The organism is Sphingomonas sp. FW306-05-A (genome assembly GCF_058782275.1).
Window position 1 is genome coordinate 1,140,948 of record NZ_JBYSXN010000002.1, and the last position, 115,343, is coordinate 1,256,290.

Below are 115,343 nucleotides of genomic sequence, written 5' to 3' on the forward strand. Positions count from 1 at the left end.
CGCTCATTTTGCGGGCTGCGTGTCGCGTTAACGGCAATGGACGCGACCCCGGCACCCGGATAGCCCGCTTCGGGACAGGGGTGCGGTGATGAGCGTACGGCGGCGTCCAACTCTCGGCGGCAGTGTGTTTGTGGCAAGCGTCGTGCTCGCCGCCACCGCGGTGTTCGCGCATTCGGCCCCGGCCCCACAGACGATCACGCCTGCAGCCCCCGCGATGGCCGATGGTGCGCCCGCGCTGTTCGCCAACCATTGCGCCAGTTGCCACAACGATATCGACCAGATCGCGCAGCTTTCGCTCGACGACCTGCGCAGCGCCGATCTCGGCAATGGCGATCACGGCGATGCGTGGGAAAAGATCCTCCGCCGAGTCCGCATCGGCGAGATGCCGCCCTCGACCAAACCGCAGCCCGATCCCGTCTCGCGTGCGGCGTTCGTCGCATGGCTCGAAGGGTCGCTCGATGCCTATGCCGCGGCGCATCCCGATCCGGGGCGCGCGACGATCCGGCGGATCAACCGGGTCGAATATGCCAATGCGGTGCGCGACCTGCTCGCGCTCGACGTCGACGTCACGCGCGAACTGCCGCAGGACAATTCAGGCTACGGCTTCGACAATATCGCCGATGTGCTGAGCGTGTCGCCGACGCTGATGGATCGTTATGTCGCGGTCGCGGGCAAGGTCGGGCGGGTGGCGACCGGGCTGACGTCGAAGCGCAGCTTCGTCACCACGGTCGAGCTGCCCAAGGACGGATCGATCGCGAACGGCGGCCGCCCGGCGTATAACGAACGCGCGAGCGACGCGCTGCCGCTCGGGTCGCGCGGCGGCGGAACGGTCGACTATTTCGCGCGCTACGACGCGACCTACGAGATCAGCGGCTGGCTCAACGCCAATACCAACAACGAAACCGACCATCTGAACGAGGACAAGGTCAGCGTCCGCGTGGCGCTCTGCGCGGGCGCGCATGTCATCGGCCTGTCGTTCCGCCGCGCGATTGCGCCCGACGAGACCGTGCAGACGCTGCGCAACGATCTCGACAAGGTGCCGCTGCCGACCGATCCGCCGGTGATGCTGCCGCTCGACGTGTCGGTCGACGGCGTGCGGGTGCAGCAGATCGCGGTCCCGTCCTACCGGCTGTCGCCGCGCTATGCGCAACAGAATTACCCGCGCGACGTACTCCAGATCGACGTAGCGGGTCCGTTCGGCCCGACCGGCATCGCCACCACGCCAAGCCGGAAGCGGATCTTCACCTGCACCCCCACCCGCGCCGCCGCCGAATTGCCGTGCGCGCGGCGGATCATCACCGCGCTCGCGCGCCGCGCGTATCGGCGTTCGGTTGGTGACGCCGATCTCGCCCCGTTGCTCCGGCTCTACGCCGCCGAGCGTGCCGGGTCCGATTTCGACCATGGCGTCGAGGCGATGGTCGAGGCGTTGCTCGTTTCGCCCAACTTCCTGTTCCTGGTCGAACACGACCCCCGGGACAGCACGCCCGGCAGCGTGCATCCGGTCAGCGACGTCGAGCTCGCGTCGCGCCTGTCGTTCTTCCTGTGGAGCAGCATTCCGGACGACACCCTGCTCTCGCTCGCCGAACGCGGTCGGCTGCACCAGCCCAAGGTGATCGAGGCACAGGTTGCGCGGATGCTCGACGATCCCCGCGCGGCGGCGCTGACCCGCAACTTTGCGGGGCAATGGCTGTACCTGCGCAATCTCGATCAGCAACGCCCCGACATCGCGGTCTACCCCAAGTTCGACACGCGGCTGCGCGCGGCGATGGCGCAGGAAACCGGCATGTTCTTCGATCATGTCGTGCGCACCAACCGCAGTGTGCTCGATTTCATCGCGGCGGATTACACCTTCCTCAACCAGCGGCTCGCCGAGCATTACGGGATCGGCGGGGTGCGCGGCACCGCGATGCGGCGGGTGGCGCTGGACCCGGCGGACCACCGCGGCGGGCTGCTCGGCCAGGCCAGCGTGCTGACCGTGACCTCCTATGGCAACCACACGTCGGTGGTGAAACGCGGCAAATGGATCCTCGAGAACCTGCTCGCCGCCGCCCCGCCGCCACCGCCGCCCGACGTCCCCGCGCTGATCGCGGTGCACGGCGGTCGCGCACTCAACGCGCGGCAGCAGCTCGAACTGCACCGTACCAACCCCGCCTGCGCCGCCTGCCACGTCAAGATGGACCCGCTCGGCTTCGCGCTAGAGAATTTCGATGCGGTCGGCGGCTACCGGATAACGGATGCGGGGCAGCCGATCGACGTTTCTGCCAGGATGCCCGACGGCACGACCTTCTCGGGTCTCGCGGGGCTCCAGCGAATCCTTCTCGACCGCAAGGACGAATTCACCAGCGCGTTCACCGAACGGCTGCTGACCTATGCGCTCGCCCGCGGGCTGACGCAGCGCGACATGCCCGCGGTGCGCAAAGTCGCCAAGCGCGCGGCGGCGGACGACTATCGTATCCGGACGATCGTCCAGGGCATCGTCGCGAGCGATCCGTTCCGCCTGCGCAAGACACCGTTATGAGGAACCCGGCATGATCGTCCTGCGCGCCCCGCTCGCCCGTCGCACGATGTTGCGCGGGCTCGGCACGATCGTCGCCTTGCCGTTCCTCGAGGCGATGATGCCGTCCGCCCGCGCCGCCGACATCGCTTCGCGCCCCAAGCGGCTGCAGATATTCTATTCCCCCAACGGGATGATGATGGAGGGGTTCGCCCCCGTGGCACAACCGGGCGCACCGCTCGCGCCGGGCACGCGACCGCTGGTCCTGCCCCCCACCTTGGAGCCGCTCGCACCACACCGCGACTATGTGACCGTCGTCAGCGGGCTCGGCCATCCCAGCGCCGCCGCGATGGGCGACCGCCCAGCGGGACATGGCCGCTCGTGCCCCGCCTTCCTGACCGGAGTGCATGTCAAACAGACCGAAGGGACCGACATCCGCTGCGGAATTTCAGCGGACCAGGTCTTTGCCAACCACCTCGGCAGCGCGACGCAGATCAGTTCGCTCGAACTCGGGATCGACCAGCCGAGCCTGCTCGGCAGTTGTGACATCAATTACAGTTGCGCCTACACCAACGGCATTTCGTGGCGCAACGCGACGGTGCCGATGCCCGTTACCGCAAACCCGCGCGATGCGTTCGAACGGCTGTTCGGCGACGGCGAGGCGCTCGATCCGCAAAGTCGTCTCGCGCAGCTCCGGCGGCAGACCAGCATGCTCGATTTCGTCCGCGACGATACCGCGCGCCTGTCGAACCGCCTTGGTGCGCAGGACCGGCACAAGCTCGCCGAATATCTCGACGCCACGCGCGACATCGAACGCCGGATCCAGCAGGCGGGCCAATCGCCCGCGCGCGCGTCCGCCGACACAATGGACCGTCCGGCCGGTATTCCGGAATCGTTCGACACGCATGTCCGGATGATGATCGACCTGCAGGTGCTCGCGATGCAGGCGGACATCACCCGCGTCGGCAGCTTCATGATCGGGCGCGAACTCAGCAACCGCACCTATCCCGAGATCGGCGTGCCGGATTCGCATCACATGCTCAGCCACCACGGGCACGACCCCGACAAGATCACCAAGCTGTCGCGGATCAACCGCTATCACATGGAGTATTTCGCTTATTACCTCAGCCGGATGCGCGCGGTGCAGGACGGTGAGGGCACCCTGCTCGATCGCACGCTGGTCCTGCGCGGGTCAGCGTTCGGCGATCCCAACGAGCATGACTTCATGGACTTGCCGATCATCGTCGCGGGCGGACTGGTACCGGGCAACCGGCATCTGATCGCGGACAAGAACACCAGCGCCTCCAACCTGTTGCTCGCCGCGCTCCATGTCCTCGATGTGCCGGTCACGGCGTTCGGGGACAGCAGTGGGCCATTGACGGCGCTCGCACATGGCTGAGCGGATGCGCCGTCTCGCGATCGTCGCGCTGAGCCTGCTCGCGTGCGGCAGTGCCGCCGCGCAGTCCGCGCCCAGCGACGCTGACACCGCACTCGCGCGCGCGATCCGCGCCAACGACGTTGCCGCCGCGCGCGCCGCGCTCGCACACCATGCCGATCCCAACCGTCCACTGGCGTTCCAGGCGACCCCGCTCGGCTGGGCGGTCGACACGCAGAACCCGGAGATGGTCGCCGCGTTGATCGCAGGCGGCGCGCGCCCCAACACTGCGGACATTGATGGCGTCTCCCCGCTCGGGCTCGCGTGCGAACTAGGCGAGCCCGCGATCGTCACGGCGTTGCTGCGTGCAGGCGCCGATGCGCGCACGACACGCCCCGATGGCGTCACCCCGCTCGCGATCTGCGCCCGCTATGGCCCGGAGGATGCGGTGGCGTGGCTGCTCGCGCACGGAGCGGCCCCGGATGCAGTCGATTCGCGCGGGCAGACCCCGCTGATGTGGGCGGCGGCAGGCGCGCGCAGCGAGGCGATTGCGCTGTTGCTCAAGGCGAGGGCGGACGTGAACCGTGTCTCGAAGGGCGGTTTCCCGCCATTGTTCTTCGCGATCAAGGGCGGCGGGGCGGCGGCGACCGAGCAATTGCTCGCGGCGGGCGCCCGCGCCGATGACCGCGGCCCCGAACGGAGCAGCGCGCTTCAACTCGCTACCTACCAGAAGAATTATGCCGCCGCCGTGGTGCTGGTGGGCCGTGGCGGCGACGTCGCAGAGCGCGACCGCGAGGGCTATCAGCCGCTCCACCGCGCCGCCGCCGCGGGCGACACCGCGCTGATCGCCGCGCTGTTGGCGAGCCGTGCAGACCCCAATGCCACGACCGGTCCCTCGCGGATCACCTGGGTGACCGAGGCCAATTTCGGCGTGCCCCCGCCCCCCGTGCCGCCGACCCCGCCGCTGCTGATCGCCGCCGCCAATGGCCATGCGGAAGCGATGGCGGTGTTGCGCACGGGCGGTGCCGACCCGTCGTTCGTCGCCGCCGACGGCACCAATGTCGTGCTCGCCGCCGCGCGTAGCCGGAACGCGGCGACGCTTGCCCTCGCGCTTAGCCTCGCGCCCGACGCCAATGTCGCCGACGCGCAGGGCAACACTGCGTTGCACCTGCTGCTCGGCGGCGGGATGCAGCCCGATTTGCCGGCGATGATCGGGCTGCTCGCCGATCATGGCGCACGGATCGACATCGCCAACAAACGCGGTTCGACCGTGGCCGAGATCGCGGATACCGGCCTGTCTGACGTAAAGGCCGTGTTCCGCGCGCGCTTTCCGGATCGGCCCAACCGCGTGGTGGCGCAAGCGAACCCACGCCCGGCTCCGCGGATCGCCGATCCGCGCTGACGCGACCGGGGGACCATTGGTCCCTCTATGATGAGGCAACGCCAGGCCGATGGGAGAAGCGCGTGCCGCCGGTTGCCGCCGTATCGATCCTGCCATCCGCCCTCACCGTCCAGAGCCCCGTGCCGACGGACGATGGCGCATCCGCCACAGCATTCCGGCAGGCCATGACCGCAAGCGCCGATGCAGTGCCCGACATTGGCGTGCCCCCGACAAACGCGGTGCCCAGCGAAAGCGGGCTGACCCTTGCGGCCACGCTGGCAACCGCGGCAGTGCCTGCAAGCGCCGGGATCACCCCCGCCCCGACCGTGAGCGCGCCCGTGGCTATGCCCGTACCGGACGCCAAGGTGCCAGATCCCGCACCCGCACTCGCTGCCGAACCGATGGCGCCCCCGCTCGCGCCGAGGCCATCGGCTTCCCCCAAGCCACCGGTCGCAAACGCCAGGACCGCCAACCGTCCGGTCGACGCGGCCATGCCGGAAACTGCTGTTTCCCCAGACAGCGGAACGGACGCACCCCCCACTGCACCGGACGCGCCCACCACCACACGCAAACCGGCTGCCCGTGACGAAGCGGCGGCGAAAGCGGGCGATCCCGCTGCATGCGACACCGATGACCACGTATCGGCGGCACCCCCGCTCGATATGATCGGAACCACGACGCTTCCGGTCGCAGTTCCAGCGGCGCAGCAAATCGCCGGTCAGGAACCAGCGACAGCAGGCACGCAGATCCACGGCAGCGCACCCGCCCTCGTCGGCAATACGGCATCGGCACCCATGCCGGACCGCGTCGAAACCGCCGCCCCGCCCGAAGCCGCGACGGACACCGGTACGACGGCACCGGCATTCGCACCGCCGCCGCACAGGTCGCAGGACGCCCCAGCACAATCGTCCGCTCCGACCGAGCATCAAACCACCGCGACGGCCGCACCGCCCGGATCCACCACCGTACCTGCCGCGCAACCCCCAGCCGTGCAGCCGAGCGCCCCGGTCCCCCTCCCCGCGTCCCCGCTCTCGCCACGCCGTCCAATCGACGCGGGCATTGCGCGTGCGGTATCGATCGGGCGGGACGTGGGCGTGGCGATCACGCGCCACGCCACCCGCGATGGCGCCAGCACGCTGACGATCCGGCTCGATCCGGTCGAACTTGGCCGGGTCGAGGTGCGGATGCAGATCGATCCGGCGGGCAAGATGCTCGCGACGATCTCGGCGGAACACGCGAGCGCGCTCGACCTGTTGCGACGCGACGCGACGATGCTCGCGCAGACCCTGTCACAGGCAGGCATACAAGCCGACACCGCCAGCTTCCGCTTCGACACGCAAGCCGGCCCGGGGAATGGCGCGAACGCCGCAGGTGCCGGGAACACGGGCGGCGGCAACGCTGGCGGCAACGCTGGCGGGGGCACTGGCGAGCGTGGCTGGGCGTTCGCGGCCCCGTCGCGCCGCCCCGGCGACGACGCGAACGACTCCCGCAACGCCCCCGCACCAACCCGCGCCGCCCTGCTCGCCAGCGGCCGGATCAATCTCGTAGCTTGAGGACGACCGCATGACCACGACCACCGCCGCCGCCAGCGGCCTGTCCGCCACGACGAAAACCGCGGCACCCCCATCCGCTCCATCCTCGGCACTGACCAAGCTGACCAACGATTCGAACACGTTTCTCAAATTGCTGACCACGCAAATGCAGAACCAGGACCCGCTCAAGCCGATGGATACGTCCGAATACACGCAGCAACTCGTGCAATTCTTGCAAGTCGAGCAATCGATCCAGCAGAACCAGTCGCTGAAGAACATCCTGGCCAAGCTGTCATCGAACGACCTGTCGAACGCCGCCGCGCTGATCGGCCATATCGCGAGCTTCGACAGCAGCATTGCCGGCCTGGCGTCGACCGGCGGGACGACGTGGCGCTTCACCGCCGACCGGATGCCGCAATCGCTCGTCGCGACGATCAGCGACGCCGATGGCAACACGATCGCCACGCAGCCGGTCGATCCGGCGAGCGGACAGGTCACGTGGGACGGCCTGGACAGCCACGGTACGCGCGCGCCAAGTGGAACATACACGCTCGCGCTGTCCGCCAGCGATGCCGCAGGATCGAATATCCCGGTCACGATCGCCGCAGAAGGCGTGGTCAGCGAGGTGTCGGTCGAAAAGGGCCAGATCACGCTACTAGCGAACGGGCAGCATTATGCCGCAACCAGCCTCGCGCGTCTTTCAGCTTCGCGTTAATACTACGGGTCTGCCCGTATCTCTACACCGATCGTATTATAGCCAGGCAAGATGGTCTTACTTATATCGCGAATACAGTCATCGGCCACCATGCGCTCCATCATGTACTGGCCGGGCTCGATCGTCATGTGAGTAGTAGCGTATTACGGATGAACGCCCTGCCCATCAGTTCAACGTTGCTCTGCGGCAACTTTGTCCGCCCGTTCGGTCGTCTCGCCGGATGGTCCCGGTCGAGGATGCGCCGTCGTGACCGTTTGCAGCAAGGCGCAGCATCGCCATTCCTGCGGCTTGAGAACCAGGTGTTAACGCCGTTCGTCTAACGGGATACGTGTTGGGGGTATCGTGTAATGCCGTTTTCCAAATCGCACCTGCCGCCCGGCGAGCAACCGTTGGTGGTTGCCACATTGCTGCACTTCCGGCGCCAGGTGCCGTGGATGTACGGGCTGCTGATCATCAACGCGGTCGCGCTCGCCTATACGCACTCCGGTCTCGCCCCGCGGCTGCTGAGCCACGCGATCCCCGCGATGATGGTGCTGCTGATCGGTTGGCGCATGTTCCGCTGGCTGATGCCGCCGACCCCCGACATGCTGACCGAGGCAGGCGCGCAGCGCGCGATCCGCAAGGCGACGTGGCTGGGGTCGTTCTTCGCGGTCGCTTTCGTCGCCTGGGCGCTGAGCCTGGGCAGCTACGGTGGCCCGTACGAACAGGGCCATGTCGTCGTGTTCGTCGGGACGACCGTGCTCGGCTGCCTGTTCTGCCTGACGCACTTGCCCGGCGCTGCAACCGCGGTGGGCATTCTCGTCAGCCTGCCATTGGTGGCCTATTGCCTGACCAGCGGCAATTCGGTGTTCGTGGCGGTCGGCATCAACGTCGCGCTGGTGACGATCGTCTTTCTCGTCATCCTCAAGGATGCGCATAAGGTGTTCCAAGGGCTCGTCACCTCGCGCAATGCGCTGATCGCCGAGCGGCAGCAGGCACAGCGGTTGAGCGATGAGAACCGGCAGCTCGCGCATACCGATCCGCTGACCAGCCTGCCCAACCGCCGCTTCTTCTTCAAGGCACTGGAGACATTGCTGCTTGCCCGCCAGCGCGACACATCCGACGCGGTTGCACCGTTTTGCGTCGGCGTTCTGGACCTCGACCGGTTCAAGGCGATCAACGACACCTATGGCCATGTCTATGGCGACCGGCTGCTCGAAGCGATCGGACACCGATTGTCGTTGCGCGCCGGTGGCGCGGTGACGATCGCGCGGCTCGGCGGCGATGAATTCGGCGTGCTGTTCGACGGGCCACCCGAACAGGCCGAGCCTGCGATCGCCGCCCTGTGCGCCGCGATCCACGCGCCCGTTGCGATCGACGGCATGGAGGTGACGCTCGGTTGCTCCGCCGGGATCGCGGTCTATCCGGACGCGGGGACGACCGCACACGCGCTGTTCGATCGATCCGATTATGCGCTGTACCACGTCAAGGCGCACCACCGCGGCGGATGCGCGGTATTCTCCCCCGAACAGGAGGCGTTGATCCGGGTCGAGCAACGCGTCGAGGCCGCGCTGCAGGTGGCCTGCCTCGAGCGCGAACTCGAGGTGCATTACCAGCCGATCTTCGACACGCGCTCGATGGCGATCAGCAGCGTCGAGGCACTGGCACGGTGGAAGTCACCGACGCTGGGCGAAATCGCGCCCGCCACCTTCATTGCCGCGGCGGAGCGGATGGGGATCATCAACCGAGTCACGTTGATCCTGTTCGAACGCGCGCTGGAAGGTCTGGCGGCGCTGCCCGACCCGATCGCCCTGTCGTTCAACCTGTCCGCGCAGGACATCATGTCGCCTGCGACGATGCGCGAGATCGTCCGGATGATCGTTGCCACCAACATCGCGCCACGGCGGATCGTGTTCGAAGTCACCGAAACGTCGCTCGTCACCGACATGGCCACCGCGCGCGAGGCGTTGCAACGCTTGCGCAGCTTCGGCGTGCGGACCGCGCTCGATGATTTCGGTACGGGCTATTCCAGCCTGTGCTCGCTGCACGAACTCCCGCTCGATATCCTCAAGGTCGATCGCAGCTTCGTCAGCGGCATGGCGACCGGGCCGGGACGCAGCATGGTTTCCGCGATCCGCAACCTGGCGCAGTCGCTGTCGCTTGAATGCACGATGGAGGGGATCGAGACCGAGACCCAGCTGATCGAGATTTCGCTGGCGGGGTATCGCTACGCGCAGGGGTTCCTGCTCGGCCGCCCGATGCCGATCGACGCATTGTTGATGACGATGCGCGAGCATGCGTTGCAACTGCCCGAGGCAACGCTCCTGGGGATGCGGGGCGCCGCCTAGCCATCCCACGAGGCGCGCAATCGCGCGACGTGCCGCGCAATCTGCCGGTTTTCCTGTGCGGCGATCACGCGGACCGGGATCGCCCCCGCCCAGTCGAGATCGGCCCGGATCGACTGGCGCACCGCTGCATCATGCTCGCCAATGCCCCCGGTAAAGACGATCAGGTCCGCGCCTCCCGACGCAACCGCCATCCCCGCGATCTGCTTGGCGACCGAGCGAGAGAAGATCGCGATCGCGAGCCGCGTCGCGGGGGTATCCGCGGCATGCAGCACGCGCAGGTCCGCCGACACGCCGGACAGGCCGAGCAGCCCGGAGCGCCGGTCGAGCAGATCCTCGAGCGAATCCGCGTCCAGCCCGTGTTCGCGCAGCAGGAACAGCAGCAAGCCCGGATCGATATCGCCCGCGCGCGTCCCCATCACCACGCCGCCCGACGGGGTAAGCCCCATGCTGGTGTCGACCGAACGCCCGCCGCGCACCGCGGTCACGCTCGCGCCATTGCCGAGATGCGCGATGATCAGCCGCTCGGGCACCGTATCGCCCAGCTCCGCCAGGATCGATTCGCACGACAGGCCATGGAAGCCGTACCGCCGTACCCCCTGCGCGCGAAGCTCGGCGGGGATCGGCAGCGTCGCCGCGATCGCGGGCATCGTAGCGTGGAACCCCGTATCGAAACACGCGACCTGCGGCACGCCGGGGTAACGCGCCTGCGCCAGCGCGATCATCGCGAGCGCGGCGGGGCCGTGCAACGGCGCAAAGGCGGAGGCGCGTTCCAGCCGCGCGATCACATCGGAATCGATCACCACCGGCGCGAACAGGTCGGTCCCGCCGTGGACGATGCGGTGCCCGATCGCGACCACGTCATAGGCGCCGATCCGGTCGAACAGCGCGGTGTCCGCCCCGGCATGCTCGATATCCCCCGCGGCCAATCTCGTGCGCAGGGTCGTCGGCGGCATGGACCCCGAACTTGACCGAGGACGACCCACCGTTGAGTGTCAGGATCACGGGGCTCACGGCGCCCAGCGCCAGTCGCGGATCTCGGGCAAGTCCTCGCCATGCTCGGCGATGTACAATTTGTGCCGCTCCATCGTCGCCCAATAGCGCTGCGTCTCGGCGGCAACCCGCCCCTGCAGCCGTGGGATGCGCGTGATCGCATCGAGCGCGAGCCGGTAGCGGTCGAGGTCGTTGAGCACGACCATGTCGAACGGCGTGGTCGTCGTCCCCTCCTCCTTGAACCCGCGGACATGAAAGTTCGCGTGGTTGGGCTGCCGGTAAGCGAGCCGGTGGATCAGCGCCGGATAGCCGTGGAACGCGAAGATCACCGGCGCATCGGCGGTGAACAAAGCGGTGAACGCGCGTGCGTCGAGCCCGTGCGGATGTTCGGACTGGGGTTGCAGCACCATCAGGTCGACCACGTTGACGACGCGGATGCGGATGTCGGGGACGTATTCGCGCAGCAATTGCACTGCGGCGAGCGTCTCCAGCGTCGGCACGTCGCCCGCGCACGCCATCACCACGTCGGGCGTCTCGTCGGCGTCGCTCGCCCAGTCCCAGATCCCCGCGCCTGCGGTACAATGCCGCACCGCGTCGTCGATCCCGAGCCATTGCGCCTCGGGCTGCTTCCCCGCGACGATGACGTTCACATAGTGTCGACTGCGCAGGCAGTGATCCGCGACCGACAGCAGGCAATTGGCATCGGGCGGAAGATAGATCCGCGCGACGCTCGCGGTCTTGGTCGCGACATGGTCGAGGAAGCCCGGATCCTGGTGCGACAGGCCATTATGGTCCTGCCGCCAGACATGCGAGGTCAGCAGGTAATTGAGCGACGCGATCGGTCGCCGCCACGCGATCCCCGCCGAGACCTTGAGCCATTTGGCATGCTGGTTGACCATCGAATCGACGATGTGGACGAACGCTTCGTAACAGCTGAACAGCCCGTGCCGCCCGGTCAGCAGATAGCCCTCGAGCCAGCCCTGGCAGAGATGCTCGCTCAGCACCTCCATCACCCGGCCATCGCGGTCGAGATGCTCGTCGACCGGCGCGGTCTCCGCCATCCATGCCTTGCCCGACACCTCGTACATCGCCTGCAACCGGTTCGAGGCGGTCTCATCCGGCCCGAACAGGCGGAAGTTGGTTGTGTCCGTGTTGAGCGCCATCACGTCGCGCAGATAGCCGCCGAGCACCGCGGTCGCCGCCGCCGTCACCGCGCCGGGCGCCGGCACCGTCACCGCCGAGGCGCGGAAATCGGGGAGCGCGAGCGGGACGAGCAGCTCGCCGCCATTGGCGTGCGGGTTCGACCCCATCCGGCGATGCCCGGTGGGGGCAAGCGAGGCATAGTCCTCGCGGAACTTGCCGGTCTCGTCGAACAGTTCGTGCGCGTCATAGCTGTGCAACCACGCCTCGAGCTGAACGAGATGCTCAGGATTTTTGAAGTCCGCGATCGGCACCTGATGCGCGCGCCATGTCCCCTCGACCGGCTTGCCGTCGACGATCTTCGGCCCGGTCCAGCCCTTGGGCGTCTGGAGCACGATCATCGGCCAGCGCGGCCGCGCACCGCCATCCGACCCGTCCCGCGCGGCGTGCTGGATCTCCGCGATCCGCGTGCAGACCGCGTCGAGCGTCGCGGCGAGCAACTGGTGGACCGCCTCGGGATCGTCGCCTTCGACGAACCACGGTTCGTGGCCATAGCCGTGCAACAGGTCGGTCAACTCTTCGCGCCCGATCCGCGCAAGCACGGTCGGGTTGGCGATCTTATAGCCGTTGAGATGGAGGATCGGCAGCACCGCGCCGTCGCGCACGGGGTTGAGGAACTTGTTCGAATGCCAGCTCGCCGCGAGCGCGCCCGTCTCCGCCTCGCCGTCACCGATCAAGCAGGCGACGACCAGATCGGGATTGTCGAACGCCGCACCATACGCATGGGCGAGCGAATAGCCGAGCTCCCCGCCTTCGTGAATCGATCCCGGCGTCTCGGGTGCGACATGGCTTGGGATGCCGCCCGGCCAGGAGAATTGGCGGAACAGCCGGTCCATCCCGCCACGGCTGCGCTCGATCGCGGGATAGCGTTCGGTGTACGACCCTTCGAGATAGGTGTTGGCGACGATCCCCGGCCCGCCATGCCCGGGGCCGACGATCAGGATCATGTCGAGATCGCGCGCGACGATCACGCGGTTGAGATGGACGTAGAGCAGGTTGAGCCCCGGCGTCGTCCCCCAATGGCCGAGCAGCCGGGTCTTGACGTCGGCGAGGCTCAGCGGCGTCTCGAGCAGCGGATTGGCGCGCAGGTAGATTTGCCCGACCGACAGGTAATTGGCAGCGCGCCAATAGCCGTGGATTCGGCGCAACAGGTCGGGCGACAAAGGCGTCTCCGCGGATGCGCCCAAGGGGCGTTCCTCCAGGCGGGTTGACGAGATCGGATCGGTCATGTGGCTTCCCCGAAAACACCGGCTTTGGAAGGCGTTGCCATGCAGCCTCCGCCCACCGCCGTCTCTTCAGGAAACTACGTAGTCCCCCGCAGACACGCGCCTTTTCTGTCGCTCCCCGGCCACAACGCGCAGCAATCCTTCATTTCGCATATGTGATATCGTATAATATATTTGACATACGATGATGAAGGTGTTGGGTTGGTCATAGAACATTCACCAAGGGGAAACGGAAAATGACGAGCAGCATCGCAAGGGCAAGTCGGCGGGGTTGTGCGGGTGCCTTCGTGGCGATGCTGCTGTCCTCCGCCGCTTATGCGCAGACCGCCCCTTCGGATGCGCCCGTCGTCGGCGGGATCGACCCGACCACCCAGCCAAGCCAGGAATCGTCGGATTCGATCGTCGTCACCGGCACGCGCATCAAGCGCCCCGATCTCGAGAGCAACAGCCCGATCACTTCGGTCGGCAGCCAGGAGCTCAAATATCAGGGTGCGGTCAACGTCGAGAGCGTCCTCAACCGCTTGCCGCAATTCACCGCCGATACCAACGACAGCGTCTCGAACGGGTCGGACGGCACGTCGAACATCAACCTGCGCAACCTGGGCTCGAACCGCGTGCTGGTTCTGGTCAACGGCCAGCGGCTGATGCCGCAGCAAGCGGTCGATCTCAACGCGATCCCCTCGACGCTGGTCGACCGGGTCGACGTGCTGACCGGCGGTGCCTCCGCGGTCTACGGGTCGGACGCGGTCTCGGGCGTGGTCAACTTCGTGCTCAAGGACCATTTCGACGGGCTGCGGCTCGACGTGCAGAGCAGCATCGCGCAGCACAGCAACGGCAACAGCTACGTCCGCGGGCTCATCTCCAAACAGGGCTATAGCAACGCCGACCGCAACGTCGCGGACGGCGGCAAGCAGGATCTCAACGCGGCCTTCGGCAAGAACTTCGCCGACGGGCGCGGCAACATCACGGTTTATGGCGGCTATCGCCATGCCGATCCGGTCGTTCAGTCGAGCCGCGACGTTTCGGCCTGCGCGCTCAACCAGGCGGACGATGCGGGGACCGGCCTCACCTGCGGCGGATCGAGCAACACCACCTTCGGGACGTTCGCGCCGCTCGGCGGGCCGAACCAGGGCAAGACGCTGACCAACAACCGCAACGGATCGCGCACCTGGGTGCCCTACGACAACAGCTACGCGTATAATTACACGCCGACCAACTACATCCAGCGCTCGGACGAACGCTATACCGCAGGCGCCTTCGCCAAGTTCAAGATCGCACCCGCCGCCGAAATCTACGGCAGCTTCATGTACATGAACGACCGGACGTTCTCGCAGGCAGCCCCCTCGGCGCTGTTCCTCGGCACGACCTTCACGATCCCGTGCAACAACCCGCTGATGAGCGCGGCGCAGCAGCAATCGCTGTGCGGCGCGGCGGCGGGGACGGCGGCGACGCAGGACACACTGATCGGCTACCGCCTCGGCGACGAGCAATCGCGCCGCGACAATCTGCGGCATGAGGATTTTCGCTACACCGCGGGCGTCCGCGGCGATATCGGCCACGGCTTCAATTATGACGTCAACTATCTGCGCTCGCTCGTGCGGTTCGACGAGACGTACATGAACAACATCGACAATGTGAAGGCGCAGCGCGGGCTCGACGTGGTCAGCGTCAATGGCGTTGCGACGTGCCGCTCGGTCGTCAACGGGACCGATCCCTCGTGCGTGCCGATCAACGTGTTCAGCCCCAACAGCATCAGCGCAACACAAGCCGAGTCGCTTTTCTCCGAAAGCAACACCGCGTCGCGCAACCTGTTGTCGGTCTTCACCGCCAACCTTTCGGGCGACCTCGGCACCTTCGGGATCGCGAGCCCGTGGGCGACGCGCGGCGTCAGCATCGCGCTGGGCGCGGAACACCGGGTCGAGACGCTCAACTTCACCGCCGACGCGATCGCGCAGCAGGGCGGGACGATGAATGCGGACGGCAAGATCTCGGTCAACGAAGGCTTCGGCGAAATCGAGATCCCGATCCTCCAGAACATTCCCTTCGCGCACGCACTGACGATCAACGGCGCGCTGCGCTATTCGGCCTATACCAACGAGCAGGGGTCGACCGGGATCAAGTCCAACTTCAACGTCTGGACCTACAAGGGCGAGGCGAGCTGGGCGCCGGTGCGCGATGCACGGCTGCGGCTGAGCTACAACCGCGCGATCCGCGCGCCCAATGTTGCCGAGCTGTTCGGGGCGCAAAGCGTCGGCAACGTGGCGGCGCAGGATCCGTGTTCGGGCGCGTCGCCCACCGCCTCGCTCACCGCGTGTCAGCTGACCGGCGTCACCGCCGCGCAATATGGCAGCATCATCCAATGCCCGTCGGATACCTGTTCGTCGCAATATGGCGGCAACAGCGCGGTCAAGCCCGAGACCGCGGACACCTATACCGCCGGGATCGTGCTGACCCCGCGGATGATCAACAACTTCACGCTGTCGCTCGATTATTTCAACATCAAGGTGAAGGATTACATCAGCTCGGTCAGCCCGAACCTGGTGATCAGCCAGTGCGTCGCGACCGGCGACCCTTATTATTGCGGGCTGTTCCGCCGCGACCCGCGCTCGGGCGCGCTGTTCGGCAGCAACGGCTATATCGTCGCCACGACCTACAACACCGGTTCGCTCAAGACCTCGGGGCTTGATCTCACCGCGGATTACACGGTGCGCGCGGGCGGCCTCGGCAAGATCAACCTCAACTTCGTCGGCACGCGGCTGCTCGACCAGTCGCTGGAGCCGTTGCCGGGGCTGGGGTCGTACGACTGCAAGGGCCTGTACGGCTACACCTGCGGCCAGCCCAACCCGACCTGGCGGCACGTGATGCGCACGACCTTGCTGACGAAGCAGGGATCGTCGCTGTCGCTGTCGTGGCGCCATCTCGCGGGGACGCGCCTGTCGTCGCTGTCGGACAATGCGTTCCTCACCGGCACGCCGAGCGTCATCAACGCGCGCATCCCGGCGTATGACTATCTCGATCTCGCGGTGACGGTCGTGGTCGACAAGGCATTCCAGCTCCGCGCGGGCGTCAACAACCTGCTCGACAAGGATCCCCCCGCGATCGCGGCGGGCGCGCTGGCCGCGTTCGGCAATGGCAACACCTATCCGGGCGTGTACGATACGCTCGGGCGCTATCTGTTCGTCGGCGCGACGGTGACGTTCTAAAATGTAGCCCCCGCTTACCAAATGCCCTTCCCCGGCGAAGGCCGGGGCCCAGGAGCGAAGGTCGAGATAACGAAGCGCAGTCGCCCGCAATCTTCTGCCTTTCTACTGGGCCCCGGCCTGCGCCGGGGAAGCGCAATTGGTAAAGCGCACACAGTAAAGCGCATACGATACAAGGTTCGCCCATCCGCCGATGGGCAGATAGAAGGATCACCCCATGCTCGGTCGCCGCGATCTGTTGAAGACGAGCGGGGCGACCGCGCTTGCCGCGGTGCTCCCCCACACCGCCGGTGCCGCGACCCCGGACACCTCAAAGATCACCCAGCCCACCGGCCCGCGCGAGATCGTCCCGCTCGACGAAGGGTGGCGCTTCCATCTCGGCCACGCCTCCGACCCCGCGAAGGATTTCGGCTTCGGCCGCTCGCACGACACGTTCGCCAAGTCGGGGGACGCGGGCACGCCGGTGGTCGAGGCCAAGTTCGATGCATCGGGCTGGGAAGCGGTGACGCTGCCGCACGACTGGGCGGTCGACCTGCCGTTCGAACGCTTCGGCCCGGCCGGGAGCGACGCCGACAAGACCGGATCGTTCCAGGGGTTCAAGCCGCTCGGTCGGATGTGGCCCGCAAGCAGCGTCGGCTGGTATCGCATCGTCCTCCCGCTCCCCAAGGGCGATGCCGGGCGGCGCTTGCTGCTCCAGTTCGACGGCGTCTCGCGCGATTGCCGCGTGATCCTCAACGGCTTCTTCGTCGGCGCGAACGACAGCGGCTACGCACCGTTTGAGCTCGACATCACCGATTTCGCAAAGCCCGGCGAGGACAATGTGCTCGTCGTCCGCTGCGACGTCAGCCTCGGCGAGGCCTGGTCGTATGAAGGCGCAGGGCTTTACCGCGCGGTGCGACTGGTCAAAACCGCGCCCGTCCACGTCCGCCAATATGGCGCGACGGTGCGGACAACCGTGGGCGCAGACGGCGCGACCACGCAGATCCTGACCGAGATCGTCAACGACGGACCCGCCACCACCGCACACGTCCGATCGATCGTCTCCGACGCCACCGGGCGCACGGTCGCGACCCTGCTGTCGGACCCCATCACGCTTCCCGAATGGGCGACACTGACGGCGACCCAGCAGACACTGATCGCGCGGCCCACTCTGTGGTCGCTCGAAACGCCGCACCTCTACACGCTCACGACCGAGATCCTCGTCGGCGGCGTGGTGGTCGATAACGACCAGACGCACTTCGGCATCCGCACGCTCCGCTTCGACGCGGACAAGGGCTTTTCCCTCAACGGCCAGCCGGTCAAGATCAAGGGCACGTGCAACCACCAGGACCACGCCGGGGTCGGCTTCGCGGTGCCCGACAGCCTCCACGTCTGGCGGCTCGAGCAACTGAAGGCGATGGGCGCCAACGCCTATCGCTCGACGCATCACCCCGCCGCCCCCGCGATCCTCGCGGCGTGCGACCGGATGGGGATCCTCGTGCTCGAGGAAACCCGCCAGATGTCGAGCAACGCGGAAGCGATGAGCCAGCTCGACCGGATGGTGCGGCGCGGCCGCAACCATCCGAGCATTTTCCTGTGGAGCATCGGCAACGAGGAAATCCACCGCGGCACCGAAACCGGCGCAAGGATCGCCGAGACGATGAAGCGGCGGATCTACCAGCTCGACGGCACGCGGCTGGTGACCGAAGCGTTCAACGGCAAGTTCGGCGAGGGTGCCTCGCGCGTGCTCGACGTGATGGGGTGCAATTACTATCTCGACGCGACCGACGGCTATCATGCCAGCCACCCGACCGTCCCGATGATCGGCACCGAGACCGGCAGCACGGTGATGACGCGCGGCGAATATGCCCGCAACGACGCCGAAGGGTTCGTCCCCGCCTATGACAAGGACTACCCGCGCTGGGCGACCACCGCCGAAAAATGGTGGAGCTTCTATGACGAGCGCGCCTTCCTGAGCGGCGGGTTCGTCTGGACCGGGTTCGACTATCGCGGCGAGCCGACGCCGTTCGAACGCTGGCCCGAAAACGTCTCCAACTTCGGCCAGATGGACCTGTGCGGCTTCGCCAAGGATAATTATCATTATTACCGCGCGTGGTGGGGCAGCGCGCCGGTGCTCCACCTGTTCCCGCACTGGAACTGGCCGGGGCGCGAGGGCAAGCCGGTGTCGGTCTGGGTCCACAGCAATTGCGCCGAGGTCGAGCTGTTGCTCAACGGGCGCAGCCTCGGGCGGAAACCCGTGGTGCGCAACCGCCATCTCGAATGGGACGTGCCCTATGCGCCCGGCAAGATCACCGCGCGCGGTTTCCGCGACGGTCGCCAGATCCTCACCGCTGAGCGCGCGACCACGGGTGCGGCGGCGCGGATCGGCCTGAGCAGCGACCGCCGCCGCCTCGCGCCGGGCGAAGTCGCGGTGGTGCGCGCAGCCGTGCTCGATGCGCAGCGGCGCGAAGTGCCGACCGCGTCCAACATGCTCCACTTCGCGCTATCGGGGGATGCGCGGCTGCTCGGCGTCGGCAATGGCGACCCGCGCAGTCTCGAGCCCGATCATGCGACCCGGCGGTCGGCGTTCAATGGCCTGTGCACGGCGCTGATCCAGGCTGGCCCGCGCGGCGGACCGATCCGACTGGAAGCGCGCGGTGAGGGGCTTGCGCCTGCGATGTTGCCGCTGATCGGGGCGCGCGCGTGATCGCGTCGCGTGCGGTTCTGGCGCTGTTGCTGGTCGCGGTGCCGGGTACGGCGCTCGCCGCCCCCGACGAGGCTGCTTTCCGGCGCTCCATCGGTCTCCGCCGCGCGTGGCAGGATCTGACGCGCGAGGTGGCGGGGCCCGCGCACTGGACGGCGGACAGCCGGGCGTTCTCGTACCGCAAGACGGTCGCGGGCGGGTTCGCGTTCGAGACGGTCGATGCGCGGACCTTGGCGAAGCGGCCGTCGTTCGATGCGGCGCGGCTTGCCGCGGCGCTGGGGGCCGCGCGGAAGGAAACGCTCGATCCGCTGCACTTGCCGTTTGCGGAGTTCGACCCTGGCGCGGAGGCGGGGACGATCCGCTTCGCGCTCGACGACGGGGGATGGCAGTGCGACGTCGTCGCATACCGCTGCGCCGCCGATGCCCCCTCCGGCTTGCGCCCGCGCGGGTTCGGCGTGGTGCGCGATCTGTCGGTTCCGGCGGAGAACAGCCCGAAGACGTCGCCGGACGGGCGTTTCACGGCGTTCGTAGAAGGCGACAATCTGGTGCTGCGCAAGCTACCTAAAAGCCCCTCCCCTTCAGGGGAGGGGTTGGGGTGGGGAAGTCCAGCAGACCGACATCTCGGTGAGACACGCCCCACCCCCAACCCCTCCCCTAAAGGGGAGGGGCTTGCACACTCCCCCGACCTTCGCCTCACCACCGACGGCTCCCCCGGCAACTTCTACGACCCCGAAACCCTCCGCTGGTCCCCTGACAGCCGCCACATCCTGATCTACCGAGTCCGCCCCGGCTACCAGCGCCACGTTCTCCGCGTAGAATCCTCCCCCGCCAACCAGCTCCAACCAGCCCTCCGCACCCAGCTCTACCCGAAACCCGGCGACGCGATCGACCAGGAGCAACCCGTCCTGCTCGACGTAACGACCGGCAAGCAAACCGTAATCGACCCCGCGCTCTTCCCCAACCCCTACCAACTCTCGCCCCCGCGCTGGCGCAGCGACGGCAAGAGCGTCGCGTTCGATTACATCCGCCGCGGCTTCGGCCAGGCGCGGATCATCGCGGTCGATGCGGACACGGGCACGCCGCACGCCGCCGTCACCGAGGACGCCAAGACCTTCGTCTACGCCGACCGCCGCTTCGCTTATGAGGTCGGCGGCAAGGGCGACGAGATCGTCTGGGCGTCCGAACGCGACGGCTGGAACCACCTCTACCTGATCGACGGTCGCACCGGCCGCGTCCGCAACCGCATCACCACCGGCGCATGGGTGGTGCGCGACGTGCTCAAGGTCGACGACGCCAAACGCCAGATCTGGTTCGTCGCCAGCGGGATGACGCCGGGCGAAGACCCGTATTTCCGCCACGCGTACCGGATCGACTTCGACGGCAAGCACCTGACCGCGCTCACCCCCGCCAAAGCCGACCACGACGTCCGCTTCTCCCCCGACATGACGCATTATATCGACACCTGGTCGCGGGTCGATCTCCCCAACATCAGCACGCTCAACCGCGCGAGCGACGGCACGGTCGTCGCGACGATCACCCGCGGCGACGACACCCAACTGCGCGCCGCCGGTTTCCGCCCTCCGCAAGTGTTCGTCGCCAAGGGCCGCGACGGCGTCACCGACATCTGGGGCGTGGTCGTCCGCCCGCGCGACTACGATCCCGCCAAGAAATATCCCGTGATCGAGAACATCTACGCCGGCCCGCACGACAGTTTCGTGCCCAAGGGCTATTGGCCGTTCGGCTTCCATTCTGGCGGCGACAAGGTGATCGGGATGCAGGAGCAGGCCGATCTCGGCTTCATCGTCGTCCAGATCGACGGGATGGGCACCGCCAACCGCTCCAAGGCGTTCCAGGACGTCGCGTGGAAGAACCTCGCCGACAGCGGCTTCCCCGACCGAATCCTGTGGCACGAGGCGCTGGCGAAGGCCGATCCCGCCTATGACATCAGCCGGGTCGGCATCTACGGTGCCTCGGCGGGCGGGCAGAGCACGCTCAACGCTTTGATGTTCCACGGCGATTTCTACAAGGTCGGGGTCGCTTATGCGGGCTGTTACGACAACCGGATGGACAAGATCAGCTGGAACGAACAGTGGCTCGGGTGGCCGGTCGATGCGAGCTATGCCGCCGCGTCGGGGGTGGACCATGCCGCGCAATTGACCGGCAAGCTGCTGATGATCGTCGGCGAGCAGGACAGCAACGTCGACCCCGCGTCCACGATGCAGGTCGCGAACGCGCTGATCAAGGCCGACAAGGATTTCGAGCTGCTGGTGGTGCCCGGCGGCGAGCACAGCGTCGGTCGCTCGACCGGCCCGATCGACTATGTCGCGCGGCGGCAGTTCAATTTCTTCGTGCGCAACCTGGCGGGGGAAGCGACGTCGGCGTGGAATGCCACGCCATCGTCATCGCGGTAACAGCCCCCACCCCCCGTTCGGGCTGAGCGAAGTTGAAGCCCCCCGCGCAACGCTAGCCCTTCGACTTCGCTCAGGGCGAACGGAAGATGCGGCTATGCCGAGACAGGCTCAGCACGGCGCCAGCCTCCCCTCCACCGACGCAGCGCCAAGCGGAGGTGCCCGCGTAAAATGCCACGCTATCGTCATCACGGTGCCAGCCCCCAACCCCCGTTCGGGCTGAGCGAAGTCGAAGCCCCCCGCGCAACGCGAGCCCTTCGACTTCGCTCAGGGCGAACGGAGGGGGCGCTATGCCGAAACAGGCTCAGCGCGGCGTTAGCGTCACCTCCACCGGTGCAGCGCCGAGCGGGATCGTATAGCCACCCCGCTCCGCCACCCCGCCAACCGGCGCATACCCCCGCGCGCCCGCAACCGTCGTCTCGACGAACACTCGCGCCGCCGGCGTCCCCGCCACCGCCGGGTCGAGCGTCAGCGTCACCGCCCCCGTCGCAGGCGCGTATGAAGCGCGCGCGATCTTCCCCGCCTCCAGCGTGATCCACACCCCCGCGGGTGCGACGAACACCCGGCTCCGCGCTCCGTCGCGCGGGACGATCGCCACCGACCCGCGCCGCTCGGTCACATTCCCCCCGAACCCGAGCCACCCGAACGTCGGGTCGCGCACCAGATAGCTCGCCGCTGTAATCGCATGGCCGTACAGCCCCATGCCGTAATCCCCGCTATACGGGTCCCACTTCATCATGTCGGGCGCGGAGTGGAAGGCGGCGGAGGAAAACCCGTCACGATCGATGTTGGTGATCCCGCCCATCATCCCGCCGTAAGCCACGCGCAGCAGCCGCAGATCGCGCGGGTCCGCGCGATACGCATCGAACAACGGCACTGCGTTGAGCGTCGATCCATAATGATGGATTTGCCGTTCGATCCGCGGATATTTGCCGCCGTACAGAAAGTCCCAATAGCGCCGCGCGTTGCCGTTATAGCCCCAGCTGGGGATCGTCGGATCATAGCCGAGGATTACCCGCCGCGTCGCATCCGCCTGCGGCTGATATCCGAAATAGCGCATCCACGCATAGACTTCGGGCTGGCCGGTCGAATCCCACGCCATCTCGCTCCCGAACGGGAAGGTGAGCGTGCGCCAATGGTCGGCGCGCGCCTTCATCAATCGCTCGAATTCGGTCGCCTCCGCGGTCAGCCCCTCGCGCTTCAGATCCTTGAGGATGTCGACGAACACGTCGCCCTCCATCAGCCCGAACTGCGTGTAATACGGCGCATCGCGCATCATCGCGACGGTCGTCAGATAGGCATGGTCGAGATACCAGCGCCACGGATGCCGCAGCACCACCCCGGGATGGTTCCGCGCGACGCGGTACAGCACCCAATGCGCGATCGCGACATGCGGGTAATTATAGGCGCGCCCGAGGTCACCCGCGTCCTTCTTCGACCACGACGTCCAGGTCGTCCAGTTGGTCGCCGGGTCGTAATAGCCCGGATGCAGCTTGGGATCGTAATAGAACAGGCTCTTGCGCACCGCGCCTGCGTGTTCGCCCGAGGGGACCTGCAATTGCCCCTCGATCGTCTCGTCGATCAGCCGTTCGAGCTTGGCGATCTCGCCCGCATCGGGAGAATCGAGCTGTTTGACCATCGCCGCGACCCAGCTCCCCGCGCCACCCTCGTCGCTCATGCCCGAGATCCACACGCGCGGGTCCTGCGTGACGACCTTGTCCGCCTCGCGGTCGAAGGTCAGGATCGCGGGGTTGCGGCCGAACGGGTCGGTCTTGTCTTCGTACCATTGCCGCGTCGTCGCGAAGTGCCCGAGGTCGGCCATCACCTGGTCCAAAGGCTTGGTGATGAAATAGCTGACCGTCTGCACGCTGCCATCGGCATAATGCACCAGCAGGCTCGCCCGCCCCCAGCCGGTCGCGCGCACAGCATAGCGCGCCCAGCCCTTCGCCCCCGCAACCGGGGTCGCGGTCAGCGCCCCCGCGGGGAGGCTTTCCACGCGCACCACGCGCTGCGGGGATTTGAGGAACAGCGTCGCATCCTGGTCGGTCGGGACGACATAACCGGGGATCCCGACCGCGACCGGCCGCCGGTTCGCGACCAGCGTATCCTCGATCGCGCCGATCGCGGGCGCGGTGACGAAACGCACGCCGATCTCGCGCCGCGCGCCCGGCGCGAGCGTGAAGCTGGTCGGCGCATTCCACTGCGCGTCCGCCTTTGCCCATTCCTTCTCCGCGAACCCCTTGCTCGCGACCGTCCAGTCGTAAAAGCCCTCGGAGGTCTGCCCGCGCTTGCTGCGATCGGTGAAGACGTCGCCAGCGGGGGCCTTGCCCGCCTCGAGGATCGGGCGATACGCCTCCAGAGGCGTGGCCGCCTCGGGCAGGACGAGCAGCGCGGGCCCCTCGCCGTTCAGCCGTGTCACCTGCAGATACCCCGCATCGCGCCCGATATAGGGATCGACGAAACTCGCCTGCGCGTGCGCCTGCTCCAGCGAACGGTCGGTGATGATATTGTCGAACACCATCGGCAACCCGAGCCCGCCGACCTCGACCGGCGTCGCGCTGGTGTTGACCAGCGTGAAGCGCAACGCGAGCACGCCGTGATCGTCGACCCAGCGCCGCTCGACACTGAGCGGGCTTCCCGCCCCCAGCGATGCGGTAATGTCGGCGGCGGCAAGCACCCCGCCCCCGCTCCGCAGGAGACGGATCGGCTGGCGGTGCTGCGCGGAAGCGAAGTCCTTCCACGCCCCGCCGGGCGTGCGGACGCGCAAGTGAATGTCGCCGACATGGACATAGCCGTCCCCCGCCCGCTCGGCCTCACGCCCACCCGGAACGAAATCGAACGCGGGCAACGTGGCAGGCGACAGTCGCGCGAGCGTCTGCGTGTCGCTGCGCAACGCGAGGCGGAACGCGCGCGTCGTGATGCCGGTCAGCGCGACGGGCGGATAAGAGGGTTTCGCCGCCGCGGGCTTGGCGTCCTCGGCCCGCCCGACTGCCGACAAGCACAAAGCACCGCCGATCACGGATGCAAGGAGAACGGTCCGCAACGGTAACATGGCAAGGCTCGCAATCGATCAGGGTCGGTGGCAACCTGAAACGACGCGCCCCGATCGTCAACGCATATTATACCGTATATTATTTGTTGGCAAAATGGGCTTGCGCATGGCAGACCCCGGAACGCCGATATTCGGATGGGAGATCGATGTGCGCGCGAACCGGCGGGAATGGATGTGGGGCATGGCCGCGGTCACGCTGGCGAGCGCGCCCGCGCGCGGGCTGGCGGCGGTCGCGACCAGCGCGCTTCCGGCCAAGGCCAAACCGCTGCCGCTGTCGGCGGTCCGGCTGCTCCCCTCCGCTTATGCCACCGCGGTCGAGGTCAACCGCACCTATCTGCTGCGGCTCAGCGCGGACCGGTTGCTCCATAATTTCATGGCTTATGCCGGGCTTCCGCCCAAGGCCCCGATCTACGGCGGCTGGGAAAGCGACACGATCGCGGGCCACACGCTCGGCCATTATCTTACCGCGCTCGTGCTGATGCACCAGCAGACCGGCGATGCCGCGTGCCGCACCCGCGCGGATTATGTCGTCGCCGAACTCGCCCGCGCACAGGCCAAGCGCGGCACCGGCTATGTCGGCGCACTCGGGCGCAAGCGGAAGGACGGGAAGATCGTCGACGGGGAGGAGATTTTCCCCGAAGTGATGAAGGGCGACATCCGCTCGGGCGGGTTCGATCTCAACGGCTCCTGGTCGCCGCTCTATACCGTCCACAAGGTATTCGCGGGACTGCTCGATGTCCACGCCGGCTGGGGCAACATCCAGGCGTTGCAGGTCGCGACCGGGCTCGCGGAGTATTTCGCCAAGGTCTTCGCCGCGCTCGACGATGCGCAGATGCAGACGTTGCTCGGGTGCGAATATGGCGGGCTCAACGAAAGCTATGCCGAGCTGTCCGCGCGCACCGGCGACTCGCGCTGGCTGGCGATCGCCGAGCGGCTGTACGACCGCCGCGTGCTCGACCCGCTCGTCGCGGGCGAGGACAAGCTCGCCAATTTCCACGCCAATACGCAAGTGCCCAAACTCGTCGGGCTCGCGCGGATCCACGAACTGAACGGCAAGCCCGCCCCCGCCAACGCCGCGAAATTCTTCTGGCAGACCGTCACCGGGCATCACAGCTATGTCATCGGCGGCAATGCCGACCGCGAATATTTCACCGCGCCCGACACGATCGCGACGCACATCACCGAACAGACGTGCGAGCATTGCAATAGCTACAACATGCTCAAGCTGACCCGGCACCTCTATGGCTGGCAGCCCGATGGCGCGCTGTTCGATTATTACGAGCGCGCGCATCTCAACCACGTGATGGCTGCGCAGAACCCGCGCAATGCGGGCTTCAGCTACATGACCCCGCTGATGTCGGGCGTCGCGCGCGATTATTCGACGCCCGCCGACGACGTCTTCTGGTGCTGCGTCGGCAGCGGAATGGAAAGCCACGCCAAGCACGGCGAATCGATCTTCTGGGAAGGCGGCAACACGCTGCTCGTCAACCTCTACATCCCGGCGGAAGCGCAGTGGCGCACGCGCGGCGCGACGCTCCGGCTCGACACGCGCTACCCCTATGAACCCGAATCGCGCCTGACGCTGACGACGCTCGTCAAGCCCGGCCGCTTCGCGATCGCGCTGCGCGTTCCCGGCTGGGCCGCGGGCAAGGCGGTCGTGCAGGTCAACGGTGCGGCGGTCGAACCGGTGATCGCCAACGGTTATGCGCTGGTCGAGCGCCGCTGGAAGAAGGGCGACACGGTTTCGATCGCGATCCCGCTCGACTTGCGGATCGAAAGCGCGCCCGGCGATGCCGACACCGTCGTGGTGCTGCGCGGGCCGATGGTGCTCGCCGCCGATCTCGGCCCGGTCGCGGACAAATGGGACAAGGCCGATCCGGCGCTGGTCGGCACCGACCTGCTCGCTGCCTTCACCCCCGTTGCGGGAACCGCGGGCAGCTATGCCACGCGCGGCATCGTCCGCCCCGGCGACCTCAGCTTCGTGCCCTTCTACAGCCAGTATGAACGCCGCAGCGCGGTCTATTTCAAAAGCTTCACCGATGCCGCCTGGAAGCGCGAGGAAGCCGCCTTCCTCACCGAACAGGCGCGCGCACGCGATCTCGCGGCACGCTCGGTCGACACGATGCATCTCGGCGAAATGCAGCCCGAACGCGACCACGGCCTGACCTCGGAGATTTCCTACCCGGTCAGCTATCGCGGTCGCAACGGGCGCGATGCGCGCTCGGGCGGCTATTTCGAATTCGCGATGAAGACGCGCCCCGGCCCGCTGATCCTCCAGGCAAGCTATTGGGGGGACGAGCGCGCGCGCGACTTCGACATCCTCGTCGACAACGTCAAGATCGCGACCCAGCATCTCGAGGCCGACCAGCCCGGCAAGTTCTTCGACGTCGATTATCCGATTCCCCCTGCCCTCACCAAGGGCAAGGCGAGCGTCAAGATCCGCTTCCTGCCGCACGACAAATCCGCCGCCGGGCCGGTGTTCGGCGCACGGCTGATGACCGCCGCCCCCGCCCCCGCCACCAGATCGGCCCCGACTACATGACCGCATCCCGCACCGCTTCCCGCCCAGCCGCCGACCTCGACGCTCCCGAACTCCGCCCCGACGTCCACCTCTCGCTCGACGCGCTCCACGATCTGGCGAACGCCAAGCTGATCGGCGCGGGCCTGTCGCGCGCGCATGCCGCCGCGGTTGCCGAAACCATGGTCGCAGGCGAGCGCGACGGCTGCGCGAGCCACGGGATCTACCGCTTGCTGGTCGCGGCCAACAGCATCGCGCGCGGCGCGGTGGTGGTCGATGCCGAACCGGTGGTGAGCGAACCCGCGGTCGGGCTCGTCCGCGTCGATGGCGCGGGCGGGTTCGCGCAACTCGCGTTCGAACGCGGCCGACCATTGCTCATCGAAAAGGCGCGGCGCTGCGGGATCGCGGCGCTCGCGCTCAACAATGTCGTCCACTTTGCGGCCTTGTGGCCCGAGGTCGAGCTGCTCGCCGGTGCCGGCCTGGTCGCGCTCGCCTTCACCCCGAGCCACGCCTGGGTCGCGCCCGAAGGGGGCACGCGCCCGGTGTTCGGGACCAACCCGATCGCCTTCGCCTGGCCGCGCCCCGGGAAGGAGCCGTTCGTCTTCGATTTCGCGACCAGCGCGGTCGCCCGCGGCGAAATCGAGCTGCACCGCCGCGCGGGCAAACCCGTCCCCGACGATTGGGGCTATGATGCCGCCGGGCAACCGACGACCGATCCCGCGGCGGTGCTCGCGGGTGCGATGCGGACCTTCGGCGGGCACAAGGGGTCGGCACTCGCCGCCATGGTGGAATTGCTCGCGGGTCCGCTGATCGGGGACATGACTAGCCAGGAATCGCTCACCGCCGATGCGCAGCGTGGCGGATCGCCGATCGGGGGCGAGCTGATCATCGCGATCGACCCTGCGGGGTTCGTCGGCACCGCGGTGACGCATCACCTGCTGCGCGCGGAGGCGCTGTTCGCCGGAATCGAGGATCAGGGCGCGCGCCTGCCGTCGCAGCGCCGCTATGCCGCGCGTCGCCGCAGTCTTGCCGACGGGGTGGCGATCCCCGCGGCCTTGTACGACGACATCATGAAGCTGCCTTCGGGAGAATGACGATGCGAACGATCCTCCTGACGCTTGCCCTCGGTGGCACGATGCTCGGCGGTATGGCTGCGCAGGCCGCACCGCGGGCGACTAGGGCCGCAGCCCAATCCGCCGACGCGCGGTTTGAGGCGCTCTACACGTCCGAATATGCCTGGCGGCAACGCCAGATGGAGCAGGACGAGGACACCCCCAAGGGCAAGAGCGCGAAGCTCCCGGATGTCGGCCCGGCCGCGCAGGCCGAACGCCTCGCGCGCTGGAGTGCGACCGAAACCGCGCTCAAAGCGATCGCCCCCGCCAGCCTGTCGCCCGCCAACCGCGTCAATTACGTCGTCTACAAACAGCAGATCGACGCGCTGCTCGCCGAGCAACGCTACCGCGAGTATGAGAAGCCGCTCAACGCCGACACCAGTTTCTGGGGCAACATCGCCGGGTCCGCACGCGGCAGCTTCCGCACCGCGCAGGATTACCGCAACTATATCGCGATGTTGCGCGACATCCCGCGCTATTACGACCAGCAGATCGCCAACATGCGCGCCGGGCTCGCGCGCGGCTTCACCCCGCCGCAGATCACGCTCCAGGGCCGCGATTCCGGCGTGGCACAAGTCGTCGAAGCGAAAAGCGTAACCGCCTCGCCCTTCTACGCCCCGTTCGAGACTTTCCCCAAGACGATCCCCGCTGCCGAACAGGCAACGCTGCGCGCCGAGGGCAGCGCCGCGATCACCCAGGCGGTGGTGCCAGCGCACGCGAAACTGCTCGCCTTCCTGCGCACGGATTACATCCCGCACGCCCGCGTCGCGCTCGCCGCTTACGACCTGCCCGACGGAAAGGCGTATTACCAAAGCAAGATCCGCGAATATACGACGCAGGACCTCACCCCCGATCAAGTTCACGCGGTCGGCCTCGCCGAGATCGCCAAGATCCGTGCGCGGATGGACACGGTGATGCAGCAGGTCGCGTTCAAGGGCGATTTGCAGGCATTCTTCAACCATCTGCGCACCGATCCGCAATTCTACCCCAAGACTCCCAACGAACTGCTGTACCGCGCGGCGTGGATCGCCAAGACGTTCGACGGCAAGGCGTCGCAATACTTCGGGCACCTCCCGCGCAGCCGCTTCGCGATCAAGCCCGTTCCCGCCGACATCGCGCCCTTCTACACCGGCGGGCGCGGCGGGCCGGGGATCTACCTCGTCAACACCTACGACCTGAAGTCGCGCCCCTTTTATTCGCAGATCGCACTTACACTCCACGAAAGCGCGCCCGGCCACGCCTTCCAGATGCCGCTCGCGGGAGAGAATACCGCGCTCCCGGCGTTCCGGCGCGATACCTATCTGTCGGTCTACGGCGAGGGCTGGGCGCTCTATTGCGAGGCGCTCGGCGAGGATATGGAGATGTACGAGACGCCGTACGACACGTTCGGATTCCTGAGCTATCAGGCGTGGCGCGCGGCGCGGCTGGTGGTCGATACCGGCATCCACGCCAAGGGCTGGACCCGCAAGCAGGCGCAGGCGTATCTCCACGACAATACCGCGCTGTCGGATCATGAGATCGAGACCGAGGTCGATCGCTATATCGCCTGGCCCGGGCAGGCGGTGTCCTATTACATGGGCGAACTCGCCTTCGTCGCCGCGCGTGACAAGGCGCAGAAGGCGCTGGGCCCGAAGTTCAACATCCGCGCGTTCCACGACGCGATGCTCGAGATGGGCTCGGTCCCGGTCCCGGTGATCGAGCAACGCACCGACCAGCTGATCGCCGCGGGCGGCAAGGGCCCGTATCCCGACGAGGAGTGAGGCGAGCGGGTGCCCCAAACGCCGTCATCCACCGCGAACGTGAGACCGTTGCGTGAAGGCAATCGGAGGTTTGCCCGCCACCCCGCGCCCCAAAAACTGCCGTCATGCTGAACTCGTTTCAGCATCCACCGCGCAGCAGGCATAGTCCGGACTCGCGGAGGACTGGATCCTGAAACCAGTTCAGGATGACGGACGGTTTAAAAACGCGCGTCTGCTCCGGGATCTCTACTGGCTGGCCCCGCTCGTCCTACCGAACCGTCCTTTGCTGTTTTCCCGCGAAAGCGGGAATCCAGAGCCAGGCAGAACAACGACTTACAATTCTCGCGACTCCTGGACTCCCGCCTTCGCGGGAGAACAGCTATGATTGGGCAGAGGCCATGCCTCCGCGTGAATGACGGTAGAATGTGAACCTCAGCGCCCGCCCTCGACCATTTCCGCCTCGATCAACGCGACCGGGATGATCCCCGGCGCCCACATCGCCTGCAACGCGCGCGCCGCATCGAAGCGCGTGCCGTCGCGCTCCGCCCGGTCGGACAGGTCCGACAGCAGCCGGTCATATTGCAGCTTCCCCGTCACATAACTCGTCCCATAGCCCGGCTGGCGCAGGTAGAGCAGCTGTTCGAACCCGACGAGATCGCTTGCGGCGTCCGAAAACCCGCGCGGGGTCCAGCGTGCGTGGAATTGCCCCGCTTCCGCCAGCGTCATCTCGTTCGCCTGCACCTTGAGCGACGCCAACCCCCGCGCCGCGCGGTTGGCCAGCATGATCCACACTAGCTCGCGCCCGCGCGGCAGGTCGTCGTACAGCCCGGTATGGAGCGCGATTTCCTCCATCGCGGTCGCGAACCCCTCGGAGCGTTCCTCCCAGATGTTGTAGAGCAGCGGCCCCTGCCGGATCGGGTCGGCCTGTGGCTGATGCTTCAACCGCGCGAGGTCGATCCAGTGATAGTCATGGCTGTACAGCGGCAACGGGTCGCGCGCGGTGACGTGCGAGAAGAAGTTGCGCTCGGCGAGCGGCGTGAACGGCACTTGCTGGGCGGCGATCGCTGCGCGGTAATAAGGCTTGTCGGGCACCATTCCCGTGGTAATCAGGAAATCGGCAAACCGCCGCGCCTTCTCGGCAGCCAGTTTATTGTAAGCGGCAGGATCCTCGATCGGATCGAGCGGCGGCAACGCGCGGTTGCGCACTTCCTCCAGCCGCAGCGATGCGCGCGATCGGTCAAGCTCGCGCTGGAGCAACGCGACCTGTTCGTCATAGCCGTACGGCAGCAGATGGACGTTGCGCATCGCCCAGTCATAATCCGCCTTGCCCACGCCCGATGGCCCGGTCTTCTTGGGCGCTTCCGCCGCGATCCACGCCGCGAACGCATCGGTCGCGGCGCGCGCTGCGCGAACCGCAGGCAAGGCCGTCCGCCCCGCACCCGACAGATCGGCGTGCTTCGCGCCTTCCAGCGTCCGCATCGTCAGCGTCCCCGCCTCGAGCTTCGCCAGCACCGCCGACTGTTCGCGGAACGCGCGCGCGCCATACAACCACAGGTCGCGCGCGTTACTCTCGTCAAGCGTGCCGCGCGCCTGCGTCAGCAACGTCGGCACGGTCTGGAGCATCGTGGTCAGCTGCCGCGCGTCCTTCGCCGACAACGGAAAGTCGAACGCGAACAGGTCGATCGCGGGGGCGTTGGGGCCTTCGTGTGCGGGCACGTCGCTCTCTTCACCCCACACCGTCTGGTAGAAACCGGGGTCGCGCGCCCATGGCCGCAACACGCGCAGGTTGAAGTCGAGCCCGTTCATCTCGGCCTCGATCAATTGCGCATCGATCCCGTCCGCCTTGCTCCAGCCCGCCCGGTCGAGCGCCGCCAGCCGCTGGCGGAAGGTCGCGAGCCCGACGGCCTGCCGCGCCATTGCCGCGGGCGAATAGTCGGGCACGCCGTCGACCAGCGGTGCGTCCGCGAACCGCCGCCATTCGGTGAACATTGCGACCAGTGCCGGCCGCCCCTGCGTCGCGGTCGTCCGTGCGGGCTCCTGCGCCTGAATCGGCACCGTCGTCGTCGTGGTCAGCAGCGCCAGCACCAGTGCAAACCGTGTCGAATGTCGCATCATCGTTCCCCCTGTGATTGAAGAGCCGCCCCCGCCCCCCGCTACCCGAACGGTCGGTCGATCGACGGCTGCGGCTCGGTGAACCACGCCGCGCCCGTCTCGGTGACGTGGAAATGATCCTCCAGCCGCACCCCGAAGCGATCGGGCACGACGATCATCGGTTCGTTCGAAAAACACATCCCCGGCGCAAGCGCCGTCCGGTCGCCGCGCACCAGATAAGCGGGCTCATGAATCGACAGCCCGATCCCGTGCCCGGTGCGATGCGGCAGCCCCGGCAACCGATAGTCCGGCCCCAGCCCGGCGCGCTCCAGCACCACGCGCGCCGCGGCATCCACGCTCTCGCACGAAACCCCCGGCCGCACCGCCTCGAACGCCGCGCGCTGTGCCGCCTGCTCGGTCTCGAAGATCGCGTGCACCTCGGCATCGACCGTCCCGAATGCATAGGTCCGCGTGATGTCCGAATGATAGCCTTCGACCTGACAGCCGGTGTCGATCAGCACGAGTTGGTCCTCCTCGAGCAGCTGGTCCCCCGGCAAGCCATGCGGAAACGCGGTCGCGCGCCCGAACTGCACCGCGCAGAAATACGACCCCGCCGACCCCAACCCCCGATGCGCGGAATCGATGAAGCGGATCACCGCACTCGCCGGGATGCCGGGCGCGAGGATCGCCGCCGCGCGCCGCTGCACTTCCAGCGTCATCGCCTTGGCCTGCGACAGCAGCGCGAGTTCCGCCGGGCTCTTGAGCATCCGGCACGCATCGACGACCCCCGACGCATCGCGCAGCACCAGCCCGCACGCCCCCAGCGCGGTCGCCATCCCGAACGGCAGTTGCGGGTCGACCAGCAGAGTCGCGCCACCCCGCAACCCGGCGGCGACCAAGGCCGACGGGCTCTCATCCTCTTCCCACAACCGCACGTCGGCGGGAATCTCGAGCGCCGCGAGCAGCGATCCTTCCTCGAACCGCGGGCAGACGATTACCGGATCACCCTCAACCGGCAGCACCAGCGCGACGAGCCGCTCGCTCGCGCCCCACGGCACGCCCGCGAAATAGCGCAGGCTCGCGCCCGCGCCGATCAGCAGCGCATCCGCCCCCGCCTCCGCCGTCAGCCGGCGTGCACGGTCGAGCCGCGCGGCGCGTTCGGCGGCGGTGATGCGCGGTGCGGGGTCGCCCCACGGCGCGAGCGCTGCGAGTTCGGTTGCTGCGGTCGATCCACCGATGGTCATGTACGCGATCCTTGCCGAGAGAAACGGTCGAGCGAAAAGCGCGCGATCGCGACCGACGGCTGGTCCGCCACCGCGAGCGCACCGACAAGCTGCGCGGTCACGGGCGCGAGCGTCAAGCCGAGATGCTGATGCCCGAAGGCATAGAGCAGATTGGGATGCCGCGCCGACCGCCCGATCGCAGGGAGATAGTCGGGCAGCGTCGGCCGCGCGCCCATCCAGCGCCGATACGGCCCGGTGATCGGCAGCCCGAGCTGCGCGACGTGCCGCTCCAGCCGTTCCCATTTGCGCGGATCGGCAGGCGCATCGGGCTTGCCCAGTTCGACGAAGCTCGCCGCCTGGACGCAATCGGCATAGCGCGTAACGATCATCGCGCGGTCCTCGAACACGATCGGCGGCAAGTCCGCCGGCCAGCCCGCCGCGTCGGCGCGGATGTGATAGCCACGCTCGGCGATCATCGGCACGCGGTATCCCAGCGGTTCGAGCAGCACGCGCGACCGGACGCCCGCGCAGACCAGCACCAGGTCGCTCGAATGTCCTTCGATTGCGACACCGTCGGCGGTCTCGATCAGCCGCGCCGCGTCGCGCACGATCGTCCCGCCGCGCGCGACGACCGCCGCTTCCAGCACCGCCGCGAGCCGCGCGAGGTCGCGCACCTGACCGCTCCCGGCGAACCGCACCCCGTCGACCACGCTCTTGCTCAGCCCGCGCAACCGGCTGAACGTCGGGGAATCGACTTCCCCGATCGATGCGGTGCCGATCGCGGAGCGGTGCCATTTCAACCGCCCCCGCCGCGCGGTCGCATCCGATTCCCACGTCACGATATGCCCGTCCTGCCGCAACAGCTCGGGCGCATCGAGTCCGTCGACCAGCGCGCGCCACGCGGGCATCGCCGCCGCGAGCAACGGCGTCAGCGCCGCCGTCCCCGCCGAAAAGCGCGCCGGTGTCGACGCCGCCGCCAGCTTCAGGCCGAACGGCAGCCAGCTCGCCGCCATCGACAGCGGCAAGGCGAGCGCCCCGCCGCGCGAGAACAACCGCCCCGGCACCGACCGCATCGCCCCCGGCGACGCGAGCGGTTCGACCTGTTCGACTGCGATATGCCCGGCATTCCCCCAGGAGGCCGCACCCTTGGCGACATCCGGGTCGAACAGCGTCACCGCCAGCCCGCGGTCGAGCAACGCAAGCGCTGCGGTCAGCCCGACGACCCCGCCGCCGATGATCCCGATAGAGCGCAAGCGATTCTCCTGTTGCACTGCCACTTCCCATTTCGTATACGGTATATACAACGAGATTGAGGAAGGTCGATACGCAATGTCTGTCGCATGGAAGGGTGTTTTCCCCGCAGTCACCACGCAGATCCGTGAAGACCTTACGGTCGATCTGGCGGACACGCAGCGCGTTGTCGATGATCTGATCAAGGATGGCGTCACCGGTGTCATCGCGCTCGGCACGGTCGGCGAGAACAACTCGTTCGAATATGACGAGAAGGTCGAGGTCCTGAGCGCGATCGTCGAGGCGGTTGCGGGGCGCGTGCCGGTCATCACCGGCGTTTCGGAATATGATACGCGCCGTGCGGTGCGCTATGCCAAGGCCGCCGAGACCGCGGGCGCGGACGGGCTGATGCTGCTCCCGCCGATGGTCTATGTCCCCAAGCCGCACGAACTCGTCGCCCACTTCAAGGGCGTTGCCGAGTCGGTCGGCCTGCCGATCATGCTCTACAACAACCCGCCGGCGTACCGCACGCTGATCGACAATGACGTGCTCGCCGCTTTGGTCGATGTCGCCAACATCGTCGCGGTCAAGGAATCCGCCCCCGACACGCGCCGCTTCACCGATGTAAAGACCGCGTTCGGCGATCGCTACGTGCTGTTCGCCGGGCTCGACGACGTCGCACTCGAAGGGCTGTATCTCGGCGCGCAGGGCTGGGTCTCCGGCCTGACCAACGCCTTCCCGCGCGAATCGGTCGAGCTGGTCAATGCCTTCGCGCGCGGCGATCATGCCAAGGCGATGGAAATCTACCGCTGGTTCATGCCGCTCCTCCACCTCGATGCCGAGCATGACCTCGTCCAGTCGATCAAGCTCGCTGAGCAGGTGATGGGCCGCGGTTCCGAACGCGTCCTCCCACCGCGCTACCCATTGGTCGGCGCCCGCCGCGCCGAAGTGATCGCGATGGTCGAAAAGGCCGCCGCCACCCGTCCCACGCTTGCCCCCCCGGCACCCCTCGCCTCCGCTCAAGCTGCCTGATAGCATCCGCCGATGCGCCATACCTTCTTCTGCATCGACGGCCACACCGCCGGAAACCCCGTCCGCCTCGTTGCGGGCGGGGCCCCGCTCCTGAAGGGCGCCTCCATGTCGGAGCGGCGGCAGGATTTCATGACTCGGTTCGACTGGATCCGCACCGGGCTGTGCTTCGAGCCACGCGGGCATGACATGATGTCGGGCGGGTTCCTCTATCCCCCGACGCGCGCAGATACCGATGTCGGCATCCTGTTCATCGAAACCAGCGGCTGCCTGCCGATGTGCGGCCACGGCACGATCGGGATGGTGACCTTCGGGCTCGAACACGGGCTGATCCAGCCCGCCGAGCCAGGCCGGTTGCGGATCGAAGTGCCAGCCGGCGTGATCGACGTGGCGTATGAGACTGAAGGCGACAAGGTGACGGCGGTGCGGATTACCAACGTCCCCGCTTATGTCGCGGCGAAGGGCATAAAGGTCGACGTCGACGGCATCGGCCCGCTGACGATCGACGTCGCTTACGGCGGAAATTATTACGCGATCATCGAGCCGCAGGGCGCGTACACCGGGCTCGACGATCTCGGCGCAGCGCGGCTGATCGACCTCAGCGGCAAGATCCGTGACGCGGTGCGCGCGGTGTACGAACCCGTCCACCCGCTCGACCCGACGATCCGCGGCGTCAGCCATATCCTGTGGGCGGACGTGCCCCGTGGAGACGGCGCGGACGGGCGCAACGCAGTGTTCTACGGCGACAAGGCGATCGACCGCTCGCCGTGCGGGACCGGGACCTCCGCCCGCCTCGCGCATCTCGCGGACAGCGGGCGGCTCGCCCCCGGCGACCGTTTCGTCCACGAAAGCTACATCGGCAGCCGCTTCATCGGCCGGGTCGAGGCGGCGACCACGCTCGGCGAGCAGGCCGCGATCATCCCGTCGATCGAGGGGTCGGCGATCGCGACCGGGTTCAACACGATCTGGATTGATCGCAGCGACTCGTTCTGGGAAGGTTTCCAGGTTACGTGAGTTGCCGCCCGTCTCGCGGCCACGTCCCTCGCATCGGAGCCGCCCGTCCATGAGCATCGTCGTCCGTACCCTGTCCGAACAGGTGTTCGAGATCGTCCGCGAGCAGATCGTCACCGGAAAGCTCCCCGGCCACACCCCGATCCGCCAGGATGCGCTGGCGAGCGAACTCGGCGTGAGCAAGATCCCGCTGCGCGAGGCGCTCGCGCGGCTCGAGCAGGAAGGGTTGCTGACCAGCCACGCCAACCGCGGTTATGCGGTCCAACCGATGTCGGCGGCGGAAGCCGACGACATCTTCGCGCTCCGCCTCAGCATCGAGCCCGCCGCCGCAGCCTATGCCGCGACCGTCGCGAACGACGCGGACCGCGCGATCGCGCAGACCGCGTTCGAGGAACTCGACAGCGCGGCGGGGGATCGCCTGTCCGAAGTCGCGATCCGCAACCGCGTGTTTCATACAGCCCTCGTCCGTCCGGGGCGTCGCCTGCTCACCACGCAACTGGTCGAGCGCCTCACGATCCTCGCGGAACGCTATGTCGTCGCGCATCTCCAGCCCGCCGGGCGCGAGGATCGCGCGCATATCGAGCATCGCGGCCTGCTCGACGCGTGGCTCGCGCGCGACGAGGCGCTGATGACGACCTTGCTCGCAAGCCACATTCAATCGACGCTGACCGATCTCCGCGGCCAGCTCGGCGCAAATACGAACTGACGGAGTCTTAGGGGATGGGGACTATGTTTGGACCGCGCAAATCATTCGAGTCCCCCGTTTCCGACAAACACAGCCTCGCCAAGACGCTGAGCTGGCCGCATTTGATCGCGCTGGGCGTGGGCGCGATCGTCGGCACCGGCATCTATACGCTGGTCGGCGTCGGCGCGGAACGCGCGGGGCCAGCCGTGATCCTCGCCTTCGTCATCTGCGGGATCGTCTGCGGCTGCGCGGCGCTCGCCTATACCGAACTCGCCACGCTGATCCCGGCGGCGGGGAGCGCCTATACGTTCAGCTATACAGCCCTCGGCGAGACCGTCGCCTGGGTCGTCGGGTGGAGCCTGATCCTCGAATATTCGCTCGCCTGTTCCACGGTGGCGGTCGGCTGGTCGGGCTATCTCGTCGGCTGGATCGAGGCGGCGGGGGTGCATCTGCCGCATGCGCTGCTGGTCGGGCCGCATGGCGGCGGGCTGATCAACCTGCCCGCGGTCGGGGTCGCGCTGGCGGTGATGGGGATGCTGATCCTCGGCACCCGCCAGAGCGCGACGCTCAACATCATTCTCGTCGTGATCAAGCTCGTCGCGCTCACGCTGTTCGTGATCTACGCGCTGCCCGCCTTCAACAGCGCGAACCTGCACCCGTTCATGCCGTACGGCTTCGGCTCGGTCGAAAGCGGCGGGCACAAGCGCGGGGTGATGGCGGCGGCGGCGATCGTGTTCTTCGCTTTCTACGGCTTCGATGCGGTCGCGACTTCGGCCGAGGAGACCAAGAACCCCAAGCGCGACCTTACGATCGGGATCGTCGGGTCGATGCTGGTGTGCACGGTGATCTACATGGCGGTGGCGATCACCGCGATCGGCGCTTTGCCCTTCACCGCGCTCGCCAATTCGCCCGAGCCGCTCGCGCTGGTGTTGCGCCAGCTGGGCGAACCGTTCGCCGCACAGCTGATCGCGCTGGCGGCGGTGATCGCTTTGCCGTCGGTGATCCTGGTGATGATGTACGGGCAGAGCCGGATCTTTTTCGTGATGGCGCGCGACGGCCTGCTCCCGCGCGGGCTCGCGACGGTGAGCAAGCGTACCGGGTCGCCGACGCTGATCACTTTGCTGACCGGCCTGTCGATCGCCGCGGTTGCGGGATTCTTCCGCCTCGACGAGATCGCCGAGCTGGCGAATGCGGGGACGCTGATCGCGTTCATCTCGGTCGGCGTCTGCCTGATCGTGCTCCGCCGCACCGCGCCGCTGATGCCGCGCGTGTTCCGCTGCCCGGCGGCGTATGTGGTAGGCACCTTGACCGTGCTGGGGTGTTTGTACCTGCTCGCGAGCTTGCCGAGCTCGACGCTGGTGCGCTTCGTCGGGTGGAACGTGATCGGGCTGGCGCTGTATTTTGCCTACGGGCGGCGGCAGAGCAACATCGCAAAGCACGGCGCAGCGGCCACGGTCTGACCCGCGCTCCGGCGCAGGCCGGAGCCCAGGGTTATCGGGCACCACCTCACCCCGCCGTCATCCTGAACTCGTTTCAGGATCCAGCCCTCCACGAGTCCGGACCAAGCCCGCCGCACGGTGGATGCTGAAACAAGTTCAGCATGACGGCTGGCGGGGGGCATGAGAACGATTCCGCTCGCCCCCAATACCCGCTAGGCCAGTCCCATGCCCGCGCAATTCCCCTGGCAATTCGGCTCCGTCCTGCCGTGGCTCGACCTGTTCGGGATCGCCGTCTTCGCGATCACCGGCGCGCTCGCCGCAATCCGGCATCGGCAGACGCTCGTCACCGCGACCTTCTTCGCGCTCATCACCGGCACCGGCGGCGGATCGGTGCGCGACCTGCTGATCGGCGCGCCGGTGTTCTGGGTGCACGACCGGCTCGTCGCGGGAACGTGCCTCGCGGTCGCGGTGCTGGTGTGGACGACCCCGCAACGCTGGTGGAAAGGCACCGCGCTCGACTGGCTCGATGCGGTGGGCCTCGCGGCCTATGCCGTGTTCGGCGCGGCCAAGGCGCTCGCCTTCGGCATCCCCCCCGTCCCCGCCGCGCTGATGGGCGTGGTGACGGCATGCATCGGCGGCGTCATCCGCGACGTGCTCGCAGGCGAACCGTCGATCCTGATGCGCCCGGAATTGTACGTGACCGCAGCGGCGCTGGCGGCGGGGCTGTATGTGGTGCTGGTGACGGTGGGGGTATCGCCCAACATCGCCGCACCCGTGGCGGCGGCCTGTGGCTTTGCGCTGCGCGCTGCGGCGATCCGGTTCAAGCTGGCGCTGCCCGCATATGGCGACCGCTAGCGTGTTTCCTGCGGAACCCTCGTAACCGGCCGCGCGCTTTCCTATTTCCCTATCTGGCGCTCCCATCAGAACAGAAGTAGAACTCGCCTTATGCTGACTCATATTTCCGTGCGCGGCGCGCGCGAGCACAATCTCAAGGACGTGTCGGTCGATATCCCACGCGATACGCTGACGGTCATCACCGGCCTGTCGGGGAGCGGCAAGTCGAGCCTCGCGTTCGACACGATCTACGCTGAGGGCCAGCGCCGCTACGTCGAATCGCTCAGCGCCTACGCGCGCCAGTTCCTCGAACTGATGCAGAAGCCCGACGTCGATCATATCGAGGGCCTCTCCCCCGCGATCAGCATCGAGCAGAAGACCACCAGCCGCAACCCTCGCTCGACCGTCGCGACCGTCACCGAGATCTACGATTACATGCGCCTGCTGTGGGCGCGTGTCGGCATCCCGTATTCCCCCGCGACCGGCGAGCCGATCGCCGCGCAGACCGTCAGCCAGATGGTCGACCGCGTCATGGCGCTCCCCGAGGGCACGCGGCTCTACCTGCTCGCGCCGGTCGTGCGCGGGCGCAAGGGCGAGTATAAGAAGGAGCTGCTCGAATGGCAGAAGGCGGGGTTCACCCGCGTCCGCATCGACGGCGAGATCTATGAGATCGACGAAGCCCCCGCGATCGACAAGAAGTTCAAGCATGACCTAGAGGTCGTCGTCGACCGCTTGGTCATCGGCCCCGACATCGCGACGCGCCTTGCGGAAAGCTTCGAGGCGGCGCTGAAACTCGCCGACGGGCTCGCTTATGTCGACCCCGCCGACCCGGTCGAAGTCCACACCCCCAAGCAGGAAGTGCTCGGCGACAACGCGCCCCCCGGGCGGATCGTGTTCAGCGAGAAGTTCGCCTGCCCGATCTCGGGCTTCACGATCGCCGAGATCGAGCCGCGGCTGTTCTCGTTCAACGCCCCCCAGGGTGCGTGCCCGGCATGCGACGGCCTGGGCGAAAAACTGCTGTTCGACGAGGATCTCGTCGTCCCCAACCATGCGCTCAGCATCAAGAAGGGCGCAGTCGTCCCCTGGGCGAAGTCCAACCCCCCGTCGCCCTATTACATGCAGGTCCTCGGCAGCCTCGCGCGCGAATTCGACTTCAGCCTCGAAACCCCATGGGAAGACCTGCCGGACGAGGCGCAGCGCACGATCCTCCACGGCACCAAGGGCAAGCCCGTCACGCTGACCTTCATCGACGGCAAGAAGTCGTATGACGTCAAGAAGCCGTTCGAAGGCGTGATCGGCAACCTCAACCGCCGCATGCTCTCGACCGAGAGCGCGTGGATGCGCGAGGAACTCAACAAGTACCAGAGCGCCGCCCCGTGCGAGGTGTGCCACGGCGGCCGCCTCAAGCCCGAGGCGCTTGCGGTCAAGATCGGGATGCGCGACATTTCGAGCGTCACGCGCCTGTCGGTCGTCGATGCGCTCAAATGGTTCGAGCAAGTCCCCGCCGACCTCAGCGACCAGCAACGCGCGATCGCCGAGCGGATCCTCAAGGAAATCCTCGAACGCCTCGGCTTCCTCAACAACGTCGGGCTCGACTATCTCAACCTCGATCGCACCTCGGGCACGCTGTCGGGCGGGGAATCGCAGCGCATCCGGCTCGCGTCGCAGATCGGCAGCGGGCTGTCGGGCGTGCTCTACGTGCTCGACGAACCCAGCATCGGGCTCCACCAGCGCGACAACGACATGCTGCTCAAGACGCTGCGGCGTCTGCGCGATCTCGGCAACACCGTGCTCGTCGTCGAGCATGACGAGGATGCGATCCGCACCGCCGATTATGTGATCGACATGGGGCCGGGCGCGGGCGTGCGCGGCGGGCATATCGTCGCGCAAGGCACGTTCGAGGAAGTCCTCGCCAACGAAAACAGCATCACCGCGGATTATCTGTCGGGCCGACGCGAGGTCGCGGTGCCCAAGACCCGGCGCAAGGGCAATGGCAAGAAGATCACCGTCCACAACGCCACCGCCAACAATTTGAAGGGCGTCACCGCAAGCCTTCCGCTCGGCACCTTCACCTGCATCACCGGGGTCAGCGGCAGCGGCAAGTCGAGCTTCACGATCGACACTTTGTTCGCCGCCGCATCGCGCACCTTGAACGGCGCGCGGATCGTCCAGGGCAAGCACGACAAGATCACCGGCCTGCAATATCTCGACAAGGTCATCGACATCGACCAGTCGCCGATCGGCCGCACCCCGCGCTCCAACCCCGCGACCTATACCGGCAGCTTCACCCAGATCCGCGACTGGTTCGCCGGGCTCCCGGAATCGCAGGCGCGCGGCTACAAGCCCGGGCGGTTCAGCTTCAACGTCAAAGGCGGGCGCTGCGAGGCGTGCCAGGGCGACGGGCTGCTCAAGATCGAGATGCACTTCCTCCCCGACGTCTATGTGACGTGCGACGTGTGCCACGGCGAACGCTACAATCGCGAGACGCTCGAGGTGAAGTTCAAGGGCAAGAGCATCGCCGACGTGCTCGACATGACGGTCGAGGATGCGGTCGACTTCTTCAAGGCGGTCCCGCCGATCCGCGACAAGATGGCGATGCTGCAGGAAGTGGGCCTCGGCTACGTCAAGGTCGGCCAGCAGGCAACGACGCTCTCGGGCGGCGAGGCGCAGCGCGTCAAGCTCGCCAAGGAGCTTTCCCGCCGCGCGACCGGGCAGACGCTGTACATCCTGGATGAACCGACGACGGGGCTGCATTTCGAGGACGTGCGCAAGCTGCTCGAAGTGCTCCACCAGCTGGTCGAGCAGGGGAATACGGTGGTCGTGATCGAGCACAATCTCGACGTGATCAAGACCGCGGACTGGGTGCTGGACCTTGGACCTGAGGGTGGCGTGAAGGGCGGGGAGATCGTGGCGCAGGGTGTCCCGGAAAAGGTGGCCGAGGTGGAAGGGAGTTTCACCGGCCGCTATCTGAAACCGCTGTTAGGGAAGAAGACCCGGGACAAGCCTGTCCTGAGCGAAGCCGGAGCGTAAGCGCAGGCGTAGTCGAAGGGCCGGAGGTTGTGGCCAAGGCTAAGGGGAGCTTTACTGGGAAGTATTTGGCGCCGTTGCTGAAAGCTTGTGCTTAACATTGTTATGACGGGAGGCGCTGTGCGTAAGTAGCGAGATGACGATTAGCTTTGTTGGCGCGTCATCTTGTACTACGCTGACGTTTTAAGAGGTCGTCATGAAAATTACCGGGGGCATCACCGACGCAGACGTTGATCTGGGATTTACAGCAACAGGCGACCTTTTTCACAAAAAGGATCTAGCAGACCGTCTAACTTCGATATTTATAACACTGGAACATGGTTCTGTATGCCTCTTAGACGGACGTTGGGGCATCGGTAAGTCGGTTTTTGCTCGACAGTGGGTTGCTGAACTCAAGTCACAAAACATACCGTCCATATACTTCGACGCTTTCTCGTCCGACTACATGGAAAGCCCTTTTGAAGCACTGGCTGGAGTGTTCGTTAAGGCGGCGCAAGACGCTGGTCGCCAAGCAGACCCGAAGTACAAAACGTTTCTTTTACAAGCCTCCAAGGTGGGAAAGGCCGTGGCGTCCACAGGGGCCAAAATCGGGGTGAAAGCCTTAACGCTTGGCCTCATCGGGGCGTCCGAAATTAAGCAGTTAGAGGACCTAAAGGACGATATTAGCGACTCGTTCGGCGACATTACCGAAGAGCGCATTGCCCACATATTGGAGTCCCACGGAAAGAACGAGCAAAACTTTGCAGCGCTCAAAACCAGTATCGAGACCCTTCCTGATCTACTCCGTCCTCAAGAAAATGATGATACTTCGAGCAAAACTCCTCTGATCGTTATAATTGATGAGTTAGATCGGTGCAGGCCGGATTTTGCACTGGGCATCATAGAAACACTCAAACACTTTTTCCGAGCAAATCGCGTACATTTCGTTTTGGTAACAAACAGGCGTCATCTTGAGTTATCAGTTGCAAATCGCTACGGGATCTCAGAAGCAGCGCAGGAATATCTCGAAAAGTTTTATGACTTTTCGATATTTTTTGAACAGTCTTACGAGAAGCATCGCGACGGCAACGTAGACAGGTTTGTATCCGGAATTTTGAATCAGCTGATTCCCGAAAGTCCAGATCGGCGTGATATTGTTACTTATGTTCAGGGGATAACTAGGGCCTATAAACTGTCATTGCGGCAGATATCTGCCCTATCTACTAACATTTCTATTTCGTTTCTTGCCGCCAGAGAACGAGAGCTTCGACCCGCCGCATTGATATCGTTCTTAGCTCTACTGAAAAGCCGCCGGCCAGATCTGTATAAATTAGCAAAACAATCCAGTCTTACTCACGAGGCGTTCGCTGCCTTTATCGACTCTGCCGAATGGGGCAGTGACTTCGACATCGATCGAGTAAAGACGCTCTTCGAATATTATCTATCTGTTGAAATCGATTCCAATGATCGTCGATTCGAAGGCTATGGCAGCGTGACTTGGAACTATAATTTGGAGAGAGGGCGAGTTATCCCATATCTCACCGAAAGCATCTTAGACCGCTTTGGTGCTCCATCCACGACGCCATAACGAAGCGGTCACGCAAAACGTTCGAGCGTGCGCCGTCCACCCCGCCGTCACCCTGAACTCGTTTCAGGGTCCACCGCGCCACAAGAACGATCCGGGCGTTTTGCGCTGTGGATGCTGAAACAAGTTCAGCATGACGGATGAAGGGGAAACAGCGCCGTCTCGGTCCGGATCACCGCGCCCATCCGGTCGCTGCTTACCCCAAAGCCGCCACGAAATCCGCTCGCAACCACGGAAAGCTGTCGGTCGCCGTCACATAGATCGTCCGTAAATCCACGCGGTCATAGCCGTGCCCCAGCGCGTTGCCCAACCCGCGTACCGCATCGACCGGAACGTCGGCGACACGATCGCCATCCGCTTTCCAACGTTGGCACTTCCCCGGCGCAGGCCGGGGCCCAGTCGAGGAACGATTGGGGCATGGCGCAGCGCACGACTTCCGAACCCTGCGCGACTGGGCCCCGGCCTTCGCCGGGGAAGGGCGAAGAGGAGCAGGGTGGGGAACGGACCAGCGCCTCGCGCTCAGTAGATAAATTTTGGCGCTTTCCGCTCCAGTTCGGCCGCACAATTTCGCGCCACTTCTGCCGCACAAAAGTGTACAGATACGGAGTCCTACGACCGAAACAGGACACTAAGGAATGTCTTGTCGCAACGTCTTGCCGCCATGCTGCAACGACGTAATTTACAATATGAAAATCGCCCATCCCGACAAAACGGGGAAGCTATCTGGCTTTTCTTGTGTAATGCCTGTAGCCCCTCATTCGTAAGACTATTGTCTCGGGGGGGACATATACATGACATTAGACCACATAGTACCACTCGATGGATTCAGAGCGCTTGCGATTCTGATTGTGTTTGTCGCACATTGTGGTCTTGAAAGACTGATTCCCGGCGGATTTGGTGTAACGATTTTCTTCTTCCTGAGCGGTTACTTGATCACCACACTTCTGCGTTCGGAATATGCACAGACCGGACGCATTGATATCAAGGCCTTTTACATCAGACGCAGCGTACGCATTCTGCCATCGCTCTACATTACGCTCCTGCTCATCCTTGGGATCAGCCAATGGCTTCCCGCCGAGCATCCTGCCGAGTTCTGGGGCGTATTCTCGCAACTGGTCTTTTTGACAAACTACCCCTGGATTACGGGCTACGCACAGGGGGTCACCGGACCGCCGCTGTGGAGCCTCGCGGTCGAAGAGCATTTCTACCTGATATTTCCGGTGGTATTTTCTGCCATATTGGCGGCTCTTTCGCCGCGAAAAGCCGCTGGTCTGTGCCTGGGGGCGTGCATCGCGGTTCTCGGGATCCGCGTTGCAACTGTTGCGACCATATCCGACATCGGCCAGATCTATTATTGGACCCACACGCGGATCGACAGCATTCTCTTCGGATGCTGCCTCGCCTTGTGGCAGAATCCGGTCCTCGACAAAGGCGCGTGGCGGCCACGTCTTGTCCATGTGCTGTTCGCCTTGGCCATTCTCCTGGGATGTTTTGCCATCCGGGACGAGCTTTTTCGCCAGACGGTTCGCTACACCCTGCAAGGCGGCGCGCTCTTTGTAATCTTCAGCTATGCCATCCAGGATCGCGGCTGGGTGTCGATCGCGCTCTCCACCCGACCGCTGCGCGTGATCGCGCTCTACTCCTACACGTTGTACTTGATCCATGTGCCCGTCATCGCCGGGGTACATGCCCTGTTTCCAACGTTGGGGCTGCTGGGCATCATCGTCATCAGCGGTGCGCTGTCGATGCTGTATGCGGCAGGCATGTATGCGCTGGTCGAGCAACCCGCGGCAAACTGGCGCAGACGCCTCCGTTCGTCCAACAGGACGGCAGCCCTTGCGATCTGACGCGATACCACCCCCAAACACTGGCCGACGCACCGCTTCGGCGCTCCTCCATTGGACAGGGCAACCCGGATAGTTCTGCAAGGAAGCGTGCCGCCCCCTGGGACGACACCTTCCGCTGTCGGGTGCACCCGAGGACGCGCTCGACCGCGACAGGCCGTTCCCCGCTGTCCTACATGCCCCCCGAAAGCCTAAGCTCCCGCCCGCTCTTTGACAGTACCGCACCCCAGGGTTTCGCCCGACCTGCCGCGCGATCCGCAAACCGCTTCCGCCCGACGCCTACCCTTCCGAAGCGCCCGCCGCCCCCGTCGCCAGCACCGACCGTCGCCGCGAATAGCCGAAGTACAGCGCCGCCGCCCCGCCCAGCCACACCGCGAACAGCAGGTACGTGTCCTTCGGCAACCCCGCGATCAGGTACAGGCAGAAGGCGGCGCTCGCGATCGGGAGGACGGGATAGAAGGGCACGCGGTAGCCGCGCGGCAGGTCCGGGCGGCTGCGGCGGAGCAGGATCACGCCCACGGACACCGAGGCGAAGGCGATCAGCGTCCCCATGCTCGTCAGATTGACCAGCACGTCGAGCGGCACCAGCGCGGCGAGCAGGGCGACCCCGCCCGCGACCACCCAGGTGTTCTGCCTAGGTACCTGCCGCACCGGGTCGACCCGGCGGAAGAAGGCAGGGAGCAGCCCGTCGCGGCTCATCGCATACAGGATCCGCGTCTGGCCGTAGAGCACCACCAGCGTCACGCTGAAGATCGACGCGATCGCGCCGAGCGACAGCGCGAGCGCGGGCCACGCCGCCCCGGTCAAATTGTGGAGGATCACCGCGAGCCCCGCCTCCTGCCCCTTGAACGCAGTCCACGGCTGCGCGCCGACCGCGGCGACCGCGACGAGGATATAGGCGGCGGTGACGATCAGCAGCGACAGGATGATCGCGAGCGGCAGGTTGCGGCGCGGATTGTCGACCTCCTCGCCCGCGGTCGAGACCGCGTCGATCCCGATGTAGGAGAAAAAGATCGACGACGCCGCCGATCCGATCCCGATCAGCCCGCGTGGCGCGAAGGGGTGGTAATTATCGACTGAAAAGTGTGCAAAAGCGACGCAAACGAACAGCAAAAGCACCGCAATCTTGAGTAAAACGAGCACCGAATTGACTGTTGTCGACTCCTTTGCGCCACGCAGCAGCAGCGTCAGGCACAGCCCGACCAGCACGACCGCGGGCAGATTGACCACCCCACCCGCCCCCGGCGGCCGCGCAATCGCATCGGGAATTCGCCAGCCGGTGGTGAGGCTTAGCGCCTCGTTAAGATACTGCCCCCACCCCACCGCGATCGCCGAGGCCGACACGCCATATTCGAGGAGCAGGCAAGCACCGATCAGGAAGGCGGCCAATTCCCCCATGGTTGCATAGGCATAGGAGTAAGAAGACCCCGCCACCGGCACCGCCGACGCGAGCTCGGCGTAGCACAAAGCGGTCAGCGCGGCGGTGATCCCGGCGATCACGAACGAAACGCTCACCGCCGGCCCCGCCTCGGGCACCGCGGTGTTAAGCGCGACGAAGATCCCCGTCCCGATCGTCGCGCCGACGCCGAGCATGGTCAGCTGGAACAGCCCGAACTTGCGCCCGAGGCCGTGACTATGCCCTTCTCCGGCCACGATAAAGTCGGCGACGGGCTTGCAGCGGAACAGCGTCGTCCACAGCGTCGGTCTGGTCGTCACGGCGGTCGCGTCCCCTGTCCTCGGCGCGGATCGTCCCGCCGCCGTTTCGCCTAGGTCGCCGTCCCCCGCGTGGCAATCGCGCACCCCCAATTCGGACATCCCGGTTGACGCGGCGACGATCATCGCCGATGCCGCTGCCCGTCGCGTACCGGCCACGCCTGCGCCGCCCTCCCCAGACGAAATTTAGAAACCACGTAGAATCACCCGGTAACTGGCTGTGTAACCTTAGAGTTTACGCAACACCGTTCAGCTAGGACCGACCCGAAGGGGCGAAACGCCGCCATCAGTTCTTCAGAGACTGTGGCGTTTCACAAACAGACTTCGGGGGCACCCCGCGAGTCTCCGTCTTGGGAATTTGCTGATGAACACGAATATCTTTCGCTCGTCCTACGCGCTGGCCGCAACCTTTGGCCTGGTCGCGCTCGTCGCACAGCCCGCAACCGCGCAGACCACCGGCACGATGGCTGCAACGGCCGACGTCACGGCAAATTGCCAAGTGAATTCCTCCGGGATCGTTTTCGGCGGTACAGACGTGATCGACGGGGCGGCGCATAGCATGACGGGCGCAGTGAACGTTATGTGCACCACCGACACGGCATGGACCGCCACCGCCAACGCCGGTCTTGGTACCGAAGCGACCATCACGACCCGGAAAATGCAGTCGGGTGGCAACAGCTTGAACTATTCGCTGTTTACCGACACCGCCGGAACGACCCTCTGGGGCGATGGCACGACCGGCAGTACGATTGGCGGAACCGGAACGGGTCAGTTCGTCGCCACTGCGATCACGGGCATAATTCCTGCCAATCAGACCACCGTGCCCGCCGGTACCTACACCGACACCGTCACCGTCACCGTCAACTACTGAGCGAGATGCACGCGATCCCCTGGATCGATGCCGTACGGACCGGTCGCCTTGGGGCGGCCGGTCTTTCGGTGATCGGCACCCTCGCGCTATGGCTACCCGGCGCAGCGCATGCGTCCAATTTCCGCGTCAGCCCGGTCACGCTGACCGTGCCCGCCAACCGCCCGATCGGATCGGTGACGATCACCAACGGTGACGGCGCGCCGGTTTCGATCAAGGTCGCGACCTATCGCTGGACGCAGGTCGACGGGAAGGATGTCTATACCCCGACCGACGATCTCATCGCATCGCCGCCGATCTTCACCACGGCAGCCGGTGCGGTCCAATTGATCAGGGTCGGGCTCCGCCACAAGGTCACCACCGCCGTCGCCTACCGTGTCGTGCTGCAGGAGATCCCTGCCGCCGTCACCACGGGCGTCGCCATCGCGGTCAACCTCAACATGCCGCTATACGTCGTCGCCGGCCCAGCCGCCAAGGCGTCGGTGCAATGGAGCGCGCGACGGACCGCCGACGCCACTGTCTTGCTCGAGGGGCGCAATAGCGGGGATGCCCCCCAACAGGTGCTTGCGATCGGCCGGGCCGATCCCGGCGCTGCCACGCCCACCGTCCTGTCCTCGACAATGGGCGTCGTTCTGCCTGCGAGCATGCGGCAGTGGAACATCGGCAAACACGCCGACTGGACCCCCGGTGTCCCGCTGCGCCTGACCATCCGCACCGCCACTGGCGTCGACGAAATCACTGCCAATCTATCGGCGGGTTAATCTCGTCGCCGCCGTTCTGGCGGTAGGCATTGCCAGTCCAGCAGCCGCCATGTCCGATCCGGTGCCCGCCGGTGCGCGACTGGTGCTGCTGGCCGTCCAGCTCAACGGCCGCGCGCAGCCCGACCCGGTCTGGGTGTTGCGCGATGGCGACGCCTTGGCGGTCACGGTCGCCACCGCCCACGCGTGGCGGATCGAAACCAGCGACATGCCGACCCGCGTGTTCGACGGTGACTCCTACGTAACGCTCTCGGCGCTTCCCGAAGTCGTGACGGTGCTGCAGGACGCGACGCAAACGCTGGATCTCACGGTGCCGGCCGCACGCTTCATGGCGTCTGCGCTCATCCTGTCGCGCCAGCCCTATGGCCCGATGACGCGCAGCAGCCTCGGCGGCTTTTTCGGGTATGACGTTTCGGCGCAGATCGCCGACGGGGCGACTGCGGTGAACGGCCTGTTCAATCTGGGGCTCTTTCGGGGCACGGGAACGGCCGGCACCAGTTTCATCGCGGGCACCGGCGGCAACGGGCGGGACCGGCGCAGCCTGGTGCGGCTCGACAGCAACTACACAATCGACGATCCGGCCCGGATGCGGTCGCTGCGGATCGGCGACGGCGTGACCCGGGGCAGTACCGGCACGTCTGCACTCCGCTTCGCGGGGGTTCAGCTCGCCACCAATTTCGCGACCCAACCCGGCTATGTGACGATGGCGCTGCCAACCCTCAACGGCAGCGCGGCGGTCCCGTCCGTGGTCGACATCCTGGTCAACAACGTGTTGCAACGGCAGCAGCAGGTCGGCTCCGGGCCGTTCACGCTGACCGACGTCCCGGTCATTACTGGTGGCGGCGACGTACAGCTCGTCGTTCGCGACGCCTTGGGACGCGAAACGCTGGTCACACAATCCTATTATTCCGCCCCCCGGATCATCCGGCGCGGGTTGCATGACGTCTCATACGAAGCGGGATTCCTGCGCCGCGATTACACGCAGCGCAGCAATGCCTATGGGGCGGCGATCCTGTCGGGAACGCATCGCTACGGGTTGACCGACCGCATGACGGTGGAAGGGCATGGCGAGCTATCGCGCACCACCCAGACCACCAGCATGGTCGTCAGCATGTTATGGCCAACGGTAGGTATCTTCTCTCTCTCGGCAGCAGGCAGCCAGTCCGGGCGCGGTCAAGGCGGACTGATCGGGTTTGGCTTCGAACGCCAGACGCGCAGTGTCTCGATCGGCGGCAGCACCGAATTCACGACGACGGGCTATGCCACGATCGGCGACACCAGAACGTATCGACGCCCCAAAAGCCTGGTCAGTGGCTTCATCGGCGTGCCGACCACGTTCGGTTCGATCAGTGGCTCGCTCCTTTGGCGTCGCGGGCGGTTCGAACCGGACGTTTTATATGCCAGCGCGAACAGTTCGGTGCGGATCCGCGGGATCGGGGCGTTCGGCCTCAGCGCGCGCCGCAGTTTCACGGCGAACCGCGAGAGCGCGGTCCGCGCCTTCCTCAGCGTCCCGATCGGCCACCGGAGCAGCGCTGCGGTCGGCACCGAGCTCCGCAACGGGCAGGTCGGGGCCAACGCAATGCTCCAGCGCAACCTGCCGTACGGGAATGGCCTTGGCTATCGCCTGCAGGCCGAAACCGGCGCGTTTGAACGGCTCGACGCCGAAGTCAACGTTCAGGCCGATATCGGGCGACTAGATGCGCAGGTGACGCGCCTGGACGGTAACACCGGTGCGCGGGTGGGAGTAAGCGGATCGATCGCGACCATTGACGGGCGGGTGTTCGCGGCACGGCGGCTCGACCAGAGTTTCGCCTCGGTTCAGGTGGGCGACTACGACAATGTCCGGGTGTATGTCGACAACCAGCTGGTTGGACGGACCAACCGCGGAGGCACGCTGATCGTCCCCCGGCTGCTGCCGTACCAGGACAATCATCTGCGGATCGAAGCCGAGGATCTGCCGCTCGACGCCTCGATCGACGAGACCACCCGGACCATACGCCCATTCGATCGCAGCGGTGTCGCCGTCCGCTTCGGCGCACGCGATGCGCGTGCGGGCCTCGTGACCGTCCATCTGGCGGACGGTACGCCCCTTCCCGCGGGAACGGTTCTGTACGTCAACGGCGGTGCCGAACCGTTCGTGGTCGCACCCGGCGGCACCGCCTATCTCGCCGGTCTCGCCGTGCGCAATCGCATATCCACGGCACGAGACGGCACCGGATGCCATTTCGCCTTGCCCTTCGCTTCCGGCCAGGGACCTCAACCAAACCTCGGGACATTCATATGCAATTGACCCCCGCCGCCGTCCTGCTGCTGGCTGCCGTGCTTGTGCCGGCGCAGGGCGCGCATGCCCAGGCCGATGGCTGCACCATGACCGCGCAGGATCTCACGCTCGGCCGCTATGATCCGCTCAGCAACCTGCCACAGGATGCCGTGAGCAGTATCTCCGTGCGTTGCGCCGTGGCGACCCCTTTTGTCATCACGCTCGGACCGGGTAATGGCACCTATGCCGGACGCACGATGATCGGGGGGAACCAAGCGCTCCTCTATAATCTGTTCCTGGATCCGACCCGCACGACGGTCTGGGGGGACGGCAGCAATGGCAGCAGCAGTTTCTCGCAGGATACTACCGGGGGGGTCTTTCCGGTCTATGCGCGTGCCCCCGGCGGGCAGATTCGGCTGAAACCAGGCACATATGTCGATATCGTCACGGTCACTATAACCTACTGATTATACTCCCGTTACGCTCTTATATTTCGCTTCGCCCAAAATCAGTGCCAAGCCTCCGATCAGGCGAATACTGCTCCGCATCGGGCACGACTGATATAAGTTTAAATAGTAGTTGCGCATTATTTCAAAGACTTCGACACAATGTCTTTGTATTGGCCCGTGATCGAATACGCATTATTGGCTGGAGCGGGCATGATCGTTTACATCATTGCGCAAGATCCGGCAGCACGTCGCGCGCTCCACGGCCAGCTCAGTCGCGCAGGAATTACGGCTTGGCCGTTTGCGCATTCCCAGGACTTTCTGGACCAGCTTGCGGACCTCCAGCCGGCACCGCTCATGACCGATCTGGACATGCCGAAAATCGGTGGACTTGCCGTGCTGGCGGCGCTTTTGGAGCAGGAGATCTATTGGCCTGTCATCATGATGGCGGTCACCGCAGACACGCCGGTCACTGTGGAGGCGATGCAGTGCGGTGCTATTGAAGTCCTGGAGCATCCCCTTCGTGCCGATCTGCTGACGGCCGCACTCGACCGTGCGTTTTCGAGCCTTCGAACTGCCACCCACAAGTCCGAGCAACGGCAGTCCGCCCGCGCGCACATGGCGTCGCTCACCGGGCGTGAACGCAGCGTCGTGCGCGCGCTGATCGAAGGCAAGACCAATAAGGCAATCGCCACCGCTCTCGCGATCAGCCCCCGTACGGTCGAAGGGCACCGCGCGCATGCCCTTCAGAAGCTCAACGTCCGAAGCATTGCCGAGATCGTCTATCTCGCCGTCGACGGCGACCTCGACTTACGCGCGCACCCGGTCGACCCCGCATAAAAGACGGCACCACGCGCCTCTACCCGGCGCTTTTGCAGCTACCCCCGCTTCGCCGCGATATAGCGGTTCACCTGCTCGTCGAGCACGTCGAGCGGCAATGCCCCCTGGCTCAGCACCGCTTCATGGAAGTCCCGGATATCGAAACGCGATCCCAGCGCCTTCTCCGCGCGCTGGCGCAATTCGGTGATCTTGAGCTGCCCGACCATGTAGCTCGTCGCCTGCCCCGGCCAGTTGAAATAGCGATCGACCTCGCGCGCGATGTCCTTGTCCGACACCGAACTGTTCGCCTTGAAGTAGGCGATCGCCTGCTCGCGGGTCCAGCGCTTGGAATGGATCCCCGTGTCGAGCACCAGCCGGATTGCGCGCCACACCTGGAGCGACAGCATCCCGAAGCGCGCATACGGATCCTTATAGACCCCCATCTCGTCCGCAAGCCGTTCCGAATACAGCCCCCATCCTTCGCCATAGGCACCATAGAAACCGAACTTGCGGAACTTGGGCAAGTCCGTCAGCTCCTGCTGCCGCGCAAGCTGGAAATGGTGGCCGGGCGCGCCCTCATGCGCGGCGATACCGGCGACCTGCACCTTCTGCGTCTGAGTCATGTCGACCAGATTGACGTAATAGATCCCGGGCCGCGACCCATCCGCGGAGGGCGGATTGTAGAAGGCGGTGGACGCAGTCCCCTCGCGCCACTTTTCAACCGCACGCACTTCCAGCTTTGTCTTCGGCAGGACGCGGAAGTAGCGCGGCGCGACTTCCATCACCGATGCGATCACGGCGCGCGCGTCGGCGAGATAGGTTTCGCGGCCCTCCGCAGTGTTGGGATATTTGAACTGCGGGTCGGTGCGGATGTGCGCGAAGAACTGTTCGAGTGTCCCCTTGAAGCCGACATCGCGCTGGACCGCCTCCATCTCCTGCCGGATCGCCGCGACCTGGCGCAGGCCGAGCGCATGGATCTGGTCGGCGGTCAGGTTTGTCGTGGTCGAGCTCTTCAACCGGTCGGCATAATAGGCCGCGCCATCCGGCAGGCTCCACGCCCCGAAATTGCCCTTGGACAAGGGCTCGATCGCATCGAGCGTCGCGAACAGCGTGTCATAGCCCTTGCGGAACGGCCCGATCAGCGCGGCCTGGGCGTCGGCGATCAGCTTAATTTTGGTCTCGGCCGGCGCATCGAGCGCAGCGACCTTCTTGCGAAAGTCCGCCAGCAGCGTCGAATCCGGCCCGCTGTCGAACGGCGCCCCGGTGATGACCGCGCGCGCATCGGCACGGGCCGGCGCGAAATTGACCTTGTTGGGGATGATCCCGGCGGCCGCCTGCGCGCGCATCGTCGCGGAGACTTCGCGCATCACGCGCTCGGTCTCGCGCAATCGGGCGATATAGGCCTGCGCGTCGGCGACCGTGTCGACCTTGTGGTTGTTGATCAGCAGAACCGGAATGTCGCCCGCCGGGCTGCCATTGGTCGAGACGGGAAAGCTAAGCTTGCGAAACTGGAACGACTCCCGCTCGCGCGCGGCCTGATATTCGAACAAGCGATAGCTGACCCGCGCACTCTCACCGAGTTGTTCGGGGCGGAAGCGGGCGTGAAGGCCCTTCAACTGTTGCTCGGACAGCGCCTGCGCGCGCACCGCTGCCGCGTCGGTGTAATCGTTGAGACGGTCGTAATGCGTCTTCAGCCCCAATTCCGTCAGCGATTCCGGGCTGAGGTCGAGTTGCGCATCATAGGCTTGGTCGAGGAACCGGAGCAGCGCGGCATCCTGCGCCTGCGTAGCGGATACCGCGCCCTTGGCGGGCGTCTGGACCGCGACCGGGGCGGGGGCGTTCGCCTGGATCAGCGAAACGGTCGGCAACAGCATGACGGCAAGGGCAAGGCGCATCGGGGCATTCTCCTGAGGAATGCCCCTTGTCGCGCGCCACCCCGCCCGGCGCAATTGCCGAATGCCCCGTTCCCCGGAGCGGCTTACAGCATCGTGCGCTCGACCGCCTTGCGCCAGCCGGCGATCAGATCGGTCCGCAGACCGTCGTCCATCGTCGGCACGAAGCGGCGCTCGCACGACCAGGTCGCCGCGATCGCATCGAGATTTTCCCACACGCCGGTGGCAAGCCCGGCAAGGAACGCGGCCCCCAGCGCGGTGGTTTCGACGCCGACCGGTCGCTCGACCGGGGCGACGAGCACGTCCGAGAGAAACTGGCACAGCCAGTCGTTGACCGCCATGCCGCCATCGACGCGGAGCGCGGGGGAATCAGGGTGCGCCTCCGCGCGCATCGCCTCGATCAGGTCGCGCGTCTGGTACGCGACCGATTCGAGCGCGGCGCGCGCCAGATGCGCCTCGGTCGCGTCGAGCGTCAGCCCGCAGATGAGACCGCGCGCGTCCGGGTCCCAATGCGGTGCCCCCATGCCGACGAACGCGGGCACCATGTAGACGCCGTGATTGTTCTGCACGCGCAGTGCCATGTCGTGCGTGTCCGACGCGCGGGTGATGATCCTCAGCCCGTCGCGTAGCCATTTGACCGCGGCCCCGGCAACGAAGATCGCCCCCTCCAGCGCATAGGTCGGCACGCCGTCGAGGCGGTACGCGGTGGTCGTCAGCATCCGGCTTTTCGACCGGATCGGCTCGGTGCCGATATTCATCAGCGCGAAGCAGCCGGTGCCATAGGTCGATTTGGTCATCCCCGGCTCGAAACACGCCTGACCGAACAGCGCCGCCTGCTGATCGCCCGCCATCCCGCCGATCGGGATCGCACGCCCGAGGATCGACGGGTCGATCTCGCCGAAGATGTGCGCATTGTCGAACACGTCGGGCAACAGCGGCGCGGGGATGCGGAACAGCCGAAGCAATTCCTCGTCCCAGCGTTGCGCGGCGATGTCGAACAGCAAGGTGCGCGACGCATTTGTCGGGTCGGTCGCATGAACCTTACCGCGCGTGAGGCGCGAGAGCAGGAAGGTGTCGATCGTCCCGAACGCCAGATCCCCACGCTCCGCCGCATCCCGAGCCCCCGAGACATTGTCGAGGATCCACGCGAGCTTCGTCGCGGAAAAATACGGATCGATCAGCAACCCGGTCTTCTCGGTCACCATTGCCTCGGCCCCGTCGGCCTTCAGCTTCGCGCACACGTCCGACGTGCGGCGATCCTGCCACACGATCGCGCGGTGGACCGGCTTGCCCGTCTTGCGGTCCCACAGTGCGACCGTCTCGCGCTGGTTGGTGATGCCGAGCGCCGCGATGTCGGCGACATCGATCCCCGCCTTGGCGACCGCATCGCGCAGCATCGCGACGGCATCGCGCCAGATATCCTCGAGATCATGCTCGACCCAGCCAAGCGCCGGATAATGCTGCGCGAACTCGCATTGCGAGACGGCAATGGGGGTCGCGGTCGAATCGAACACGATGCAGCGGGTCGATGTCGTGCCCTGGTCGAGCGCGACGATATAGGGGGCGGTCATTCGATACTCTCCTGGGACGCAGTCGGTTTAGCGCGAGCGGTCCGCCGTATCCCAGCCCCGGTCGGGCAGCGGGGTAGCGGCGATCTGGCGCGACGGGAGGAACGGGCGGATCAGCGCCTGATAGACGGTGGCGCCCGCCACGCCGCCGCAGAACGGCCCGGCGATCGGCACCCACCAGTAATCGAGCGGTGCGGGAAAGGCCGCCGACCCCCACCCTGCAAAATAGCAGAACAACCTCGGGCCGAAATCGCGCGCTGGGTTGATCGGCCACGCTTCGAGATACCCTCCCGCCCCGCCGATCATCGCGACGAGCAACCCGATGATGAGCGCGCTCGAATCCGCGCGGGGGGCCTGGGTGTTATATTCGTCGGTCACCGCGAAGATGCCGAGCACGAGGATCCCGGTCAGCACGATCTCGTTGAAGAAGGCACGGACCGGGGTGATGCCGTCGCCGGGATGCGTGAAGAACACCCCCGCGGCGCCCCCCGCCTCCCGCGCCAGGGCATGGCTTTGGTTGAAGCTGTCGATCACCGGCCCGTACATCATGTACACCAGTGCCGCGCCGATGATCGCGCCGATCACTTGCGCCGCCCAATACGGCACGATCTTGCGCTTGGGAAAATCGCGGTAGATCGCGAGCGCCAGCGTGACGGCTGGGTTGGCATGCGTGCCGGACACCGCGCCGGTCACATAGATCGCGATCGTAACCGCCAGACCCCAGGTAATGCACACGCCCCAATAGGCGGTCTTGTAGGGACTGGGGTCGTACAGCGTGTACATCGCGGCGGCCGAATTGCCGATCGTGATGATGATCGCAACCGCGATGCATTCGGATATGAGTTCGCCGATGAAGGCCTTATTAGCAGCCATTGTCCCCTCCAGGACCTGCTGTTTCGGCGTATAATTCCGCGCCGTCAATCGCATCCGATCGATCGAGCGGGCACCCCGGGACGCTTTTCGCCGCATGCCGGAAACGCGATGTGCGAGGATGCGCCGGGTAACGCGGCGTTACTTACCGATGGCTGCCGGGTCCTTCCACCACGACAGAGTGTGTCGGTCATGCGCGGTCGTCCACACCCCCGTCGGGGTGTAGCGCAAGGCACCGCTGCCCGATGCTGCGCCGACCCGCGCGCGGATCGCAAGCGTCGCCGGGTCGATCACGACGAACGTCTGCCCCGCCGTGGTGCGCAGCCAGATCTTGCCGCCGCCCGCGTCGATATCGCCATATTTGAGTGTTCCATCAACCTTGACGCGGCCCACGACGTCGCCGGTCGTCGGATCGACCTTGGCGACGGTCCCATCGCCTTGCTCCTGCACCCACACCGCCCCTTCGCCCGCGACGAGGAAGCCGGGCGTGCGCCCGAGCGCCGTGCGTTTGACGACCGCATTGGTCGTCGGGTCGATCTTCTGGAGCGTCTGGCTGGTTCCGCTTGCGGCCCATAACGCCCCCATGCCGAACGACAGATAATGGCTGTCCCGATCGACCTGGACCGTCGCGATCATGCGGTTGCTGGCGGGGTCGACCCGCGTGATTATGCCCTTGGCGTCGCTGCTGACCCAGATCGATCCGGCCCCCGCGACGACGTTCAATTCCCCTTCGGGGTTGCCGATGCCGGTTGCGATCGTCGCGGTGATCTTCGCGGTTCGGATATCGATCCGGTTGAGCGTCTTGTCCTTGCAGTCCGCGACCCACAGCGATCCGTCGAGGATCGTCATCGCGCCGCACGGATGCGCCAGCGCGACCGTCGCCAGCTTCTTGCGGCTGGACCAGCGTTCGACCCGCCCGGCGTTGGTGACCCAGATCGTCTTGCCGTCGATCGCGATGAAATCGGCAAATCCCGGAACGGGCACGACCTGCTCCTGCGGCGCCTTCGCCAAAGCCTGCGTGGACGCGATGCAGCCCCCCAGCAACGCAACGACTGCCCAACAGTTTTTCAGATACACCTCCTGGAGATACGGAACTACTGGGTCGCCCGGTGCTGTACCGCCGGGCTGGATCAGTTCACGACGGTCGTTGACTCAGGCCGTTTGGCAGTGAGCTTCGCGATCACGGGGCGCGCAGGAAACATCCACTGCTCCCAGATCGTCAGCCGCTTGCGGTCATCCTGCCCCACCACAGCGGATTCCCCGTCACGGTAAGTCCCGAACAGCCGGTCGAGCAGGATCAGCGAATTGCCGTAGTTGCAGCGCGTGTCCTCATAGCTGAGCGCGGTGTGGTGCAGGCTGTGGTTGCGGATTGTCGTGAAGAAGAAGGCGTACCAGCGCGGCGGATCGGCGCGGACGTTGGCGTGCGCGAAGGTTGATACCGCGGTCAGCACGTTGAACCCGCAGAACACGGCGGCCTGCGGCAAGTCGAAGATCGCCACCACGCTGAGGCTGATCAGGAACAACTCGATCGGATTGCCCACCGCGCCCTTCATCGCGTTCAACTGCGTGATGTGGTGATGCGGTGCATGGGTCGACCAGAGGAACGCATTGTTGTGCATCAGCCGATGCATCCAATATTGGCCGATCTCGACCAGCACCACCACCAGTGCGACCTGCACCACGAACGGCAGGTGCATCGCCCAGTCAGTCTGGATTCCTAGCGCCTGTTTGGCGGCTTTTAGCGGGGCCTCGGCGAACGTGTTGGTCGCCCAGGCGATCGCGGTCGAGCCGAGCACCATGTAGAACAGATCGGTGCAGAATTCGCGCAGGTCCATGCGCCACGCTTTATGCCGTTCGTGTACCTGTTCGAGCAGGAGGACGAACGCGGTCGTCACGGCGACCGCAGCGACGATCGACCAGGGGCGACTGATGAAGTCCGCCGGTCCATAAGCCCAGAACAGCACCACAGCGGCGACCGTCGCGGGCGGAAGCAGGTTGAACACGGTTTGCCTCATCACAATCGAGCCCCGTCCTATGCCGAAAAGCGGCCCCCCGCTCCGCGGGATGCGTCGTCGAGAAGCACGTTCATCCTAAGCGCTGGCTACCCGCGGGTCAGGTGGGCAAATGACGTATCGAGACGACGTCAGCGCGCGACATAAGCGCGCCAGCCGCCGAGCGCGGTAATGTCCTCCGCCCCTACCGTCGCGCGCGGCTCGGCGACGAACCCCTTGACCGTGCTGCCATCGGCAAGCGTGACCGATCCGATCGCCAGCGGCGGCGGCACGTCGACGACGAAGCTGCCGAAGGCTGCGACGTCCAGTTCATACACTTCGACCGCAATCGCTGCCCCGTCCTCAGCCCCGACATGCACCAGTGCGGGTTTGGGGGGCACGCTGTCCGCCATCGCGTACAGGGTATAGGTCGGCGCGGTATGGGTCGCCTCGACGAACACCGCATCGCGCGAGGTGAGCTGCCAGTGCAGCGGCATGTCCTTCAGATGCGCGCCGACGACGGCGAGTTTCACGGTCTGCATTCGACCCTCCAGGTCCAAGGGTGGTGGTGCGGCGAGCTTCGCCGCGTCGAGATAGGCGTCGCCTGCGGCGAGGAGCGCCCGGTCGGTTCCGGCGGGACCGATCAGCGTAATGCCGAACCCGGTGCCATTGTCGCGCGCGCCTGCGGGCACCGCGATCGCCGCCATGTCGAGCAGATTGACGAAGTTGGTATACGCCCCGAGGTTGCTGTTGAGCGCGATCGGTGCCGCGCGCATCTCGGCTACGCGGTAGGTCGTGCCCGTCGTCGGGAGGACGAGCAGGTCGATCGTGTCCCACAGCAGGTCGGCAGCGCGGCGCAGTTCCGTCAGTCGGTAGATGCCGTTGAACAGATCGACCGCGCGGAGATCGAGCCCGCCTGCCACGACTTCGCGCACCACGGGATCGAGGTCGGCCGGGTCCGCCGCCAGCACCGCCTCGAGCGCGGCGGTGCGTTCGGCCACCCACGGGCCGCCGTAGAGCAGTTGCGCGGCCTCATCGAGCGGGGTCAGGTCGATCTCGACGATCGTCGCCCCGTTCGCCACGAGCGTGTCGAGTGCGGCCCCGTACAGGCGTTCGGACTCGAGATCGCCGAACCATTTGCGCTGGTTGGCCCGTGGCACGCCGATCCGCCGCGCATCGCGCGATCGGTCGGGCACGGGTGCAGAGAACGGGTCGGTGGCGTCATATCCGGCGACCACCGTATCGACCAGACGCGTTTCCGTGACGGTGGACGCCAGCACCGTGATGCAATCGAGCGTGCGGCACGCCGGGACCAGCCCGGTCGAGCTCCAGCGCCCGCGCGACGGCTTGAACCCGATCAGATGCTGGAAAGCGGCGGGCACGCGGCCCGATCCCGCGGTATCCGTCCCGAGCGCGAAAGCGACGAGCCCCGCCGCGACGACCACCGCCGACCCCGAGCTCGACCCGCCGCTGACATAGGCGCGGTTATAGGCGTTGACCGACGCGCCATACGGGCTGCGCGTGCCGTTCAATCCGGTCGCGAACTGGTCGAGATTGGTCTTGCCGATACAGATCGCCCCCGCCGCGACGAGGCGGTCGACGACGGTGGCGGAGGCGGCCGGACGGTAGCCGTAGCTCGGGCACCCCGCGGTGGTGTCGATCCCCGCAACGTCGATATTGTCCTTGACCGCGAACGGCACCCCGGCGAGCGGAAGATCCTCGCCCGCCTCGACCCGCGCGTCGATCGCCTCCGCCTGCGCGAGCAGCGTGTGTGCATCGAACCGCGCGATCCACGCCTGCGGCTGGATCAGATCATACACCGCGATCCGCGCGATCACGTCCTGCACGACCGCCACCGCCGAGACGCGTCCCGCCGAAACATCCGCCGCGATTCCGCAGGCGTTGAGCCGCGACAAGCTCACGACGCGGGCCGGAAGGCGAACATCGGTGCGCCGGGCTGGATCGCCTGCCGCTCGGTGACGTACACCGCCTCGATCGTGCCCGCGCCCGGGGCGTCCACCGGAAACTCCATCTTCATGGCCTCCATCACCGCCAGCTGCGTCGTCGGGCCGACCACGTCGCCCGGCGCGACGAGCATTTTCCAGACGACGCCGCCGAACGGTGCCTCAATACACTCCGTCCCTTCGGGCAGCGCGATGGCGGCATCTACGCCGCGATCCGCATCGCCGTCGGTGAGCGCAGCGACCCGGTCGAATTCGCCGCGGCGGGCCCAATCGGCGCGCTCTTCGTCGAACGCCGCCTGACGATGCTGCTGGAAGCTGTCGATCTCCGCGGCATTGTCCGCAAGGAACGCGCGATAATCGGCCAGGCGGAATTCGGTTTCCTCGACCTCGATCGCACGCCGCCCGAGCGGGAAGTCGCGCCGCCAGTCGACCAGCTCGTCATGGCTGACCGGGAAGAAGCGGATCTGGTCGAAGAAGCGCAGCAGCCATGGCTTGCCATCGATGAACGCGTCGGTCTGGCGGTGCGTGTTCCACACCTGGATCGTGCGCCCGAACAGCTGATAGCCGCCCGGCCCCTCCATCCCGTAGATGCACATGTACGCGCCCCCGATCCCGACGACATTGGGCGGGGTCCAGGTGCGCGCCGGGTTGTACTTGGTCGTCACCAGCCGGTGGCGCGGGTCTATCGGCGTAGCGACGGGCGCGCCGAGATAGACGTCGCCCAGACCCATCACCAGATAGGTCGCGTCGAACACGATCCGCTCGACCGCGTCGACGTCGGTGAGGCCGTTGATGCGGCGGATGAACTCGATATTGTCGGGGCACCACGGCGCATCGTCGCGCACCGCTTCCTCATATTTGGCGATCGTCTCGTAGATCGCGGGGTCCTTCCAGCTGAGCGGAAGGTGGATGATCCGCGACGGGATGGTGAAATCGTCGAGGTCGCCGAGCCGCTCCTCCGCCGCCACCAGCGCATCCAGCGCCGCCGCCTGGTCGAGCGCGATCCCGTCGAAATGGAGCTGGAGCGAGCGGATGCCGGGAACGATGTCGATCACGCCCGGCAGCGCGATCCGTTCGAGTTCGATCATCAGCGCGTGGATTCGGATCCGGAGTTCCAGGTCGAGCACGATCGGGCCATATTCGACCAGGATGTTGCGGTCGCCCTGCTGCCGATAGACCACGCGCGGACGCCCGTTGGCCGCGGGCAGGTCGGCGAGGATCGGGGACAGCGCGCCGACGTCTCCGTCTGCGGCGACCGCCGGTTCCTCGGCAAGCGGTCCCGTGCCCGACAGCCACGCGGTCTGCGTCACCGCCGCCGTGCTCGCGACGTCGGGCGTCACCACCGCGAAGCGCACGCTGTCACCCGCGGCGAGCTGGCCGATCTTCCACAGGTCCGCGGCGATCACCACGAACGGGCAAACGAACCCGCCGAGCGACGGACCGTCGGGGCCGAGGATGATCGGCATGTCCCCGGTGAAATCGATCGCGCCGATCGCATAAGGGTTGTCGTGAATGTTCGACGGATGCAGCCCCGCCTCGCCGCCATCCTGCCGCGCCCAATGCGGCTTGGGGCCGATCAGGCGGACGCCGGTGCGATTCGAATTGTAATGGACCTTCCACAGCGACGCGGTGAACGTCGCAATGTCGTCGGGCGTGAAGAAATCGGGCGCGCCGTGCGGGCCATATAGCACACGGATCGTCCAGTCGGTGCCGATTGCCGGAACCTGCGCGACCGTCGGTGCCACGTCCGTGGGCGCATCGCCAAGGTGCAGCGTATCGCCTGCCACCACGCGCCGCGCGGCATTGCCGCCGAATTCGCCGAGGTCAAACGTGCTGCGGCTGCCGAGATACGCCGGAATATCGAGCCCGCCTGCCACCAGCAGATACCCGCGGACGCCGCCGTCGCGCACCCGGCCGAGCGCAAGCGTCTGCCCGGGGGCGATCTCGACCGCCGCGTTCCGCGCGAGCGCTACGCCATCCAGCGTCGCGCCGAAATCCGCGCCGGTCAGGCACACCGTCGCGGCGGTATTGAACAGGATCGTCGGCCCGGTCGCGGTGATCTCCAACCCCGCCAGCCCCTCGGCATTGCCGAGCAGCCGGTTGCCGAGCCGGAACGACAGCGCATCCATCGGCCCCGACGGCGGCACGCCGATCGCCCAATAGCCCTCGCGCCCCGGATAATCCTGCACGCTGGTGGCGGTCCCGCCGGACAGCACGCGGAGGCTGCGCGGCTGGTAGACCACGGTATCGAGTGCGCGCGTCGACACGTCGCCCGAGACGAACGCCGCGGTCCGCACGACATCGCGCAGCCAGCGGACATTGGTCTCGATTCCCGCGATCCGCGTATCGTCGAGCGCCGCCTGCATCGCCAGCACCGCTTGCGCGCGGTCGGGGGCGGTTACGATCAGCTTTGCGAGCATCGGGTCGTAGAAGCTGCTGACCTCGGTCCCGCTGGCGACCCACGTCTCGACGCGCACGTCGGGGAACGCCACGTCGGTCAGCTTGCCCGAGGTCGGGCGATAATCGAGCGCGGGATCCTCGGCATACAGCCGGACCTGGATCGAAGCCCCTTCGGGCGCGCGCAGCGGCGCGTCGAGAAACGCGGTGTCGCCTGCTGCCGCGCGGATCATCCACTCGACCAGATCGATCCTGAGCACTTGCTCGGTCACGCCATGCTCGACCTGAAGCCGCGTGTTGACCTCGAGAAAGAAGAAGTCGCCGCGCACCGCATCGTACAGGAACTCGACCGTCCCGGCCGAGCGATAGGCTGCCGCTTCGCCGAGGCGCACCGCCGCCGCGATCAGCCCCGCGCGAACCTCGGGGGGCAGGTTGGGAGCGGGGGCTTCCTCGACGACCTTCTGGTTGCGCCGTTGCAGCGAGCAATCGCGCTCGCCGAGCGCCACGACCTTGCCCTTGCCGTCACCGAAGATCTGCACCTCGATATGCCGCGCGCGCTCGACATAGCGTTCCAGAAACACACCGGAATCGCCGAAATTGGCGGACCCCAGCCGTGCGACCGCGGCGAACCCGTCGCGAATCTCGGCATCGTCGCGGCAAATCCGCATCCCGATCCCGCCGCCGCCCGCGGTCGCCTTGAGCATGACGGGAAAGCCGATCTCCGCCGCCGCGACTGAGGCCGCCTCGACATCGACCAGCAAATCGGACCCCGGCGCCAGCGGTACCCCATGCGCCACCGCCAGCGCACGCGCGCTGTGCTTGAGACCGAACGCGCGGATATTGTCGGTCGTCGGCCCGATGAAGACGATCCCCGCCGCCGCACAGGCTTCGGCAAATCCCGCATTTTCCGCCAGGAAACCATAGCCCGGATGGATCGCCCCTGCGCCGGCTTCGCGCGCCGCCGCAAGGATCTTGTCCACGTCGAGATAGCTTTCGCCCGGCGGTCCCGCGCCGATCCGGATCGCGAGATCCGCCTCGGCGACGTGGAGCGACCCCGCATCCGCATCCGAATAGACCGCGACCGAGCGCAACCCCATCTGCCGGAGCGTCCGGATGATGCGGCACGCGATCGCGCCGCGGTTGGCGATCAGAACCGTGTCGAAGCTCATGCCGTCACGATCATGCGGACGGGGGTCGGGTTGAAGCCGTTGCAAGGATTGTTGATCTGCGGGCAGTTGGACACGACCACCACCACGTCCATCTCCGCGCGCAGGTCGACCGTCAGGCCGGGCGCCGAAATCCCGTCGACAATCCCGAGCGCGCCATCCGCTTCGACGGGCACGTTCATGAAGAAATTGATGTTCGACACCATGTCGCGCTTGCCGCGCCCGGCGCGGACGTTGGCGTCGAGGAAATTGTCGACACAGGCATGTTGCGCCTTGGTGTGGTGGCCGTAGCGCAGCGTATTGGACTCGCACGAACACGCCCCGCCGATCGTGTCGTGATAATCGACCGACGTGGCGGTGATCGTCATCATTACGCGACCCTCGTTCGACAGCAGCGCGGCGCCGGTGCGCAGGAAGATGTTGCGCTGCGCGGCGATCGTGTCCTGCGCGCTGTAGCGTTCGGCATCGTCGGCGGCGGCATAGAGCAGGAAATCGACCGCCTGATTGCCTTGCAGATCGACGATCCGAAGCGACTGGCCCGCGCGGACGGTATGGAGCCAGGGTGCGCGCGCGGCGACGACTTCGTCGTGCACCACCGCGCCGTCCAGGCCTTCGAGCGAAAGATCGGCCACTCTATCGTCTCCTTAGCGGCGGTAATAATCGTCGACGTTGAGGAAGGCGCGGCGGCCCTCCGGCGTCGCATTGCGGATCGGATCGTCATCCCCCGCGATGGCCCCGCGCCACGCGGTCGCGCGCAGCGGCGTGATGCTCCACGGGCGCGTGTCGAGCACGTGCGGGCAATTGGCGACGACGAGGATCAGGTCCATTTCGGCGCGCAGCGTCACCGCCCGCCCCGGCGCGAACGGTCCCAGTTCGGGAACGGTCGCCCCGTCGGCGGCGACCGTCACGCCTTTGAAAAGATTGAGGCAGGGATGGACGTCGCGGCGGCCGAGACCGTGTTTCGCGACACCCAGCATCAGCCGGTCGCGTGCGTTGGGGAACGGCCCGGCGTTGCTGCCGTCGCCATAAGCGCGCGTATTGGACACGGCATTGGACGCGCCACACAAGGCGTCATGCGTCTGCGCATCGTCCGCGACGATGCTCATCAGCACGCGGCCCATGTCGGACAGGAGGAATTTGCCCGCACCCAGATACGCATTCCACTGGATCTTGAGCGTATCCGCGACATTCAGCCGCTCGGTCGGCATTTCGGCGTTGAACAGTTGCAGCGACGCGCAGGCATCGCCTTCCACGTCGATCAGCCGGACGTGCGACCCGCGAGCGAGCCGCCGCGAGGCATAACCACCCGCCGCGATCCGCTCCTCCCACAGCAGATCGTCCGCCGCGACGCCGTCCGGCAGATCGTCCGCAACTGGGGGCAGGATCGGCATCGAGTCGGCGACGCTGCCTTCCATCGCGCGGGCATGTGCGCGGGCTGCAAGCGGATCGTTGAGCGCGACCATCAGGCGGTTTTCCTCGACTTGCCAGCCTTGAAGCTGACCTGCTCGTGGAGCGGCGGCAGCAAGGCGGTGGTGGTGAACAGGCTGATCTGCTGGACGCCGCGCACCTTGCGCAAAGCGTCGCACAGGTCGCGCAGTCGCGTCGCGGGGCCCTGTACCAGCAGCACTTCGAGCGACTGGTCGTCCTCAAGGAAGACGTGCTGCGCGGAAATGACTTCCTTCAGAAACGCATGCTGCGTCTGCGCGAGCAATTCGCGCACGCGCCCCATGTTGGAGCGATAGACCAGCGTGATCGTCCCCGCGAGCAACGCATCGGGATGCGTCGCCTCGCCATGTTCTGCGAGCGCGTGACGGATCAGTTCGGCGATCATCTGCGACCGGGAGGGCAGGCCACGCTCCTGCACCATCACGTCGAGCTGATGGTACAGTTCCGTCGGCAAGCTCATGCTCAGTCTGGAAAGCCCGGTTCCGGGGGTCTCGTCGGTCATGAACGATCCGTCTCAGTTATTATCATTATCGTCAATCGTAATACTGTCGGCCGCCAGTTTTTCCGCGGCGACCCGACGATCGAGCGCGAGATCGTAGACCGCGGTCGCGCCGTAGCGGTGCGGCGCGTGCGGATCGTGGCGGCGCTTGTCGAGCGTCAGCACGCGGGTCGCGAGCGCGAACGCCTCGCTGATGTCATGGGTCACCATCGCGATCGTGAGCCCCTGTTCGCGCCACAGCCGCGTGATCAGCCGGTGCATGTCCGCGCGAATCCCCGGATCGAGCGCACCGAACGGTTCGTCGAGCAACAGGAGACGCGGGCGCTTCACCAGCGCCTGCGCGATCGCGAGCCGTTGCTGCATCCCGCCCGACATTTGCGCGGGGAAGACATGCCCGCTGTCGCCGAGCCCGACCGCGCCAAGCATCGCATCGGCCTCGTCCATCGCCACGCGCCGCGCGCGCCCGAACAGCCGCCCGGTCAGCGGCGCCCTCGCGCATTCCAGCCCGAACAATACGTTGCGGCGCGCGTCGAGGTGCGGGAAGACCGAATAGCGCTGGAACACCACCCCGCGATCGGGGCCGCATTCGGGGCGCAGCGGCACGCCGTCGAGCAGGATCTGCCCGCGCGTCGGCGTTTCCTGCCCGAGCAACAATCGCAGGAACGTGCTCTTCCCGGCCCCCGAAGGACCAACGATCGAGACGAACGAGTGCTCGGCGATGTCCAGATTGACGCGTTCGAGGACGACCTTGTCGCCGTATTCGACCCATATGTTGCGCAGAGACAGCATGCTCATCGCGCCCCATGCGCCCAGGGGAACCCGCGCGTGCTGATTTGCCGCAGCACCCAGTCCATTAGGATCGCGAGCAGCGCGATCCACGCGACATAAGGAAGGATGATCTCCATCGACAGATAGCGCCGGACGAGGAAGATCCGATAGCCGAGCCCGACATCCGACGCGATCGCCTCCGCCGAGATGAGGAACACCCACGCCGGTCCGAGCGACAACCGGATCGCATGAATCAGCCGCGGCATTGCCTGCGGCAAGGCGACGCGCAGCGCGAGTTGCCAGCTGCTCGCCCCCAAAGTCTGCGCCTTGATCATCTGTTCGACCGGCAGGGCCTCGACGTGCGAGGCGATATCGCGCAACATCAGCGGCAGGATGCCGATCACGATCAACGCCACCTTGGCGGTCTCGCCGAGGCCAAGCGCGATGAACAGGATCGGCAGCAGCGCGATCGGCGGGATCACCGCGATCGTCGTGACGAGCGGGCTGAGCGTCGCCCGCACCGCCGGGAGCAACCCCAGCATCAACCCCGCCAGCAACGCCGACAGCGTCGAAATCGCGAGGCCGATCCCAAGCCGCTGGAGGCTGGCGAACGTGTCCGACCAGAACAGCAGTTGCCCCGTCATCGCATCGGGCAGCAACACCAGCGACCGCATCGCCGCGATCATCGCGTCGGGGGTGGGCAGGATCTTGTCAGCGGGATTGAGCGCGTGGCGGCTGGCCGAGGCGAGCAGATAGGCCAGCACGAGCAACACCAGCGGGGCGGCACCGAGCATCGCCGCGACTCGTCGGCTCGGGCGGATGTTGACCAGTCGCACCATCAGCGCGCCCTTACAGCTTGCCGTCGGCGGCGAGCTTCATGAACGTCGGGTCGAACCGCAGCGTCACACGCGCCGGATCACCGAGCGTTTTCCCTGCAGGAAACGCGATCCCGACCGCATCCTTCGACGTCGCGCCCGGGCCGAACAACCCCTTGGAGAAGCTGAAGTCGCGCACTCGCGTCATCGTCGTGACGAGATCCGGCGCGGTTGCCGCGGCAACGCCTTCGCCCGGCGTTGCGTACAGATGCGTGGTGGAGAGCTGCGCATCGAAGGAGGCGGGCGTCGATCCGGCAAGCTTGGCCATCGCCGCGCGCGCCGCCTTACCCTGCGCGTCCTGCCGCTGCATCAACGTGATCGTCTCGTACCAGATCCCGACGAGCGCCTTGCCGAGGTTGGGGTTGGCCGCGAGCGTCGCCTTGTCGACGACGAGCAGATCGAGGATCTCGCCCGGGATCTTCGACGAATCGAACGCCAGCGTCGCGCCGGGTGCGGCCTTCATCTCGTTGAGCTGCGGGTTCCACGCGACCGCGGCGGTGACGCCCGGCGACGCGAATGCGCCGACGATGTCGGCATCGGTGGTGTTGACGGTCTTGACGTCGGTTAGCGCGAGGTTGGCGGTGCTGAGTGCGCGCGCGAGCAGATAATGCGACACCGACAGCTCGACCAGATTGACACTGCGGCCCTTGATGTCCGCGATCGACCGGGCGTTCTTGAGCACGATGCCGTCATTGCCGTTCGAATAATCGCCGATGATGACTGCGCTGGTGTCCTTGCCCCCCGCCGCGGGAATGGTGAGCGCGTCCATGTTGGTCACGGTCACGCCGTCGAGCTTGCCCGCGGTATATTGGTTCACCGATTCGACGTAATCGTTGACCTGCACGATGTTGATCTTGATGCCGTATTTATCAGCCCATTTCTTCACGATCCCGGCGCGCTGTGCATAGGGCCAGGGCATCCATCCGGCATAGATCGACCAGCCGATGGTGAACTCGGTGCGCGCCTTGGGCGCGGCGGCCTGCTGCCCGCACGACGTCACCAGCACCGACAACCCGACCAGGGCAGCGATTCGTGCTTTGTGGAACCAGTGAGGCATTATCAAGTCTCCACAGTAGGTTAGCGCAAAACACCCGGCCTATCTTTGCTGCCGGCAATATTACGTTTGATCCGATCCGTAATAAACCATAGTTATGTCGCACACGGAGCGCCATCCCTTTCGTGCATCTCGTCGACACAGAGGGTCGACACGGGGGGCGCGACACAGGGGCAGGAGATCGAAGCATGCCGGTTGGTTATCGCATCACTGCCCTGCTCGCCGCGCCGATGCTCGCTGCCACGATCGCGCTCGCCTCTGCTCCCGCGGTGTCGAACACGCACCGGTTCGCGCACTGGATCGACGGCACGACGCAGTCCGAACCCAAGATGCAGGTCCAGCGGTACGATGCGGATACGTTCGTCATCCGGCAGTCGGTCCACACCAATTTCGAGGCACCGTTCCTGTATCTGCTGTTCGGTCGCGACCGCGCACTGCTGCTCGACACGGGCGCGGGTGGTCTGGCGATTCGGCCGACGGTGGATGCGGTGATCGCGCGCTGGCTTGCCGATCACAAGCGAACGTCGATCCCGTTGGTCGTCGCGCATTCGCACGGCCACGGCGACCATCATCAGGAGGACGGCGAGTTCGTTGGCCGGCCCGACACCGTCGTCGTCGGTCTAAAACCCGAAGCCGTAGCCAGCTTCTTCGGCGTGGCGCATTGGCCGGACGATATCGCGACCTTCGACCTCGGCGGGCGCGCGCTGTCGATCCTTCCCACGCCGGGACACGAGCCCGCCCATATAATGGTGTACGACCCGCGCACCCGTCTGCTTTTCTCGGGCGACATGCTATACGCGGGCAGGCTGTATGTACCCGTCGACCAATTCCCCACTTTCGTGGCAAGCGCCGACCGCGTCGCCGCCTTCGCCCGCACCCATCCGGTCGCGATGCTGCTGGGGACGCACATCGAAATGACCAATGTCGCGGGCAAGGACTATCCGATGGAAGCCGCCACGCATCCCGACGAACATCCGCTGGAACTCCCGGCATCCGCCATCACGCGGTTGCAAGCGGCGGTCCACGGCATGGCGAAATCCCCGGCGATCGCCAGCCAGGGCGATTTCATCGTCTATCCGCGCCCCGCGAAACCCGCGCCATGATCCCATCGCCCGGATCTGCCATGTTCAGCGAGCGATGCGCTTGACCGTCTCGGGCATCTCCTGGTGGACGATCGCGCTTGTCGCGATCGTCGTGCTGACGGGGCTGACCGCCATGCTGTTCGTCCGCGTGCGGACGCAGCGGCGCGACGTGGACCATCGCGACGCGCAAATCCGGCACCTGACCGACGAAGTTGCCCGTCTCCACGACACGGAGGCCGCGTTGCAAAAGGCAAGGGATGCCGCCGAAGCCGCGAACCTCGCCAAGACCCGCTATCTGGTCGGGGTCAGTCACGAAATCCGCGCACCGCTCAACGCGATCTACGGCTACGGCCAGTTGCTGGAACGGGCAGGCGCGATCGATCCTGCCGAGGCGGCCCGCGTCATCCGGCGCTCGGCCGAACATCTGACCAACATCGTCGACGGGCTGCTCGATATCTCGCGGATCGAAAGCGGGGTGATGACGCTTGCCCGCGATGTCGTGCCGCTTCCCGAATTCCTCGACGCGATCGTCGCGATGTTCCGCGTGCAGGCCGAGGCCAAGGGATTGCAGCTCGATTATGCGGCACCCCGCAATCTCCCCGCTTACGTCCGCGCCGACGAGAAGCGGCTGCGCCAGATCCTCGTCAACCTGCTGTCCAACGCGATCAAATATACGCCTGTGGGGACGATCACCTTGTCGGTCCGCTATAGCGGCATGATCGCGACGTTCGAGATCGCGGATACCGGAATCGGCATTCCCCCCGCTGACCTCGAGCGCATCTTCGAACCGTTCGACCGTGGCAGTTCGGACGTTGCGCACGGCCAGCCCGGAACCGGGCTCGGCCTGGCCATCACGCGCGTGCTCGCGCAGTTGATGGGGGGCGACGTATCGGTAACGAGCACCGCCGACGCCGGAAGCCGGTTCCGGTTGCGCGTGATGCTCAGCGAGGCGCGCGACGTCTCGGTGGCGACCGCGCGGCGGCGGTCGATCACGGGCTATAGCGGTGCCCCCCGCACGATCCTCGCGATCGACGACGACCCCGCCCAGTTGGCGGTGCTGCAAGGCTTGCTGCGGCCGCTCGGTTTCGGCGTCTATGCCGCGTCGGGCGGTGCCGAGGGGATCGATCTCGCGCTGCGCTGTCAGCCCGATCTGGTCTTGCTCGATATCCAGATGCGCGACCTGAGCGGGTGGGACGTCGCACGCCGGCTCCGCGCGATCGAGGATGGCGGGATACCGCTTGCGGCCGTGGGCCGGCTCAAGATCCTGCTGGTGTCGGCCAACGCGCACGAATTCGCCGCAGGTGGCGACGGGGCGGCGGCGCATGACGGGTTTATCCTCAAGCCGGTCGAGCTGGAAGCGCTGCTCGACGCAATCGCCGCACAACTCGGGATCGACTGGCAATCGGGTGAGCCATCCGGCGTCGCGCCGCCCCCTGCCCCCATCGCAGTGCCAGACCTCAGCGCCGCCAGTGTGACCATCGCGCGGTTGCGCTATCTCGGGCAGATCGGGCATGTCCGCGACAGCGAGGTTGCGCTCGACTCGCTTGCATCCGACCATCCCGAAAGCGCCGTGGTGGTCGATCAACTGCGCGACCATCTCCGCCGGTTCGATCTCAAATCCTATCTCGGGCTGTTGAACTCCCTTGGCTGAGCCGGTCCCCTGCCAGACGGGTGCAACCGTCCTCGTGGTCGACGATACGCTCGAATCGTTGAGCTTCGTCACGGCGACGCTTGAGGCGGCGGGAATGACCGTGCTCGTCGCGGGCGACGGGGCCGACGCGCTGCAGACGGTTGCACTGGTCGTGCCGGATCTGATCCTGATGGATGCGATGATGCCCGGAATGGACGGGTTCGCCACGACGCAGCGGATCAAGGCCGACCCCCGGCTCGCAGGCGTCCCCGTGATCTTCATGACCGGGCTGACCGAAACCAAGGACGTGCTGCGTGGGCTGGCCGCGGGCGGGGTCGATTATGTGCAGAAACCGGTGGTGGTCGAGGAACTGCTCGCCCGCATCCAGGTCCATCTCGGCAATGCCCGGATCACCCAGCGCAGCCAGGCCGCGCTAGACCAGAGCGGGCGCTCGCTGCTCGCGCTCGACGGGGCGGGCCGGATTTTGTGGTCGACGCCGCGCACGATCACGATCCTGATGGCGCATCTCGAGGACGAGGCGCTGCCGCCGGTCGTGGTCGCGGCGCTGTTGCGGCTGATGGAGAGCGAAGACCTCCGCCCGTTCCGGCACGCGATCCCGGGGGGCGAACTCGAATTTACCTTGCTCACGCGCAGCGGACCGGACGAATGGCTGTTCCGTCTCGCCGAAACGCTCGATGGTGCCGAAGAACGCCTGCTCGCTACGCGCCACGGGCTGACCGACCGCGAGGCCGAGGTGCTGTTGTGGATCAGCCGCGGCAAGGCGAACCGCGAGATCAGCGAAATTCTCGGGATCAGCCCGCGGACGGTCAACAAGCATCTCGAACAGGTGTTCGAGAAGATGGGGATCGAGAACCGCGCCTCCGCCGCCGCCGCCGCGGTCAAGACGCTGGCGAGCTGACCGGTGGATCGGACGACGGTATGAAAGACCCCAGAAGCGCCGCGGCGCGGCAGGCGATCGGCACGGGAAATGCCGACCGCGCGCGGCAGATCGCCGCCGGGATTACGGACCCGGCCGAAGTGGCGTTCCTGCTCGGGCTTGCGGATGCGGTTCAAGGGCGCGTGAGCGCGGGGATCGCGCGGCTGGAGGCGGCGATCGCCGCCGCGCCGCGTGCCGAATATCTGGCGCAGCAGGCACGGCTGCTGATCCTCGTGCGGCGCGATGGCGATGCGCGCGCGGCGGCGGAGGCGGCGCTCGCCGCGGGGCCCGAAGATGCGCTGACCTATGACACGATCGGCTGCATCCATGCACGGTTGGGGGATCATCACGCCGCGCTGCGCTGCTTCGAACCCGCGGTCGCGCTGGACGGCGGCAGTTTCGACTATCGCTACAATCTGGCGCTGGCGCTGGGGTTTCTCGGGCGCGCAGTCGACGCGGCGGCGCAATATGAGCTCCTGTTGCGCCAAGCCCCGCGCGACGGACGCGCGCATTATGCGCTGTCGGGGCTCGCCAAGGCGACCCCGGCGGCGAACCATATCGATCGCCTGGAAGCGGTGCTCGCGAGCGGCCCACCCGCCGACGACACGCTGCGCATCCGCTATGCGCTGGCCAAGGAATATGACGATATCGGCGCGGCGGAACCCGCCTTCCGGCATCTGTCCGCCGCCAATGCCGCACACAAGGCGCGGATCGCCTATGATTTTGCAAACGATGCGGCGATCTTCGACGCGATCGAGACGAGTTTCCGCAAACCCGGTTTCTTCGACGGGCCGAGCGGGGTCGAGGACTCGCCCATTTTCATCACGGGCATGCCGCGGACCGGCACTACGCTGGTCGACCGGATCCTGTCGTCGCACCCCGACATCCACAGCGCGGGCGAACTTCAGGCGATGCCGCTTGCGGTCAAGCAACTTGGCGGCACGCGGTCACGGCTGATCACCGATCCCGAGACGATCGCCGCTTCGGGCACGCTCTCCCCCGATGCGGTCGGCCGCGCTTATATGGCGCATGCGGCGCAGCATCGTCGGCGCAGCGACGGACGCTTCATCGACAAGCTGCCCGCGAACTTCCTGTACATCGGCCACATCGCACGCGCGCTGCCGAGCGCGCGGATCGTGTGCCTGCGCCGCAATCCGATGGACACAGTGTGGAGCAACTACAAGAACCTGTTCGCAACGACCTCGAGCTATTACGCCTACAGCCACGACCTGCTCGACACCGCACGCTATTTCGCGCGGTTCGACCGGTTGATGGCGTTTTGGGAAACACTGGTGCCCGGGCGGATCCTGCAGCTCGGCTATGAGGATCTTGTCGCGGACCAGGAAGGCGAGAGCCGCCGCCTGTTCGCGCATTGCGGGATCGACTGGACCGATTCCGCGCTCGCCTTCCACACCAACACCGCCGCGGTCGCCACCCCCAGCGCCGCGCAGGTGCGCCGCCCGATCTACCGCGATTCGGTCGAACGCTGGCGCGCGCACGAAACCGCGCTGGCACCGGTGCGGCGCTTCTTCGACGACGCGGGGATTGCCGTCTGAGGCGTGCCGACAGCACGCCTCAGACGGCCCGTTACAGGTGCAGCCTTGCCTCGACCCCGACCGTCCGCGGCGTGACGACCGAATAGCTGTAGAACCGCCGTGAAATCCCGTAATCCTGGTTGAGCGCGCCGATCTTGCTGAAATCGTTGCCGACCGAGCTTACCGCATACACATCGAACATGTTGAGCGCGTAGAGACTGAAATCATACCGCTTGGTGCGATAGGTGAGCGACGCCCGGTTGAGCACGTAATCGGGGATGACCTCGCCGTACCCGCGGTTGCCGGTCTTGGTGAACACGTCGCCATGATAGGTCAGCGCCCAGTTCAGCGCGATGTCCGCATCGTTCGCCAGCGGGATCGTATAGGTCGCCGCGACACTCCCCGCATGTTTCTGCGATCCGGGCAGGCGATCTCCCTTGAGCGCGTCGAACGTATCGTTGTTGACGACGATCAGCCCCGGCGCGTTCTCCGTCAGATGCGCATCGGTATAGGCATAGGTCGCACTCAGCTTGAGCCGATCGCTCAGGCTCGCGGTACCATTGAACTCGACGCCTTTCGAGACTGCCGCCCCTGCGTTGGTGGTGATTCCGACCGCGCCGTTGATCGTCTGGCTACCGACCTGCAGCCCGCGCCATGCAATATGATAGGCGTCGAGGTTGAGCACCAGCCGCCCGTCGAAGAAGGTCCCGCGGACGCCGATTTCCTTATTGTACGTCTTGTCCGGTCCGTAGAATTGCTCGTTGGCGAGCGCGCAGACATTCTGGCCGGGTTGCAGCGGCAAGATGCACGGCGCGACCGTGTTCGGCCCCCCGATGCGGTAGCCGGTCGAATAGGTGCCATAGACCATCAACCCCGGGCGGAACTTGTACGAGGCGTTGGCCTTGTACACCACGCCGTCCGAACTCGATTTGCCCGAACCGATCCGCGACGGCGCGAACTGGATCAGCGGATAGGGCGTCCGCGTCAGCCCGCCGCCGAACAATGGCAGGTCGGTCCCGCCCCGCGCGGTCGCGTCATATTTGTAATAGCGCACGCCGCCGGTGACCTGAAACGCCGGAGTCAGCTTGAGCGTCGCTTCGCCGAAGACCGCCTTCTCCTTGTTCGAATTGTCGAAGAAGGAAATATATTCGAGATCGTCGACGCGCGGCGAGTCAATGAAATTGGCGAAGCCCGGGGTATATTCCTGGCGATCCCCGGCGTTCTTCAAATGATTGTAGAACCCCCCCAGCGTCCAGCTGAACGGTCCGCCATGCGTCGACACCAGCCGCAGTTCCTGGGTGAACTGCTCATTGCGGGTCGAGTTGTTGGCGTAGGACGAGAACGCCGGGAACGACTCGTAGCTGTAGTTCAGATCGAGCAGCAGATCGGTGTTGTCCGACACACCGTTGGTCCGCTGCAACGTGTACGCGGTCGAGGAGACGAGCTGCGCGATATGGCCGAGATTGGCCTGAAGCTCGAACGCATACAGATAGGCGCGCCGATCCGACGGCTCGAGATAGCGCCACGGCCCCTCATATTTGCCCGTGTTGAAGGTGAAGGCACCGTTCGACTGGCGGCCATTGGTCTTGGTCTGCTGGAAACCGAAGGTCAGATAGCCTTTGAGATTCTCGTTCGCCTCGAGCAGCAGCGTGTTGCGCGTCGTCCAGGTCCGCTCGAAATTGACGTCCTTCGCGCGTTTGAAATTGTCCTGATATTGTTGCTGCGTCACCGTCTCGTCGAACGCGCCGCTTGGCTGCGGCAGCGAGGTGCCGGGATTCTGCAACAGGAACGGGTAATCGATGAATCCGGGCTCGTAATAATAGCCCGCGGTACTGCGCAGCGCGACATGATCGCGAATGATCGGCAAGTTGACGGTGAAGTCGCCCTGGAACCCGAACTGGCTGCCCTGCGCGACGGTCGATCCGCGAACGTGCGCATCGACGCTGAAATTATTGGTATCGGGGCGTCGCGGAATATAGCGGATCGCCCCGGCGAGCGTCCCCGCGCCGTACAGCGTCCCCTGCGGCCCGAGCAGCACTTCGACGCGCTCGAGATCGAGCAGCTTGAAATCCTGATACAGCGGCACTTCGCCGAGATAGATGGCGACCGCATTGTCGCGGTTGTTGCCGAAATCGCTGGTGTCGTTGGCGGAAAGCCCGCGCAGCACGACCGTGCCCGTGGCACGCGGCCCGGTCTGGTTGATCGTCACGCCGGGGGTGAAATCGGCAAGCCCGCGGATGTCATAGATTCGCTGGGTATCAAGCTGTGCACTGCCGACCGCAATGATGTTGATCGGCACGTCCGACAGCGACGTCGCGCGCCGCGTTCCGGTGACGATGATCGAATCGGTGTCGTCGCCGACGGGTTCGGGGGCAGGCGCGGGTGTTTCGGTCTGGGCGAATGCAGGAACAACACCGAACACGCCACCAAGCGTGCTCGCGGTAAGCAATAGTGCCTTGATCTTGAACGTAGCGGACATCATTCCCCCTTTTGGCCTCAGAAATGCGAGAAATTCTGATCCCCTCCCAAGCGCATGCCGGCTTCGGTTTTTATCACCCCAATCAGGACGACCTATGGGGGCGGGGCAAAACTGGCCAATGGGGTGTTTGACGTAGGTCTTTCGGGGGGAGGATCTCGGTCTGCGCGGCGCGCATCTGGTCACGCGTTCGGGACGAATGGCGCTGATCGCGCGGCTCCCTGGTACCGACGACGGGAGCGATCACAATCCGATCGGTTCCGCACGCCCGCAGTGGGAATGCCGAGGCGTCAGGGTGTCGGTTTCGGAGGATGCAGCGGACTGGCGGAGACGGAGAGATTCGAACTCTCGGTACGGTTTCCCGTACGACGCTTTAGCAAAGCGTTGGTTTCAGCCACTCACCCACGTCTCCAGGTCACGGCGAGGTGGCTCTATAGCCGCGCTGTTCGCAGGGATCAACAGGCGGTTTGCACGACATCCGACGTGAAATCGACTCAGCCCGTCGTGGCGTTCATTGTCGCGTCATGTCATGGCGCGCTACGGTCGGTGATGCTGTTGGGGAGAATGACGATGCGCGTGGGTTGGTTTGCGGTCCCGAAGGTCGGGACGATGCTGGCACTTGTGCTCGCGACAGTCCCGCTGGGTGCACAGGTGCGGACGATCGATCCCAACCAGCCGATCGATTCGGACCTTTCCCGGTCCAGCACCGCCACCGGCACCACCGCGCGTACGCGGGCACCGGCCACGACGACGGCGATCGATACGCCGCAAAATGCCTATCCGTCGGACAGCGGCGCACCCCCGCCCTACCCCCAGGCGGCCTATCCGCAGCAGCAGCCCGGCACACCGTCCTCCCCGCGCTACCCCGATCCGCCTGCAAACGGCTCGGGCGCACCGCAGCCGAACCCGGCCGATGTCGCGGCACAGGATGGCGCTCGCGCGGGTGCCGATGCGTCCGCCGCGCAAAGCCAGACCTTCCAGCAAGGCGAACTGCTCGCCGCGGCCGAGGGCACGTTCGGCAAGGGCGCGTCAGGGCTTGCCGGGATCCTGGAGCGCACGCTCAAGGAACAGGGACAGCCCAACGCCTATATCTCCGGGCGCGAGGCCTCGGGCGCGTTTGTCGTAGGCCTGCGCTATGGCAAGGGCACGATGTTCCACAAGGTCGAGGGCGAGCAGCCGGTGTATTGGACGGGACCGTCGGTCGGTTTCGATCTGGGTGGCGATGCCAACAAGGTGTTCGTGCTGGTCTACAATCTGTATGATTCGGCCGAGCTGTTCCACCGCTTCCCGGCGGCGGAAGGGCGCGTCTATTTCGTCGGCGGGTTTGCCGCCACCTATCTGCGCCGGGGCAATACCGTGCTGATCCCGATCCGGCTCGGGGTCGGCTGGCGGCAGGGCGTCAACATCGGCTATATGAAGTTCAGCAAGACGTCGAAGTGGTTCCCGTTCTGATCACGCAGCGCGCCGCAGCGACGACGCGGACCGCATGATCCGGAACATCCTGCGCGCGCTGCTCGCACTTGCCTATCTGGCAGCGGGAATCCTCCACGTGTTCGTTCCGGCACCCTTCCTCGGCATTACCCCCGCCTGGGTACCCTTTGCGCCGTTCGTCATCATGGCGACGGGGCTGTGCGAGATCGCCGGCGCGATCGGCCTGTATGTGCCGCGGCTGCGCTGGTGGGCGGGCGCGATGCTCGCCGCCTATGCGGTGTGCGTCTATCCCGCCAACGTCAAACATGCGGTGGATTACATCACCCACGGCACCGGCGGGCTCAGCCTGTGGTACCATATCCCGCGTCTGGCGTTTCAGCCGGTGATCGTCTGGTGGGCGCTGTTCGCCGGACGCGTCATCGACTGGCCCTTTGCCAACCGGGAGACCCGCGCATGACCGAACCGACCGACGAGATCCTGATCGACACCCCCGATGGCCCGATGACCTTCGCCGAGTGGAAAAAGAAGCATCCGGTGCAGGTTCCCTCGCGCCGTACCAAGGGAAAGGATCTCCCCGTCAAAGTGAAGCGATTTACCGATAAGTAGCAAAGCGGTCGTTTTTCGATGGCACCAGCACGCGTTTCAACCGTTGCGCTCCCGAACCATGCCTCGTCGGCATGGCCGTGTATGAAAGGAACCAACGATGAACGAGAACACCTTCAAGGGCGAAGCCCAGAACGTCACCGGCTCGCTCAAGGAAGCAGCAGGCAATCTGACCGGCAGCTCGAAGCTGCAGGGTGAAGGCGTTGCGGATCAGGTTACTGGCGGCGTCAACAAGGCGATCGGCGCAGCGCAGGACGCGATTGCGACGGGCCCGGGCCCGCTGATCAATCAGGCACGCGAGTTCGCGCGCGCAAAGCCGTGGGCGACTGCAGCACTGGTCGGCACGATCGGTCTCGCGCTCATCAACACGCTGCGCGGCAAGAAGTAAGACGGATACGGGGGACCGGTTTTCCGGTCCCCCTATTCTTTGGTGGTCAGCTCTCTGGCGGTCAGCCGAAATCGATCGCCTCGAACCGGATCGGCTCGCCGATCGCAGCGTTCGCAAGCGCGCCATCCCACATCACGCGGTTGCCGCGCACGATCGTGCCCACCGGGCGGCCCGTCACCGACATTCCCGTGAACGGCGACCATCCGCACCGAGACGCGAGCCAGTCCTGCTCGATCGTCCAACGCGCCTTCAGGTCGACGACCGAGAAATCCGCGTCGTAACCGACCGCGATCCGTCCCTTGCCGACGATCCCGAACACCCGCTGCGGCCCCGCGCTCGTCAGGTCGATCACACGTTGCAGTGTCGTCCGCCCTTCTGCCACATGGTTGAGCATCAGCGGCAACAACGTCTGCACCCCGGGCATCCCGCTCGGGCTGTCGGGATAAGGCTTGGATTTCTCCTCGAGCGTATGCGGCGCGTGGTCCGACCCGAGGATATCGACGACTCCCTGCTGCAGCCACTTCCACAACCCGTCGCGATGCTCGCCCGAGCGGATCGGCGGGTTCATCTGCGCCAGCGTCCCCAACCGCGGATAGGCTTCCTCGCCCGCGAGCGTCAGATGCTGCGGCGTCACTTCGCAGCTCGCGATGTCCTTGTTCTGCCCGAGCAGTGCCAGCTCGGCCGGCGTGGTGACGTGCAGCACATGGATCCGCCGCCGGGCCGCCCGCGCCAGCCCCAGGATCCGCTTCGTCGCGAGCAGCGCGCTCTCGTCGTCGCGCCATACCGGATGCGACGCGGCATCGCCTGCGATCCGCTCACCCGCGCGCGCGTTCATCCGCGCTTCGTCCTCGGCATGGATCGCGACGCGGCGATGCCCCGATGCCAGCACTTCGGCCAGCCGCGCATCTTCGGACACGAGCAGATCACCGGTCGACGCGCCCATGAAGATCTTGACGCCGGCGGTCCCCGGCAGACGTTCGAGTTCGGCCAGATCGGCAGCGTTATGGTTGGTCGCGCCGACATAGAACGCATGGTCGCACCACATCCGGTGATGCGCGCGCGCGAGCTTGTCGCCGATCGCGTCCGCCGAGTCGGTATTGGGCTTGGTGTTGGGCATCTCGAACACCGCGGTCACCCCGCCCAGCACCGCCGCGCGTGCGCCGCTTTCCAGGTCTTCTTTGTGGACCAGCCCGGGCTCGCGGAAATGCACCTGCGTGTCGATCACGCCCGGCAGAACGTCGAGCCCGGTGCAATCGATCGTCTCGCCCGCATCGCCGCGCAGCGATCCGAGCGCGACGATCCGCCCGGCCACCACGCCCACGTCGATTTCCGCCGGGCCGCTCGGCAAATGCACCGTGCCATTCTTCAGGATCAGATCGTACGCTGCCATAACTGCCTCTTATGCAAAGCCTCACGGCGTCCTATCTCGTCAGCATGACCGAAACCACCCTTCCCGCACGATCCGACAGCATCTCGTCCGGCACCATGCTGGCCGATCGTGCGCTGCTGCGCGTCGCGGGCGATGATCCCCGCGGCTTCCTGCAGGGCCTGATCACGCAGGACGTCGCCACGCTCGACGCGGCGGCACCGCGCTGGGGCGGGTTGCTGACCCCGCAGGGCAAGGCGCTGTTCGATTTTCTGCTGTGGGCGGACGGCGACGCGATCCTGATCGATTGCGAAGCGACCGCCGCCGAGGCGCTCGCCAGACGCCTGTCAATGTACCGTCTGCGCCGGGCGATCACGATCGAACCCACGCCGGGGGCGGTTCATTGGTCCCCGGACGGGGATACGGGCGTCAGCGACCCGCGGCGCGCCGAGCTTGGACGACGCTGGCTCGGTGCGCCAGCCGAGCCTGCCACGGGATGGCTCGAACATCGCCTGTCGTTCGGCGTGACCGAAGGCCAGGCCGAACTCGGCAGCGACCAGACGCTGTGGCTGGAAACCAATGCGCGCGAACTCGGCGGAGTCAGTTTTACCAAGGGGTGTTACACTGGCCAGGAAAACACCGCCCGGATGCACCACCGTGCAAAGGTCAACCGCCGCCTCGTGGTCGCGCCGCTGACCGAACCCGGCGACCGGACTCGCGCGACTTATCCCGAGCTCGGGCTGATGGTCGAATTGCGCCGGGTCGAAGCCCTCGGTGATGCGCTGGTTCCGGCGTGGCTAGGCGGTGCCCTCGCCACGCCGGATCCAGCCTGAGCCTTAGCGCCCGACCGCGCTGTACGCGAAGCCCGCGCGCTCGACGTCGGCCGAGGGATAGACGTTGCGCAGGTCGACCATGACCTTGGACGTCATGATCGTCGAAAGCCGCTTGAGATCGAGCGCGCGATAGATGTCCCACTCGGTGACGATGACGATCGCGTCGGCACCGGTCGCCGCTTCATAGGCATCGCCGCAATAGGTGATGCCGGGAAGGACGGTCTTGGCGATGTCCATGCCTTCGGGGTCATGCGCCCGCACGGTGGCTCCGGCATCGAGCAGGCTCTGAATGATCGCAAGGCTGGGCGCGTCGCGCATGTCGTCGGTGTTGGGCTTGAAGGTAAGCCCGAGGATCGCGACTGTCTTGCCCTTGGCCTCGTTGCCGAGCGCCTTGATGACCTTGCGGCCCATCGCGCGCTTGCGGTTGTCGTTCACCTGGACGACCGCCTCGACGATCCGGACCGGGGTCTCATAATCCTCCGCGGTCTTGAGCAGTGCGAGCGTATCCTTGGGGAAGCACGACCCGCCATAGCCCGGGCCTGCGTGGAGGAACTTGGACCCGATCCGCTTGTCGAGCCCGATCCCGCGCGAAACGTCCTGGACGTTCGCCCCCACCGCTTCGCACAGGTCGGCGATCTCGTTGATGAAGGTGATCTTTGTCGCGAGGAACGCATTCGCCGCATATTTGATCAGCTCGGACGTGCGACGCCCGACGAACAGGATCGGGCTCTCGTTGAGATACAGCGGGCGATAGACCTCGCGCATCACGTCCTTGGCCCGCTCGTCCTCGGTGCCAATCACGATCCGGTCGGGTCGCTTGAAGTCGCCGATCGCGGCGCCTTCGCGCAGGAACTCCGGGTTGGAAACGACCGCGATCGGGAAATCACCGGCCAGCTCGAGCAGGATTTCCTCGACCTTGTCGCCCGTGCCGACCGGAACCGTCGACTTGGTCACGACCACGACAGGCCCGTCGATCGCCTCGGCGATCTCGCGGGTCGCTGCAAACACATAGGTAAGATCGGCATGGCCATCGCCGCGCCGCGAGGGTGTTCCGACAGCGATGAACACGGCATCCGCGCCGCGGACCGCCGCGTGCAGATCGGTGGTGAATTTGAGACGACCCGCGGCAACATTGGTCGCGACCAGTGTATCGAGGCCCGGCTCGAAGATCGGCATCCGCCCGGCTTCGAGCGCCTCGATCTTGGATGCATCCTTGTCGACGCAGATCACGTCATGGCCGAAGTCCGAGAAACAGGCTCCGGATACCAGGCCGACATAGCCCGAACCAATCATCGTAATCCGCATAGCGTGTCCCCTGAATGCCGCGAGCAATGGCGACGGGTGAGCGCATGGTACGCGTGCAATGGCATTCAATCGCCACATCGCAACCATTTGACGCATGCCCGCCCGACATGTGCCCCGTTAGCCGTACGCACGGCAAATTGCCAGCGGCGGCGATATCGCGCTGCACCGAAATAGTCCCGTCCGCGCAACGTCCCGTCTTTCGAGGACAAAGAAAAAGGGGACCGGCCGTAGCCGATCCCCTCGATCTTTTCGCCGTAAGGCTTCGAGCTTAGTTGCCCGAACCCGGACCGTACGTGACTTCCACGCGACGGTTCTGCACTTCGCGAACACCGTCTGCGGTCTCGACGCGCGGGCGGCTCTCGCCGAACGCTTCCGAGGTGATCACGCCAGCAGGGATCGAATGCGCGGACAGGTAAGCCTGAACCGAGTCATTGCGACGCTGCGACAGGCCGACGTTGTACGATGCCGCGCCCGAACGGTCGGTGTGACCTGCGAGCATGACACGTGCGCTACCGCAGTTCTGGTACTGGGCGATCGCGTTGTCGAGAATGCCAGCTGCCTCAGGCGTAACGTCCGACTTGTCCCATTCGAAGAACACGATGAACGGACCAGGCGAGCAAACCGGTGCCGGCGGGGGCGGCGGAGCTGCGGGTTCCGGCGGCGGCGGCGGAGCTGCTGGCTCCGGCGGCGGCGGGGGAGCTGCAGGCTCGCCGAAGTTGTACGTCAGACCTGCGAGCAGGCTGTGCGTACGGAACTTGCTGTCGAACTGGCGACCCGAAACGTCGATCAGGCGGACCTTGTCGGCGGTGAAGAAGCGATACTTCAGCGACGCGTCGACATGGTTGCTGATCGGCGCGCGAACACCGGCGATGCCCTGGTAGGCGAAGGTCGTGTCGCTGTCGTTCAGGAACTGGGTGTTGCCCGAGATGTCGTAACGACCCTTGACGCGAGCTGCACCGACACCGCCGCCGACGAAGCCCTGGATGCCGTCATCGTCACCGAAGTCGAGCAGGCCATTGACCATGAAGCTGAGTGCCGAGGTACGGCCGTTTGCACCGTTGTAGGTGCCCGGAACGAACGTCGTGCCGCCAACCGTGGTTGCGGTCGTCGAACGGTAGCCATCGACTGCTGCCGACTTGTAGCCGACTTCGGCTTCAACGCGGAACATGCCGAGATCGTAACCGATCACACCATCGACGTCGTAGCCGTAGTGATGATCGACGTTGCCTGCGTTGTTAGCGCCTGCGATGTTGAACTTGATATCCTCGACGATCATGCCACCACCGTCGACACCGACGTACCACGACTTGTCGCGGGCGAGGGCTGGTGTGGCAAGAACGGTGGTCGCAAGCGCCATGGTAACGGCTAGCTTCCGCATAAAAAAACCCCTTCTTCTGGTTGTCACTCGGACAGCGCAAACTCCCTACCCAATGGAAGGTTTCCGCGCAAGCGAACAAATGCCAGGATCTGTTGCTGAAATGCCACAGCAATTGGCAGTTATGCGGGGCTTAATATCAGTCCATGATGCTGCAATACGGCGATAATCTCGCCGATTGTCTGGCGTGCAGAAAGGTCACTAACGGTGCCGCCGGACGGTGCCGCGATCGCCGCTTGAGGTACGTCCAGCGCCTGTACGCCGTCCATCAGAAGCCGTCGCGCCCGCACGGTTCCCACCTCCCATTGCCCCGCGACATGACGGGCGACGCATAAATCTTTGATACTCCACGCGGACATGCCGTCGGCGGGGGCAAGAAACCGCCATCCGCCTGCGGTCCACCCCGCCAGTGCCCCGCCCCGGCCCGTCCACGCGCCACTCGGCGCGACTCCGACGATCCAGCATTGTCCGGGGAGCGGGGCGGACGGTGGAACGTTCAATCCAACCGCCTCGACGATCGGTTGCACTGCAATATCGAGCAGCGCGAGCGATTCATTGTGGGTGAGTTCCTTCTGACCCTGCCCGGCCTGCAGAAACGGCAAGGCCAGCCGTGGCGTCGTGTCGTCGCTCATGATCGCGTTCCTTCATCCTGCCCATCCGGGAACCCACAATCGCGCCGGTGGAGATTCGCCGTTGGTGCCTGCCTGCCGGACCGCGATCATCCGGCCGCTCCCCCGGTCTGCAGCGGCCAACGTCCATCGCGGGGAGACCGTGACCGCGCTCGGAGCGCCGGCTTCATCGCCGAACGTGACCCGATATTCCTCGCGTTCCTCCGCCAGTGGCGCATCGATCCCATCGCGCCACTGCCACCCGTTTCTGCTGCGGCGCACCCAAGCCAGAACGGCATTACCGTTACCGACTTCGCTGCACTGCAACAGAACCGGCGAAAGCGGCACGACCGAAACTCCGTTCACCGCCAGCACGGCACTGGCTGGCCCCGTCAGATCGCCGACGCCGGTGGCAAGAATGCGCACCGTTCCGCCGATCGCGGTCATGGGAAGATCGAGCGTCATCGTGCTTTGCGGTGTCAGCAGCGCGAAGCGATCCCCCACGGCCTGCGTACCGATCACGCGTTCGCTCCCGCGACGTCCGCGCAACAGCGTCGAAAGCTGCCAACGCGTCGCGCCAATCTGTTCCGCCGTGCCGAATTGCACGATCTCATCCCCCGCCAGCGCGAGGTTCGCCCCCGCTGCCAGGGCAGCGTCGGTTGCGCTTTCCAACGTCATGTCACCATGCGCGAGATCGACCACGAACCGTCCGGCGCGATCGACCAACGCAGCACCGCCGGCCCCCGGCACCGTCACGAGCCGCCCGATCACGCCCGCGGCGGCAGTCGCTCCTGCGCTGATCCAGTGCAGCCCGTCATTTAGGCTGTAGAGCAACGCCGCACGCCTCCAGCCGGGTTGGGTCCCCGCCGCGACGATCGTGACGCGCGGCGACGTCAACACGCTGTCGTCGAACGGCAGCATCTCGGCCACCGCGAGCAGCGTCGTCCCCGCCGCCAGGTCCGGCGCGGACAGCACCCGCCCCGGGCTCGCACGTGCCGCGGCGGTCCTGGCGGCCAGCCGGACGCACTCGAGCGTCACGACGTGCCGCTCGAACCCCCAGCGCGCGACGCGCCACACACCCGCCACCCCGCGGATCGTGACGCACGCGCCGGGGGATAATGCGAGCGCGTCCCACCCCAGCGTCACGCTGCGCCGCTCGCGCCCGGCTTCGCCGCGCGCGATCGTCCGTTCCGCGATCGTCTTGGCGGCCCCGGCATCGACCGCGGCGACCAGTTCGAGCCGATCCTCGCGCGTGCCCGGCCCGGGCCGCCACGCGCGCTGCAACCCGATCTGAAAATCTCGTGCCGGATCGTAATGCGACACGGTCACGGCGCGCGCGACCGTCTCCAGCGCGGCGATGCTGCGCCCCCGTGCGGATTGCGATCCTGCGGCGGTCACGTCGCCATCGTCGATCGCGCGCTCGGGAACGATCCCGCCCCTCAGCACCAGCCGCGCATCGTTTAGGCCGGACGCTGGCGCAAACCAAGCGCCACTCGCCTGCGTAAGTGGTTCGATCGCACTGCGCACGCTGTCGCCGTAAGCCGCGAACCCGGTGAGATCAGGCGCATCGACGGAACCGGTCACCGCGCCCCCCGCCAGTTCCCGGATGATCGTCCCGATCGGCACCGCCGCATCATCCGCGACGACCTCGAACGTCAGGGACGGGATACGATTTCCATAGTCCGCGAGCTGGAGATGCTCGAACACCGCATAGGCCAGCCCGCGGTGCGCAGGCGTCAGCGTGCCCCCCTCTGCCGCCGCCAGCAACGGGTCGACCGCCTGGTCTTCATCGCCCAGGTGCAGTCGGAACCCGGTCGCGCTCTTGAACACCCCGTCGGCCCCGCGCAACAGCTTGCCGTCCGCCCAGATCCGCCCCACCCGCTGGATCGGCCGCGCCGACAAGGCGACCGCGAACGAGACCGAATAGCTGTACGCGGTCAGGCTCGCTTGCCCCTTTCCGCTGCTGCTGGTCGCCGCGCTCTCGATCAATTCGGTCGACCAGATCACGCATCCGCCGACCCGCATCGTCCCGAAGATCCGCTGGAGCGGCGTGCCGTAACTCGACGTCTGGACCTGCAAGGCGGACAAGCGCGGCCCGCTGCGCCCCTGGGGCGGGAACAGCACAGTGTGATCGATCACGCTCCCCACGGCAGCGCCGATCGCACCGCCGATCGGGCCCCCGATCACCGTCCCCACGACCGTCAAAACGAGCGTCGCCATCGGTCACTCTCCCCGATCGTCTTGAAGATGCCAGCAGCCGATCACCGTCCACGGCGGCGGCCCCGGTCGCTCGACCACGCGGCGGAGCATCGCATCGGCGTGGACGATCCCGCCCGGAACGATCACCGCCAAATGCCATTGCGCACATCCGGTGTCGAAAAGCGCGATTCCGCCGGGCATCGGGGTCGTGCCCTGTTCGAGCCCCGCCGCGTCGAACCGCGCGACGATCTCGGTGACGCATCCCCCGCGCAGCGCATAATCGCCGGGGATCGCCCCCGCATATCCCGCACCCCGCAACGCGACCGCGACGACGCCCACGCAGTCCAGCCCGAATGCCGGGTCGCGCCCCTGCAGCCGGAACCGCGCGCCGATCACACCCCGCGCCGCCGCAACTACGGCGCGATCCCTGGGCGTCATGCGCCGGGATAACGCGTCAGAAGATCGATCCCGGGCAGATACGGCTCGCCGCGAAAGTTCGCCGCATTGCCGAACCGCGCGGCGCAGGTCGCCAGGCTCTTGTCACACCCCTCGATCAGCTCGACCAGATCACCCGCCTCGACCGGCAACGCCGGATCGCTCCGCAACGTGACGTGCGCACCATCGGACGCGGCGATCGCGGCTTGCAAGCCGCTGTTCGCCCCGCCGATCCAGCGCAGCAGGCCGCCGCCATACGCATCCCCGCTCGGTTCGACCGCGTCGAGCGTCACGGTCTGCCCGTCGACCCCGATCACGCGCTGCATCCGCCGTCGTCCGGCAAGCGGCACGCGGCAGCGCACATCGCCAAGCTCGGCACGACATTCGGGCGACGTCAGCTCCACGACCGGTCGCTCCAGCGCGGCACTCGCCCCACGCAGTTCGGCGGTGAAACCCTGTTGCTGCGTTTCCACCGCACCGATCGTCCCGATCCCGAGCGGCACGCGGCCCGCATCCGCCCCGCTCCAGTCGACCGCGAACAGCGTCACCCGCGCCCCGTCCCACCGCCCCGCGAGCAGATCCGCCTCGGTGATCGCCGCGCTCGTCAGCGCGCCCGTAATGTCCATCGTGTCCGCATCCAGCCCGTCGCTGCGCCGGATCGCCGAGGGCGTCATCCCCGGCGCAGCGCGGTGGACCAGACCGTCGATCAGCAAGTCGCGATCGTGATCGGTCAGCCCCAGCGCGATCCCGTCGCAGCGTTCGATCCGCCAGCACAAGGCGACCGTCGTGAGCGTCCCCTCGAGGAAACTCACGCCGCATCCTCGCGCACTTCGATCAGCGGGACGCTTGTCGCCGTGCCCGCCAGAAAGGTCGCGCGCGTCACGCTCAGCCGGTCTTCGGCGAAGCGTACGGCCACGTCGAACTGGAACCCCGCGCTGACCGCGACCCCCGCTGCGGGCGCGGCGTCGAGGTCGATCCAGCCCCCCGCGACGACGCTGAAAGCGGTCGTCTCGCCCGTCCCCACCGCGACGCGCACGCTCCCCGCGACCGGGCGCGTGATCCGCCGCAGCGTGGCCCCATACGCCTTGGTCAGCGCGAACCGCACCGTGATCCCGTCGCCCGTCCCAATCCGCTGGTCGAACGGCGTCGGCACGCCCCCATTCGAACTGGAGTCGAACGGATCGCGCAACCGGAACCCGCGCGCCGGCCCCATCCGCGCGCGGAAGAAGCCGAGCAACGCCGCGATATCCGCTTCGGATCGCACCCCCGGCCCGACATCGTAACGCGTCCGCGCCTCCGCCCAGCTCGCGTTGCGCGCCTCGTGCCCGCCGCCGCTCGTCACGATCGCGGTCGAGAATTCGGGGCTGACCTCCGCCTCCTTGCCCAGCGCGATCGGAAACAGCACGTCGTCGAACGCGTCCATATCGTCCTCCCCCTGATCGAAATGCACGAACCCGTCGCGCACCACCTGCGGCAGCGCCCAGACGAACGTCGCCGCCACACCGCGCCCACGCGCAGCCTCGGCGGCGGCTTCGATGTCGCGCCAATCCGCGGTCTGGTCGGGCCGCAGCACAAAGCCCGAGAGATAGTGCGTCTGCGCGACGGCATAGCCCAGCCGCGCCTGCATCGCCGCCACCCCCCGCGCGGTCGCCGCGACATCACCCGCGACGACGAAATCATAATCCTCGAGTTGCAGCACATCGAACGCAGGGCTTGCCCAGCCGAGCGGCACGTTGGCGCGCTTCGCCTCGGGCGTCGTGCCGGCGAGCACGGTCGGCAGATACACCAGCAAATGCGTCTGCGTCCCCGGTGCAACCCCGCGCACCGCCCCCACCAGCGCCGCGGTCGACGCCGCCAGCACCACCCCCGCCGCATCGAGCAACGCGCGCTCCGCCGCACTCGTCACGCTCGCCAGATCCGCGATCTGCACTGGATTGCCGCCGAACGCCGCGCGCGCCGCCGCGTCGTACAGGCACGGGCGGCCATCGGGCAGCACCCACCACCACGGCTCGCCGACCTGGAACTTGGGCGCCAGTCCCGCCGCCAGCGCAATCCCGATAAACGCCCCCGCCACGCTCCGCAGATACGCCATCGCCCCGCCATGCGCAGGCGACAGCAGCGTCGAGGGCGGCGACCAGCCGGTCAGCGCGGGCGATCCGTCCCACGCGCGTTGCTTCCAGTCGCCCCAGCAATAGGCATCGAACAGTTCGTAACTGAGCGACCAGATCACGTCATAGCCAAGCGCCTTCGCCTTCACCGCGAAATCCCGGTGCCACGCCGCCGCGGCTATGTTGAGCACGCTCCCCGCCAGACTGACGTAATAGCCCCCCGAATTGGCCTCGAGCCGCATGTAATGGCTCATCCCGACATAATGCGTAATTTGCCCGCGATAGCCGAGCAGCAAAGCATTGCGGAGCAACCGCGCGGGCGTCAGATGATAGCTGTCATCATAACCGCTCGCGATCGACAGGCCGTGTTCGGGAACGACGACATCGCCGATCGCAAGCACCGCACCCGATCCCTCGCAGGCGATCGCGCTCAGTTCGACCCAAGCCTCGACCGGCACCGCCAGCGGTACGGCGGACCCCGCGCCATAGCCAGGCGGCACCAGCGATACGAACATCCGGTCGACATCCCCCGCCCACACCGGATCCGCCTCCCCCGGCAACACGAACCCGCCGTCGAGATCGCCGAAATCGAGCGTGATCGTCGCATCGGCGGGCGTGCCCACCGCATAATTCCACAACCGCACATACCAGGCGCGCGCCGCCCCACTCGCGTCGCGCCCCTCGATCGTCAGCACCGGGCCGTTGACCGCATCCAGCGCCACCACCCCCGCCGCCCGCCACCGGAAGCCGAGCCGGCAGCTTCGAAAATCGCGCGCCGTTTCGTACCGCAGCAACGGGTGATCGTGCGTATCCTCCGCTTCCCAGATCAAACCCGCGAGATCGCCGCGCGTGTAGAACACCGCATCGACGCGCAGGCCATCGGGCGCGGTCGTCGTCACCGCCGCCATCATCGGGCGCGGGAAATTGACCGTCCAGAACCGCGGATCGAACCGCGAGATCACGCCTGCCTCCTGCACCGTCCGTTCGGTCGCGAGCCAATAGGCCATCGTGCTTTCTCCCCTTACGGCGTGTTGCGCAACCCGGGCGGCCCAGGCAGGAGCGGCCGGCGACGTCCCCCCTACCGGCGTCACCCTGAACTCGTTTCAGGGTCCACCCCACCACGAGTCCCGCCCGTGCCCGTTGGGCGGTGGATGCTGAAACAAGTTCAGCATGACGGCAGGAGGCAGGCGGCGGCGGCAGGCGACGCCCCCCCCTCACTCCCCGCCCAGCGCCGCCTTCACCGCACGCGCCACTTGCCGACTCGACGCCGCCAGCGCTTGCGGGGCGTCGCTCCCGCCCTGCACCGTGATCGACACCCGCACGTCGCGCGCGCCGCCGCCGCCGCCACCGGCAGCGACTATGCTCCCGCTCGCGGTCGGCACGAACAGTTCCGGCCCGCGCTCGCCGACCCAATAGGGCCGCATCGGCGAGACCGGCCCGCCCGTCGCACGCCCCGGTGCGCCACCGAGCGCGCTCGTCAGCGCCCCGACCAACCCGCTCGTACCACTCGCCGTCGTCTTCCCGCCGAACAGCGCGTTCAACCCGCCCCGCAACGCCGCCGACGCGATGTCGTCGAGCGCCGCCAGCGCGCTCTTGCGCAGCTCCTCGAACCCGAATGATCCCGTCCGCACCGCCTTGGTCAGCGCGCCCTCGATCGTCCGCGCCGCGCGGTCGATGCCCGTCGCGAGCGGCCCTTCCAGCGACGCCCGCATCGCATCGACATCGCGCGTAAACCCCGCGGTATCCGCGCGCACGCCGACCAGCAGCGTATCGATTTGCTCACTCATCCGGAAAAACCTCCTGCATCCGAGCGATCGTCGCGGCATCGGGGGGCGCGACCGAATCGCCCCCGCCCGCCAGCACCGCGACCACCGCGCCCAGTTCGGCGGGAGTCGCGCGCCAGAACACCTCCGGCCCCCACCCCAGCACCGCCCCCGCCAGCCCGGCGAGCCGCACGCTGGCGTCCGCAAACCGCTCCATCACCGCCCCGCCAGGATCTGCCCGAGCAGCACGCGGAGCACCGGCGTCGCCGCTGCCAACCCCGCCCGCACCACGCTGTCCCCCAGCGCCTCACGCGTCATCGCCTCGGGCGGATCGACGCGGCAATGCCAGAACAAGGCGACCATCTCGCCCAGCGCGAGCGACCCCGCCGCCGCGCGCTCGACCAGGGCAAACAACGGCCCAAGCTCGCGCTCCGCCGCGCACAGCGCCGTAAAGCTCGGCCGCAGCACCAGCCGCTCCCCCGCGACGCGGAGTTCCGCCTCGCCGCGCTCCGGGTTGGCGCTCATGCCGCCACCACCACGCCCGAACTTTCCAGGCTCAGCGTGTAACTCCGCTCGGCATTGTAATCCCCGGCATAGTCGAGCCGCGCGACGAGGAACCTGCCGGTCAGCGTATCCCCGCCCTCAAAGCTCAGCCGGTAATCGTCGAGCACCCCCGACAGCGCGCTCGCCTTGATCCGCAGTTCCGCCGCCGACCCGACGAACACCCCCGCCGCCGACACGGAGACGCTGCGCACGCCCGCGCCCGACAGCAAGTCGCGCCACCCGCCCGAATCCTTCGTTGTCACCGCGACCATCGCGCCGTTGACGCTCAACTGCGTCGTCCGCAGCCCCGCGACCGTCTGATAGACGACCGGCGTCGCCCCGTTCCCGACCTTCAGCAAGAAGGCACTGCCCCGTTCCACGCTCATAAAGCCTCCATCATGCGAATCCGGTAATCCACGCTCGCGCTCCACTGGCCGGGGCTCGTCGCCCAGCTCCGACCGCGCACCAGCAGCACGCTCGCGATTCGCCAACCGGTCAGGTCACGCGGCAAAGCCTCGATCGCCGCGCCGACGCTCGCGGTCAGCGCACCCAGCCGCACCGCCGTCTCGCCCGCGTCGCGCAGCGTCACCAGCACGCGCAGTTCGCGCCCGGCGCGATCCTTTGCACCCCAGTCGACCGCGATCGTCTCGCCCAGCTCGGCAAAGGGCGGCGTCGCGCGCACCGGAGGACCGGCATAGACGCCGTTTAGCCCCGCAACCGCGCGCAGCCGCGCCAGTACCGCCGCCTGCAGCACGTTCTCCGCGCTCATCGCAGCAGACTCACGATCCAGCGCAGCCGCGGGTCATCGGGCGCGATCCGCCCGGTCAGCACAACGTCGTCGCCGACCACATCGACCGCCACCCCGGGCAGCGTTTCGCGCAAGGTGGCGGCGACCTGCCCCCGCACCCGCTCCGCTGCCGCCTCGCCGATCAGGCGCGCGCGTTCCTCCAGCGCGTCCATCATGGATGCTCTCCCGCCAGCAACGCGATCCGCCGGAACGGTCGCCACAATGCGGTCACCGCGAGTGGCGGCGGGGTCGCGTGCTCGCGCGCGTCGAACAGATGCGCGGCAAGCAACACCACCCCCTGCCGGATCGGCCCCGGCACCCCGGTCCAGTCGCTCGCCATCCCGGCGTCGAACACGACGATGCGCGTGCCGCTCGCGCCATCGGTCCCGCGGACCCAGCCCTCGCCGTGCGGATCGATGTCGATCGCATAGGCCGTCGCCGCGAGCGCGACCGTCTCCACCCGCGTGATCGCGCGAACCGGTGCCGCGCCGATCCGCTGCCACCTGCCCGTCACCACAAGGCTCTCGCGCATCGTCCGCGCGATCGTCACTTGGCCGAGGAAGCGTTCGGCCAGCCCCAATGCCGTCTCGACGAACGCGGCGATCAGATCGTCCTCGTCCGCACTCGCCACGCGGATCACCGCCTTGACCGCCGCCACCGCGAGCGCACGATCCCCCGTACCGAGCGTCACCACGCCCGGTCCATTACCCTCGATCATGTCGATCCCTCCGCCAGACAATCGCGGCGGCCGGCGCGCGATTCATTCCCTACTCTGCTCCGGCCGCCGCTTGCGCTCAGGACACCGCGAACTTCATCAGCTTGATCGCCTCGCTGTTCGACACACACCCGCCGATCCGCTTGGTCGCGTAGAAATTGACGAACGGCTTGTTGGTGTAGGGATCGCGCAGGATCACGGTCTCGCGCCGTTCCGCGATCAGATACCCCGCCTTGAAGTTGCCGAACGCGATCGACAGGCTGTTCGCGGCGATGTCGGGCATGTCCTCGCTCTCGATCACCGGATAGCCGAGCAGCGTCCCCGGCGTCGCGCCGCTCAGGCTCGGGCTCCACAGGAACTGCCCGTCGCTCGTCTTGAACTTGCGGATCCGCGCGAGCGTGGTCGCGTTCATCAGGAACACCGCGCCTTGCCGATACGGCGCGCGGAGTGCCTGGACGAGATCGATCAGCCGGTCCTGCGGCGTCGTCGGAAAGTCGCCCGCCGCCCCGCTCGCCAGATATTGCAGCGTCCCGAACGCGCGCGTCGCATCCGTGGTCGCCGCGATGGTCGCCTGCAGGAACCCCTTGGGGCGGCTCACCCCGCTCCCGGTGATGAACGCGCTCCCCTCCGCCTTGGCGAATTCGAGCGCGATCTCGTTGGCAAGCCACGCCTCGACATCGAACGCGGCATCGTCGAGCATCGCCTGGCTCGCGCTCGGGTTGGCGTAAAGCTCGCCCATCGGCGGTGCGATCTCGGTGAACACCGGGGTCGCGGTGCCCGGCCGCGCATCGGTCTCCGCCGCCCAGCCCGACGGCGTGCCCCCGGTCGTCACCAGCTTGCGATAGCCCGCGCTCCCGACCCGCACGACGTTGCAGATCGCACGCATCGGCGAGATCGCCTTGAGCGTCGCGTCGATCACGCTGTCGATCTCCTGGGGGATCGCATGGCCGCCCGCGTCGCCGGTCACCCCGGTGAACGCCTTCATCTCGACGCTCGCCCCGCTGCGCAGGAACCCCTCGAACCCGCCGCCCGCCGAAGCGCCGCCACCGCCGCCACCGCCGCCCGCCAGCATCGGCCGGACCACCGGCCCGCCCAAAGCCTGCGTCTCGAAACTCGCTTCCAGTGCATCCATCGTGTGATCGGTCATGTCATTCTCCCACGCCAAGACACCCGGACGACACCGCCGCCGGGCAAAGAAACCTGTGATTTTCGGAAAATTCCCGTGTTCCTGCGAAGGCAGGAACCCAGAGCCAAGCACGCTAACCGCTGAAGGTGTGTGCGACTCCCGGCCGCCCGCCATCGCGAGAGGTCTGCAAAACCGCCCGTCATCCTGAACTCGTTTCAGGATCCAGCCCTCAGCGAGTCCGGACCGTCCTTGTCGCCCGGTGGATGCTGAAACGAGTTCAGCATGACGGCAGCTTGCAGTTCTCGCGCTTCCGGGCCCCTCGCCTTCGCGAGAGTTCTCCAAAACCGTCCGTCATCCTGAACTTGTTTCAGGATCCAGCCCCCGGCGAGTCCGGACTGTGCCTGTTGCACAGTGGATGCTGAAACGAGTTCAGCATGACGGCAGCTCTTGGGGCGAGCGGTGACGGCACGAGGGTGAAACCTCAGCCCTCGATCGCGTGCACCCGTGCGAGCGGCTGCATCGGCTGCGCCACCAGGCTCACCTCGACCAGATCGAGCGCGGTCAACTCGCGCACCGCCGAGGCAGTGCGAACGCCAGCCCGCACCCGATACCCGATCGAAAGCCCCGAAACGCCCCCGCCGCGCACCATCCCGGCCAGCGCCGGATCGTCGATCCGCCCGATCACGCGCAGCCCGCGCGCATCGGGCTCGACCCGCTCGACCACCCCGACCGGCGCGCCCCGGTGATGCCACAGCAACGGGACAGAACCGGAAACATCGAACGCCCCCGCCCGGATCACGTCGCCGCCCCGATCGACCCGGTCGAACACCGCGGCATAGCCCGCAAAGCGAAGGCTCATTTGACCCAGTCCCAGAACCCCGTCTTCACCGCGATCCCGGTCAGCAGCAGCGCCCCCGCGATCCGCACGACCCACCCCAAAGCGGCCTTCCACACCCGCTTCTTCGCGTCCCGCCACGCCCCCAGCAATTCGCGCAGCTCGGCCATGTCCTTGGGCGCCGCGCCATCGTCGAGCCCCAGCCGTGCGAGCGCGCGCGTCGCCGCGACCTCGCCTGCTTCCTCCGCGATCGCGCGCAGCGTCGTCAGGTCCGCGCCCTCGCTCGATCCTTGCGCGATCAACTGCGCCAGCAATGCACCACTCATTACGCATCTCCCACACCAACCGACGCGATGCCGAGCATCGCGCGTTTTTCTTGCCCACTCAGGAAATCCGCCGCGCCGACCTGCGCCCACAGCCGCTCGCGATCCTCCGCCAGCGCGGTGATCCGATCGAGATCGACCGACAGCGTCGCCCCCTCGAACCACCCGGAAAGCGCCTGCGCCAGTGCGGTCAGGATCGACCCCGCCAGCGGCAGGATCGCGAGCCGCCACAAGGCGCGGTTCGCCTCGCGGTAATTGGCGTAGGTCGCGTCCCCGGGCAGCCCGAGCAGCATCGGCGGCACGCCGAAGGCGGTCGCAATCTCGCGCGCGGCGGTCGCCTTCATCTCCGCGAAGTCCATGTCGGCAGGCGTCAGGCTGAGCGGCTGCCACTTGAGCCCGCCCTCGAGCAGCATCGGCCGCCCCGCGTTGCGCGCGCCCGCAAAGCCAGCGTCCATCTCGGCGCGCAACCGCTCGAACTGTTCGCGCGACAGGCTCGACCCGTCGCCCGGATCGTATACCAGCGCGCCCGAGGGCCGCGCGGCATTGTCGAGCAAGGCGGTGTTCCACGCGGACGCCGCATTGTGCAGCGCCATCGCGCCTGCCGCCGACGCAAGGCTCCCTAGCCCGTAATGATCGTCGAGCGGATGGAACGCCTTGATATGCACGACTTGCGGCCGCCCCGCCGGATCCTCCGCGATCAGCCGCACGGTCCGCTCGCCCACACCATAACGATAGGCGACCGGCCACCCCGCCGCATCGGGCTCGACCGTCACGCGCTCGGGCCGCAGTGCGAACAGCTCGGCCACGTCGCCGCGCGCGTCGGTCAGCAATTGCACATAGGCATTGCCATGCAACAGCAGTTGCGCCGCGACGCTCGCACACAATGCCTGCCCGCCCGATCGCGCCTGGACCAGCGCGACGATCGCGGGCGGCCCCAGCAACGGCGCATCCCCGATCCCGTCCGCGATCAGCCGCACCGCGCGCTGCGCGATCGCATTGCCGAGATACAGCGACCGCACCTGCGCCTCATAGGACAGCGGTGCGGTCCCTGCGAAACCGCTCGCGAACCGCGATCGCACGCCCCCGAGCGCCGGACGCGATTCCTCGCGCCCGGCAGCTTTCCAGCCGAACCATTTCATGATGTTCTCCTGTGGAGCTGCGGGCGTTGACGCCGCACGCCATGATTGACGCACGGTATTTGACGCCGCCGATGCCTGTTCAATCCGTCATTCGGTACGCGCCCTGGCGAGACCAGGCTCCACATCCCCACCCGTTCGGGCTGAGCGAAGTCGAAGCCCCACGCGCAGCGCTAGCCCTTCGACTACGCTCAGGGCGAACGGAGGATGAAATGTGAACGCAGCCGGCGCGGGGGCATCCCCCATCCGTTCGGGCTGAGCGAAGTCGAAGCCCCACGCGCAGCGCTAGCCCTTCGACTGCGCTCAGGGCGACCGGAGGATGAAATGCGAACGCAGCCGGCGCGGGCGCAATCCCGCCCCCTCACCCCCGCGTCGCGAACCAGATGACGTGCCGCGGCCCCTTGCCGTTCTGCCGCGCCTTGACCGCGACCTCGTCGACCAGGAACCCCGCCGCCTTCAACCGCGTGACGAAGCGCGCATCGGGCGCCGCCGACCAGATCGCGAGCACACCCCCCGGCCGCAACGCCATCCGCGCCGCCGACAGCCCGCGCGGCGCATACAGCCGGTTGTTCTCCGCACGGACCAGCCCGTCGGGGCCGTTATCCACATCGAGCAGGATCGCATCATAGCCACCCTCGGGGGCCAGAATCGCCTCCGCGACATCCCCCTCGAACACCCGCACCCGAGGATCGTCGAGACAGCCGTCCGCCACCGCCGCCATCGGCCCGCGCGCCCAGGCGAGGATCTGCGGCACCAGTTCCGCCACCACCACTTCCGCGCGTGCGCCCACGACACCCAGCACCGCGCGAAGCGTGAACCCCATGCCATAGCCGCCGATCAGCACCCGCGGCGCGGCAACCTTCGCGACCCGCGCGCACGCCATCGTGCCCAGCGCCTCTTCGGAGCCGTTCATCCGCGTGCTCATCAATTCGTTGCGATCGACCACGATCATGAAATCGGCACCGCGCCGGTACAGCGTCATCTCGTCCCCGCCGGGGATCTGCGCCGTGTCGATCAATTCGCGCGGTACCATGGGGACGCCCTATCCTGCCGTCATCCGCACACCGGGACGGCTGCGCGAGGCCTGCGTCCCTACCGAGCGGCGCAGCGAAAAGCCACGCCGCTTGGCAGCCGCGATCAGCGCGAAGCGAGCATCGGTGCGCGCGCCAGCATGTGCCGCGCGACCTGATGCGACCAGATCGCATCCCCGGTCCGCGTCTCGAGCATCACATTGTCGAGCGTCAGCGCGCGGCGATAGACCGCCGCCGCATCCCCGCTGCGCCCGGCGCGGACATAGGCGTTGGCCAGTTCGATCTGCGCGCCGCCATCGCGCGGGGCGACCTGCGCGCTCGCCTCGACCGAACGCACCGCGTCGGTCGGTCGGGGTGCCGCGACCGCAAGGCTCGAGAAACCCGCCACCGCAACCAAACCCATCGCCAAGGTCCTGATCATCGCTCCGTCTCCCGTTTTCGGTCTGTTGCAGTTTGATGACACATATACGTCACTTTTGTGAAACGGTTTTTGCATCCAAACGCTCCACAAACGAACGTGCTCGAAACGATGGATGATTTGACGAAACCACACGATGTGGCAGTATCGGTCCAGTCGAGATCAAGACTCGGACGACAAAGGAGAAAATCATGCTCCCGATCCTGCTTGCCGCTGCTGCCGCCGCGACCACGCCAACCGTCGTTCCGAGCCGCGGAATCGACGCGCCCTACCCCAATGTCGCCCAAGGGATCCTCTACATCCCGACTCCGACCAGCGTCTCGGCGGACATCACGCATCGCAATCGCCTGATCGCGCTGCGCACCGAAGCGCTCGCCCAGCGGGCGCGCGACGGTGGTACGCTGACCGCCGACCACAAGGCGCAGCTGCAGCAGAAGCTCGATCGGATCCAGCTGCGCTTCGCCGAGATGCGCCGTCGCGCGGATATCTTCTCGGTCGATGGCTGGGGCCGCGCGATGTACACCGCGTATACTCGCCCGAAGGTCGTCTTCCCGCCCAACACCGGGCGAACCGGCGTCGCGAACTGACCCTAGGCCTCAGGTCGGCCGGACGCGGGCGGTACGGCGTTTCGCGATCATCAGCTCGCCGAGCGCCCACACCAGAGCATCCGCCCGGTCGGGCGACCGCCCCGGCCCCTGATACCCGCCGCCGATGACCAGCCCGCACAGCTCGGTCTCGAGTTCGGGAAACGCCCCGACATGCGAGACCCGGCCGCGCTCGTACAGGATCGACACCGGCTCGGCGCGCGCGACCTTGCCCGTGCCGGCATGGACCAGCCGCAACGGCAGCCCCGCATCCGCCGCGAGCAGCACGCTCTCGACCATCTTGCCGCCCTGGTTCTTCTCGGCGATCACGCGGTCGGCACCATGCCGCGCCGCGCACGCTGCGACCGCCTGCGCCCATCCTTCCGGCGACAAGCCCGAAACGCTCGCATCCTCCAGCACATAGCCGCGCCCGTCGCGCCCCAGTGCGACCGCCACGATCCCGCACGCATCCCCCTGCCCCGAATCGGTCCCGGCGGGCGGATCGACCGCGACGATCGTCCGCGTAAGCGCAGGCGCCGCCGCCACGCGGCACGCATCGAATTGCGTCCGCCGCCACAACGCCCCTTCCGCTTCCTCGATCAGCTCGCCCGCAATCTCCTGCCGCGCGAGCCGCGTGCCGCCATAGGCTTCCTCCAGCGCCGCGAGGAACGTGTCGGGCAAATGCGGATTGTCCTGCGTCCGCCCGACCGTCTGGACCAGCCCGCCGAGCGCCATCACGCGGAACATCAGCGGAATCGGCCGGGGCGTCGTCGTCACCAGCACGCGCGGATTGTCCCCCAGCCGCATCCCCAGCATCAGATTGTCCCACGCCGCGTCGCCGTAGCGCCACTTCGCCAGCTCGTCGCACCACGCAGCGTGATGCTCCGGCCCGCGCAGCACCTCCGGGTTCGCCGCCGAGAAGATCGCCGCGCGCGCACCCGAAGCGAAGACGATCTCGCCCGCGGTCTGGCGGTAATCGACCGGCTCGTCCCCCCGCGCGACCGAGACCAGCCCGCTTTCGCCCTCGACCATCACGCGCCGCACGTCGTCGATCGTCGCGCCGACCAGAGCGATCCGCGCGCCGGGCATCGACCGTGCGATCTCGCTCACCCATTCCGCCCCCGCACGCGTCTTGCCGAACCCGCGCCCCGCCCGGATCAGCCACACGCGCCAGTCACCGGGCGGCGCGAGTTGCCCCGGATGCGCCCACAGGAACCACGCATCGTTGAGCGCCCGGCGCTGCGGCGCGCTCAGCCCGCGCAATAGTTCCGCGCGCTCCTCCGCCGACAAGGCAAGGATCCGTTCGACATAAGCGGCGGTCGAGGCTTCCGCGGTGCCCCCCGCCGGGCGTTTCGCCGGGCGTTTTGCCCGGCGGGGAGGAGCACCGCTCATGCCGCACCCCGGCGCTTCTCGATCGCGCTGAGCTTCTTGAGGATCGCCGCATCGGTGTCGGCCATGTCGGAGCGGCGACGCGGCGGACCTGCCGTGTCGGAAGGTTTCCCCGCGGCGTTGCGATGCGCGCTCAGCAGGCGCAGCGCCGTATCCATGTCGAGCGTCCCGGCATTGTGCGGCGTCTCGATCCCGGCGTCGCGCGACGCCCCGGACAGGACATGCCCGAGCACCAGCGTCTCGAGCAACTGATAGCCGCTGGCGAGCGCGATCTGCCAGTTGAGCGCGAATTCGGCGTCGCGTCGGCGCAACGCATAGACCGAAATCACATTGACCCCGATCGCCTCGGCCGATGCCTTGACGTTGCAGCTGCCCGCCAGGTTATCGAGAAACTCGGCCTTCATGCGTTGAGTCCAGCGGACCCATTTGCGGCCCGTGAAGGCGGTCGGGCGAGTCGCCGTCAGCGTCGCCGTCGCGGCTGCATTTCTTGGTCGAAGCCCCATCACCCTCTCCTCCCGGTTCGCGCCCATGCAAACGGGCCGGAAAGCGTCTCCGCCCCGGCCCGTTTCCGCCACCCCCGGTTTGACCCGCGGCGGCAGTGCGCAATTCTTCATCGTTCCTGTTATGTACCAAAGCAGCGTCGCGATGTCAAGCCGTTTGTACCAGATAGGTAATGCACCATTTGCCCTTGCGGGAATGCGGTTGATTCAGCGCAAGGTCGGCGGAGCGTTCCGACGCTCCGGGCGTTCGGCGGCTGGTATCTACAGGAGAGCGACGATGGCGAAGACATTGGCAGGGTTCACGGTCAGCCGTTCCGGCGAAGACTATGTGATCACGATCGAGGAAGAGGGTGGCGAGACGCAGGAATATAGCGCGACGTACGACCAGCTCGACCTGATCGCCGACACCGTCGGCGAGACGCTCGACGCGGACGAAGAAGACGCGCTCGCGGTCGACGGGGACGTCGAAGACAAGGACTGAGTCTGGGTGGCCGTCCGGGTTGGGCGGCACGCTGAACGAACGCCGCGCGACCTTGTCGCGCGGCGTTTTTTTGGGTGAGGGCTGGCGTGGTGAGGGGAGTTTCCGAGCGTTAGACTAGTCAAGGGATGAAGCGCCTACCGACGCTCTAGCAAGACGGTCGTGCCCCCTAACCAGCCAAGGATATTTCTTGCAGAACTCCAAAGCGATTTTGGTGCTGTGCGTTAAAGCTTCGCCTCGGGGTAACGACCTTTGATTTCTGCGTTGAAAAAGCGGCCGAGTGAGTCCGCTGTCATAAGACGCTCGTTCATGAACGCGGGGAAATTGAAATACTGATAAACCCCACCGTGCCGGAATTGAACCTCAAGCGTCTCGAGCTCGGGGTCATATCCGACCTCAGCCAAATTGCCGGACGTTACAGGCTCTCGCTCCATCAATTCCCTCCCTCGTTCTCGTTTGCCTCTGGCGGCTTCCACTTCGGATCCTGTGCACGCCACGCTGCAACAAGATCATCATAGTTTTCAGCGCTCCTAGCCTGCTTCCAGCTGTCCGCGACGAGTGGGTCCTCGCTGTCCGGGCGGCGGTTTTGAGGTGGCAGCGTGATGCGGCAGCGCACAGGTAGCCGCGCAGCTTCGCCGGTTATGATGGCTTCTCCTGTCCGCAGAACCGACAGGCTGTCGGCGATCCCGCTTAGGTTATCGGGCAAAGCGGCTTGTACCTTGCCGCGGTCAGTGGAGTTAGTGAGGCGCAACGCGATGAAGGTGCCACACTGTGATAGAATGGTGTCATCAATTTCCGATGGACGTTGGCTGACGATCATCGCACCAATGCCAAACTTGCGCCCCTCTTTCACAATCCGCTGGACCATCTCGCGCGCAGGGTTGTCGGATTCCCGGCCAAGATATCGGTGTGCTTCTTCCATAACGACAAGTTGAGGCCGCTTTCGTCCACCCTCGTCACGCTCGCGACCCCAAAAAAGCGCCTCATAAATAATTGACAGAATAGCGCCTATCAGATCTAAGAGAACGGTACTGGGGATACCCGACAGATCGAGAACGGTTATCGCCTTCTCGTGACCGATCCAGCTGTCAAGAAGGGTGGGAAGGTCATTCGCCACATGGCCCGTTAAATCGGGGTCCCAATCGCCGGGTTTGAGCAAGAACTCGAACTGACGATCGAGCATACGTGACCTCATGCGATCGAGCTGCTTACGGATGCCAAGCACACCGATATTATTCTGATAGGGTGCCGTATTCGTTGTCGTGTGCGGCTGGTAGGTCGGCGGGCGAAGCGTTGCTGCGTCCCCGGGGATTACGATCGCCGGCTGCGTCTTTGCCTGATCAAGCCAGGTTCTGACCTCTGGATCGATCAACCCGAGCCATAGGCTTCGTAAGCTGTACGGAATCGGGCTGTCGACGGTCATTGAATTCAGGTCGACGCCTGGCAAATTATCTGCCTGGGCAACCGCGCTTTTAGCCGCGAATATCTTGTCGAGAATTGCAGTCGTAGCACGATCGTCCATCTTCCCGCACAGGAAGTTTAGGATTTCGGTCGGGCGCAGAGCCCAGTAGGGAATTACGAGCTGCTTCTCACCGTCTGCAGGCGTGATCCGGAAAATCTCAGCATTGTCGCCAAGCGCGCGGGCATACTCACCGTGGATATCGAGCAAGAGGATCCGCGCGCTTGGAAAACCCGCTCCGTCCAGCGCTGAGATCGATCGCAACAAGCTGGCAACGGTCGTGGATTTTCCCGACCCGGTCGAGCCTAGCACTGCGCTATGACGTGTGACCAGCTTGTCGAGATCCAAGCGGACCGGGATACTCTCGGCGTTCGCAAGTCGCCCCACCACCACTTGTCCGGCAAATTCGGCGCCATAGATCTTGGCCAAATCGTCTTCGGTGACAAGATGCACCTCGTCGTTCACATTCGGATATTGACTGATACCTCGCTCGAACGACGCTTCGACGATCTCGCCGACGAGTTGAATAGTCAGCCATCTTTCGCCCCGGTCGAGCGTATCAATTAGCGTCGCAGGTGTCGCACTGGCCCCGACCTCGGAAATGATGGCGTAGAGGTCATGATAACCTTGAGGTATCCGCACGAAGCTGCCGACTTGACCGACCCTGTAGGTACGTCCTCCAATGATCGCGATGCCCGAGGCTACGCCCTCGAACTGCCGGACGCTGACGGTCGCACCCGCCACCGAGCCGACATGGCCAAGAAGGGTTGAAGCGTTCATCAGGCCACCGGCGCGGTGCTGGATATCGGCGATGGCATCCCAGCCGTTGTTGCGGCCGGTGGCAATGGTATGGAAAATGCTTGAACAGAGCGAGATGCCGCGAAGAACCGGGCAAAGGGTTCGATTGCTCCGAGTGTGAAGTTTCCGTCCGTGTCGAGATAGGTCGACCTTATCGGTCCCCAGTCCCTGTTCGGAAGTTCTGAAGGCGCCTTCCACGCGCCGCGAATGCCGTTAACCTTGGCTTGGTCACGCGCATAGACGCTGAAGTTTGGCAGGCGGCGCGCAAGATCACACGCGGCTCCCTCTTCCTCGAGCACCTTGTATTGGAACGCGAAGACGCTGGAGGACGGATTCGCTGCAAGTGCTTCATCCAAGCGGGCGGCAATATGTGCGTCAGCAAAGGAAAAGCCGATGGAGATCAACAACGTGTCGGGGGTGAGCAAGAACGTACGAAGGCGATCGAGTAACGCGGCATAAGGGGCCTTCTGCGTCTGATCGTATTTAAGATGTTCAGGGAAGACGAGGTGACTGACCGAACTTTGGCCCGTCCGAATAACTTCTCCTTTTGCGCTCGAACGCCAGCCGAGGGAACCATGAAGTTTCCAGAGCCGCGTCCATCGCGCGGGAAGATCGCTGCGCGACACCGATACGGGGTCAAAAAACGGTTCACGACCGCCCGTAAAACCGTCAAAATATGGAGCTCGAACCGACTCGAATGCTTCTTCGAACAGCAGATCGTAGTTCGTGGTGAAAATCTCTACCGGATAGTCACGCATCGTGCCCGTGATCCAGCTCACGAGATTGGCATAAGCTGATCCGGTCTCGGGCAGTCGGACGTCCACGATCTTGCCGATTTCAGAGCAGATCGCTTCGCCGAAGGTAGCAAAACCTGAGCCATCGAGGTCATGGACTTTTGCCGATCCGATTACTTTGCTCAGAGAGCGAATTCGAGAAAGGATTGTCTCGATGTCGTGCTGCGCAAGTTCAGTTTTCAGGCCGTCGATCTGTTGTTGATAGGTCGGTGCAAGCGTTGTGAGAACCTGATCAGTGAGGCCTGCGACTGCTGGGATAAGAGGATAAGTACCATCGGGCTTGGCCATGCCTGCAGAAGCTCCGGCACCAACCAACAGCCCGATCCGCTTGCGGCCCTGGGCAATGATGGTCCGTAGCGCCGCCATATATTGATCAGGATTGTGAACACTAACAGTCAACTTACGCTCCCCCAACGTTAGCTCCGCATCCTTGCTTGAGCCGACAGTGCATCATTCCACGCGCGACCTCCGCCGTCTATGTTGATCATCCGCAATAATCGGCTGGGCCGGCAGCTCTTCGTAAGACTGGATGTTCGTCGCCATGGTTACTAGCGACCGGCTCTAGTCGAGGGCCGCCACCCCGCCCCCGCACGCAAACAAAAGGCCGCGCATCCCCCGCGCGGCCTCCCATCCTCCACCACCACCGCTCAGCGGCAGCGCACCTGAGCATTATTCTGATCGACCGACTTGCCGACGACGCCGCCCGCGATCGCGCCGAGGATCGTGCCGACGCCGCGCGAATGGCCGCCGTCGATCACGTTGCCGAGCACGCCCCCGCCGACCGCGCCCGCGATCAGCCCGGTCGTCCCGTCGTTGCGCTTGCAATAATAGCGCCCGTCATTGCCCGCATAGACCCGGTCGTCCGGCGCGAGCACGCGCTCCTGATAGCGCGAGTCGTTACGGTAATATCGCGCCGGGTCGTAATTGCCCTCGTCGCGCTGGTCATACTCGGGGTCGGCATACCGCTGGTCGTCATAGTCGCCCGGGCGCTGCCCGCGGACGCCGCGTGTGCGCGCTTGCTGATACCGGTCATATTCGGCGCGAAAGTTGCGCCATTCGGTGTCGAAACGCTGTTGCGCCTGCTGGAAACGCGCTTCGTCCGCCTGGCTTTGCGCCATTGCGGGCGCCGCAACGGCAAGGCTCGAGCCGGCCAGCAGCATCGCGACACGAACGAAAGGATTCATCGGGGTCTTCTCCATTCCACCAGGGGAACCCGCATTAGGCGCGCGGATCGATGAACCGGACATTTCCGGAAGGGACTGCTCAGCGCAGGCTTGCGCGCAAGGCCTCCCACGCCGCGATTTCGTCGTCATGCCGGTGCGTTACCGTGACGGGGCCGGCGGTCGCGCTGGCCAGGTCGACGTCGACCGTCCCGCGCCACTCGAACGTCGCATTGCCCGACAGCCGCACCATCCCCGCCGCGCTCGCTTCCGCGCGGACCATTCCGCCGCGGTTTAGGACCGTGATTTCCGTATCATAGCTGCACCGTGCGGTCAGGCACGCGGCGAAGGTCGATGCTGCCATCGCGCTCCCGCAACTGTCGGTCAGCCCGATCCCGCGCTCGAACGTGCGGACGAACAGCGTCGTCGTGTCGCGCACCTCGACGAACGAGACGTTGGCGCGGTTGGGCAGCCAGTCGGGCGCGGCTTCACAAAGCGTCCCCAAAGCAACGAGTTCGGCCTCGTCGATCGTGCCGACGAACGTCACCAGATGCGGGTTGGGCATCGCCACCGCGGTAAAGCGCCGTTCGCTGCCGAGCAGGGGGACCTGCGCATCGACGATCCGGTCGGCTCCGGAATGCAGCGGCCAGCGCGTCACGTCGAGCTCCGCCGGCCCCGCGACTTCGCGCACGGTCTGCACCCCCGGGGCCAGCGCCGGATCGCGCGACACCTCCGCCGCCGATTGCTTGAGCCCAACCCGCGCCGCATCAATCCCGAGCGCCTCGAACCCCGCCCGGGCGACACAGCGCAACCCGTTCAGACACGTCTCGGATTCGCTACCATCCGAATTAAACATCCGCATCTCAAAGGGATAGCCATCCTGCCGGTTCGCCAGCAGCAAGATCCCGTCGCCGCCGACCGTCCCCGCCCGGTCCGCCAAAGCAATAGCGACCTGCGCCCAATCGGCGTCGTCCAGGTCGATCGCGCGCGCGTCGATCAGCGGAAAATCATTGCCCGAACCGTGGCATTTGAGAATGTCGAACTGCATGGCCGCGCCATAGTCGCTTCCGCTGTGCACGTCACCCCAGCCCATAATGGTCCGCCAGCCGATCGAGCGCGATCGTCAGCACCACGCGCCCGCTGCGCTGCGGCCAACCAAGGCCGCGTTCGGCATCCGGCAACCCTTCCCCAGCACAGATCACCCGCCACAGCACGTCGTTCAACCCCCGCCCCGCCCCGTCGAGCGCCGCGTCGAACCGACGTTTCGCCGCGATCTGCGCGCTCGCCGGGTCGAGCGCATCGCCCCCGCCGCCGTCGACTCGCGCCTCCCAGCGCATCGTCACCGACGGCGAGAGCGCGGCACGCTCGTAATCCGCACGCAGCCTTTCTCCCGCCTCAAGCTGCCGCGCATCGACCAACCCGCGCGACCGCAACCAGCCGAGCGGGGATTCGGCTAGGTTGACCGTCACGGTCCGTCCACGCCCCCTCCCACGCTCCTGCCCACTCGCCACGATCCCGCGCGCATCGAACCCACGCTCCACCAATTCCCGCATCGTGCACCTCCCGTCCGAGTCGTCGCGGGATTGCCACGAAGGCGCGTTTGTAGGACAGTGACAAACCCATCTGGTTTATCGAGCTGACAGGGAACGCGCATGATCACCGCCATCCGCGAAGTTCGCCGTGCCAAGGGCATGACATTGGACGATGTCGCGCGCGCGTGCGTCCCGCCGACCACCGCGCAGACGATCGGGCGGCTTGAAACGGGGACGCGCACGGTATCGGTCGGCTGGCTCAACCGCATCGCCGATGCGCTCGGGGTGCGCGCTGCCGATCTGGTACGCCTGCCCGACCAGCCCAACATTCCCGTCGCCGCGTTACTCGACCCCGACGGTGCCTATGCCCCGCGCCGGTCCGCGACGATCGCGCCCCCCGTCGCGACCCCCGACCATATCGCGGTCAGCGTCGTCGCGAGCATCGGCGATTACCGTGCCGGCGACGAGATCTGGTGCGAACGCCTGTCGCCCGATCATTTCGCGCGCGCGCTCAACCGCGACGTGCTCGTCCCGCGCCCGGCGGGGCGGTTCGCGTTCGGGCGACTGATCGACCGCGACGGCACCCGGCTGCATCTGCTACCGCTCGGCTCCGGCAGCCGCCAGCAAATCGTCACCGATCCGCCGTGGATCGCAACCGCCGTCCGATTGGTTCGTCCCTTATGATAGCCTCCCTGTTCCTCGCCGCCGCCTGGTCGTGGCAAACCGTCCCCGCGCCCGCGCAACCCGCACCGCTGCCCGTCGCCCAGGCGGAGATCGTCGCGACCTACCCGCACGATCCGCGCGCCTTCACCGAAGGACTGCTGATCGACCGCGGCACGCTCTACGAAAGCACGGGTCGTGAGGGGCAGTCCGACATTCGTCGCGTCGATCTCAAGACCGGACGCCTGCTCGCGAGCGTCAAGCTCGCGCCGCAACTGTTCGGCGAGGGGATCGTCGCGTGGCGCAACCAGTTGCTCAGCGTGACATGGCATGGCGGCCAGGGGTTCAAATGGAGCCTCCCCGGCCTCAAGCGCACCGGCAAGTTCACCTACACCGGCGAAGGCTGGGCGATGACCGACGACGGGCGCAACATCATCCTGTCGGACGGGACGCCGGTGCTGCGCTTCCTCGACCCGACCACGCAGAAGGTCGTGCGTCGCCTCACCGTCACCGCAAACGGCCGCCCGGTCGAGCAACTTAACGAACTCGAATATGTCGAGGGACAGATCTACGCCAACATCTGGATGACGCCGTACATCGCGCGGATCGACCCCGCGAACGGCCGCGTCGTCGGGGTGATCGACGTATCCCCGCTGATCGCCAAAGTCGCGCTGGCGGATCGCGATTCGGTCCCCAACGGCATCGCTTATGATCGCGCCGCGCACCGGCTGTACGTGACGGGCAAGAACTGGCCGAGCCTGTTCGAGATCAAGCGCCCACGCTGATCCGCGCGAGGTCAGTGCGCCCACTTATCCCTCTACTGCGCTTCCCCGGCGAAGGCCGGGGCCCAGGAGCGATGCCCGAGGTAACGGCGCGCAGTCGCCAGCAATCTGCTGTTCCACAACTGGGCCCCGGCCTTCGCCGGGGAAGCGCTAACCTTGAGAAGCGCTATCCTTGAGAAGCGTTAAGCTAGAGATCCGCGGAGCTTGGGGATCCCCCACACGCAAAAAACCCCGGCAGTCGCGCACGACCACCGGGGTAATCTGAGACCGCCCCCCGCGCGGTGCTGCCCAATAAAGGAAAGGCGGGGGATGGCCCGGTCGGCCCCGCCACCCAGGATAGGGGGACGGGCGACGGGACCGGTCGGTTTAGCCGAGCAGCTTCAGCACGCCCTGCTGCGACTGGTTCGCCTGCGCGAGCATCGCGGTCGACGCCTGGCTGAGGATCTGCGACTTGGCGAGGTTGGTCGTCTCGGTCGAGAAGTCGACGTCTTCGATACGGCTGCGCGCGTCGGTCAGGTTGGCGACGCTCGAGGTCAGCGTGTTGACGACCGAGTTGAGGCGGCTTTGACCGGCACCGAGCGATGCACGAGCGGTGTTGACGGACTTCAGTGCAGTGTCGAGCGCATCCAGCGCCCCGAGCGCGCCAGTACCGGGCGTATCTGCATCTGCCCCTTTCGCGCCCACGGTCGAGATATCTACGCCGTCGGTATCGCCGGAAATCTTCGAGAGATCGAGCTTAGAGATAGAGAGGGTAACCCGGTCGCCCGAACCAGAACCGGTTTGGATATCGATATCGTTTGCCTCGCCGCTCTTGAAAAGCGCAACATCGTTGAACGTGCTGGCAGAAATGTTGACCAACTGCTTTTTGAGTTCGGTAACTTCCGCCTGAAGATTGCTACGATCGCCTGGGTTCGCTGTCGTACCATCGCCGCTGTACGTACCCGATGCCGACTGCACCGCCAACTCACGGATACGCTGCAAGATATTGCTCGCCTCACCGAGCGCGCTATCAGCGCTCTGCGCAAGCGCGATGCCGTCGTTGGCGTTGCGGATCGCTTGGTTCTGGCCCTTGATCTGCGAGGTGAACGACGAAGCGATCGCGAGACCGGCGGCATCGTCCTTCGCCGAGTTGATGCGCTTGCCGGTCGACAGACGCTCGATGCTGCTTTGCAGGGCGCTGTTGGCTGCGTTCGATGCGTTGCTCGACTTGAGCGCGGCGACGTTGGTTCCGATAACGGTCATGAGAAATCTCCGAAAAGGTCCGGCAATCCCGCCGCCCCCTATCGGAGAGCCGAGCCGCCAACCAAGGTAACGACCGGTTGGGCGCGGGCTTAAGGGCTTCCGACGCTTTTTCCAAAGCCTCATCCTTTGGTCGCATGCCGCCTCGGCACGACCGGCAAAGCGGAAAATAATTGCCGGTTCGGCGACCGGCTTAACAAGGAATTTACTAGGCACCCCGTAGTTCCCGAATCAACCAGAGGGGGCTCCATGCGATCCATCGTTCCATCCGCCGCAATTCTTCGCCAGCATTACGCGCTCGTGTCGTGCCTGCGTGCGCAGGGCTTCACGATCGGTTCGTATGAAGACGGCAAGCGCACCCCCGGCGAGTTCTACCTCATCGCCCCGGGCGAGACCCCGCCGGTTTCGGCGCGCACTGTCGTCCTCGGCCACGAAGGCCGTCACATCGTTCCATCACGCGACGGCAACCCGGCCTATGTGTCGTATGACGAAACTGACGCCGCGGTCGGCGCAGGCTTCGTCCGCGCATTGCTCGCCGATTCGGACATGCCGACCGCCGCCGATCCCGAAAGCCTTGCGCTCCACACGCTCGCCGAGCGCGTCGCCGCCGCCGACATTACGGTGCTGATCAACGGCCCGACCGGCACCGGCAAGGAAGTGCTCGCGCGCTCGATCCACCTGAAATCCAACCGCGCCGCCAAGCCGTTCATTGCGATCAACTGCGCCGCGCTTCCCGAGACGATGCTCGAGGCGTTGCTGTTCGGCCATCAGAAGGGCGCGTTCACCGGCGCCTCGTCGGGCGGCGACGGCTTTTTCCGCGCGGCCGACGGCGGCACGCTGCTGCTCGACGAAATCGCGGAAATGCCGCTGCTGCTCCAGTCGAAGCTGCTCCGCGCGTTGCAGGAGCGCGAGATCGTCCCGATCGGCGCGACCACGCCGCAGCCGATCGACGTCCGCATCATCGCCAGCGCCAACCGCGACTTGCAGGACGAAGTCGCCGCGGGCCGCTTCCGCGCCGATCTCTATTACCGTCTGTCGGTCTTCCCGCTGACGACCAAGCCGCTCGCCGATCGCGTGCAGGATATCCCCGCACTCGTCGCGACGCTGATCCTGCGGCACGCGGGTAACCGCACGATGATCCCCTGGCCGTGCGCCGAGGCGATCGAGCTGCTGTCGCAGCACGACTGGCCCGGCAACGTCCGCGAGCTCGAAAACGTGCTCCAGCGCGCGCTGCTGTTCGCGGGCGGCGACACGATCCTGCCCGAGCATATCGTGTTCGACCGCCCGAGCGCGCGCGCGACGATCGCGGTCACCGAAGTGCCGGCCCCCGCGACGCTCGGCAACATCGTCCAGATGCACGAATTCCAGGCGATCCGCGAAACCCTCGCCGCGTGCAACGGCAGCCGGATCGAGACCGCCAAGCGGCTCGGCATTTCGGAACGCACCTTGCGCTACCGATTGGCCAAGGCCCGAGAACAAGGCGACGACATCATCCGCGCGCATGACCGCACCGCGGTGTCGGCATGAGCTCCGTGGGTGGCATCGGTGGCGCGGGCGGGATCGACCGCGTCATGGCGCTCCGCGCGCAGATTCTCGAACGCAACCAGGCGCTCGCGCGCGCCAGCGCGACGCCTGCGGCAACCCCGGTCGCCGACACGAAGCCCGCCAGCTTCGCGCAGTCGATGCAAACCGCGCTCGAGAACGTCAACCAGGGCCAGTCGCAGGCCGCCAAGCTCAGCGAAAGCTATGAGCGCGGCGAAACCGTCGACATCGCCAAGGTGATGCTCGCGCGCCAGCAGGCATCGGTCGGGTTCGAGGCGACGCTGCAAGTCCGCAACAAATTACTGTCCGCCTACAAGGACATCATGAGCATGCCGGTCTGACATGAGCAACGCCCTCACCCCCTCGCCCCAGCCGCAGCTGCCCGCCGGCGTCGCGTCGCTCGTCCCCGAGCGGTTCGCCAACCCGCTCGCGCAGATGCAGGGCCTGCTCGCGCAGCCTGCGGTCCGCCGCAGCTTGCCGATGGTGCTGCTCGTCGGTCTGCTCGCCACCGCGGCCGCCGCGTGGATGATGCTGGCGACCCCGACGCAAAAGACGCTGTTCTCCGGGCTGTCGGATGCCGACAAGGGCTCGGTCACCACCGCGCTGACCACCGCCAACATCAAGTCGCACATCGATGATTCGACCGGCGCGGTGACCGTCAACGAGGAAGACTTCTCGCGCGCCCGCATCCTGCTGGCGGGCCAGGGCCTGCCCAAGGCAGCGCCCGGCGGCTACCAGATCCTCGACAATCTCCCGATGGGCGTCTCGCGCGCGGTCGAGGGCGAACGCCTGCGCCAGGCACGCGAAACCGAACTTGCCCGGTCGATCCAGGAGATCGACGCGATCGCCGAGGCGCGCGTCCATCTCGCCACTCCCGAAGCCTCGGTGTTCGTCCGCGACAACGCCGCACCGTCCGCCTCGGTGATCGTCAAGCTCCAGCCCGGCCGCAGTCTCGGCGACGCGCAGGTCTCCTCGATCATCAACCTCGTCGCCTCGTCGGTGCCGGGGATGAAGCCCGAGAACGTCACGATCGTCGACCAGATGGGCGGTCTGCTCACCAAGGGCGCGAACGAAAGCGCGATCAGCGCCGCGACCGACGAGCGCATCGCGTTCCAGCGCCGCGTCGAGGAAAAGTACCGCGCGCAGATCAACCAGTTGCTGACCCCGTTGGTTGGTGCAGGCAATTTCACCGCCGAAGTCCAGGCCGACGTCGACCTCAACGAAACGCAGGCGACCAAGGAAAGCTACGACAAGACCGGCGCGCTACGCGTCGAACAGGGCCAGTGGACGAGCAACGGCAAGGACGGCGGGCAAGCCCCCGGCGGCATTCCCGGCGCGCTCTCGAACACCCCGCCGCCAGCCTCGACCCTCACCGCACCCCAGCCCGCGGCACCCGCCGGTGCCCCCGGTGCGCCGGGTGCCACCACCCCCGGCGTCGCGACCGGCCCCGCCGCCGCGGCAGCAGGCGCGGTCAGCGATGCGCTGAAAGCGACCGACCAATATTCGCGCGCCTATGATCTGGGCAAGGAAGTGTCGGTCAGCCGCACCGCCCCCGGCGCGATTACGCATCTGTCGGTCGCGGTCCTGCTGCGCGATCCCGAGACCGGCAAGCCGCGCGGTACGATGGAAATCCAGCAGATCACCCAGCTAGTGCAAAGCGCGGTCGGCTACAACCAGCCGCGCGGCGACGTCGTCACCGTCATCAGCCGCAAGTTCGCAGGCGCGTCGGCGCTCGATGACAAACAGCCGTGGTACGAAGCCGGCTGGCTGCCGGTCGTCGCGCGCAACCTCACCGCGATCATCGTCGCGCTGCTGGTGCTGCTGCTCGGTGTCCGTCCGCTCGTGAAGGCGATCGGCAAGAAGAAGGAGACCTCCGCCGAGGGCACTGTCCTGCCGCGCGAAATGCTCGGCGAGGAAGTTGGCGGCGGGCCCGCCGCGCCGCAGACCGGCGAGCCCGTCACGATCGACGCGCTGGAAGGCGCGCGCAGCTATGACGAGCGGATCGGCATGGTCCGCGGCTTCACCCGCGACAATCCCGCGCGCGCCGCGCTCGCGGTCCGCGACATGATCAAGTCATGACGCCTGCGGTCCGCAGCTACACCGGCGTCGAGCGCGCCGCGGTGTTGATGATGCTCGTCGGCGAGGAAGAAGCCGCGTCGATCCTGCAGAAGCTCGATCCCGAGGAAGTCCGCCAGCTCGGCAAGGCGATGTTCGCGGTGGCGGACGTGAGCGAAGCCGAAGTGGCCGATGTGCTCGACGATTTCGTCGGCCATGCGCGCGAGCGGACCGCGATCGGCTTCGACCCGCGCCCGCGGATCGAGGCGGTGATGACGCGCGCGTTGGGCCAGGAAAAGGCCGACAGCGTCCTCGCGCGGATCGTCCCGGCGGAAGACGCGTGTCAGCTCGACCTGCTCGACTGGCTCGACGCGGGCGAGATCGCGTCGATGATCGAGAAGGAACACCCGCAGATCGCCGCCGTCCTGATCGCCAACCTTGACCCGACGATCGGTGCGCAGGTGCTCGAACTGATGCCCGATGCGGTCCAGCCCGACATCCTCCACCGGCTCGCGCGATTGGGGCCGATCACGCCCGAGGCGGTCGAGACGCTCAAGACCATGCTCGCCAACCGCACCAGCACCGGCAAGGCGCAGGCGGGCGTCACGCTCGGCGGCACCAAGGACGCCGCCAAGATCCTGTCGAGCGGGCGCAAGGCGACCGAACTCCGCGTCATGCCCAAATTGTTCAAGATCGACCGCGACGTCGCCAAGGCGATCGAGGAAGCGATGTTCGTGTTCGACAATCTGCTCGAGCTCGACGACAAGAATCTGGGCACGCTGATCCGCAACATCGACAGCGACGTGCTGACGCGCGCGCTGAAGGGCGTCGACGAAAGCATCCGCGCACGCTTCCTCGGCTGCATGTCGAGCCGCGCCGCCGACGGCATTCGCGACGAGATGGAATCGCGCGGGCCGATGAAGCTTAGCGAAGTGCTCGATGCGCAGAAGATCATCATCCAGATCGCGCGCAATCTCGCCAAGGACGGCACGATCCAGATGGGTGCAGGCGAGGATGATTATGTCTGAGTTCGTCGCCGGTTTCTCGCCGCGCAGCCAGGGCATCGCCGATGCGCTCAAGGCCGCGTTCGCGCCACGCGTGGCGGGCGGGTTCGCCGCCGCCGACCTGCGCGAACGCGCGGGCGGCAGCAGCGCCCCGGTCGTCTTTGCGCCCAAGCCCGAGGGCCCGCGGCACTTTTCCCCGGCCGATCGCGATACCAACCCGACCGAAGGCTGGGATATCTTCGATGCGGAGGCCACGCCGACGACGCCGTTCGTCGATCCGGTGCTCGCCGCGCACGCGGCGGGCTATGCCGAAGGGATGGATGCCGCACTCGCCGAAGTCGCCGCGAACGTCGAACGCGACCACCGCCTGCTGACCGAACTCGCCGCCGCGCTCCAGGCGGGCGAACGCTTCGACCGCGAGGCCACCGCGCGGCGGTTGCGCCAGACCGTGATGTTCCTCGTCACGCAGATCGTCGGCGAAGTCGGGATTTCGCCAGACCTGCTCGCGCGGCGGATCGATTCTGCGGCGGATTTGCTCAGCGACGGCACCGAATCCGCGATGCTCCGGGTCAACCCGGCGGACGTCGCGTTGCTCGAGGGCAAGTTGCCCAAGCAGGTCTTCGCGATCGGCGATGCCGCGATCACGCGCGGATCGTTCCTCCTCGAAAGCGCGTCGACGATCGTCGAAGACGGCCCCGAATTGTGGATCGAGCAACTCGGCGCGGCGATCGACCGCGTCGCGGTACCGACGCACTGATGGCACCCCTTCGTCCGACATCCGGGGTGCCGTCCCGCATAGGCATCGAGGGGGTTCCTCCCAATCCGTTCGGGCTGAGCGCAGTCGAAGCTCCGCCCGCACCGCACACCTCGTTCTCTGCTGCAACGTGCCCTTCGACTGCGCTCAGGGCGAACGGGAATGCGAAAGGGCATAGCAATAGGCAGGGCCTTATCCCGGCACTTCGTCCTGCTCCGTGTGAGAGCACCCTCTCCAACCCGTTCGGGCTGAGCGCAGTCGAAGCCCCGCCTGCCCAAGGTGCCGCCGCATGTTGAACCGTTTCACCGGCGACTATCTCGATGCGCTCGTCGTCCCCGATTT

General features: G+C 66.3%; 95 protein-coding genes and 1 tRNA gene (1 of these 96 only partly in view). 44 read left to right on the forward strand and 52 right to left on the reverse strand.

Going from position 1 to position 115,343, the window contains the following annotated elements:
• Positions 1-88 precede the first annotated feature (88 nt).
• The 6 genes from AC3WJR_RS14090 (at position 89) to AC3WJR_RS14115 (ending at position 9,824) form a co-directional block, all read left to right on the forward strand.
• Positions 89-2,518 carry a DUF1592 domain-containing protein gene (locus tag AC3WJR_RS14090; RefSeq protein WP_492725595.1) on the forward strand — a complete coding sequence of 810 codons (2,430 nt, stop codon included), beginning with the start codon at positions 89-91 and terminating at the stop codon, positions 2,516-2,518.
• Between the two features lie 10 nt (positions 2,519-2,528).
• Positions 2,529-3,893, forward strand: coding sequence for a DUF1552 domain-containing protein (locus AC3WJR_RS14095; RefSeq protein WP_492725596.1), 1,365 nt, complete (start codon positions 2,529-2,531; stop codon positions 3,891-3,893).
• Positions 3,886-5,271: an ankyrin repeat domain-containing protein gene (locus AC3WJR_RS14100; protein WP_492725597.1), complete on the forward strand. Its 1,386-nt coding sequence runs from the start codon at positions 3,886-3,888 to the stop codon at positions 5,269-5,271. Before AC3WJR_RS14095 ends, AC3WJR_RS14100 begins: the two co-directional genes overlap by 8 nt.
• A gap of 62 nt (positions 5,272-5,333) precedes the next feature.
• Complete coding sequence (locus AC3WJR_RS14105) at positions 5,334-6,803, forward strand: flagellar hook-length control protein FliK (RefSeq protein ID WP_492725598.1); 1,470 nt, start codon at positions 5,334-5,336, stop codon at positions 6,801-6,803.
• Positions 6,804-6,813: 10 nt separating this feature from the next.
• Positions 6,814-7,497 (forward strand): flagellar hook assembly protein FlgD, encoded by a 684-nt coding sequence (locus AC3WJR_RS14110; protein WP_492725599.1) that lies wholly within the window; start codon positions 6,814-6,816, stop codon positions 7,495-7,497.
• Positions 7,498-7,844: 347 nt separating this feature from the next.
• Positions 7,845-9,824 carry a putative bifunctional diguanylate cyclase/phosphodiesterase gene (locus AC3WJR_RS14115; protein WP_492725600.1) on the forward strand — a complete coding sequence of 660 codons (1,980 nt, stop codon included), beginning with the start codon at positions 7,845-7,847 and terminating at the stop codon, positions 9,822-9,824.
• On the opposite strand, the gene AC3WJR_RS14120 is transcribed toward AC3WJR_RS14115, so the two are convergent.
• Positions 9,821-10,777, reverse strand: coding sequence for an acetate/propionate family kinase (locus AC3WJR_RS14120; RefSeq protein WP_492725601.1), 957 nt, complete (start codon positions 10,775-10,777; stop codon positions 9,821-9,823). The two genes, AC3WJR_RS14115 and AC3WJR_RS14120, sit on opposite strands and share 4 nt — an antisense overlap.
• Before the next feature lie 54 nt (positions 10,778-10,831).
• Complete coding sequence (locus tag AC3WJR_RS14125; RefSeq protein ID WP_492725602.1) at positions 10,832-13,243, reverse strand: phosphoketolase family protein; 2,412 nt, start codon at positions 13,241-13,243, stop codon at positions 10,832-10,834.
• A 233-nt stretch (positions 13,244-13,476) separates the two neighbouring features.
• Here AC3WJR_RS14125 and AC3WJR_RS14130 point away from each other — a divergent pair, with 233 nt between their 5' ends.
• The 3 genes from AC3WJR_RS14130 to AC3WJR_RS14140 all read left to right on the forward strand — a co-directional run bounded on the left by AC3WJR_RS14130 (position 13,477) and on the right by AC3WJR_RS14140 (position 21,534).
• Complete coding sequence (locus AC3WJR_RS14130; RefSeq protein WP_492725603.1) at positions 13,477-16,443, forward strand: TonB-dependent receptor domain-containing protein; 2,967 nt, start codon at positions 13,477-13,479, stop codon at positions 16,441-16,443.
• Between the two features lie 214 nt (positions 16,444-16,657).
• A complete protein-coding gene (gene galA, locus AC3WJR_RS14135; RefSeq protein WP_492725604.1) occupies positions 16,658-19,126 on the forward strand; it encodes a beta-galactosidase GalA in 2,469 nt (822 codons plus the stop codon).
• Entirely contained in the window at positions 19,123-21,534 is a 2,412-nt protein-coding gene (locus tag AC3WJR_RS14140; RefSeq protein ID WP_492725605.1) for a DPP IV N-terminal domain-containing protein, read from the forward strand. Before galA ends, AC3WJR_RS14140 begins: the two co-directional genes overlap by 4 nt.
• Positions 21,535-21,835: 301 nt before the next feature.
• On the opposite strand, the gene AC3WJR_RS14145 is transcribed toward AC3WJR_RS14140, so the two are convergent.
• Positions 21,836-24,583 (reverse strand): DUF5695 domain-containing protein, encoded by a 2,748-nt coding sequence (locus AC3WJR_RS14145; RefSeq protein ID WP_492725606.1) that lies wholly within the window; start codon positions 24,581-24,583, stop codon positions 21,836-21,838.
• Between the two features lie 106 nt (positions 24,584-24,689).
• Here AC3WJR_RS14145 and AC3WJR_RS14150 point away from each other — a divergent pair, with 106 nt between their 5' ends.
• From AC3WJR_RS14150 to AC3WJR_RS14160, 3 genes are read left to right on the forward strand one after another with little or no spacing between them, the layout of a single operon-like run.
• A complete protein-coding gene (locus AC3WJR_RS14150; protein WP_492725607.1) occupies positions 24,690-27,125 on the forward strand; it encodes a beta-L-arabinofuranosidase domain-containing protein in 2,436 nt (811 codons plus the stop codon).
• Positions 27,122-28,195 (forward strand): Ldh family oxidoreductase, encoded by a 1,074-nt coding sequence (locus tag AC3WJR_RS14155; RefSeq protein ID WP_492725608.1) that lies wholly within the window; start codon positions 27,122-27,124, stop codon positions 28,193-28,195. Before AC3WJR_RS14150 ends, AC3WJR_RS14155 begins: the two co-directional genes overlap by 4 nt.
• On the forward strand, positions 28,192-29,973 hold the full coding sequence (locus tag AC3WJR_RS14160; RefSeq protein WP_492725609.1) for a DUF885 domain-containing protein: 1,782 nt from the start codon (positions 28,192-28,194) through the stop codon (positions 29,971-29,973). Before AC3WJR_RS14155 ends, AC3WJR_RS14160 begins: the two co-directional genes overlap by 4 nt.
• Before the next feature lie 411 nt (positions 29,974-30,384).
• On the opposite strand, the gene AC3WJR_RS14165 is transcribed toward AC3WJR_RS14160, so the two are convergent.
• Genes AC3WJR_RS14165 through AC3WJR_RS14175 form a run of 3 tightly spaced genes read right to left on the reverse strand, consistent with a single transcriptional unit; the run spans position 30,385 to position 34,519 of the window.
• A complete protein-coding gene (locus AC3WJR_RS14165; RefSeq protein WP_492725610.1) occupies positions 30,385-32,067 on the reverse strand; it encodes a DUF885 family protein in 1,683 nt (560 codons plus the stop codon).
• A 38-nt stretch (positions 32,068-32,105) separates the two neighbouring features.
• The gene (locus AC3WJR_RS14170; RefSeq protein WP_492725611.1) at positions 32,106-33,287 is read right to left on the reverse strand and encodes a M24 family metallopeptidase; all 1,182 of its coding nucleotides are present in this window, start codon (positions 33,285-33,287) and stop codon (positions 32,106-32,108) included.
• A complete protein-coding gene (locus tag AC3WJR_RS14175) occupies positions 33,284-34,519 on the reverse strand; it encodes an NAD(P)/FAD-dependent oxidoreductase (RefSeq protein WP_492725612.1) in 1,236 nt (411 codons plus the stop codon). The genes AC3WJR_RS14170 and AC3WJR_RS14175 overlap by 4 nt, the downstream gene beginning before the upstream one ends.
• A 76-nt stretch (positions 34,520-34,595) precedes the next feature.
• Here AC3WJR_RS14175 and AC3WJR_RS14180 point away from each other — a divergent pair, with 76 nt between their 5' ends.
• From AC3WJR_RS14180 to AC3WJR_RS14215, 8 genes are all read left to right on the forward strand, one after another.
• The gene (locus tag AC3WJR_RS14180) at positions 34,596-35,528 is read left to right on the forward strand and encodes a dihydrodipicolinate synthase family protein (protein WP_354279006.1); all 933 of its coding nucleotides are present in this window, start codon (positions 34,596-34,598) and stop codon (positions 35,526-35,528) included.
• Positions 35,529-35,540: 12 nt separating this feature from the next.
• Positions 35,541-36,539, forward strand: coding sequence for a 4-hydroxyproline epimerase (locus AC3WJR_RS14185; RefSeq protein WP_492725613.1), 999 nt, complete (start codon positions 35,541-35,543; stop codon positions 36,537-36,539).
• A gap of 49 nt (positions 36,540-36,588) precedes the next feature.
• Positions 36,589-37,242: a GntR family transcriptional regulator gene (locus AC3WJR_RS14190; RefSeq protein WP_492725614.1), complete on the forward strand. Its 654-nt coding sequence runs from the start codon at positions 36,589-36,591 to the stop codon at positions 37,240-37,242.
• 14 nt (positions 37,243-37,256) lie between these two features.
• Complete coding sequence (locus AC3WJR_RS14195) at positions 37,257-38,681, forward strand: amino acid permease (protein WP_492725615.1); 1,425 nt, start codon at positions 37,257-37,259, stop codon at positions 38,679-38,681.
• A 204-nt stretch (positions 38,682-38,885) separates the two neighbouring features.
• Positions 38,886-39,515, forward strand: coding sequence for a trimeric intracellular cation channel family protein (locus AC3WJR_RS14200; protein ID WP_354279003.1), 630 nt, complete (start codon positions 38,886-38,888; stop codon positions 39,513-39,515).
• 90 nt (positions 39,516-39,605) lie between these two features.
• Positions 39,606-42,524, forward strand: coding sequence for an excinuclease ABC subunit UvrA (gene uvrA / locus AC3WJR_RS14205; protein WP_492725616.1), 2,919 nt, complete (start codon positions 39,606-39,608; stop codon positions 42,522-42,524).
• Positions 42,525-42,717: 193 nt separating this feature from the next.
• A complete protein-coding gene (locus AC3WJR_RS14210) occupies positions 42,718-44,088 on the forward strand; it encodes a KAP family P-loop NTPase fold protein (RefSeq protein ID WP_492725617.1) in 1,371 nt (456 codons plus the stop codon).
• A 788-nt stretch (positions 44,089-44,876) separates the two neighbouring features.
• Positions 44,877-45,932, forward strand: coding sequence for an acyltransferase family protein (locus AC3WJR_RS14215; protein ID WP_492725618.1), 1,056 nt, complete (start codon positions 44,877-44,879; stop codon positions 45,930-45,932).
• A 276-nt stretch (positions 45,933-46,208) separates the two neighbouring features.
• Here the strand turns inward: AC3WJR_RS14215 and AC3WJR_RS14220 are convergent, their stop codons facing one another.
• Positions 46,209-47,801, reverse strand: coding sequence for an APC family permease (locus AC3WJR_RS14220; protein WP_492725619.1), 1,593 nt, complete (start codon positions 47,799-47,801; stop codon positions 46,209-46,211).
• Between the two features lie 205 nt (positions 47,802-48,006).
• Here AC3WJR_RS14220 and AC3WJR_RS14225 point away from each other — a divergent pair, with 205 nt between their 5' ends.
• The 5 genes from AC3WJR_RS14225 (at position 48,007) to AC3WJR_RS14245 (ending at position 52,814) form a co-directional block, all read left to right on the forward strand.
• Complete coding sequence (locus AC3WJR_RS14225) at positions 48,007-48,513, forward strand: spore coat protein U domain-containing protein (protein WP_492725620.1); 507 nt, start codon at positions 48,007-48,009, stop codon at positions 48,511-48,513.
• Positions 48,514-48,518: 5 nt separating this feature from the next.
• Complete coding sequence (locus AC3WJR_RS14230) at positions 48,519-49,271, forward strand: fimbrial biogenesis chaperone (protein ID WP_492725621.1); 753 nt, start codon at positions 48,519-48,521, stop codon at positions 49,269-49,271.
• A 49-nt stretch (positions 49,272-49,320) separates the two neighbouring features.
• Positions 49,321-51,558: a fimbria/pilus outer membrane usher protein gene (locus tag AC3WJR_RS14235; protein WP_492725622.1), complete on the forward strand. Its 2,238-nt coding sequence runs from the start codon at positions 49,321-49,323 to the stop codon at positions 51,556-51,558.
• Positions 51,549-51,995, forward strand: a complete 447-nt coding sequence (locus tag AC3WJR_RS14240) for a Csu type fimbrial protein (RefSeq protein WP_354278994.1) — start codon at positions 51,549-51,551, stop codon at positions 51,993-51,995. The genes AC3WJR_RS14235 and AC3WJR_RS14240 overlap by 10 nt, the downstream gene beginning before the upstream one ends.
• Before the next feature lie 192 nt (positions 51,996-52,187).
• Entirely contained in the window at positions 52,188-52,814 is a 627-nt protein-coding gene (locus tag AC3WJR_RS14245; protein WP_492725623.1) for a response regulator transcription factor, read from the forward strand.
• Positions 52,815-52,852: 38 nt separating this feature from the next.
• Here AC3WJR_RS14245 and AC3WJR_RS14250 read toward each other — a convergent pair whose 3' ends face one another.
• From AC3WJR_RS14250 to AC3WJR_RS14310, 13 genes are all read right to left on the reverse strand, one after another.
• Positions 52,853-54,688 (reverse strand): DUF885 domain-containing protein, encoded by a 1,836-nt coding sequence (locus tag AC3WJR_RS14250; protein ID WP_492725624.1) that lies wholly within the window; start codon positions 54,686-54,688, stop codon positions 52,853-52,855.
• Positions 54,689-54,771: 83 nt separating this feature from the next.
• Positions 54,772-56,256, reverse strand: a complete 1,485-nt coding sequence (gene glpK, locus AC3WJR_RS14255; protein ID WP_492725625.1) for a glycerol kinase GlpK — start codon at positions 56,254-56,256, stop codon at positions 54,772-54,774.
• 27 nt (positions 56,257-56,283) lie between these two features.
• Entirely contained in the window at positions 56,284-57,126 is an 843-nt protein-coding gene (locus AC3WJR_RS14260) for an MIP/aquaporin family protein (RefSeq protein ID WP_492725626.1), read from the reverse strand.
• Positions 57,127-57,264: 138 nt separating this feature from the next.
• Positions 57,265-58,134, reverse strand: a complete 870-nt coding sequence (locus tag AC3WJR_RS14265) for a Vgb family protein (protein WP_492725627.1) — start codon at positions 58,132-58,134, stop codon at positions 57,265-57,267.
• 119 nt (positions 58,135-58,253) lie between these two features.
• The gene (locus AC3WJR_RS14270) at positions 58,254-59,138 is read right to left on the reverse strand and encodes a sterol desaturase family protein (RefSeq protein ID WP_492726157.1); all 885 of its coding nucleotides are present in this window, start codon (positions 59,136-59,138) and stop codon (positions 58,254-58,256) included.
• A gap of 128 nt (positions 59,139-59,266) precedes the next feature.
• The gene (atzF, locus tag AC3WJR_RS14275; protein WP_492726159.1) at positions 59,267-61,030 is read right to left on the reverse strand and encodes an allophanate hydrolase; all 1,764 of its coding nucleotides are present in this window, start codon (positions 61,028-61,030) and stop codon (positions 59,267-59,269) included.
• A 2-nt stretch (positions 61,031-61,032) separates the two neighbouring features.
• A complete protein-coding gene (gene uca / locus AC3WJR_RS14280) occupies positions 61,033-64,644 on the reverse strand; it encodes an urea carboxylase (RefSeq protein WP_492725628.1) in 3,612 nt (1,203 codons plus the stop codon).
• The gene (locus AC3WJR_RS14285) at positions 64,641-65,273 is read right to left on the reverse strand and encodes an urea amidolyase associated protein UAAP2 (protein ID WP_492725629.1); all 633 of its coding nucleotides are present in this window, start codon (positions 65,271-65,273) and stop codon (positions 64,641-64,643) included. Before AC3WJR_RS14285 ends, uca begins: the two co-directional genes overlap by 4 nt.
• A gap of 12 nt (positions 65,274-65,285) precedes the next feature.
• Entirely contained in the window at positions 65,286-66,104 is an 819-nt protein-coding gene (locus tag AC3WJR_RS14290; RefSeq protein ID WP_492725630.1) for an urea amidolyase associated protein UAAP1, read from the reverse strand.
• A complete protein-coding gene (locus tag AC3WJR_RS14295; protein WP_131530091.1) occupies positions 66,104-66,589 on the reverse strand; it encodes a ribbon-helix-helix protein, CopG family in 486 nt (161 codons plus the stop codon). The genes AC3WJR_RS14290 and AC3WJR_RS14295 overlap by 1 nt, the downstream gene beginning before the upstream one ends.
• 12 nt (positions 66,590-66,601) lie before the next feature.
• Positions 66,602-67,381, reverse strand: coding sequence for an ABC transporter ATP-binding protein (locus tag AC3WJR_RS14300; RefSeq protein ID WP_492725631.1), 780 nt, complete (start codon positions 67,379-67,381; stop codon positions 66,602-66,604).
• On the reverse strand, positions 67,378-68,193 hold the full coding sequence (locus AC3WJR_RS14305; protein ID WP_492725632.1) for an ABC transporter permease: 816 nt from the start codon (positions 68,191-68,193) through the stop codon (positions 67,378-67,380). Before AC3WJR_RS14305 ends, AC3WJR_RS14300 begins: the two co-directional genes overlap by 4 nt.
• 10 nt (positions 68,194-68,203) lie before the next feature.
• On the reverse strand, positions 68,204-69,286 hold the full coding sequence (locus AC3WJR_RS14310; RefSeq protein WP_492725633.1) for a putative urea ABC transporter substrate-binding protein: 1,083 nt from the start codon (positions 69,284-69,286) through the stop codon (positions 68,204-68,206).
• A 185-nt stretch (positions 69,287-69,471) separates the two neighbouring features.
• On the opposite strand from AC3WJR_RS14310, the gene AC3WJR_RS14315 reads away from it, so the two are divergent.
• Genes AC3WJR_RS14315 through AC3WJR_RS14330 form a run of 4 tightly spaced genes read left to right on the forward strand, consistent with a single transcriptional unit; the run spans position 69,472 to position 74,488 of the window.
• The gene (locus tag AC3WJR_RS14315) at positions 69,472-70,386 is read left to right on the forward strand and encodes an MBL fold metallo-hydrolase (RefSeq protein WP_492725634.1); all 915 of its coding nucleotides are present in this window, start codon (positions 69,472-69,474) and stop codon (positions 70,384-70,386) included.
• Positions 70,387-70,420: 34 nt separating this feature from the next.
• The gene (locus AC3WJR_RS14320) at positions 70,421-72,016 is read left to right on the forward strand and encodes a hybrid sensor histidine kinase/response regulator (RefSeq protein WP_492725635.1); all 1,596 of its coding nucleotides are present in this window, start codon (positions 70,421-70,423) and stop codon (positions 72,014-72,016) included.
• Positions 72,009-72,914: a response regulator transcription factor gene (locus AC3WJR_RS14325; RefSeq protein ID WP_492725636.1), complete on the forward strand. Its 906-nt coding sequence runs from the start codon at positions 72,009-72,011 to the stop codon at positions 72,912-72,914. The genes AC3WJR_RS14320 and AC3WJR_RS14325 overlap by 8 nt, the downstream gene beginning before the upstream one ends.
• A 20-nt stretch (positions 72,915-72,934) precedes the next feature.
• Complete coding sequence (locus AC3WJR_RS14330) at positions 72,935-74,488, forward strand: sulfotransferase family protein (RefSeq protein WP_492725637.1); 1,554 nt, start codon at positions 72,935-72,937, stop codon at positions 74,486-74,488.
• Between the two features lie 31 nt (positions 74,489-74,519).
• Here AC3WJR_RS14330 and AC3WJR_RS14335 read toward each other — a convergent pair whose 3' ends face one another.
• Together AC3WJR_RS14335 and AC3WJR_RS14340 are read right to left on the reverse strand one after the other, a co-directional pair.
• A complete protein-coding gene (locus tag AC3WJR_RS14335) occupies positions 74,520-76,946 on the reverse strand; it encodes a TonB-dependent receptor (RefSeq protein ID WP_492725638.1) in 2,427 nt (808 codons plus the stop codon).
• 319 nt (positions 76,947-77,265) lie between these two features.
• A tRNA-Ser gene (locus tag AC3WJR_RS14340) sits at positions 77,266-77,355 on the reverse strand.
• Between the two features lie 152 nt (positions 77,356-77,507).
• Here AC3WJR_RS14340 and AC3WJR_RS14345 point away from each other — a divergent pair.
• From AC3WJR_RS14345 to AC3WJR_RS14360, 4 genes are all read left to right on the forward strand, one after another.
• A complete protein-coding gene (locus tag AC3WJR_RS14345) occupies positions 77,508-78,395 on the forward strand; it encodes a DUF1134 domain-containing protein (protein WP_492726161.1) in 888 nt (295 codons plus the stop codon).
• A 34-nt stretch (positions 78,396-78,429) separates the two neighbouring features.
• A complete protein-coding gene (locus AC3WJR_RS14350; RefSeq protein WP_492725639.1) occupies positions 78,430-78,831 on the forward strand; it encodes a DoxX family protein in 402 nt (133 codons plus the stop codon).
• A complete protein-coding gene (locus AC3WJR_RS14355) occupies positions 78,828-78,980 on the forward strand; it encodes a hypothetical protein (RefSeq protein ID WP_170318329.1) in 153 nt (50 codons plus the stop codon). The genes AC3WJR_RS14350 and AC3WJR_RS14355 overlap by 4 nt, the downstream gene beginning before the upstream one ends.
• Before the next feature lie 97 nt (positions 78,981-79,077).
• Complete coding sequence (locus AC3WJR_RS14360; protein ID WP_354278974.1) at positions 79,078-79,365, forward strand: CsbD family protein; 288 nt, start codon at positions 79,078-79,080, stop codon at positions 79,363-79,365.
• A 61-nt stretch (positions 79,366-79,426) separates the two neighbouring features.
• Here AC3WJR_RS14360 and AC3WJR_RS14365 read toward each other — a convergent pair whose 3' ends face one another.
• Entirely contained in the window at positions 79,427-80,755 is a 1,329-nt protein-coding gene (locus tag AC3WJR_RS14365) for a dihydroorotase (RefSeq protein WP_354278973.1), read from the reverse strand.
• A 44-nt stretch (positions 80,756-80,799) separates the two neighbouring features.
• On the opposite strand from AC3WJR_RS14365, the gene ygfZ reads away from it, so the two are divergent.
• The gene (ygfZ, locus tag AC3WJR_RS14370) at positions 80,800-81,564 is read left to right on the forward strand and encodes a CAF17-like 4Fe-4S cluster assembly/insertion protein YgfZ (RefSeq protein WP_492725640.1); all 765 of its coding nucleotides are present in this window, start codon (positions 80,800-80,802) and stop codon (positions 81,562-81,564) included.
• 3 nt (positions 81,565-81,567) lie between these two features.
• Here the strand turns inward: ygfZ and AC3WJR_RS14375 are convergent, their stop codons facing one another.
• The 20 genes from AC3WJR_RS14375 to AC3WJR_RS14470 form a co-directional block, all read right to left on the reverse strand.
• Positions 81,568-82,869, reverse strand: a complete 1,302-nt coding sequence (locus tag AC3WJR_RS14375; RefSeq protein WP_354278972.1) for a UDP-glucose dehydrogenase family protein — start codon at positions 82,867-82,869, stop codon at positions 81,568-81,570.
• A gap of 268 nt (positions 82,870-83,137) precedes the next feature.
• The gene (locus AC3WJR_RS14380) at positions 83,138-84,247 is read right to left on the reverse strand and encodes an OmpA family protein (RefSeq protein WP_354278971.1); all 1,110 of its coding nucleotides are present in this window, start codon (positions 84,245-84,247) and stop codon (positions 83,138-83,140) included.
• A gap of 119 nt (positions 84,248-84,366) precedes the next feature.
• Positions 84,367-84,876 carry a DUF2793 domain-containing protein gene (locus AC3WJR_RS14385; protein WP_492725641.1) on the reverse strand — a complete coding sequence of 170 codons (510 nt, stop codon included), beginning with the start codon at positions 84,874-84,876 and terminating at the stop codon, positions 84,367-84,369.
• A gap of 12 nt (positions 84,877-84,888) precedes the next feature.
• Positions 84,889-87,072, reverse strand: a complete 2,184-nt coding sequence (locus tag AC3WJR_RS14390; RefSeq protein WP_492725642.1) for a phage tail protein — start codon at positions 87,070-87,072, stop codon at positions 84,889-84,891.
• 3 nt (positions 87,073-87,075) lie between these two features.
• The gene (locus tag AC3WJR_RS14395) at positions 87,076-87,489 is read right to left on the reverse strand and encodes a peptidoglycan endopeptidase (RefSeq protein ID WP_492725643.1); all 414 of its coding nucleotides are present in this window, start codon (positions 87,487-87,489) and stop codon (positions 87,076-87,078) included.
• Positions 87,486-88,298, reverse strand: a complete 813-nt coding sequence (locus AC3WJR_RS14400) for a phage/gene transfer agent baseplate hub protein (RefSeq protein ID WP_492725644.1) — start codon at positions 88,296-88,298, stop codon at positions 87,486-87,488. The genes AC3WJR_RS14395 and AC3WJR_RS14400 overlap by 4 nt, the downstream gene beginning before the upstream one ends.
• Entirely contained in the window at positions 88,295-90,601 is a 2,307-nt protein-coding gene (locus AC3WJR_RS14405; protein ID WP_492725645.1) for a DUF2460 domain-containing protein, read from the reverse strand. The genes AC3WJR_RS14400 and AC3WJR_RS14405 overlap by 4 nt, the downstream gene beginning before the upstream one ends.
• Before the next feature lie 207 nt (positions 90,602-90,808).
• Positions 90,809-91,381 carry a tail tape measure protein gene (locus AC3WJR_RS14410; RefSeq protein ID WP_492725646.1) on the reverse strand — a complete coding sequence of 191 codons (573 nt, stop codon included), beginning with the start codon at positions 91,379-91,381 and terminating at the stop codon, positions 90,809-90,811.
• Complete coding sequence (locus AC3WJR_RS14415; RefSeq protein ID WP_492725647.1) at positions 91,374-91,574, reverse strand: phage tail assembly chaperone; 201 nt, start codon at positions 91,572-91,574, stop codon at positions 91,374-91,376. The genes AC3WJR_RS14410 and AC3WJR_RS14415 overlap by 8 nt, the downstream gene beginning before the upstream one ends.
• Entirely contained in the window at positions 91,574-91,882 is a 309-nt protein-coding gene (locus AC3WJR_RS14420; RefSeq protein WP_354278962.1) for a gene transfer agent family protein, read from the reverse strand. The genes AC3WJR_RS14415 and AC3WJR_RS14420 overlap by 1 nt, the downstream gene beginning before the upstream one ends.
• Entirely contained in the window at positions 91,879-92,286 is a 408-nt protein-coding gene (locus tag AC3WJR_RS14425; RefSeq protein ID WP_492725648.1) for a phage tail tube protein, read from the reverse strand. The genes AC3WJR_RS14420 and AC3WJR_RS14425 overlap by 4 nt, the downstream gene beginning before the upstream one ends.
• A complete protein-coding gene (gene gp17 / locus AC3WJR_RS14430; RefSeq protein ID WP_492725649.1) occupies positions 92,283-92,669 on the reverse strand; it encodes a tail completion protein gp17 in 387 nt (128 codons plus the stop codon). The genes AC3WJR_RS14425 and gp17 overlap by 4 nt, the downstream gene beginning before the upstream one ends.
• Entirely contained in the window at positions 92,666-92,863 is a 198-nt protein-coding gene (locus tag AC3WJR_RS14435) for a hypothetical protein (protein WP_492725650.1), read from the reverse strand. Before AC3WJR_RS14435 ends, gp17 begins: the two co-directional genes overlap by 4 nt.
• On the reverse strand, positions 92,860-93,405 hold the full coding sequence (locus tag AC3WJR_RS14440; RefSeq protein ID WP_492725651.1) for a head-tail connector protein: 546 nt from the start codon (positions 93,403-93,405) through the stop codon (positions 92,860-92,862). Before AC3WJR_RS14440 ends, AC3WJR_RS14435 begins: the two co-directional genes overlap by 4 nt.
• Positions 93,406-93,481: 76 nt before the next feature.
• Positions 93,482-94,549, reverse strand: coding sequence for a phage major capsid protein (locus AC3WJR_RS14445; protein WP_492725652.1), 1,068 nt, complete (start codon positions 94,547-94,549; stop codon positions 93,482-93,484).
• A gap of 460 nt (positions 94,550-95,009) precedes the next feature.
• The gene (locus AC3WJR_RS14450) at positions 95,010-95,387 is read right to left on the reverse strand and encodes an HK97 family phage prohead protease (RefSeq protein WP_492725653.1); all 378 of its coding nucleotides are present in this window, start codon (positions 95,385-95,387) and stop codon (positions 95,010-95,012) included.
• On the reverse strand, positions 95,384-95,689 hold the full coding sequence (locus tag AC3WJR_RS14455; RefSeq protein WP_354278955.1) for a DUF6127 family protein: 306 nt from the start codon (positions 95,687-95,689) through the stop codon (positions 95,384-95,386). The genes AC3WJR_RS14450 and AC3WJR_RS14455 overlap by 4 nt, the downstream gene beginning before the upstream one ends.
• Positions 95,689-96,825 (reverse strand): phage portal protein, encoded by a 1,137-nt coding sequence (locus AC3WJR_RS14460; RefSeq protein ID WP_492725654.1) that lies wholly within the window; start codon positions 96,823-96,825, stop codon positions 95,689-95,691. Before AC3WJR_RS14460 ends, AC3WJR_RS14455 begins: the two co-directional genes overlap by 1 nt.
• Positions 96,826-97,183: 358 nt before the next feature.
• Entirely contained in the window at positions 97,184-97,855 is a 672-nt protein-coding gene (locus AC3WJR_RS14465; RefSeq protein ID WP_492725655.1) for a spermidine synthase, read from the reverse strand.
• 104 nt (positions 97,856-97,959) lie between these two features.
• Positions 97,960-98,274, reverse strand: coding sequence for a hypothetical protein (locus AC3WJR_RS14470; RefSeq protein ID WP_492725656.1), 315 nt, complete (start codon positions 98,272-98,274; stop codon positions 97,960-97,962).
• Between the two features lie 188 nt (positions 98,275-98,462).
• On the opposite strand from AC3WJR_RS14470, the gene AC3WJR_RS14475 reads away from it, so the two are divergent.
• Positions 98,463-98,858, forward strand: coding sequence for a hypothetical protein (locus AC3WJR_RS14475; RefSeq protein WP_492725657.1), 396 nt, complete (start codon positions 98,463-98,465; stop codon positions 98,856-98,858).
• Between the two features lie 9 nt (positions 98,859-98,867).
• Here the strand turns inward: AC3WJR_RS14475 and AC3WJR_RS14480 are convergent, their stop codons facing one another.
• Together AC3WJR_RS14480 and AC3WJR_RS14485 are read right to left on the reverse strand one after the other, a co-directional pair.
• Complete coding sequence (locus tag AC3WJR_RS14480) at positions 98,868-100,247, reverse strand: DNA-packaging protein (RefSeq protein ID WP_492725658.1); 1,380 nt, start codon at positions 100,245-100,247, stop codon at positions 98,868-98,870.
• Positions 100,244-100,747, reverse strand: a complete 504-nt coding sequence (locus tag AC3WJR_RS14485; RefSeq protein WP_492725659.1) for a hypothetical protein — start codon at positions 100,745-100,747, stop codon at positions 100,244-100,246. Before AC3WJR_RS14485 ends, AC3WJR_RS14480 begins: the two co-directional genes overlap by 4 nt.
• A 274-nt stretch (positions 100,748-101,021) precedes the next feature.
• On the opposite strand from AC3WJR_RS14485, the gene AC3WJR_RS14490 reads away from it, so the two are divergent.
• A complete protein-coding gene (locus AC3WJR_RS14490) occupies positions 101,022-101,225 on the forward strand; it encodes a hypothetical protein (RefSeq protein ID WP_354278948.1) in 204 nt (67 codons plus the stop codon).
• Between the two features lie 221 nt (positions 101,226-101,446).
• On the opposite strand, the gene AC3WJR_RS14495 is transcribed toward AC3WJR_RS14490, so the two are convergent.
• The 6 genes from AC3WJR_RS14495 to AC3WJR_RS14520 form a co-directional block, all read right to left on the reverse strand.
• Positions 101,447-101,656 carry a KTSC domain-containing protein gene (locus AC3WJR_RS14495; protein ID WP_492725660.1) on the reverse strand — a complete coding sequence of 70 codons (210 nt, stop codon included), beginning with the start codon at positions 101,654-101,656 and terminating at the stop codon, positions 101,447-101,449.
• Entirely contained in the window at positions 101,656-103,461 is a 1,806-nt protein-coding gene (locus tag AC3WJR_RS14500) for an ATP-binding protein (protein WP_492725661.1), read from the reverse strand. Before AC3WJR_RS14500 ends, AC3WJR_RS14495 begins: the two co-directional genes overlap by 1 nt.
• Positions 103,461-104,672 (reverse strand): SIR2 family NAD-dependent protein deacylase, encoded by a 1,212-nt coding sequence (locus AC3WJR_RS14505; protein ID WP_492725662.1) that lies wholly within the window; start codon positions 104,670-104,672, stop codon positions 103,461-103,463. Before AC3WJR_RS14505 ends, AC3WJR_RS14500 begins: the two co-directional genes overlap by 1 nt.
• Before the next feature lie 248 nt (positions 104,673-104,920).
• Positions 104,921-105,433 (reverse strand): glycine zipper 2TM domain-containing protein, encoded by a 513-nt coding sequence (locus AC3WJR_RS14510; protein ID WP_492726163.1) that lies wholly within the window; start codon positions 105,431-105,433, stop codon positions 104,921-104,923.
• A gap of 103 nt (positions 105,434-105,536) precedes the next feature.
• Positions 105,537-106,481: a diaminopimelate epimerase gene (gene dapF, locus AC3WJR_RS14515; RefSeq protein ID WP_492725663.1), complete on the reverse strand. Its 945-nt coding sequence runs from the start codon at positions 106,479-106,481 to the stop codon at positions 105,537-105,539.
• A 31-nt stretch (positions 106,482-106,512) separates the two neighbouring features.
• Positions 106,513-106,986 carry a DUF6456 domain-containing protein gene (locus AC3WJR_RS14520; protein WP_492725664.1) on the reverse strand — a complete coding sequence of 158 codons (474 nt, stop codon included), beginning with the start codon at positions 106,984-106,986 and terminating at the stop codon, positions 106,513-106,515.
• A 99-nt stretch (positions 106,987-107,085) separates the two neighbouring features.
• Here AC3WJR_RS14520 and AC3WJR_RS14525 point away from each other — a divergent pair, with 99 nt between their 5' ends.
• Together AC3WJR_RS14525 and AC3WJR_RS14530 are read left to right on the forward strand one after the other, a co-directional pair.
• Positions 107,086-107,649, forward strand: coding sequence for a helix-turn-helix domain-containing protein (locus AC3WJR_RS14525; RefSeq protein WP_492725665.1), 564 nt, complete (start codon positions 107,086-107,088; stop codon positions 107,647-107,649).
• Positions 107,646-108,410: a glutaminyl-peptide cyclotransferase gene (locus tag AC3WJR_RS14530; protein WP_492725666.1), complete on the forward strand. Its 765-nt coding sequence runs from the start codon at positions 107,646-107,648 to the stop codon at positions 108,408-108,410. The genes AC3WJR_RS14525 and AC3WJR_RS14530 overlap by 4 nt, the downstream gene beginning before the upstream one ends.
• A 363-nt stretch (positions 108,411-108,773) precedes the next feature.
• On the opposite strand, the gene AC3WJR_RS14535 is transcribed toward AC3WJR_RS14530, so the two are convergent.
• Entirely contained in the window at positions 108,774-109,649 is an 876-nt protein-coding gene (locus AC3WJR_RS14535; protein WP_492726165.1) for a flagellin N-terminal helical domain-containing protein, read from the reverse strand.
• Positions 109,650-109,895: 246 nt separating this feature from the next.
• Here AC3WJR_RS14535 and AC3WJR_RS14540 point away from each other — a divergent pair, with 246 nt between their 5' ends.
• From AC3WJR_RS14540 to AC3WJR_RS14565, 6 genes are all read left to right on the forward strand, one after another.
• Positions 109,896-111,173 carry a sigma-54 interaction domain-containing protein gene (locus AC3WJR_RS14540; RefSeq protein WP_492725667.1) on the forward strand — a complete coding sequence of 426 codons (1,278 nt, stop codon included), beginning with the start codon at positions 109,896-109,898 and terminating at the stop codon, positions 111,171-111,173.
• On the forward strand, positions 111,170-111,529 hold the full coding sequence (gene fliE / locus AC3WJR_RS14545; RefSeq protein WP_492725668.1) for a flagellar hook-basal body complex protein FliE: 360 nt from the start codon (positions 111,170-111,172) through the stop codon (positions 111,527-111,529). The genes AC3WJR_RS14540 and fliE overlap by 4 nt, the downstream gene beginning before the upstream one ends.
• A gap of 1 nt (position 111,530) precedes the next feature.
• Entirely contained in the window at positions 111,531-113,267 is a 1,737-nt protein-coding gene (gene fliF / locus AC3WJR_RS14550) for a flagellar basal-body MS-ring/collar protein FliF (protein ID WP_492725669.1), read from the forward strand.
• Entirely contained in the window at positions 113,264-114,271 is a 1,008-nt protein-coding gene (gene fliG / locus AC3WJR_RS14555; RefSeq protein ID WP_354278938.1) for a flagellar motor switch protein FliG, read from the forward strand. Before fliF ends, fliG begins: the two co-directional genes overlap by 4 nt.
• Entirely contained in the window at positions 114,264-115,004 is a 741-nt protein-coding gene (locus AC3WJR_RS14560) for a FliH/SctL family protein (protein WP_492725670.1), read from the forward strand. The genes fliG and AC3WJR_RS14560 overlap by 8 nt, the downstream gene beginning before the upstream one ends.
• Positions 115,005-115,290: 286 nt before the next feature.
• Positions 115,291-115,343, forward strand: the beginning of a protein-coding gene (locus AC3WJR_RS14565; protein WP_492725671.1) for a FliI/YscN family ATPase. 1,276 nt of this gene lie beyond the right edge of the window; 53 of the gene's 1,329 nt are visible here — the first part of the coding sequence; its start codon is at positions 115,291-115,293; its stop codon lies beyond the right edge, outside the window.

Excerpts from the sequence above, each read along its gene's own strand:
- AC3WJR_RS14090 (WP_492725595.1), top strand. The coding sequence starts at position 89 with ATGAGCGTACGGCGGCGTCCAACTCTCGGCGGCAGTGTGTTTGTGGCA.
- AC3WJR_RS14095 (WP_492725596.1), top strand. The coding sequence starts at position 2,529 with ATGATCGTCCTGCGCGCCCCGCTCGCCCGTCGCACGATGTTGCGCGGG.
- AC3WJR_RS14100 (WP_492725597.1), top strand. The coding sequence starts at position 3,886 with ATGGCTGAGCGGATGCGCCGTCTCGCGATCGTCGCGCTGAGCCTGCTC.
- AC3WJR_RS14110 (WP_492725599.1), top strand. The coding sequence starts at position 6,814 with ATGACCACGACCACCGCCGCCGCCAGCGGCCTGTCCGCCACGACGAAA.
- AC3WJR_RS14115 (WP_492725600.1), top strand. The coding sequence starts at position 7,845 with ATGCCGTTTTCCAAATCGCACCTGCCGCCCGGCGAGCAACCGTTGGTG.
- AC3WJR_RS14120 (WP_492725601.1), bottom strand. The coding sequence starts at position 10,777 with ATGCCGCCGACGACCCTGCGCACGAGATTGGCCGCGGGGGATATCGAG.
- AC3WJR_RS14125 (WP_492725602.1), bottom strand. The coding sequence starts at position 13,243 with ATGACCGATCCGATCTCGTCAACCCGCCTGGAGGAACGCCCCTTGGGC.
- AC3WJR_RS14130 (WP_492725603.1), top strand. The coding sequence starts at position 13,477 with ATGACGAGCAGCATCGCAAGGGCAAGTCGGCGGGGTTGTGCGGGTGCC.
- galA (WP_492725604.1), top strand. The coding sequence starts at position 16,658 with ATGCTCGGTCGCCGCGATCTGTTGAAGACGAGCGGGGCGACCGCGCTT.
- AC3WJR_RS14145 (WP_492725606.1), bottom strand. The coding sequence starts at position 24,583 with ATGTTACCGTTGCGGACCGTTCTCCTTGCATCCGTGATCGGCGGTGCT.
- AC3WJR_RS14150 (WP_492725607.1), top strand. The coding sequence starts at position 24,690 with ATGGCAGACCCCGGAACGCCGATATTCGGATGGGAGATCGATGTGCGC.
- AC3WJR_RS14155 (WP_492725608.1), top strand. The coding sequence starts at position 27,122 with ATGACCGCATCCCGCACCGCTTCCCGCCCAGCCGCCGACCTCGACGCT.
- AC3WJR_RS14160 (WP_492725609.1), top strand. The coding sequence starts at position 28,192 with ATGACGATGCGAACGATCCTCCTGACGCTTGCCCTCGGTGGCACGATG.
- AC3WJR_RS14165 (WP_492725610.1), bottom strand. The coding sequence starts at position 32,067 with ATGATGCGACATTCGACACGGTTTGCACTGGTGCTGGCGCTGCTGACC.
- AC3WJR_RS14170 (WP_492725611.1), bottom strand. The coding sequence starts at position 33,287 with ATGACCATCGGTGGATCGACCGCAGCAACCGAACTCGCAGCGCTCGCG.
- AC3WJR_RS14180 (WP_354279006.1), top strand. The coding sequence starts at position 34,596 with ATGTCTGTCGCATGGAAGGGTGTTTTCCCCGCAGTCACCACGCAGATC.
- AC3WJR_RS14185 (WP_492725613.1), top strand. The coding sequence starts at position 35,541 with ATGCGCCATACCTTCTTCTGCATCGACGGCCACACCGCCGGAAACCCC.
- AC3WJR_RS14190 (WP_492725614.1), top strand. The coding sequence starts at position 36,589 with ATGAGCATCGTCGTCCGTACCCTGTCCGAACAGGTGTTCGAGATCGTC.
- AC3WJR_RS14195 (WP_492725615.1), top strand. The coding sequence starts at position 37,257 with ATGGGGACTATGTTTGGACCGCGCAAATCATTCGAGTCCCCCGTTTCC.
- AC3WJR_RS14200 (WP_354279003.1), top strand. The coding sequence starts at position 38,886 with ATGCCCGCGCAATTCCCCTGGCAATTCGGCTCCGTCCTGCCGTGGCTC.
- uvrA (WP_492725616.1), top strand. The coding sequence starts at position 39,606 with ATGCTGACTCATATTTCCGTGCGCGGCGCGCGCGAGCACAATCTCAAG.
- AC3WJR_RS14210 (WP_492725617.1), top strand. The coding sequence starts at position 42,718 with ATGAAAATTACCGGGGGCATCACCGACGCAGACGTTGATCTGGGATTT.
- AC3WJR_RS14215 (WP_492725618.1), top strand. The coding sequence starts at position 44,877 with ATGACATTAGACCACATAGTACCACTCGATGGATTCAGAGCGCTTGCG.
- AC3WJR_RS14225 (WP_492725620.1), top strand. The coding sequence starts at position 48,007 with ATGAACACGAATATCTTTCGCTCGTCCTACGCGCTGGCCGCAACCTTT.
- AC3WJR_RS14230 (WP_492725621.1), top strand. The coding sequence starts at position 48,519 with ATGCACGCGATCCCCTGGATCGATGCCGTACGGACCGGTCGCCTTGGG.
- AC3WJR_RS14235 (WP_492725622.1), top strand. The coding sequence starts at position 49,321 with ATGTCCGATCCGGTGCCCGCCGGTGCGCGACTGGTGCTGCTGGCCGTC.
- AC3WJR_RS14240 (WP_354278994.1), top strand. The coding sequence starts at position 51,549 with ATGCAATTGACCCCCGCCGCCGTCCTGCTGCTGGCTGCCGTGCTTGTG.
- AC3WJR_RS14245 (WP_492725623.1), top strand. The coding sequence starts at position 52,188 with ATGATCGTTTACATCATTGCGCAAGATCCGGCAGCACGTCGCGCGCTC.
- AC3WJR_RS14250 (WP_492725624.1), bottom strand. The coding sequence starts at position 54,688 with ATGCGCCTTGCCCTTGCCGTCATGCTGTTGCCGACCGTTTCGCTGATC.
- glpK (WP_492725625.1), bottom strand. The coding sequence starts at position 56,256 with ATGACCGCCCCCTATATCGTCGCGCTCGACCAGGGCACGACATCGACC.
- AC3WJR_RS14260 (WP_492725626.1), bottom strand. The coding sequence starts at position 57,126 with ATGGCTGCTAATAAGGCCTTCATCGGCGAACTCATATCCGAATGCATC.
- AC3WJR_RS14270 (WP_492726157.1), bottom strand. The coding sequence starts at position 59,138 with ATGAGGCAAACCGTGTTCAACCTGCTTCCGCCCGCGACGGTCGCCGCT.
- uca (WP_492725628.1), bottom strand. The coding sequence starts at position 64,644 with ATGAGCTTCGACACGGTTCTGATCGCCAACCGCGGCGCGATCGCGTGC.
- AC3WJR_RS14290 (WP_492725630.1), bottom strand. The coding sequence starts at position 66,104 with ATGGTCGCGCTCAACGATCCGCTTGCAGCCCGCGCACATGCCCGCGCG.
- AC3WJR_RS14295 (WP_131530091.1), bottom strand. The coding sequence starts at position 66,589 with ATGACCGACGAGACCCCCGGAACCGGGCTTTCCAGACTGAGCATGAGC.
- AC3WJR_RS14300 (WP_492725631.1), bottom strand. The coding sequence starts at position 67,381 with ATGAGCATGCTGTCTCTGCGCAACATATGGGTCGAATACGGCGACAAG.
- AC3WJR_RS14305 (WP_492725632.1), bottom strand. The coding sequence starts at position 68,193 with ATGGTGCGACTGGTCAACATCCGCCCGAGCCGACGAGTCGCGGCGATG.
- AC3WJR_RS14310 (WP_492725633.1), bottom strand. The coding sequence starts at position 69,286 with ATGCCTCACTGGTTCCACAAAGCACGAATCGCTGCCCTGGTCGGGTTG.
- AC3WJR_RS14315 (WP_492725634.1), top strand. The coding sequence starts at position 69,472 with ATGCCGGTTGGTTATCGCATCACTGCCCTGCTCGCCGCGCCGATGCTC.
- AC3WJR_RS14320 (WP_492725635.1), top strand. The coding sequence starts at position 70,421 with ATGCGCTTGACCGTCTCGGGCATCTCCTGGTGGACGATCGCGCTTGTC.
- AC3WJR_RS14330 (WP_492725637.1), top strand. The coding sequence starts at position 72,935 with ATGAAAGACCCCAGAAGCGCCGCGGCGCGGCAGGCGATCGGCACGGGA.
- AC3WJR_RS14335 (WP_492725638.1), bottom strand. The coding sequence starts at position 76,946 with ATGTCCGCTACGTTCAAGATCAAGGCACTATTGCTTACCGCGAGCACG.
- AC3WJR_RS14345 (WP_492726161.1), top strand. The coding sequence starts at position 77,508 with ATGACGATGCGCGTGGGTTGGTTTGCGGTCCCGAAGGTCGGGACGATG.
- AC3WJR_RS14350 (WP_492725639.1), top strand. The coding sequence starts at position 78,430 with ATGATCCGGAACATCCTGCGCGCGCTGCTCGCACTTGCCTATCTGGCA.
- AC3WJR_RS14355 (WP_170318329.1), top strand. The coding sequence starts at position 78,828 with ATGACCGAACCGACCGACGAGATCCTGATCGACACCCCCGATGGCCCG.
- AC3WJR_RS14360 (WP_354278974.1), top strand. The coding sequence starts at position 79,078 with ATGAACGAGAACACCTTCAAGGGCGAAGCCCAGAACGTCACCGGCTCG.
- AC3WJR_RS14365 (WP_354278973.1), bottom strand. The coding sequence starts at position 80,755 with ATGGCAGCGTACGATCTGATCCTGAAGAATGGCACGGTGCATTTGCCG.
- ygfZ (WP_492725640.1), top strand. The coding sequence starts at position 80,800 with ATGACCGAAACCACCCTTCCCGCACGATCCGACAGCATCTCGTCCGGC.
- AC3WJR_RS14375 (WP_354278972.1), bottom strand. The coding sequence starts at position 82,869 with ATGCGGATTACGATGATTGGTTCGGGCTATGTCGGCCTGGTATCCGGA.
- AC3WJR_RS14380 (WP_354278971.1), bottom strand. The coding sequence starts at position 84,247 with ATGCGGAAGCTAGCCGTTACCATGGCGCTTGCGACCACCGTTCTTGCC.
- AC3WJR_RS14385 (WP_492725641.1), bottom strand. The coding sequence starts at position 84,876 with ATGAGCGACGACACGACGCCACGGCTGGCCTTGCCGTTTCTGCAGGCC.
- AC3WJR_RS14390 (WP_492725642.1), bottom strand. The coding sequence starts at position 87,072 with ATGGCGACGCTCGTTTTGACGGTCGTGGGGACGGTGATCGGGGGCCCG.
- AC3WJR_RS14395 (WP_492725643.1), bottom strand. The coding sequence starts at position 87,489 with ATGACGCCCAGGGATCGCGCCGTAGTTGCGGCGGCGCGGGGTGTGATC.
- AC3WJR_RS14405 (WP_492725645.1), bottom strand. The coding sequence starts at position 90,601 with ATGGCCTATTGGCTCGCGACCGAACGGACGGTGCAGGAGGCAGGCGTG.
- AC3WJR_RS14410 (WP_492725646.1), bottom strand. The coding sequence starts at position 91,381 with ATGAGTGAGCAAATCGATACGCTGCTGGTCGGCGTGCGCGCGGATACC.
- AC3WJR_RS14415 (WP_492725647.1), bottom strand. The coding sequence starts at position 91,574 with ATGGAGCGGTTTGCGGACGCCAGCGTGCGGCTCGCCGGGCTGGCGGGG.
- AC3WJR_RS14420 (WP_354278962.1), bottom strand. The coding sequence starts at position 91,882 with ATGAGCGCCAACCCGGAGCGCGGCGAGGCGGAACTCCGCGTCGCGGGG.
- AC3WJR_RS14425 (WP_492725648.1), bottom strand. The coding sequence starts at position 92,286 with ATGAGCGTGGAACGGGGCAGTGCCTTCTTGCTGAAGGTCGGGAACGGG.
- gp17 (WP_492725649.1), bottom strand. The coding sequence starts at position 92,669 with ATGAGCGCGGAGAACGTGCTGCAGGCGGCGGTACTGGCGCGGCTGCGC.
- AC3WJR_RS14435 (WP_492725650.1), bottom strand. The coding sequence starts at position 92,863 with ATGATGGACGCGCTGGAGGAACGCGCGCGCCTGATCGGCGAGGCGGCA.
- AC3WJR_RS14440 (WP_492725651.1), bottom strand. The coding sequence starts at position 93,405 with ATGATCGAGGGTAATGGACCGGGCGTGGTGACGCTCGGTACGGGGGAT.
- AC3WJR_RS14445 (WP_492725652.1), bottom strand. The coding sequence starts at position 94,549 with ATGACCGATCACACGATGGATGCACTGGAAGCGAGTTTCGAGACGCAG.
- AC3WJR_RS14450 (WP_492725653.1), bottom strand. The coding sequence starts at position 95,387 with ATGAGCCTTCGCTTTGCGGGCTATGCCGCGGTGTTCGACCGGGTCGAT.
- AC3WJR_RS14455 (WP_354278955.1), bottom strand. The coding sequence starts at position 95,689 with ATGAGTGGTGCATTGCTGGCGCAGTTGATCGCGCAAGGATCGAGCGAG.
- AC3WJR_RS14460 (WP_492725654.1), bottom strand. The coding sequence starts at position 96,825 with ATGAAATGGTTCGGCTGGAAAGCTGCCGGGCGCGAGGAATCGCGTCCG.
- AC3WJR_RS14465 (WP_492725655.1), bottom strand. The coding sequence starts at position 97,855 with ATGGTACCGCGCGAATTGATCGACACGGCGCAGATCCCCGGCGGGGAC.
- AC3WJR_RS14470 (WP_492725656.1), bottom strand. The coding sequence starts at position 98,274 with ATGATCAGGACCTTGGCGATGGGTTTGGTTGCGGTGGCGGGTTTCTCG.
- AC3WJR_RS14475 (WP_492725657.1), top strand. The coding sequence starts at position 98,463 with ATGCTCCCGATCCTGCTTGCCGCTGCTGCCGCCGCGACCACGCCAACC.
- AC3WJR_RS14480 (WP_492725658.1), bottom strand. The coding sequence starts at position 100,247 with ATGAGCGGTGCTCCTCCCCGCCGGGCAAAACGCCCGGCGAAACGCCCG.
- AC3WJR_RS14485 (WP_492725659.1), bottom strand. The coding sequence starts at position 100,747 with ATGGGGCTTCGACCAAGAAATGCAGCCGCGACGGCGACGCTGACGGCG.
- AC3WJR_RS14490 (WP_354278948.1), top strand. The coding sequence starts at position 101,022 with ATGGCGAAGACATTGGCAGGGTTCACGGTCAGCCGTTCCGGCGAAGAC.
- AC3WJR_RS14495 (WP_492725660.1), bottom strand. The coding sequence starts at position 101,656 with ATGGAGCGAGAGCCTGTAACGTCCGGCAATTTGGCTGAGGTCGGATAT.
- AC3WJR_RS14500 (WP_492725661.1), bottom strand. The coding sequence starts at position 103,461 with ATGAACGCTTCAACCCTTCTTGGCCATGTCGGCTCGGTGGCGGGTGCG.
- AC3WJR_RS14510 (WP_492726163.1), bottom strand. The coding sequence starts at position 105,433 with ATGCTGCTGGCCGGCTCGAGCCTTGCCGTTGCGGCGCCCGCAATGGCG.
- dapF (WP_492725663.1), bottom strand. The coding sequence starts at position 106,481 with ATGCAGTTCGACATTCTCAAATGCCACGGTTCGGGCAATGATTTTCCG.
- AC3WJR_RS14520 (WP_492725664.1), bottom strand. The coding sequence starts at position 106,986 with ATGCGGGAATTGGTGGAGCGTGGGTTCGATGCGCGCGGGATCGTGGCG.
- AC3WJR_RS14525 (WP_492725665.1), top strand. The coding sequence starts at position 107,086 with ATGATCACCGCCATCCGCGAAGTTCGCCGTGCCAAGGGCATGACATTG.
- AC3WJR_RS14530 (WP_492725666.1), top strand. The coding sequence starts at position 107,646 with ATGATAGCCTCCCTGTTCCTCGCCGCCGCCTGGTCGTGGCAAACCGTC.
- AC3WJR_RS14535 (WP_492726165.1), bottom strand. The coding sequence starts at position 109,649 with ATGACCGTTATCGGAACCAACGTCGCCGCGCTCAAGTCGAGCAACGCA.
- AC3WJR_RS14540 (WP_492725667.1), top strand. The coding sequence starts at position 109,896 with ATGCGATCCATCGTTCCATCCGCCGCAATTCTTCGCCAGCATTACGCG.
- fliE (WP_492725668.1), top strand. The coding sequence starts at position 111,170 with ATGAGCTCCGTGGGTGGCATCGGTGGCGCGGGCGGGATCGACCGCGTC.
- fliF (WP_492725669.1), top strand. The coding sequence starts at position 111,531 with ATGAGCAACGCCCTCACCCCCTCGCCCCAGCCGCAGCTGCCCGCCGGC.
- fliG (WP_354278938.1), top strand. The coding sequence starts at position 113,264 with ATGACGCCTGCGGTCCGCAGCTACACCGGCGTCGAGCGCGCCGCGGTG.
- AC3WJR_RS14560 (WP_492725670.1), top strand. The coding sequence starts at position 114,264 with ATGTCTGAGTTCGTCGCCGGTTTCTCGCCGCGCAGCCAGGGCATCGCC.